The sequence below is a fragment of the Diplocloster hominis genome (assembly GCF_032380655.1).
In the GTDB taxonomy this organism is placed as follows: Bacteria; Bacillota; Clostridia; order Lachnospirales; family Lachnospiraceae; genus Diplocloster; species Diplocloster hominis.
In genome coordinates, this window is the sequence record NZ_JAWDIY010000018.1 from 1 (window position 1) to 115,343 (window position 115,343).

At 49.6% G+C, this 115,343-nt stretch carries 99 protein-coding genes and 2 pseudogenes (1 of these 101 running past the window's edge); 89 read left to right on the top strand and 12 right to left on the bottom strand.

Features of this window, described 5'->3' with window-relative positions; genetic code table 11:
• Positions 1–29 precede the first annotated feature (29 nt).
• The 26 genes and pseudogenes from ABC831_RS16300 to ABC831_RS16425 all read left to right on the top strand — a co-directional run.
• Positions 30–795, top strand: a pseudogene (locus tag ABC831_RS16300) (reverse transcriptase domain-containing protein); the annotation flags it as partial.
• 231 nt (positions 796–1,026) lie between these two features.
• On the top strand, positions 1,027–1,284 hold the full coding sequence (locus ABC831_RS16305; protein WP_343249160.1) for an HPr family phosphocarrier protein: 258 nt from the start codon (positions 1,027–1,029) through the stop codon (positions 1,282–1,284).
• A gap of 321 nt (positions 1,285–1,605) precedes the next feature.
• Entirely contained in the window at positions 1,606–2,154 is a 549-nt protein-coding gene (locus tag ABC831_RS16310; protein ID WP_343249161.1) for a biotin transporter BioY, read from the top strand.
• A gap of 540 nt (positions 2,155–2,694) precedes the next feature.
• Positions 2,695–3,873 carry an AI-2E family transporter gene (locus ABC831_RS16315; protein ID WP_343249162.1) on the top strand — a complete coding sequence of 393 codons (1,179 nt, stop codon included), beginning with the start codon at positions 2,695–2,697 and terminating at the stop codon, positions 3,871–3,873.
• Between the two features lie 56 nt (positions 3,874–3,929).
• Positions 3,930–5,303 carry a dihydropyrimidinase gene (hydA, locus tag ABC831_RS16320; RefSeq protein ID WP_343249163.1) on the top strand — a complete coding sequence of 458 codons (1,374 nt, stop codon included), beginning with the start codon at positions 3,930–3,932 and terminating at the stop codon, positions 5,301–5,303.
• A gap of 741 nt (positions 5,304–6,044) precedes the next feature.
• On the top strand, positions 6,045–7,718 hold the full coding sequence (locus ABC831_RS16325) for a phosphoenolpyruvate carboxykinase (ATP) (RefSeq protein WP_343249164.1): 1,674 nt from the start codon (positions 6,045–6,047) through the stop codon (positions 7,716–7,718).
• 203 nt (positions 7,719–7,921) lie between these two features.
• Positions 7,922–9,358, top strand: a complete 1,437-nt coding sequence (locus tag ABC831_RS16330) for an acyl-CoA carboxylase subunit beta (protein WP_343249165.1) — start codon at positions 7,922–7,924, stop codon at positions 9,356–9,358.
• A gap of 15 nt (positions 9,359–9,373) precedes the next feature.
• Positions 9,374–10,093 carry an OadG family transporter subunit gene (locus ABC831_RS16335; RefSeq protein ID WP_343249166.1) on the top strand — a complete coding sequence of 240 codons (720 nt, stop codon included), beginning with the start codon at positions 9,374–9,376 and terminating at the stop codon, positions 10,091–10,093.
• A 22-nt stretch (positions 10,094–10,115) separates the two neighbouring features.
• Positions 10,116–10,490 (top strand): biotin/lipoyl-binding carrier protein, encoded by a 375-nt coding sequence (locus tag ABC831_RS16340; protein WP_343249167.1) that lies wholly within the window; start codon positions 10,116–10,118, stop codon positions 10,488–10,490.
• 166 nt (positions 10,491–10,656) lie between these two features.
• A complete protein-coding gene (locus ABC831_RS16345) occupies positions 10,657–11,805 on the top strand; it encodes a sodium ion-translocating decarboxylase subunit beta (RefSeq protein WP_343249168.1) in 1,149 nt (382 codons plus the stop codon).
• A gap of 28 nt (positions 11,806–11,833) precedes the next feature.
• Positions 11,834–13,240 (top strand): oxaloacetate decarboxylase subunit alpha, encoded by a 1,407-nt coding sequence (locus tag ABC831_RS16350; protein WP_343249169.1) that lies wholly within the window; start codon positions 11,834–11,836, stop codon positions 13,238–13,240.
• Positions 13,241–13,707: 467 nt separating this feature from the next.
• Positions 13,708–21,450 (top strand): non-ribosomal peptide synthetase, encoded by a 7,743-nt coding sequence (locus tag ABC831_RS16355; protein ID WP_343249170.1) that lies wholly within the window; start codon positions 13,708–13,710, stop codon positions 21,448–21,450.
• A gap of 32 nt (positions 21,451–21,482) precedes the next feature.
• Entirely contained in the window at positions 21,483–23,342 is a 1,860-nt protein-coding gene (locus ABC831_RS16360) for a histidine kinase N-terminal 7TM domain-containing protein (protein WP_343249171.1), read from the top strand.
• A 12-nt stretch (positions 23,343–23,354) separates the two neighbouring features.
• The gene (locus ABC831_RS16365; RefSeq protein ID WP_343249172.1) at positions 23,355–24,884 is read left to right on the top strand and encodes an HD domain-containing phosphohydrolase; all 1,530 of its coding nucleotides are present in this window, start codon (positions 23,355–23,357) and stop codon (positions 24,882–24,884) included.
• 30 nt (positions 24,885–24,914) lie between these two features.
• Positions 24,915–26,567, top strand: a complete 1,653-nt coding sequence (locus ABC831_RS16370; protein ID WP_343249173.1) for an AMP-dependent synthetase/ligase — start codon at positions 24,915–24,917, stop codon at positions 26,565–26,567.
• A gap of 60 nt (positions 26,568–26,627) precedes the next feature.
• Positions 26,628–26,858, top strand: a complete 231-nt coding sequence (locus ABC831_RS16375; protein ID WP_158347571.1) for an acyl carrier protein — start codon at positions 26,628–26,630, stop codon at positions 26,856–26,858.
• A 213-nt stretch (positions 26,859–27,071) separates the two neighbouring features.
• The gene (locus ABC831_RS16380) at positions 27,072–28,331 is read left to right on the top strand and encodes a BaiN/RdsA family NAD(P)/FAD-dependent oxidoreductase (RefSeq protein WP_343249261.1); all 1,260 of its coding nucleotides are present in this window, start codon (positions 27,072–27,074) and stop codon (positions 28,329–28,331) included.
• A gap of 36 nt (positions 28,332–28,367) precedes the next feature.
• Complete coding sequence (gene cmk / locus ABC831_RS16385) at positions 28,368–29,042, top strand: (d)CMP kinase (RefSeq protein WP_343249174.1); 675 nt, start codon at positions 28,368–28,370, stop codon at positions 29,040–29,042.
• Complete coding sequence (gene ispH / locus ABC831_RS16390) at positions 29,039–29,884, top strand: 4-hydroxy-3-methylbut-2-enyl diphosphate reductase (RefSeq protein WP_343249175.1); 846 nt, start codon at positions 29,039–29,041, stop codon at positions 29,882–29,884. The genes cmk and ispH overlap by 4 nt, the downstream gene beginning before the upstream one ends.
• Positions 29,872–31,053, top strand: a complete 1,182-nt coding sequence (rpsA, locus tag ABC831_RS16395) for a 30S ribosomal protein S1 (protein WP_343249177.1) — start codon at positions 29,872–29,874, stop codon at positions 31,051–31,053. Before ispH ends, rpsA begins: the two co-directional genes overlap by 13 nt.
• 398 nt (positions 31,054–31,451) lie before the next feature.
• Positions 31,452–32,771: an electron transport complex subunit RsxC gene (gene rsxC / locus ABC831_RS16400; protein WP_343249178.1), complete on the top strand. Its 1,320-nt coding sequence runs from the start codon at positions 31,452–31,454 to the stop codon at positions 32,769–32,771.
• A 14-nt stretch (positions 32,772–32,785) separates the two neighbouring features.
• Entirely contained in the window at positions 32,786–33,718 is a 933-nt protein-coding gene (locus ABC831_RS16405; RefSeq protein WP_343249179.1) for an RnfABCDGE type electron transport complex subunit D, read from the top strand.
• Complete coding sequence (locus ABC831_RS16410; protein ID WP_343249180.1) at positions 33,715–34,347, top strand: RnfABCDGE type electron transport complex subunit G; 633 nt, start codon at positions 33,715–33,717, stop codon at positions 34,345–34,347. Before ABC831_RS16405 ends, ABC831_RS16410 begins: the two co-directional genes overlap by 4 nt.
• Positions 34,340–35,050 carry an electron transport complex subunit RsxE gene (gene rsxE, locus ABC831_RS16415; protein ID WP_343249181.1) on the top strand — a complete coding sequence of 237 codons (711 nt, stop codon included), beginning with the start codon at positions 34,340–34,342 and terminating at the stop codon, positions 35,048–35,050. Before ABC831_RS16410 ends, rsxE begins: the two co-directional genes overlap by 8 nt.
• Positions 35,051–35,053: 3 nt before the next feature.
• Positions 35,054–35,629 carry an electron transport complex subunit RsxA gene (rsxA, locus tag ABC831_RS16420; RefSeq protein WP_343249182.1) on the top strand — a complete coding sequence of 192 codons (576 nt, stop codon included), beginning with the start codon at positions 35,054–35,056 and terminating at the stop codon, positions 35,627–35,629.
• A 13-nt stretch (positions 35,630–35,642) separates the two neighbouring features.
• The gene (locus ABC831_RS16425) at positions 35,643–36,431 is read left to right on the top strand and encodes an RnfABCDGE type electron transport complex subunit B (RefSeq protein WP_343249183.1); all 789 of its coding nucleotides are present in this window, start codon (positions 35,643–35,645) and stop codon (positions 36,429–36,431) included.
• A gap of 510 nt (positions 36,432–36,941) precedes the next feature.
• Here ABC831_RS16425 and ABC831_RS16430 read toward each other — a convergent pair.
• Both ABC831_RS16430 and ABC831_RS16435 read right to left on the bottom strand, forming a co-directional pair.
• Positions 36,942–37,409, bottom strand: coding sequence for a VOC family protein (locus ABC831_RS16430; protein ID WP_343249184.1), 468 nt, complete (start codon positions 37,407–37,409; stop codon positions 36,942–36,944).
• An 84-nt stretch (positions 37,410–37,493) separates the two neighbouring features.
• On the bottom strand, positions 37,494–38,336 hold the full coding sequence (locus tag ABC831_RS16435) for an AraC family transcriptional regulator (RefSeq protein ID WP_343249185.1): 843 nt from the start codon (positions 38,334–38,336) through the stop codon (positions 37,494–37,496).
• Between the two features lie 404 nt (positions 38,337–38,740).
• Between ABC831_RS16435 and ABC831_RS16440 the strand changes: the two genes are divergently transcribed.
• Both ABC831_RS16440 and ABC831_RS16445 read left to right on the top strand, forming a co-directional pair.
• Entirely contained in the window at positions 38,741–39,739 is a 999-nt protein-coding gene (locus ABC831_RS16440) for an AraC family transcriptional regulator (protein ID WP_343249186.1), read from the top strand.
• 114 nt (positions 39,740–39,853) lie between these two features.
• Positions 39,854–41,119: an L-rhamnose isomerase gene (locus ABC831_RS16445; RefSeq protein WP_343249187.1), complete on the top strand. Its 1,266-nt coding sequence runs from the start codon at positions 39,854–39,856 to the stop codon at positions 41,117–41,119.
• A 97-nt stretch (positions 41,120–41,216) separates the two neighbouring features.
• Here ABC831_RS16445 and ABC831_RS16450 read toward each other — a convergent pair whose 3' ends face one another.
• Positions 41,217–42,215, bottom strand: coding sequence for an FAD:protein FMN transferase (locus ABC831_RS16450; RefSeq protein WP_343249188.1), 999 nt, complete (start codon positions 42,213–42,215; stop codon positions 41,217–41,219).
• Between the two features lie 144 nt (positions 42,216–42,359).
• On the opposite strand from ABC831_RS16450, the gene rsxC (ABC831_RS16455) reads away from it, so the two are divergent.
• The 16 genes and pseudogenes from rsxC (ABC831_RS16455) (at position 42,360) to ABC831_RS16530 (ending at position 57,911) form a co-directional block, all read left to right on the top strand.
• Positions 42,360–43,703, top strand: a complete 1,344-nt coding sequence (rsxC, locus tag ABC831_RS16455) for an electron transport complex subunit RsxC (protein WP_343249189.1) — start codon at positions 42,360–42,362, stop codon at positions 43,701–43,703.
• Complete coding sequence (locus ABC831_RS16460) at positions 43,700–44,656, top strand: RnfABCDGE type electron transport complex subunit D (protein WP_343249190.1); 957 nt, start codon at positions 43,700–43,702, stop codon at positions 44,654–44,656. The genes rsxC (ABC831_RS16455) and ABC831_RS16460 overlap by 4 nt, the downstream gene beginning before the upstream one ends.
• A gap of 119 nt (positions 44,657–44,775) precedes the next feature.
• Positions 44,776–45,774, top strand: coding sequence for an FMN-binding protein (locus ABC831_RS16465; protein ID WP_343249191.1), 999 nt, complete (start codon positions 44,776–44,778; stop codon positions 45,772–45,774).
• Between the two features lie 34 nt (positions 45,775–45,808).
• On the top strand, positions 45,809–46,585 hold the full coding sequence (locus ABC831_RS16470; RefSeq protein ID WP_343249192.1) for a hypothetical protein: 777 nt from the start codon (positions 45,809–45,811) through the stop codon (positions 46,583–46,585).
• A gap of 436 nt (positions 46,586–47,021) precedes the next feature.
• Positions 47,022–47,501 (top strand): 23S rRNA (pseudouridine(1915)-N(3))-methyltransferase RlmH, encoded by a 480-nt coding sequence (gene rlmH, locus ABC831_RS16475; protein ID WP_343249193.1) that lies wholly within the window; start codon positions 47,022–47,024, stop codon positions 47,499–47,501.
• Between the two features lie 262 nt (positions 47,502–47,763).
• A complete protein-coding gene (gad, locus tag ABC831_RS16480; RefSeq protein ID WP_343249194.1) occupies positions 47,764–49,167 on the top strand; it encodes a glutamate decarboxylase in 1,404 nt (467 codons plus the stop codon).
• Positions 49,168–49,283: 116 nt separating this feature from the next.
• Positions 49,284–49,772 carry a helix-turn-helix domain-containing protein gene (locus tag ABC831_RS16485; RefSeq protein ID WP_343249195.1) on the top strand — a complete coding sequence of 163 codons (489 nt, stop codon included), beginning with the start codon at positions 49,284–49,286 and terminating at the stop codon, positions 49,770–49,772.
• A gap of 89 nt (positions 49,773–49,861) precedes the next feature.
• A complete protein-coding gene (locus ABC831_RS16490; RefSeq protein WP_343249196.1) occupies positions 49,862–50,383 on the top strand; it encodes a hypothetical protein in 522 nt (173 codons plus the stop codon).
• 180 nt (positions 50,384–50,563) lie between these two features.
• Positions 50,564–50,992, top strand: a pseudogene (locus ABC831_RS16495) (GNAT family N-acetyltransferase); the annotation flags it as partial.
• 21 nt (positions 50,993–51,013) lie between these two features.
• Positions 51,014–52,081, top strand: a complete 1,068-nt coding sequence (rsmH, locus tag ABC831_RS16500) for a 16S rRNA (cytosine(1402)-N(4))-methyltransferase RsmH (RefSeq protein ID WP_343249262.1) — start codon at positions 51,014–51,016, stop codon at positions 52,079–52,081.
• Positions 52,082–52,363: 282 nt separating this feature from the next.
• The gene (locus tag ABC831_RS16505) at positions 52,364–53,476 is read left to right on the top strand and encodes a radical SAM/SPASM domain-containing protein (protein WP_343249263.1); all 1,113 of its coding nucleotides are present in this window, start codon (positions 52,364–52,366) and stop codon (positions 53,474–53,476) included.
• On the top strand, positions 53,473–54,102 hold the full coding sequence (locus ABC831_RS16510; protein WP_343249197.1) for a TetR/AcrR family transcriptional regulator: 630 nt from the start codon (positions 53,473–53,475) through the stop codon (positions 54,100–54,102). The genes ABC831_RS16505 and ABC831_RS16510 overlap by 4 nt, the downstream gene beginning before the upstream one ends.
• 57 nt (positions 54,103–54,159) lie before the next feature.
• A complete protein-coding gene (locus tag ABC831_RS16515) occupies positions 54,160–54,543 on the top strand; it encodes a VOC family protein (RefSeq protein ID WP_343249198.1) in 384 nt (127 codons plus the stop codon).
• Positions 54,544–54,868: 325 nt separating this feature from the next.
• Entirely contained in the window at positions 54,869–55,855 is a 987-nt protein-coding gene (locus ABC831_RS16520) for a diaminopimelate dehydrogenase (protein WP_343249199.1), read from the top strand.
• Between the two features lie 54 nt (positions 55,856–55,909).
• Positions 55,910–57,226 carry a pyrimidine-nucleoside phosphorylase gene (locus ABC831_RS16525; protein WP_343249200.1) on the top strand — a complete coding sequence of 439 codons (1,317 nt, stop codon included), beginning with the start codon at positions 55,910–55,912 and terminating at the stop codon, positions 57,224–57,226.
• A 34-nt stretch (positions 57,227–57,260) separates the two neighbouring features.
• Entirely contained in the window at positions 57,261–57,911 is a 651-nt protein-coding gene (locus ABC831_RS16530) for a hypothetical protein (protein ID WP_343249201.1), read from the top strand.
• A gap of 87 nt (positions 57,912–57,998) precedes the next feature.
• On the opposite strand, the gene ABC831_RS16535 is transcribed toward ABC831_RS16530, so the two are convergent.
• A complete protein-coding gene (locus tag ABC831_RS16535) occupies positions 57,999–58,619 on the bottom strand; it encodes a hypothetical protein (protein ID WP_343249202.1) in 621 nt (206 codons plus the stop codon).
• Between the two features lie 260 nt (positions 58,620–58,879).
• Positions 58,880–59,452 carry an NAD(P)H-dependent oxidoreductase gene (locus ABC831_RS16540; protein WP_343249203.1) on the bottom strand — a complete coding sequence of 191 codons (573 nt, stop codon included), beginning with the start codon at positions 59,450–59,452 and terminating at the stop codon, positions 58,880–58,882.
• A gap of 235 nt (positions 59,453–59,687) precedes the next feature.
• On the opposite strand from ABC831_RS16540, the gene ABC831_RS16545 reads away from it, so the two are divergent.
• From ABC831_RS16545 to ABC831_RS16585, 9 genes are all read left to right on the top strand, one after another.
• The gene (locus tag ABC831_RS16545) at positions 59,688–59,999 is read left to right on the top strand and encodes a YabP/YqfC family sporulation protein (protein WP_343249204.1); all 312 of its coding nucleotides are present in this window, start codon (positions 59,688–59,690) and stop codon (positions 59,997–59,999) included.
• Between the two features lie 40 nt (positions 60,000–60,039).
• Entirely contained in the window at positions 60,040–61,287 is a 1,248-nt protein-coding gene (yqfD, locus tag ABC831_RS16550; RefSeq protein WP_343249205.1) for a sporulation protein YqfD, read from the top strand.
• Entirely contained in the window at positions 61,284–62,312 is a 1,029-nt protein-coding gene (locus ABC831_RS16555) for a PhoH family protein (protein ID WP_343249206.1), read from the top strand. Before yqfD ends, ABC831_RS16555 begins: the two co-directional genes overlap by 4 nt.
• A gap of 80 nt (positions 62,313–62,392) precedes the next feature.
• Positions 62,393–62,905 carry an rRNA maturation RNase YbeY gene (ybeY, locus tag ABC831_RS16560; RefSeq protein ID WP_343249207.1) on the top strand — a complete coding sequence of 171 codons (513 nt, stop codon included), beginning with the start codon at positions 62,393–62,395 and terminating at the stop codon, positions 62,903–62,905.
• Positions 62,905–64,050: a DUF3048 domain-containing protein gene (locus tag ABC831_RS16565; RefSeq protein WP_343249208.1), complete on the top strand. Its 1,146-nt coding sequence runs from the start codon at positions 62,905–62,907 to the stop codon at positions 64,048–64,050. The genes ybeY and ABC831_RS16565 overlap by 1 nt, the downstream gene beginning before the upstream one ends.
• A gap of 30 nt (positions 64,051–64,080) precedes the next feature.
• Positions 64,081–65,736 carry a putative polysaccharide biosynthesis protein gene (locus ABC831_RS16570; RefSeq protein WP_343249209.1) on the top strand — a complete coding sequence of 552 codons (1,656 nt, stop codon included), beginning with the start codon at positions 64,081–64,083 and terminating at the stop codon, positions 65,734–65,736.
• A 61-nt stretch (positions 65,737–65,797) separates the two neighbouring features.
• A complete protein-coding gene (locus ABC831_RS16575; RefSeq protein ID WP_343249210.1) occupies positions 65,798–66,409 on the top strand; it encodes a hypothetical protein in 612 nt (203 codons plus the stop codon).
• A 321-nt stretch (positions 66,410–66,730) separates the two neighbouring features.
• Positions 66,731–67,465, top strand: coding sequence for a sigma-70 family RNA polymerase sigma factor (locus tag ABC831_RS16580; RefSeq protein ID WP_343249211.1), 735 nt, complete (start codon positions 66,731–66,733; stop codon positions 67,463–67,465).
• On the top strand, positions 67,462–68,427 hold the full coding sequence (locus ABC831_RS16585; RefSeq protein WP_343249212.1) for an anti-sigma-I factor RsgI family protein: 966 nt from the start codon (positions 67,462–67,464) through the stop codon (positions 68,425–68,427). Before ABC831_RS16580 ends, ABC831_RS16585 begins: the two co-directional genes overlap by 4 nt.
• Before the next feature lie 100 nt (positions 68,428–68,527).
• Here ABC831_RS16585 and ABC831_RS16590 read toward each other — a convergent pair whose 3' ends face one another.
• Positions 68,528–69,001, bottom strand: a complete 474-nt coding sequence (locus ABC831_RS16590) for a pyridoxamine 5'-phosphate oxidase family protein (protein ID WP_343249213.1) — start codon at positions 68,999–69,001, stop codon at positions 68,528–68,530.
• A 406-nt stretch (positions 69,002–69,407) separates the two neighbouring features.
• Here ABC831_RS16590 and ABC831_RS16595 point away from each other — a divergent pair, with 406 nt between their 5' ends.
• From ABC831_RS16595 to ABC831_RS16610, 4 genes are all read left to right on the top strand, one after another.
• Positions 69,408–70,580: a PepSY domain-containing protein gene (locus ABC831_RS16595; RefSeq protein ID WP_343249214.1), complete on the top strand. Its 1,173-nt coding sequence runs from the start codon at positions 69,408–69,410 to the stop codon at positions 70,578–70,580.
• Between the two features lie 255 nt (positions 70,581–70,835).
• Positions 70,836–71,567, top strand: a complete 732-nt coding sequence (locus tag ABC831_RS16600) for a LytR/AlgR family response regulator transcription factor (protein WP_343249215.1) — start codon at positions 70,836–70,838, stop codon at positions 71,565–71,567.
• Positions 71,568–71,571: 4 nt separating this feature from the next.
• Positions 71,572–72,900: a sensor histidine kinase gene (locus ABC831_RS16605; RefSeq protein WP_343249216.1), complete on the top strand. Its 1,329-nt coding sequence runs from the start codon at positions 71,572–71,574 to the stop codon at positions 72,898–72,900.
• Positions 72,901–73,083: 183 nt separating this feature from the next.
• A complete protein-coding gene (locus ABC831_RS16610) occupies positions 73,084–80,943 on the top strand; it encodes an MBG domain-containing protein (protein ID WP_343249217.1) in 7,860 nt (2,619 codons plus the stop codon).
• A gap of 174 nt (positions 80,944–81,117) precedes the next feature.
• Here ABC831_RS16610 and ABC831_RS16615 read toward each other — a convergent pair whose 3' ends face one another.
• Both ABC831_RS16615 and ABC831_RS16620 read right to left on the bottom strand, forming a co-directional pair.
• The gene (locus ABC831_RS16615) at positions 81,118–81,519 is read right to left on the bottom strand and encodes a NifB/NifX family molybdenum-iron cluster-binding protein (protein ID WP_343249218.1); all 402 of its coding nucleotides are present in this window, start codon (positions 81,517–81,519) and stop codon (positions 81,118–81,120) included.
• Entirely contained in the window at positions 81,497–81,931 is a 435-nt protein-coding gene (locus ABC831_RS16620) for a DUF134 domain-containing protein (RefSeq protein WP_343249219.1), read from the bottom strand. Before ABC831_RS16620 ends, ABC831_RS16615 begins: the two co-directional genes overlap by 23 nt.
• Positions 81,932–82,249: 318 nt before the next feature.
• On the opposite strand from ABC831_RS16620, the gene ABC831_RS16625 reads away from it, so the two are divergent.
• The 6 genes from ABC831_RS16625 to ABC831_RS16650 all read left to right on the top strand — a co-directional run bounded on the left by ABC831_RS16625 (position 82,250) and on the right by ABC831_RS16650 (position 87,390).
• On the top strand, positions 82,250–84,127 hold the full coding sequence (locus ABC831_RS16625; protein ID WP_343249220.1) for a hypothetical protein: 1,878 nt from the start codon (positions 82,250–82,252) through the stop codon (positions 84,125–84,127).
• A gap of 20 nt (positions 84,128–84,147) precedes the next feature.
• A complete protein-coding gene (locus ABC831_RS16630) occupies positions 84,148–84,816 on the top strand; it encodes a TraX family protein (protein ID WP_343249221.1) in 669 nt (222 codons plus the stop codon).
• Between the two features lie 184 nt (positions 84,817–85,000).
• Positions 85,001–85,537, top strand: coding sequence for a DUF5662 family protein (locus tag ABC831_RS16635; RefSeq protein WP_343249222.1), 537 nt, complete (start codon positions 85,001–85,003; stop codon positions 85,535–85,537).
• A 70-nt stretch (positions 85,538–85,607) separates the two neighbouring features.
• Positions 85,608–86,612 carry a tryptophan--tRNA ligase gene (gene trpS, locus ABC831_RS16640; protein WP_343249223.1) on the top strand — a complete coding sequence of 335 codons (1,005 nt, stop codon included), beginning with the start codon at positions 85,608–85,610 and terminating at the stop codon, positions 86,610–86,612.
• A 70-nt stretch (positions 86,613–86,682) separates the two neighbouring features.
• Positions 86,683–87,180 (top strand): heme-degrading domain-containing protein, encoded by a 498-nt coding sequence (locus ABC831_RS16645; protein WP_343249224.1) that lies wholly within the window; start codon positions 86,683–86,685, stop codon positions 87,178–87,180.
• 36 nt (positions 87,181–87,216) lie between these two features.
• Entirely contained in the window at positions 87,217–87,390 is a 174-nt protein-coding gene (locus ABC831_RS16650) for a LacI family DNA-binding transcriptional regulator (RefSeq protein WP_343249225.1), read from the top strand.
• Here ABC831_RS16650 and ABC831_RS16655 read toward each other — a convergent pair.
• Entirely contained in the window at positions 87,382–87,555 is a 174-nt protein-coding gene (locus tag ABC831_RS16655; protein WP_343249226.1) for a hypothetical protein, read from the bottom strand. The genes ABC831_RS16650 and ABC831_RS16655 overlap by 9 nt on opposite strands.
• Positions 87,556–87,620: 65 nt before the next feature.
• Between ABC831_RS16655 and ABC831_RS26550 the strand changes: the two genes are divergently transcribed.
• From ABC831_RS26550 to ABC831_RS16730, 16 genes are all read left to right on the top strand, one after another.
• The gene (locus tag ABC831_RS26550) at positions 87,621–87,764 is read left to right on the top strand and encodes a hypothetical protein (protein ID WP_425524599.1); all 144 of its coding nucleotides are present in this window, start codon (positions 87,621–87,623) and stop codon (positions 87,762–87,764) included.
• Positions 87,765–87,938: 174 nt separating this feature from the next.
• On the top strand, positions 87,939–88,970 hold the full coding sequence (locus tag ABC831_RS16660) for a LacI family DNA-binding transcriptional regulator (protein ID WP_343249227.1): 1,032 nt from the start codon (positions 87,939–87,941) through the stop codon (positions 88,968–88,970).
• Between the two features lie 363 nt (positions 88,971–89,333).
• On the top strand, positions 89,334–90,545 hold the full coding sequence (locus tag ABC831_RS16665; RefSeq protein WP_343249228.1) for a hypothetical protein: 1,212 nt from the start codon (positions 89,334–89,336) through the stop codon (positions 90,543–90,545).
• Between the two features lie 67 nt (positions 90,546–90,612).
• On the top strand, positions 90,613–92,124 hold the full coding sequence (locus tag ABC831_RS16670; protein ID WP_343249229.1) for a sugar ABC transporter ATP-binding protein: 1,512 nt from the start codon (positions 90,613–90,615) through the stop codon (positions 92,122–92,124).
• 1 nt (position 92,125) lies between these two features.
• On the top strand, positions 92,126–93,112 hold the full coding sequence (locus ABC831_RS16675) for an ABC transporter permease (RefSeq protein WP_343249230.1): 987 nt from the start codon (positions 92,126–92,128) through the stop codon (positions 93,110–93,112).
• Between the two features lies 1 nt (position 93,113).
• On the top strand, positions 93,114–94,103 hold the full coding sequence (locus tag ABC831_RS16680) for an ABC transporter permease (RefSeq protein ID WP_343249231.1): 990 nt from the start codon (positions 93,114–93,116) through the stop codon (positions 94,101–94,103).
• Between the two features lie 121 nt (positions 94,104–94,224).
• A complete protein-coding gene (locus tag ABC831_RS16685; RefSeq protein ID WP_343249232.1) occupies positions 94,225–95,382 on the top strand; it encodes an autoinducer 2 ABC transporter substrate-binding protein in 1,158 nt (385 codons plus the stop codon).
• Positions 95,383–95,465: 83 nt separating this feature from the next.
• A complete protein-coding gene (locus ABC831_RS16690; protein ID WP_343249233.1) occupies positions 95,466–95,894 on the top strand; it encodes an RbsD/FucU family protein in 429 nt (142 codons plus the stop codon).
• A gap of 455 nt (positions 95,895–96,349) precedes the next feature.
• Positions 96,350–97,384 (top strand): LacI family DNA-binding transcriptional regulator, encoded by a 1,035-nt coding sequence (locus tag ABC831_RS16695; protein ID WP_343249234.1) that lies wholly within the window; start codon positions 96,350–96,352, stop codon positions 97,382–97,384.
• A 1,595-nt stretch (positions 97,385–98,979) separates the two neighbouring features.
• On the top strand, positions 98,980–99,555 hold the full coding sequence (locus ABC831_RS16700; protein WP_343249235.1) for an ECF-type riboflavin transporter substrate-binding protein: 576 nt from the start codon (positions 98,980–98,982) through the stop codon (positions 99,553–99,555).
• 21 nt (positions 99,556–99,576) lie between these two features.
• Positions 99,577–101,274, top strand: coding sequence for an ABC transporter ATP-binding protein (locus ABC831_RS16705; protein ID WP_343249236.1), 1,698 nt, complete (start codon positions 99,577–99,579; stop codon positions 101,272–101,274).
• Positions 101,267–102,118 (top strand): energy-coupling factor transporter transmembrane component T family protein, encoded by an 852-nt coding sequence (locus tag ABC831_RS16710; RefSeq protein WP_343249237.1) that lies wholly within the window; start codon positions 101,267–101,269, stop codon positions 102,116–102,118. Before ABC831_RS16705 ends, ABC831_RS16710 begins: the two co-directional genes overlap by 8 nt.
• 38 nt (positions 102,119–102,156) lie before the next feature.
• On the top strand, positions 102,157–102,999 hold the full coding sequence (locus tag ABC831_RS16715; RefSeq protein WP_343249238.1) for an SAM hydrolase/SAM-dependent halogenase family protein: 843 nt from the start codon (positions 102,157–102,159) through the stop codon (positions 102,997–102,999).
• Between the two features lie 11 nt (positions 103,000–103,010).
• Positions 103,011–103,859 carry an SAM hydrolase/SAM-dependent halogenase family protein gene (locus ABC831_RS16720; protein ID WP_343249239.1) on the top strand — a complete coding sequence of 283 codons (849 nt, stop codon included), beginning with the start codon at positions 103,011–103,013 and terminating at the stop codon, positions 103,857–103,859.
• 119 nt (positions 103,860–103,978) lie between these two features.
• Complete coding sequence (locus tag ABC831_RS16725) at positions 103,979–104,758, top strand: GNAT family N-acetyltransferase (protein ID WP_343249240.1); 780 nt, start codon at positions 103,979–103,981, stop codon at positions 104,756–104,758.
• An 8-nt stretch (positions 104,759–104,766) separates the two neighbouring features.
• Positions 104,767–105,501 (top strand): GntR family transcriptional regulator, encoded by a 735-nt coding sequence (locus ABC831_RS16730; protein WP_343249241.1) that lies wholly within the window; start codon positions 104,767–104,769, stop codon positions 105,499–105,501.
• A 130-nt stretch (positions 105,502–105,631) separates the two neighbouring features.
• Here the strand turns inward: ABC831_RS16730 and ABC831_RS16735 are convergent, their stop codons facing one another.
• Entirely contained in the window at positions 105,632–105,973 is a 342-nt protein-coding gene (locus ABC831_RS16735; protein ID WP_343249242.1) for a sensory rhodopsin transducer, read from the bottom strand.
• Between the two features lie 158 nt (positions 105,974–106,131).
• Between ABC831_RS16735 and ABC831_RS16740 the strand changes: the two genes are divergently transcribed.
• From ABC831_RS16740 to ABC831_RS16765, 6 genes are all read left to right on the top strand, one after another.
• Positions 106,132–106,317, top strand: coding sequence for a hypothetical protein (locus tag ABC831_RS16740; protein ID WP_343249243.1), 186 nt, complete (start codon positions 106,132–106,134; stop codon positions 106,315–106,317).
• A 2-nt stretch (positions 106,318–106,319) separates the two neighbouring features.
• Positions 106,320–107,387: a LacI family DNA-binding transcriptional regulator gene (locus tag ABC831_RS16745; RefSeq protein WP_343249244.1), complete on the top strand. Its 1,068-nt coding sequence runs from the start codon at positions 106,320–106,322 to the stop codon at positions 107,385–107,387.
• 64 nt (positions 107,388–107,451) lie between these two features.
• A complete protein-coding gene (locus ABC831_RS16750) occupies positions 107,452–108,678 on the top strand; it encodes an L-rhamnose isomerase (RefSeq protein WP_343249245.1) in 1,227 nt (408 codons plus the stop codon).
• A 32-nt stretch (positions 108,679–108,710) separates the two neighbouring features.
• The gene (locus tag ABC831_RS16755; RefSeq protein WP_343249246.1) at positions 108,711–109,673 is read left to right on the top strand and encodes an aldo/keto reductase; all 963 of its coding nucleotides are present in this window, start codon (positions 108,711–108,713) and stop codon (positions 109,671–109,673) included.
• A 174-nt stretch (positions 109,674–109,847) separates the two neighbouring features.
• Positions 109,848–110,753 (top strand): helix-turn-helix transcriptional regulator, encoded by a 906-nt coding sequence (locus tag ABC831_RS16760; RefSeq protein WP_343249247.1) that lies wholly within the window; start codon positions 109,848–109,850, stop codon positions 110,751–110,753.
• A gap of 144 nt (positions 110,754–110,897) precedes the next feature.
• Positions 110,898–111,161, top strand: coding sequence for a DUF3795 domain-containing protein (locus ABC831_RS16765; RefSeq protein WP_343249248.1), 264 nt, complete (start codon positions 110,898–110,900; stop codon positions 111,159–111,161).
• A gap of 43 nt (positions 111,162–111,204) precedes the next feature.
• Here the strand turns inward: ABC831_RS16765 and ABC831_RS16770 are convergent, their stop codons facing one another.
• Complete coding sequence (locus ABC831_RS16770) at positions 111,205–111,996, bottom strand: nitroreductase family protein (protein ID WP_343249249.1); 792 nt, start codon at positions 111,994–111,996, stop codon at positions 111,205–111,207.
• Between the two features lie 90 nt (positions 111,997–112,086).
• A complete protein-coding gene (locus ABC831_RS16775; RefSeq protein ID WP_343249250.1) occupies positions 112,087–112,377 on the bottom strand; it encodes a hypothetical protein in 291 nt (96 codons plus the stop codon).
• 45 nt (positions 112,378–112,422) lie between these two features.
• On the opposite strand from ABC831_RS16775, the gene ABC831_RS16780 reads away from it, so the two are divergent.
• The 4 genes from ABC831_RS16780 to ABC831_RS16795 all read left to right on the top strand — a co-directional run.
• A complete protein-coding gene (locus ABC831_RS16780; protein WP_343249251.1) occupies positions 112,423–112,557 on the top strand; it encodes a hypothetical protein in 135 nt (44 codons plus the stop codon).
• Positions 112,558–112,759: 202 nt separating this feature from the next.
• Positions 112,760–114,277, top strand: coding sequence for an FGGY-family carbohydrate kinase (locus ABC831_RS16785; protein WP_343249252.1), 1,518 nt, complete (start codon positions 112,760–112,762; stop codon positions 114,275–114,277).
• A gap of 53 nt (positions 114,278–114,330) precedes the next feature.
• Positions 114,331–115,173, top strand: coding sequence for an L-ribulose-5-phosphate 3-epimerase (locus ABC831_RS16790; RefSeq protein WP_343249253.1), 843 nt, complete (start codon positions 114,331–114,333; stop codon positions 115,171–115,173).
• 5 nt (positions 115,174–115,178) lie between these two features.
• A protein-coding gene (locus ABC831_RS16795) for an L-ribulose-5-phosphate 4-epimerase (RefSeq protein WP_158354220.1) crosses the window boundary here: on the top strand, positions 115,179–115,343 show its beginning. 522 nt of this gene lie beyond the right edge of the window; the window shows 165 of its 687 coding nt (coding positions 1–165); the start codon lies at positions 115,179–115,181; its stop codon lies beyond the right edge, outside the window.

Sequence of the window (115,343 nt, forward strand, 5' to 3'; positions counted from 1 at the left end):
AAGTACAACCGGGAAAGGAGGAAAGAACATTGGGTACAGAAAACAGAGACAGCCGCTTGCAAAGAGATAGCGCGGAACGTGAAGGGTATGTGAGGGCGCACCGTTCCTTCCGCCGGATAAGGAAGGAAAGAGACAGTGCACAGCCGGAACTTTTAGAGAAGATACTGGACAAGGATAACCTTAACAGAGCTTTTAAGAGAGTAAAGGCAAACAAGGGAGCGCCTGGAATCGACGGAATGAGCGTAGAAGAAGCGGGCGCATACCTAAGGGAAAATCAAAAGGAACTTATCGAGAGAATCAAGAAGGGAAAATACACCCCAGCCCCGGTAAGACGCGTTGAGATTCCCAAGCCAGATGGTGGAGTGCGAAAGCTAGGCATTCCAACAGTAAAAGACCGTATTTTCCAACAAGCCATTACACAGCGGCTCATGCCAATTTTTGAGCCATTGTTCTCGGACAGCAGCTACGGCTACCGACCGGGAAGAAGTGCAAAGGACGCCATCCTAAAGGTAAAAGAGTATGCAGAACAAGGATACATCCATGCGGTAGCAATGGACTTGTCGAAATACTTTGATACTCTGAACCATGAGATGCTTCTGAATATCTTGCGAAGAAAGGTAAAGGATGAAAGGGTCATCCAATGGATTAAAAGATACTTAAAGAGTGGGGTCATGGAAAACGGAGTAGTCACGGAAACAGAGGAAGGTTCGCCACAGGGAGGAAATATTTCCCCATTGCTGGCAAATATCTATCTAAATGAGTTCGACCAGGAGTATGAGAGACGGGGAGTTGTCTTAAGAATATCAAATAGTCAAGCCCTGCTTAAAAAGAGAAAGAAAGTACTGCTTAAAAAGAGAAAGAAAGTACTGCCTAAAAAGAGGAAGAGAATACTGCCAATAAAAGAGAAAGAATTGGATATACTGAAAAATATATGAAAGAAAAAGAGTGGTATATGTTTACGCGATGAGAAGGTAACACAGTATCATCAGCAAGAATATTTACGCATATTCCGCGCTGGAGGAATCAATGAGAGAATTTGTATATGCAGTTAAAGATGAATTAGGTATTCATGCCAGACCTGCTGGCATGCTGGCTAAATTGGCAGCCGGATATAAAAGCAGAATAATGATCTGCTGTAACGACAGAGAAGTGGATGTAAAAAGAATTATGGGTGTGATGAGTCTGGGTGTAAAACAGGGGCAACAGATAAAGTTAAAGGTCGAAGGCGAGGATGAGAAGGAAGCCGAAGAAGCTCTGCGCAAGTTTATGTATGAGAACCTATAATGGTTCCACTTACGTAATGATATTCAGATAATTTTTTATAATGATGAGATTGATAGCTGCAGGTAAATAATACCGAAAAGTAAAGTTTCATGGAACCTTTTAGTATGGCAGTGCTTATGAAATGAAAAAACGTGTAGTGTACAGAGGTGTATTGGACAGACAGGGTTAAATCATAAGCGCTGCTTTGCTTATGCAATAAAGTTAACTAAAAATAATAGTGGTTGACAATTGGATGGCGAATCTATATAATAAAATCAACCTAAAAAATATTTGGTTAACATTATGCTGAACAAAAAGATACATAAAATGGAGGAAATCATTATGAAACAGAAGATATCAACCAGATCGATCGTTGCCGTAGGCGTATTTGCCGCTGTGATAGCAGTTCTTTCACAAATATCCATTCCTATGCCGTCACAGGTGCCGGTCACGCTTCAGACATTTGCAATTGCGCTGGCAGGATATGTGCTGGGATGGAAACGAGGCCTGGGAGCGGTGGTAATATATGTATTGCTGGGAGCAGTAGGCGTTCCTGTCTTTGCAAATTTTACAGCAGGGTTTCAGATTCTCATGGGGCCGACAGGCGGTTTTATTTTTGGCTTCCTTGGTATGGCTGTACTATGCGGGCTTGGAGGAAAACAGAAAAATAAGCCCCTCGCAATCCTTTTAAGCCTGAGCGGACTGGCTGTCTGTCATTTGGCCGGAGCGCTGCAGTTTTCCATGATCACTTCCACATCCATAGGTCAGGCACTGTTAATCGCGTCTGTCCCTTATCTGATCAAGGACGTGATTTCCCTTGTAGTCGCTTATGTTGCGGGGACAATACTCAGAAAGAGATTGGCTTCGGCCGGTATTTTGATTTATGCATAATATTGATATGCTGAAAATCCCCACATGAGCGCGAAATATTATGAACGTCAATCACAATGAATGAATAACGAAATGAAGTCCAATACTGCTGAACAATAATTCACCCATTGTATTAAGATATAATTGGGTTGAATGTATTGATCAGCAGTATTTGTATTTACGGCCAAATAATTAAAGTCAATATAAAAAAGTACTGCAGAGCATATAAAGAAAGGATGCTAAGAATTATAAGTAAATGAAGCAGAGACTTATAAAGAAAAGAGGCAGAGACTTATAAAGAAATGAAGCAGAGAATTGTAAAGAAAAGAGGCAGAGAATTATAAAGAAATGAAGCAGAGACTTATAAAGAAATGAAGCAGAGAATTATAATGAAATAAAGAGGTGAAATTTAAACAATTAAGTGTGTTTGAGTGAAATAAATGTAATCCGACTTGTAGTGAAATAAATAAATGTAATCCGGCTATTCTTGCGAAAAGAAATAGATTGTAGTATGATAGCAGTAATTATAAGATCGCATAAAAGATGAGGAGAAGTCTGCGTATGGACCTGAACAAAAAAAATTCCCGAAAGATATTTGGATTTATTGCATTTGGAATCATTTTATTTGTCGCAATGGAAAATCTGAGCGCTGTGGCGGAGGCCGCTGGCTGGGTCCTGGGTCTTTTTTGGCCGTTTCTGCTGGGACTTTGCATAGCTTTTATTTTAAATATACCCATGCGTCTTTTGGAAGAAAGAGTTTTTGCGGGCCTGAAGGGGAAAAAACCATGGAATAAAATCTGCCGTCCGGTCTGCATGGTTTTAGCTATGGTCATTATACTGGCGATTGTATTTTTTGTCATGTTCCTGGTGCTGCCGGAGCTGGTTCGAACCTTTACCATACTGAGCAGAAGCATCCCGGCCTTTGTAACCGATGTACAGAACTGGCTCATAAAACTTGCGGAAGACTTTGACATATCCGCCAGCACCATCCAGAATATATCCATTGACTGGGATAAGATGATCAGTACGGCGGTCACGTTCCTGCAGGATGGAGCGACCACTGTGCTGAATACAACTATAGGAGTCACCACCTCCATAGTAAACGGAGTCGTCAATTTTTTCCTTGCGGTTATCTTTGCCATCTATATTCTGGCAGCAAAAGAAAAATTGGGCGGACAGATACGCAAATTTCTCCGGGCGTTTATCGACACGAAAAAAGCGGATCAATTTCTCTATGTATGCAGCCTGTCCAGCAGGATCTTCGGTAATTTTGTCAGCGGACAATGTACGGAAGCGGTAATTCTCGGAACACTGTGCTGGCTGGGGATGCTCCTTTTACAGCTGCCCTATCCGCTTGTTATCGGTGCCCTTGTCGGCCTCACAGCGTTGATTCCCATTTTCGGCGCATTCATTGGATGTGCGGTAGGCGCGTTCCTGATTTTGATTGTAAGCCCGATCAAAGCCCTGATTTTCATCATTTTTTTCCTGGTGCTTCAGCAGATCGAAGGAAATCTGATCTATCCGAAAGTGGTGGGTACTTCCGTGGGGCTGCCCGGGATCTGGGTACTGCTGGCGGTCACGATCGGCGGCAGCATGTTCGGCGTTATCGGTATGCTGGTATTCGTCCCGCTCTGTTCTGTTCTCTACTGCCTGTTCCGGGAAGCGGTTAATCACCGGCTGATCACCAAGGAACAGACAACAGCCAGGAAGCCGACCGTGCCAAAAGAAACAAAACGATAAATCGAGTAGAGTAAGAGGCATTCAACATAAATCATTCAGAGGGAGGTTATAAGAATATGGCAGTCATAATCAAAAACGGTACAGTTGTATCACCAACCCAGAGTGTCATACAGGATATCCGAATGGAAGGGGAAAAAATCGCGCAGGTGGGGGAGAACCTGCCGGTAACCGCAGACGACACGGTCTATGATGCCCAAGGCAAATTAGTATTTCCCGGCTTTATCGATGCCCATACCCATATGGACATGGATAACGGTAAGATAGTGACCGCAGACGACTTCGCATCCGGCGGACGGGCGGCTATCGCGGGAGGCACGACCCTGCTGATAGATTTTGCGACCCAGGATAAGGGCCATCTAATGGGTGAGGCATTCTATCAGTGGATGGCGAAAGCAGAGCAGAAGTGTTCCTGTGACTATGCATTTCACATGGCCATCATAGACTGGAACGAGGAAACCAGACAGGAACTGTCTAATATGTTCCGGATCGGAGTATCCTCCTTTAAAGTATATCTGGCCTACGACAATCTGCGGATCAATGATCGTGAGCTCTACGAGCTCCTGTGTGACATGAAGGAACTGGGTGGTATCGTCGGCGTTCACTGTGAAAATGGAGATCTGGTCAATGAGCTGGTGGCCGAACAGCTGGCGGCGGGCAACACAAGTCCCGCAGCACATCCGGCATCCAGGCCTGCGGAAGTGGAAGCCGAAGCCATATCCCGCCTCCTGTATATAGCGAAATTAGCCGACTGCCCCGTCCACATCGTCCACTTAAGCACGAAACTGGGACTGGAAGAAATCCGGAAAGCCAGGGCCAACGGCCAGACCGTCTACGTTGAGACCTGTCCCCAGTACCTGATCATGGACGACCGTGTGTACAGCCAGCCGGAATTCGAGGGAGCCAAATACGTGTGTTCCCCGCCGATCCGCAAAAAAGAAGACCAGGAAGCCCTCTGGGAAGGCATCATAAACGGAGAAATACAAACTGTAGCCACGGATCACTGCAGCTACAACTTCCACGGCCAAAAAGACTTAGGAATCGACGACTTCTCCAAGATCCCCAACGGCCTGCCCGGCATCGAGCACCGACCGGAACTGATCTACACCTACGGAGTCAAAACCGGACGCATCACCAAAGAAAAAATGTGTGAAATCCTGACTGCCAACAACGCTAAAATATTCGGCTGTTACCCGCAAAAAGGAGTCATCGCGCCCGGCAGCGACGCTGACATCGTGATCTGGCAGGACTGCCAGGAACCCATCACTGCCGCGGCCCAGCACCACAACGTAGACTACACCCCCTACGAGGGAATAGAGGTCCTGGGCAAGCCAGAGACCGTATTCCTCCGCGGCCAGGAAGTCTACCATGACGGAACGATCCTACAACCTGAGCTCGGCATCTACATAAGCCGTGAACCAGGCGGACTATAACACGTTCCGCTTAAGTACGAACACACGAAAAGAAGTCACCTAATTAAATGTACGCCTTAAATGTACCCCTCGCAAAATTAAATAGACAATTAAAAAAGCAAAAACTGCTGCACTGCCCTGTGTAATCAGGCAGTGCAGCAATTTTTTAGCAGCCAATATCCGGTACCTTTCAGGTCCCCCCTTTATTACAATTCCAAACAAAAAAACAAGCAGACTGCAGTACATGGAAAACGGTCTGATTTAACCAAGGGAGGGGAGCGAAACGTCGGAGCCTTGCGGGGATGGGCGGAAAATCTCGCGGGGACAAATCGCTTGAGGCCGGACCTTAGAACAGGTTACGCAGATGGCGGGAGAACCTCGCAGGGCCTGGAACACTGTTCGAGCCGTCCTTTGGCGAGTTTGTTCCAGGCCCTGCCAATAAGAGGTTCTCCCGCCATCGGAGTTACCTGTTCTTAGGCCCGGCCGAAGCGATTTGTCCCCGCGAGATTTTCCGCCCATCCCCGCAAGGCTCCGACGTTTCGCTCCCCTCCCGCCCCTTCACCCGGCCTTTCCCCCCGCTCATATATCCAAAGCCCCCTGAAATTACTTGTCAAATATTTCACAATTTCCCCGCGGAATAGCTTGACTTTTAAACTGTGAAATGAGATAATAGACCCAAATTGCGAATCTTATCGCAGTTGCATAATCCGGCCGTTAAGAATGAAAAGATGCCGGATAGATAGAACTAAAGGAGGACAAGATATGTCAACAAAAGCGTTTTATCCCAGAAACGAAATCGGCGCTGGCAAGGTTGGTTTTGCTAAAACCAGATCCATCATCGAAGCTGCTTTCTATGGGAACAATGTGGTTAAGGTTAACACCTTAAAAGAGGCTTATAATCTGGCCAAGAATTCTCCTGGAACCGTAGTTACTGACATGCCGGTTTACAGAGGCGAAGAATTCGGTCTTGAGCCCGACGCTAAGGTTTTGTTGTTTAATGATGGTTCCATTACCGGCCGTTACGCTGCTGCGAGAAGAATCGCCGGCGAACCCAATGTGAACTGTGATGAATTAGATAAAATGACCATGGACGCTGTATATGATACCAGATGGAAAAAAATGTATCATGCAGAGGCATATGTAGGACTGGATCCTGAATTCATGGTAAAAGCCCACCTTTTGATTCCGGAAGGCGAAGAGAATATCATGTATTCCTGGTTGTTGAATTTCCAGTATCTGAGTGACTATTATGTAAAGATGTATAAGGATTCCGTACCGGTAGGTGACGGAAAAGAGCCTGACATCTATATCTTCTCAAATCCCCAGTGGCCCGGCACCGACAAACCCGGATATGATCCGAAATGCCTGTGCTACTTCAATACAGATCAGAACTGTGCCGCTATTCTTGGTATGAGATACTTCGGTGAACATAAAAAAGGGACCCTGACCATGGCTTGGGCGATCGCTAACCGCAACGGTTACGCTTCCTGCCACGGCGGACAGAAGGAATACACTCTGGCCGACGGCTCCAAATATGTTGCTTCCGTGTTCGGTCTGTCAGGATCCGGAAAATCTACCCTTACCCATGCAAAACATGATGGAAAATATAAGATCCAGGTGCTTCATGATGATGCTTTCGTAATCAACACCGATACCTGCGCGTCCGTAGCTCTGGAGCCTACTTACTTTGATAAGACCCAGGATTATCCGACCAACTGCGAGGATAATAAATATCTGTTAACGGTCATGAACAATTCCGCGACCCTGGATGAGGACGGAAAAGTTGTAATCGTCACAGAGGATATCCGGAATGGCAACGGACGTGCGATCAAGTCCAAACTGTGGTCTCCGAACCGGGTTGACAAGATCGATGCTCCGGTTAACTCTATTATCTGGATCATGAAAGACCCGACGATTCCTCCGGTTGTTAAATTAAAAGGTGCTTCCTTAGCCTCCGTTATGGGTGCGACTCTTGCAACCAAGAGATCCTCTGCGGAGAGACTGGCTGAAGGCGTGGATCCGAACGCACTGGTTGTGGTTCCTTACGCGAACCCGTTCCGGACCTATCCGTTGTCCCATGACTTTGACAAATTCAAAAAATTAGTTGCTGAGAAAAATGTAGACTGCTATATTGTCAACACCGGCGACTTCATGGGCAAGAAAGTAAAGCCTGCCGATACGCTTGGCATCCTGGAAGCGATCGTAGAAGGCAAAGCGGACTTCAAACCCTGGGGACCTTTCTCTGATATTGAGATCTTTGACTGGGAAGGCTTCGTACCGGATATGAATGATGCAGATTATGTTGCTCAGTTAAAAGCCAGAATGAACGATAGATTAGAGTTTGTAAAATCCAGAGACACCTTCAAAGACGGTTACGATAAACTTCCTGCTGATGCTTTAGAGGCAATTCAGAAGGTAGTAGACGAATTAAACTAATTAGAACTAACAGAGGGCTGTTCTGAAGATAGGACAGCCCTCTCATAAGATGACTATAGGATCTGGCGGAATTTATATCGAGCGGCGGCCACCGCGCGCCCGCCCGTAGGGCATGATATTACGGGATGTAAATTATGGTAGGCTTATCCGCTTTGAAAATGGCGGATCAGATATAAATTATAGAATAATATGGAGGGTGAAACATGAGTAACAATGCAACAAATGCGGCAAGACAGAGAATTGACGCTCTTCTGGACGCAAACAGTTTTGTTGAAATCGGTGGATATGTTACGGCAAGAAACACAGATTTTAACTTAGCGGCAAAAGAAACACCCGCAGATGGGGTCGTAACAGGTTATGGTGTGATTGATGGGAATCTGGTGTATGTGTATAGCCAGGATGCCTCTGTAATGAACGGTTCCATTGGCGAAATGCATGCGAAGAAGATTGCAGGTTTGTACGATTATGCTATGAAAATGGGAGCTCCGGTGATCGGTCTGGTAGACTGCGCGGGCTTACGGCTCCAGGAAGCTACCGATGCATTAAACGGTTTTGGCGAGATCTATCTGAAACAGTCCCTGGCTTCCGGCGTGATTCCTCAGATTACAGCTGTTTTCGGTACCTGCGGCGGCGGTCTGGCACTGGTTCCCGGTTTGACGGATTTTACCTTTATGGAGGAAAAAGACGCGAAGCTCTTTGTAAACAGTCCCAACGCGATAGACGGAAACAATGTGACCAAGTGTGACAGCGCTTCCGCTAAATTCCAGAGTGAAGAAGCAGGACTTGTCGATGTAGTGGCAGACGCTGCTTCCATTTTAGAACAAATCAGACAATTAGTGTGTATGCTTCCTGCCAATAATGAGGATGATATGTCCTATGAAGAGTGTACGGATGATCTGAACCGGACATGTGCAGATCTGGCAAACGCGGCAGGTGATACGGCGATTGCACTTTCCAATATTTCCGATGACGGTGTGTTCTTCGAAGTAAAAAGAGCTTATGGACAGAACATGGTGGCCGGATTCATCAAATTAAACGGTGTGACGGTAGGCGCTTTGGCTAACCGCACAGAGATGTATGACGAAAACGGAGAGAAAACTGCGGAATTCGACAATGTTCTGTCTGTCAAAGGCTGCAGAAAAGCGGCGGAGTTCGTGAACTTCTGCGATGCTTTTGATATCCCGGTGCTGACCCTGACCAATGTAAAAGGTTTCAAAGCCAGCATGTGCGCAGAAAAGAATATAGCCAGAGAGGCAGCGAAGATGACCTACGCATTCGCCAACGCCACGGTACCGAAAGTAAATGTGATCATTGGCGAAGCTTACGGCAGCGCTTATGTGGCGATGAACAGCAAGTCCATAGGGGCAGACCTGGTATTCGCATGGCCTCAGGCACAGATCGGTATGATGGATGCGGGCTTAGCGGCTAAAATCATGTATGACGGCGAAAGCGCGGACATCATCAATGAGAAAACAGCGGAATATGCTGCGCTTCAGTCAAGTGCGCTGTCGGCGGCTAAGAGAGGATATGTAGATAACATTATCGATGCACAGGATACGAGAAAATATGTAATCGGTGCCTTTGAAATGCTGTTTACGAAAAGAGAGGATCGTCCGAGTAAAAAACATGGCACGGTCTAGGAGAGGTGGAAAGATATGAAAAAATTCCTTGTAGCAATATGTATCATGACCTGTCTCTTTTCCTTAACCGCTTGTGGAAAGAAAGTAGAAAGCCCTTTTGACGACTATCGGGATGAGGATTTTCGAGCGAATTCCGAAAGCTTGATTCAGGGTCTCAGCCAGTCGGATGACAGCTATTTGCAGAGCCTGATTGACCAGGAGGACGGAGTGATATCCGTTGCTGCAGAAAACTGGTTGGATGTCAAAGGAGAGCTCGGCGCTTATAAAGAGGCAAAGGACTTTGAAGTGAAACGGGAAGGAAAGCAGTTAAGCGCTATCCTGACCGCTCAGTTTGAGAAGAGAGAGGGAACCTTAACCATTACTTACAATGAGGATCTGCAGCCAACTTCGATCACTGTGGATGTGAATTACAGCATGGGAGAGCGAATGGGAAAGGCGGCCCTGAATACCCTGATGGGTATGGGCACGGTGTTTGTCATTCTGATCCTGATCAGCTTACTGATTTCCTTATTTAAGTATATCAATAAACTGGAAGCGAAAATGAACAAAAAACCGGCTGTTCAGGAAGTACCGGCACCGGCGGCTCCAGTCCTTGCAGAACCTGTAGAAGAACTTGCGGATGACTATGAACTGGTAGCAGTCATCAGCGCGGCGATCGCAGCGTCAGAAGGTACGTCTGCGGACGGCTTTGTGGTAAGATCAATCAAAAAAAGAACAAAATGGCAGAAGGCCTAATTGAAGATAGGAGGATTTATCCATGAAAAATTATACCATTACCGTAAATGGCAACGTATATGATGTAACCGTAGAAGAAGGCGCAGGTGCTCCTGTAGCAGCAAGCGCTCCCAAGGCTGCTCCGAAAGCTGCTCCCAAAGCTGCTCCGGCTCCCAGCGCAGCAAAACCGGCTGCAGGAGCTGGCAGCGTTCAGGTAAAAGCCAGCGTACCCGGCAAGGTATATGCGGTCGAAGCGAAAGTGGGACAGGCAGTAAAATCCGGAGATAATCTGATTATTCTGGAAGCGATGAAAATGGAAATCCCAGTTGTGGCACCTCAGGATGGAACAGTGGCCAGTATCGACGTGGCAGTAGGCGACGCCATTGAGTCCGGAGACGTTTTAGCAACACTCAACTAGGATTCATACGCTTAAAGAAGATTACCCTTCCGGGCAGAGTCGCAGCATTCGCTGCTTCATAAGGTATGCTTTACAGCACCCCTTAATATATGCCCTTCGGGCAGGGGCGCAGCATTCGCTGCTTCATAAGGTATGAATTCCCAATAAAAATATGGGAGGTTAGATCATGAGTTATGTATTAGAGACTATGGAAAACCTCATACACCAGACCGCGTTTTTTAATTTAACGATCGGAAACGTGGTGATGATTCTGGTTGCATGTGTTTTCCTGTATCTGGCAATACGAAAAGGATACGAACCGCTCCTGTTGGTTCCGATTTCCTTTGGTATGTTGCTGGTTAATATTTATCCGGATATCATGATGACGATTGAAGAATCTGCAAATGGTGCCGGTGGATTGCTCCATTACTTCTATCTGTTGGATGAATGGGGAATCCTTCCTCCGCTGATTTTCCTGGGCGTAGGAGCGATGACGGACTTTGGCCCTTTGATTGCGAATCCCAGAAGTTTCCTGCTGGGAGCCGCGGCACAGTTCGGTATCTTTATCGCATATTTCGGAGCGATTGCTTTTGGATTCGGGGATAAGGCTGCGGCAGCGATCTCCATTATCGGAGGAGCTGACGGCCCTACTTCGATCTACCTGGCCGGTAAGCTGGGGCAGACGGCGATCCTGGGTCCGATTGCGGTGGCGGCATATTCCTATATGTCACTGGTTCCGATTATTCAGCCGCCGATCATGAAATTACTGACGACGGAAAAAGAGCGGAAAATCAAGATGGAACAGCTGCGTCCGGTTTCCAAGCTGGAAAAAATCCTGTTCCCGATTATCGTAACCATCGTTGTTTGTGTTATCCTTCCTTCTACCGCTCCGCTGATCGGTATGTTGATGTTAGGTAACCTGTTCCGGGAATCCGGAGTAGTACGTCAGCTGACGGAGACGGCATCCAATGCCCTGATGTATATCGTGGTTATTCTGCTGGGTACCTCTGTTGGTGCGACCACCAGTGCCCAGGCTTTCCTGACCCCCACCACCATCGCTATCGTGGTATTAGGTCTGGTAGCATTTATCTTCGGCACGGCGGCCGGTGTCCTGTTCGGTAAATTGATGTGTCACCTGACCCATGGCAAGGTGAACCCGCTGATCGGCTCTGCCGGTGTATCCGCAGTTCCGATGGCAGCCCGTGTGTCCCAGAAGGTGGGGGCGGAGGCAGATCCCACCAACTTCCTGCTGATGCATGCGATGGGACCCAATGTGGCCGGTGTTATTGGTACGGCCGTTGCAGCCGGTGTGTTTATGGCAATCTTCGGTGTGTAATTTAAATATAAGAAGGAGGTAAAAAAGAATGGCAGAAAAAAGGCCTGTAAAAATAGTGGAAACGGTTTTGCGTGATGCACATCAATCCTTAATCGCGACCAGAATGAAAACGGAAGAAATGCTTCCGATAATTGACAAAATGGATCAAGTTGGTTACTACGCAGTAGAGTGCTGGGGTGGCGCAACCTTTGACGCATCCCTTCGTTTCCTGAAAGAAGATCCGTGGGACAGACTGCGTAAATTAAGAGCCGGATTCAAAAATACCAAATTACAGATGTTATTCCGCGGACAAAATATCCTGGGATACCGTCCTTACGCAGACGATGTGGTAGAATATTTTGTACAGAAGTCCATCGCAAACGGAATTGACATCATCCGTATTTTCGATTGCATGAACGATCTGCGCAACCTGCAGACAGCAGTTACCGCTACCAACAAAGAGGGCGGTCACGCGCAGGTAGCATTATCCTATACGCTGGGCGATGCCTACACGATGGATTACTGGACAGAGAAAGCAAAACAGGTAGAGGAAATGGGTGCAGATTCCCTGTGTATCAAGGATATGGCAGGACTGCTCGTTCCCTATGAAGCTACCCGTCTGGTAGAAACCCTGAAAAAAGCGGTCAAGATTCCGATCGATCTGCATACGCATTATACTTCCGGTGTAGCTTCCATGACATACCTAAAAGCCATCGAGGCCGGATGTGACATCATCGACTGCGCTATGTCCCCGTTCGCACTGGGAACCAGCCAGCCGGCCACCGAAGTTATGGTAGAGACCTTCCGTGGAACTGAATACGATACCGGATACGATCAGGCCTTACTGGCTGAGATTGCCGATTATTTCCGTCCGATGAGAGACAGCGCTCTGGACAGCGGCTTAATGAACCCGAAGGTATTAGGCGTCAATATCAAAACCTTATTATACCAGGTACCAGGCGGTATGCTCTCCAACCTGATGTCCCAGTTAAAGGAACAGCATGCGGAAGACAAGTACTATCAGGTTCTGGAAGAAGTTCCGAGAGTAAGAAAAGACTTAGGCGAGCCGCCGCTTGTGACCCCTTCCAGCCAGATCGTCGGAACGCAGGCAGTGTTCAACGTGCTGATGGGAGAACGCTACAAGATGGTAACCAAAGAGACAAAGGCCGTGCTGTCGGGCGAATACGGCGCCACCGCAAAACCTTTCAACGCAGAACTCCAGAAAAAAGTGATCGGAGACGCGACCCCGATTACCTGCCGTCCGGCAGATTTGATCGAGGCAGAGTTAGACAAGTTAGAAAAAGAAGTGGCACCCTGGAAGCAGCAGGATGAGGATGTCCTCACCTATGCGCTGTTCCCTCAGGTAGCAGTGGACTTCTTCAAATATCGTCAGGCGCAGCAGACCAAAGTGGACGTGACTGTGGCCGATACGAAAAATGGGGCTTATCCGGTTTAGATTCTGCTAAGGGAAAACGAGTGGGACAGAAGAAACACCGTGCCTCTGAACCAGGAATTTCTGAAGAAATTCCCGGTTCAGAGGCACTTAATTTTTTGCGTGGAAGCAAAAAGTTGGTTTCTTCTGTCCTGCTCGTTTTCCCTTAGACTCCGCCGCAGCTCGCTCATGCCTTTTGGGCGGATCTATCGTTTGAGCTTGGAGCCATCTGCCGGGAATACCGGAGGCGGAAACCTTGAAATGGAAAATATTGTCAGATTTGATTGAAATCGCATTGGAATTATGACGAAATTTGGTAGAAATTGTTGTGTTTTTGATTATTTTGGTCTGGTTTGCTTGATTTTTGATACAACAAACGGTATAAATATAAGTAAGGGTTTTTGGTTTGCAAAAAATGGAAATTGGAGATAGAATGGATGACGGCTTTCGGAGGACTTGATGTTGGAAACTTAGAGGGAGGAAGGACGTGTATGGTTGAGGATGGTGCTGCTTTGGAAACGAAAACTTTTGCCTTGTCTTTGAGCCAACAGAATATTTGGAATCTGGAGCAGGCTTATCCCGGGACATCCATTAATAATATCAGTACGACCATTAGAATCCAGGGACGGATTGATTTTCATGCTTTGCAGAAAAGCTTGAATCAGGTGCTGGCTTCTGATGGTTCTTTGCGTACCCGTATCATCATGGACGGGGGACGGCCGGTACAGTATCATGCGCCTTATGTGAAGGAGGTTTTTCCGGTCCTGGATTTTTCACATACCAGCGGACAGGGGATGGAGAGCTGGGAACATGCGGTGACCAGAGAGGTGATTCCGCTGGAGGATGGTCCGCTGTATCGATTCGTGCTGTTCCGTACCGGGGAGAATTCGGGGGGAGTGTTGATCAAGGTCCATCATATTATCTCGGATGGCTGGGCGCAGGTTTTGCTCTGTAACCGGATCGGACAGACTTATCTGGATCTGCTTTCGGATAAGGAGGTGAAGCTTGAAGAGTCTCCCAGCTATCAGCTGCATGTCCAGGAGGAGCAGGAGTATTTGAAATCAGCCGCCTATCAGAAGGATCTGGCATATTGGTCCGGGGTGATGCGGGATGCCGGTGAACCCTCCATGATCAAACAGGTGAAGAGCGCGGCGGTAAGCCCTGTGGGCCGAAGGAGCAGTTTCAGGCTTCCGGATGTGATCAATCATGCGATCTATTCCTTCTGTATGCAGAACCGGGTGGCGCCTTTCGCGGTGTTTTACATGGCTCTGGCTATCTATTTCAAGCGGATCGGCGGTGCGGACCGTTTCACGATCGGGGTTCCGATCTATAACCGCAGCAGTTTCGTGTCCAAACAGACCACAGGGATGTTTGTCAGTACCCTTCCTTTTATAAGTGATATCCATGAAGAATGGTGTTTTTCCGAATTTAATGAGCAGCTGGCACTGAATTGGTATGAGCTTTTGCGTCATCAGAAATTCCCCTTTGCGGATATTGTCCGGATGGCGGAGGAAGGGCAGAAGCTATCGGGAAGATTGTTCCATATAGCGCTGTCTTATCAGGACAGCACGATTTTAAAAAGCAGGGATACATCTGTGCATTTTTCCGGGCGCTGGCATTATAACGGTTATCAGGCCGAGCATCTGTGCATTCATTTAAGTAACCTGGAGGATAACCGTAGGTATTCGGTGGATTATGATTATCTGACACAGTTTTATTCGGACCGGGAGATTGAAGAATTGCACAGATGCCTGCTGAATATTTTACAGGAGGCGCTGTATGCGCAGGAAAGACCCATCTATCAATTGTCGGTGCTGGGCAGTGAGGAGCGGGAACAGGTATTATATACCTTTAACAGAACGATAAAAGCGGTGCCGGAGGAGGGACTGTATGAGCAGCTGCGCCGGCAGGTACAGGATCATCCGGGACGGGTGGCTGTAATCTGTGAGGGTACGAGAGTCAGCTATCAGGAGCTGGAACACATGGCGTATCCGGTTTATGAAGCCATCCGTCAGGGCGGTGTTATGGAAAATGCGCTGGTAGCGGTATTCCTTCCGAAAAAGCCGGAACTGCTGGCAGCGATGGTCGGTATCGTAAGAGCCGGCTGCGCCTATCTGTTATTATCTACGGACCAGCCGGAAGGGCGGGTTGCGGATATCTTAAACCAGAGCGGTGCGAAGTTTCTGATTTCTGAAGAGAAGATCCTGCATGATGCGGGCTTTGGCGGCATTCCGGTACCTGTCCTGGATATAGGAAGCCTGATGGAAAACGAAGGGGATCAGGATGGCTGCGCAAAGGAGCGGCCGGGAGATCTGGCGTATGTGGTTTATACTTCCGGTAGTACCGGTAAACCAAAAGGGGTGGAAATTACCCGGCAGAATGTCATCAATTTTGCCCAGGCGATGTCTGATGTATATGGAAAGGGAGCGGTTCTTTCCATTTGTAATGTGGGCTTTGACGCATTTATGCTGGAAAGTATCGTGGCGCTGTTAAACGGCAGAACGGTCGTGCTGCCCAGGGAGGAAGATACCGAGTCGCCGGAGAGAATAGCCGGTTTGATTACCGGTTATGGGGTTGGTTTTATGGCCCTGACGCCTTCCAGGCTGATGGCGTTTTTAAAGAACGGCCTTTTTTTGGAGGCCATGCGTTATTTGGAAAGTATTGTCTGCGGCGGCGAAGCATTTCCCGGTGAATTACTTTCGCAGCTGCAGATCTGTTCCAATGCCCGTATTTACAATCAGTACGGCCCCTCAGAAGCTACCGTGGGGGTCAGTATGAAGCTTTTGAATCATACGGATCAGATCACAGCGGGGCCTCCGATGCAAAACTGTAGGCTCTATGTGCTGGATGACTGGATGAATCCGCTGCCCATCGGGATATACGGTAATCTCTATATCGGCGGTGCGTGCGTGGGCAAGGGGTATCGTAATCATGCACAGCTGACAGAAGAAAGCTTTCTTGATAACCCCTTTGTATTGGGGGACCGCATATACCGGACCGGAGATACCGCACGATGGACGCCGGAGGGTGAGATCGTTCTCGGGGGGAGAACCGATCAGCAGCTGAAGCTTAGAGGCATACGGCTGGAACCCCAGGAGATCGCAGCTTGTCTGGCTTCCCATCCGAATGTGAAAGAGGCCGCGGTCAAGGTAATCACAGACCAGGGCCAGGAGGTTCTGGCTGCCTATTACACCTCACGGGAAACATTGACGGAAGGAGAGCTGCTGACCTATGCTGCCTCTTATCTGCCGCGCTATATGCTTCCCTCCGTGATCATACGGCTGGAAAAGATTCCGCTTACTTCCAATGGAAAGGTGGATGAGTCCGCGCTCCCGAACCCGATTCCTGCAGGCAGGAGCACAAAGGCCGGTACCCGGCTTCAGGAAGAACTGCTGGGGATATTCCGCACAGTGTTGGAGCGCGGGGATCTGGATATTGAAAGTGATTATTTCCTGTATGGAGGGAATTCTCTGAATGCCATGCAGGTGATCTATGAAATAGAGAATCAGACAGGACACGCCATGCGGATCGCAGAATTATATGCCTGCCGGAATGTCAGGAGACTGGCAGAATATCTGGGTGACGATGGCAGGGCGGCCGGGCAGGCGGACGGTACTACAGGCCAAACGGATACGGTTCCCGGGCAGAGAACGCTGGGAGAACTGATGCCGGCTCCGAAACTGGAGCGTTATCCCATGATGCCGATTCAGCAGGGAATCTATGTTCAGTCCCACTTTGGGGACGGACAGCTGGCTTATCATATGCCAGGCGCTTTCTGTCTGCCTGCGGAAGCGGACTTAGGCAGGATACAGCAGGCATTCCGGGATTTGATCGCAGGGGATCCTGTGCTGCGCACTTCATTTAAGCAGGATCCGGACGGGGTATATGCTTATGTGAATGAACGGGTACCATTTGATATACCCGAGCTTCAGGGGGAGGACCAGGAAGAGGTGTTCGGGAAGTTCCTGCGCCCGTTTTCTTTGGAGGAAGCGCCGCTATTGCGGGCCGCGTTCTGGCGCAGACCAGACGGGAAATGGCTGCTTCTGCTGGATATGCATCATATCATCGGGGACGGATTAAGCACACCGATTCTGATCAGGCGGCTGGATGAGCTGTACTGTGGAAAGGGGTTCTCCGGATCAGGAGTCAGTTACCTGGACTATGCGTATGAACAGATGCAAAAGGAAAATGCGGCGGATCCGGCCTGCAAAGAATACTGGCTGGAGAACCTGAATTCCCTGCCGGAAGCATTGAATCTTCCCACCGATTTTGCCAGACCGCACCAGTTTGATTATCGGGGAAAAATACTGACGCACCGGCTGTCCGGTCCGCTGAGCGGGAAATGTGATGCTTTTTGTGCAGCGGCCGGGATTACTAGCCACACGTTTTTTGCGGCAGCCTTTGGCCTGCTTCTGGCAAAGCTTTCCGGTAAAGAAGATCTCGTGGTCGGGACACCGGTTTCCGGAAGATTACGGCCTCAGGAGCTTAAGATATGCGGGCCTTTTATCAATACGCTTCCGCTGCGGCTGCATCCGGAGCGTGGAATTACGGTAATGGAATATATGCATGCGGTGCAAAGGGCTTTAGCAGGCCTTCTGGATCATCAACGGATCTCGCAGGAGGAGATTATAGCGATGCATAATCTTCCGAGAACCTTCTCTCAGAATCCGTTGTATCAGGTAATGTTTTCCCAGAGGCCTCTGGATGCGGGAGAATTTAAGCTGGGCGGAGAAGCTCTGGCCTATTACCCTATTCCCATGGGCACTGCAAAGTCGGACTTAACCCTGGAGACGGCAAAGGATAAGCAGGGCTATTTCTTCTGCCTGGAATATGCCACCAGTCTGTTTTTGGAGGAAACGGCAGCCTATCTGGGCCGCTGCCTGGAACAGATCGTGGAAGAATTTATCGGGAATCCGGATCAGACTTTATATGAGCTGTATCCGGTAACCAACAGCGACCAGATGAAACTGGTGGAAGAACCGAATTTTATGTATACACCGTATCTGAACTTACCGATACATAAAATTATTGAGCGTACGGTGGAGCTGAATCCGGATGCAGTGGCTGTGGTATTTCACAAAGAGAAAATTACCAGAGCGGAGCTTCTCGCCCGGGCGGATGAGATCGCCGGCCTGTTGGCAGCGGCAGGAGCCGCCGGAGGTGACCGGATCGGTTTGATCATGCATCGGACGCCGGATCTGTTTGCCGCCATGCTGGGCATCCTGAAGGCGGGCTGCGCTTATGTGCCGATGCTGCCGTCTTATCCGGAACTAAGGCTTAAGACTATGCGGGAAACCGCAGGGATGCGGCTGATCCTCTGTGATAAGCGGGCACAGGCGGTGCTCCCTGGAGAATTAGGCTGCCCGCTTGTCTGCGTGAGACAAAAGGATGACGGGGAAATCTTCGGAGCGGATGCCTGTCAGGCACCGGCGGCAGGTAAGTTTCAGGATGTGCCGGTCAAGGGATCGGATCTGGTAAATGTGATGTTTACCTCGGGTTCCACCGGCAGACCGAAAGGGGTTATGCTAAAACACAGTTCGGTATCCAATCTGTATGTGAGTATACGGGAACTGTTGGAACGTGCAAAGGGACCGATCCTGTGTACTACCAATGTGGTATTTGACAGTTTTATCGGGGAGAGCCTGTTCCCGCTGGCTATGGGGAAAGAGATCGTACTGGCCGATGAAGAGGAAATGATGCTTCCGTGGAAGCTGGCTGATTTGATCGTCCATGAGGATGCGGAGATATTCCAGGTTACACCGGCGCGTCTGCAGATGTGTCTGAGCAACACTTCCTTCTGCGCGGCAGCGAAGAGTTTGCGGCTGGTGCTGCTGGGTGGTGAGGTGCTGATGCCGGCGCTTCTGCAAAAGCTGCATCAGGTCAGCGAAGCGGTGAGTATTAATATGTATGGGCCTACCGAGGCGACCGTCTACATGACTATGATAGAGGTATTTCCGGAAGGGCACATAACAATTGGACGTGCGTTGCGCAACAGCAGGATCTATGTGCTGGACGAGAATCTGAAGCCTGTGATGCCTGCCGCCTGCGGAGAATTATGCCTGGCAGGAGAATGCCTGGCAGCCGGCTATATATCCAGGCCGGATTTGACCGAAAAGGCGTTTGTGCCGGATCCGTTTGTTCCGGGAGAGCTGATGTATCGAAGCGGTGATATTGGCCGGCTCCGCCTGGATGGTTCCTATGATTTCCAGGGACGCAGGGATGCCCAGGTCAAGCTGAACGGACAGCGTGTGGAATTGGATGAAATATCAGGAGCGATACTGGATTCCGGATTCGTGGTCCAGGCCGCGACCGTTCCGGTCGCTAAACCGGATGGGGCGATGGAACTGTGCTCCTTCTATCAGGCAAAAGATGGCGGCAGGGTTGACGAGGAGAAACTGCTCGGACATCTGAAGAAGCTTCTTCCGGCTTATATGCTGCCGTCAAGATTGGTGGCGCTTAAGGAAATGCCCTTTACCCCCAGCAGCAAACTGGATCTGCAGGCGCTGAAAAAGATGGCCGCGTCCATGAAGGATGCGCCGCCTTCGACAAAGAGAAGTTCTTCCGGGAAAATGAGGACAGCAGCGGAGGAGCTTCAGGAGCAGCAGGTAAGAGAGAAGGAGCTTCAGGAGCAGCAGGTAAGAGCGAAGGGGATTCAGGAGGAAGCGCGGCCGGAAGAAAGATCCGGTAGTAATAGTGAAATATCCGTTCCGCAGGCGAATGTGGATTCCGTGTTACAGATCTGGTCGGAAGTACTGGCCAGGGAGAATCTGGAACCGGGTGTTCCCTTCTTCGAGCAGGGCGGTACTTCCCTGGCGGCACTCAGTGTACTCAGCAGATATTATAATCATAAATGGGAGATGTCTCTTCAGGAGTTCTATGAACATCCGACCGTGGCAGAGCAGCTTAATATCCTGAATCCGAACTGGAAAAGTCAAAAATATACGGAGAATAATCAGGAACCAGGGAATAACCAGGAACCAGGGAATAACCAGGAACCAGGGAATAACCAGGAACCAGAGAATAACCAGGAACCAGGGAACAGCCAGGAAATGGAGAATTCCCGGGAACCTCGCATAAAGGTGCCGGTACAGAACGGTGTAGTTAAGGAAACAGACCAAAGAGAGAAACATCGCCCCCACCGGTTGGGCAGAGTGTTACTGACTGGTGCCACAGGCTTCATGGGAGCTCATCTTCTGCATGCATTGATAGACGCCGGCGCGGGTACCGTGCTGTGTCTGATGCGGGACGGCAGCAGGGAGCGGCTGATGGAGCGGCTGTCCTGGTACTTTGGTGCAGGCTGGCTGCAGAGCGCTGCCGGCAGGATCAAGGTAATCGCCGGGGATATCAGCAGGCAGGAACTGGGTCTATCCCATATGAATTATATCGATCTGGTGGGCAGGCTGGATGCCATCTATAACAGCGCGGCGGATGTGCGCCATTATGCCTCTGACGCGGAGGAATATACCGCTACCAATGTAACCGGCGTGGAGCATATCATAGAGCTGGCGGAGCGGTCAGGGGCCGTGCTTCATCACATGTCCACGTGCAGCGTCAGCGCTGAGCAGCTGATCGGCAGGGAAGGGCCCGCAGTTTTTACCGAGCACGATTTCGACATAGGCCAGGACTGGCAGTCGAATCTGTACGTAAAGACAAAGTTCCTGGCGGAAGCCAGGGTGTTTGATGCCATAGAGCGGGGCGTGGATGCCAGAATCTACCGGCTGGGCAGGCTGGTGGGCAGATGTTCGGACGGTACGTTCCAGGTGAACCCGGACAGTAACGCGTTCTATCTGCTGATGAAAGGGATCGCCGTCCTGGGCGTGTTTCCGGATACCATGGCGGATCATCTGACAGATCTGACACCGGTGGATTATAGTGCGGATGCGATTCTGGCTCTGGAACGTTCACAGGAACGCGTATTTCATATATTGAGCCCGCGTCAGACGAGGATGGAAGAAATTATTCGGGCAGTACTGCCGGATACCCGGTTCCTGCCGGAGCCGGAATTTGAAGAGCGGTTGTCACAGCGGCTTTCCAAAGGATATCACGCGGAGCTGATGCCCCTTGCTGATTTCTGGAATCATATAAAAACGGCTCCTCCAGTCATCGAAGTTACTGCCGAATACACATGGCAGCTGTTGGAGAAGCTGGGATTTCAACGGGAGATCCCGGGCCCCAAACGGTTATTGCAGAATTTTCTGTTTGCAGCCCAAAAGGATGAGGGCGAATCCCATTAGGAATACCTATTATACTGACGAGGGGGGAGAAGATGGTTTCCGACCTGACCGCTGTTATATTTATTATATCCCTGGCAGCAATTGTATTTTATTTTGGCTCCAGTTTAAAGAATCGGAGACAGGGCCTGCTCAACACTCTGTTTATGGAACTGGTACTGCTGTACAGTCTGTGGGTGGTGGCGCTTCTGGGAATGAAGTTTACGAAAACGGATAACACGACGCAGCTCATGGTGCTGGACTGTATCACGACGGCGGGGGCGCATATGGCGGCCTTATATCTTACGATCGCGATTGCATTTGTAAAAAGCTACGACAAACTGCCGAAGTATTGTTACCTGCTGTTTATCGTCCCCTGTCTCACGACCTTATTGTGTGTCACGAACCCGCTCCACCATCTGTATTATGTGGAATTTTCAGTGATCAAAAGTGAACTGGTGATGGGGCCCTATGTTCCGATATCAGGAATTTACAGTTATATCTGTCTGGTGGCCAGCAGCTTTATTATGATTAATTTCGCGATAAAGAACCGCAGCCGCTTGTATTTAAAGCAGAGTATCCTGTTCGCGTTGGGAGGTTTCAGCCCGCTGATCGTCAGCGCGATCGCGACATTTACCAACAGCCTGCCTATCTCGGCGACGGCCCTTAGCTTTATTCCTATTATTGTTTTCGACGGCATCGCGATCTACCAGCTGCATCTGGTGGACATCAAACCGATCGCCATGCAGCACGTACTGGATTGGATCTCGGATCTGTACATGGTCCTGAGTGACAATGGACTTGTGATCAATTATAATGTTCCATTTGAGAAAGTGTTTGCTTCCCAGTATGGCATAACGGAGAACCGATATCTGAAAGACTGTGTGAAAGAGGAGGATATCTCCAAAAAAACGGCAATTTATAATATGTTGACCGCCGTCGATGCCTGTATGGAGGCCGACACGGTGATTTCTTATGAACAGGCGGTCACATTAGAAAAAGAAGGTACGCCTGTAAAATATTATTATGTGACGGATGTTTCTCCATTGAAAAACGGAGATCAGCTGGCTGGCTTTGTAGTGATTTTCAAAGATGTGACGCAGTTAAAGCGAAGTATGCAGCAGCTGCAGGACGGACAAAAGCATATGATGGAGCAGGAACGGTTCGCCTTTCTGGGGCAGATGATGGCGGGGCTGGCCCACAATCTGAAAACTCCGATCATGAGTATATCTGGATGCGTGGCCACTGTGGAGAGCCTGGTAGACGAATATGAGTCCAGCCTCAGCGATCCCCAGGTGGTGGAGGAAGATTATCGGGAGATCTGCAATGAGATAAAGGATTGGCTGCAGAAAATCAGGGAATCCACCTCCTATATGTCTGAGATCATCACGGCGATTAAGGGACAGGCCAACAGTGTGACCCCGTTTGGGGATTCCACATTTACCCTGAATGAATTGATGAAACGCACGACGCTGCTGATGCGCCATGAACTTTATACCAGCGGTTGTACGCTTGTGGCTGATTATGATCCGTCCCTGAATGTGACGCTTCATGGGGACATCAATAATCTGATCCAGGTAATGAACAATTTGGTTTCAAACGCAATATATGCGCAGAAGCAGGTTGGCGGCGGTAAAATTGTGATCGGTATGAAAGCGGACAAAGAAGAGCTGCATGTATCTGTGGCGGATACCGGTCCCGGAGTCAGCCCGAATGTGAGGGCACGGCTGTTTAAAGAAATGATAACCAGTAAAGGAACGATGGGAAGCGGGTTGGGACTGTATATTTCAAACGCCGTAGTAAGAGGAAAGTTCGGCGGAACCATGTGGTTACAGGATAACCCCGGCGGAGGCGCTGTCTTTGGATTTTCCATTCCATTGGGGGCAGCTCCTGTTGTTAAGAGAGAGGAATCGTAAGAGGTACAGTGTATGAGACAGGGAAAACGAATGACTAAAAGGAATACTTTTTCGATTTTGACAGTGGATGATGATCCTATTATGACATCAACGCTGCAGGCTTATTTCCAGAGATCGGGATATCTCGTCGACACGGAGAATGATCCGTCGAAGGCTGTGGAACGGGTGAGAAACGGCCGGTATGACATCCTTCTGCTGGATTTCCTGATGATTCCTATCTGCGGAGATCAGGTGGTGGAGCAGATCCGCCGGTTTAACAAAGAAATTTATATTATTTTGCTGACCGGCCACAAAAGCATGGCTCCGCCAATTAAGACAATACGGGAATTGGAGATACAGGGATATTTTGAGAAAAGTGACCGGTTTGACCAACTGGAATTGCTTGTGGAATCCTGTGTAAAATCGATTCGCCAGATGCGGACGATTCAGGAATACCAGCATGGTTTGTCTGCCATTTTGGATATTCTGCCTAATATATATCACCTGCAGGCAGCGGAAAAGCTGGCGGAAAGCATTATGGAAGGTGTCCTGGAAATCACCCGGTCGGAAGACGCGTTTGTGGGGATAAATTCCTGTAACTGCGTTTCCTTTCCGGCGGATCAGGGGCTGGGGCCAGAGCTGCCGGAATGCATTATGAAGCGAAACGGCGGCTATTTTACAGATGAAGTGGTGGCGCGGTATGTGCATATGTTCCGGGATGAGGGCAGAAAGGAGCCGGTGGAAGAGGAAGAACTCCTGATGATCCCGATCCGCAGCGGCCAGATGGAGTGCATTGGGCTGATCGGGATCAGGTCCCCGCACGGGATTCGTTTTGAGCAAAGGCAGCTTCTGGAGATTTTTGCCAGACAGTCCGCGCAGGCAGTTTTGAATACCACACTTCATGCCATGGTAAATAAACAGAAGGAAGAGCTGGGGAAGGCTTACGAGGATCTGCGGGACGGCTATATAGAGGTGGTGAGCACCATGCGGTTGATGGTGGATGCCAGGGATATCTATACCCGCGGCCACTCGGACCGGGTTTCCTATTATGCGGTGCGCACGGCGCAGCAGCTCGGCAGGAGCAGCGACTACTGCGAGAGGCTTAAAGTCGCCAGCCTGTTTCATGATATCGGGAAGCTGGGGGTACCGGATTCCATCCTTCTAAAAGAAACCAAGCTGAGCGAGGACGAATACGAAAGGGTCAAAAAACACGCGGCGAAAGGAGCGGAGATACTCTCCGCGATCCGAAGATTTGGGGATATCGCCCCTATCGTGCGGGGACACCATGAACGGTATGACGGCGGCGGATACCCGGACGGGCTCAGCCGCAACGATATACCGGAGGAGGCCAGGATCATAGCGGCGGCAGATTCCTTCGACGCCATGACATCCGACAGGCAGTACCGGAAATCCCTGGGTTTTGACAAGGCGGTGAAGGAACTGACAGACGGCAGGTACACCCAGTTTGATCCGGACATCGTGGATGCCTTTCTGACGGTGTTAAACGATTACGAGAAGATAAAAGAGGAGCTGGCCTGGACTTATGAAGAGGCGGTTCTGTAGAAGAAAATACATAAAAAGCAGGAGGCTCAAATGAAAAAATTCCCTTTGTATGATACCGAATATTTTGATACGATACCAGCGTACCTGGACGGCCTGTCACGTAAATTCGGGAGTCGGGAGGCCATTTCTTACTTTACCAGAAAACAGGAAAAAATCACGATTACCTATGAGGAACTGGTTTTACGTGTCACATATTTGAAAGAAGAGCTGATTGCGATGGGGATGGCGGGTGGCCATATTGCGATCGTCAGTGAAAACAGCTGCGACTGGGTTGTGGCCTGCCTGGCGGTTATGGCCTGCGGATCGGTTGCCGTGTGTGTGGATATCGAGCAGTCCGATGACAACATCAGAGAGATGGTCCAGATGTCGGACGCGTCGGCAGTATTCACTTCCGCAGGATACCGGTCGGTTTTTGATCCGGTCAGTGTGGACCAGTTGGATTTAAAACATGTAATATTAATGGGGGCACACAAGGAGGGGACACTAAGCCTTGAGGAATTGTGTGAAAAAGGCAGAAAACGTGCAATAGAACAGAAAAGTAGCCGTATCACAGTACAGCCGGAGCAGCCGGCGGTAATTGCCTTCACATCGGGCACTACCAGCAAATCCAAATTAGTGATCTTAAGCCATAAGAATATTTTGAAAAATATGTGTGATTCCTGTCTGTATGTGACGTTTGAAGAGACCGTATTCTGCTCGCTGCCTTTTTATCACACGTACGGGCTGACCTGTTCCATACTGGGTTCGCTGTTAAGGGGGACTCACGTCTATATAAACGGGGATCTGAAAACGATGCTGCGGGATCTGAAACTGGCCAGGCCAGATACTATGCTGACAGTTCCGCTGATTGTGGAATCCATCTATAATCAAATTTGGCTGAATGCGGAGAAAGCCGGAAAGGCAGAGCAGCTGAAAAAACTGTTAAAACTGGTCCGTACTTTGAGAAGATGCGGCATCCGTATAAAGAGCAAAACTCTGGAAGGTATCCGGGAACAGATCGCGGGCAATCTGCACATTATGATCTGTGGCGGGGCTCATCTTGGAAAAGAAATTTCAGAGGATTTTGAGTCTTTAGGTATTCTGATTTTACAAGGTTATGGAATCACCGAATGTTCACCGCTGATCTCCGTAAACAGCAACCGGTCTTATAAGATGGGTTCGGTCGGGTATGTGCTGCCCAGCTGTGAGATCAGGATCGTGGAGGATGAGATATGGGTCCGGGGGGATTCTGTGATGGAAGGATATTACAAATCACCGGAGCAGACAAAAGAAGTGATGGTGGATGGTTGGTTTAAAACCGGTGACCTGGGGTATCAGGATAAAGATGGATGCCTGTATCTGACGGGGCGAAAAAAGAATTTGATTGTATTTAAAAATGGAAAGAAAACGTCACCGGAAAAGCTTGAAGAGATGATCATGCAGGTACCTCTGGTCAAGGAGGTTGTCGTAACAGGAACAGCCAGCGGTACATCCGTGGATGACGTCAAGATTACGGCCAGTATCTATCCGGATCCGGACCGGACCGGTCCGATGTCTTCTTATGAGATACTGGAAGCCCTGCAAAAAGAGATCGATTCCATTAATGAAAAACTGCCGACCTATCAGCAGGTACAGATGATAAATATACGGGAAAAAGAATTTTCTAAGACAGGGACGAAAAAGATCAAGCGGCATATGGCTTAAGCATTGATTTGGCTTGTGAGTCAACTATGGAATTAGAAATGGAAGGGTGGAGGATGAATCATGCTGGAATTTATCCAGGACGCAATATATACCGTGACCGGTAAAAAGGGGGTCACCTATGACACCGATTTTATTAAAGATCTGGCTTTAAATTCATTTGATATTATGAATATTATCGTTATTTTTGAAGATCATTTTGATATCTCGATCCAACCGCGGGAGGTCTGGCATCTGCATCTGGTCCGGGACGTGATCGAGTATCTGGAGGAGCGGGGAATAACCCAGCCATAAATTAGAATAGACAAAAAACCTGGGGCCATGATATAATGTCGTCAGACATTATATCTGCGCCGGAGCGCTTTCCTTAGCGCGGAGTGTGCATCCCACGGAGGGATCATGATTGCTGTGCAATCGTGAGTAATGTCGTCAGACATTATATCTGCGCCGGAGCGCTTTCCTCAGCGCGGAGTGTGCATCCCGCGGAGGGATGGAATGGAGACAGGAATGAAAAGGGTTTTGATTATCGGCGGAGGCGCTGCGGGCATGGCAGCGGCTGTTTTTGCCGCCCGAAGCGGTGTCTGTCAGGTAGAAGTTTTTGAGAAGAATGAGAAGCTGGGAAAAAAACTATTTATCACAGGAAAAGGGCGCTGCAATGTAACAAACGCTTGTGATACGGAAGAACTATTCACGAGTGTGCGGTCCAATCCGAAGTTTTTATATAGCGCTTTCTATGGATTTACAAATCAGGATGCAATGCAATTCTTTGAAGATCTGGGAGTCCCGTTGAAAGTGGAGCGTGGGAACAGGGTCTTTCCGGTGTCCGACCATTCTTCGGACATCATCCGTGGATTGGAAAATGAAATGAAACGCCTTCAAGTGCAGATCCATCTGCGCGCGGAAGTGACAGACATTATAATAGAAGAAACTCGTTTTCATGGAATCCGGTTAAAAGATGGACGGGTGGTGTGCGCGGATGCCTGTGTGGTAGCGACAGGCGGATGTTCCTATCAGGCCACCGGCTCTACCGGCGATGGCTACCGGTTTGCCGGGGCCGCCGGCCATCAGGTGACGAAGCTTTCGCCGTCCATTGTCCCCATGGAAGTAAAAGAGGATTATGTCAAGCGTCTGCAGGGCCTGTCCCTGAAAAATGTGCAGGTAACGATCACAGCCGGGAAAAAGGAGCTGTATTCGGATTTTGGGGAAATGCTCTTTACCCACTATGGGGTCAGCGGTCCTCTGATCTTAAGCGGAAGCAGCTATATCACGAATCAGATTGGGAAGGACACAGTAACACTTTCTATCGACCTAAAGCCTGCGCTTACCCAGGAACAGCTGGATCATCGGATTCTTCGGGATTTCGAGGAAAACAGGAACAGGGATTTTAAAAATTCACTGGGGAAATTATTCCCCGCGAAGTTGATACCGGTGATCGTAGCGTTAAGCGGGATATCGGAGGAGAAAAAGGTTCATGAGATCTCCAGAGAGGAACGGCAGCAGCTGGTGAGGTTGATTAAACATCTGACGATGACGGTGACCGGGCTTCGGGGATATCAGGAAGCGATTATTACCAGGGGCGGAGTGAATGTAAAAGAGATCAATCCGTCCACCATGGAATCCAGAAAAACACAAGGACTTTATTTTATCGGAGAGGTTCTGGATCTGGATGCAGTGACCGGGGGATTTAATCTACAGATCGCCTGGTCTACAGCATATACGGCCGCGCAGGGAATCACAGCCGCGGCGAAAGACGGACCAGTCTCATAGGCTGTGCGTCGAAGAAGCAACAAGGGAGGAAGGTTTATGGGCTATAGTATTGCAATTGACGGACCTGCGGGAGCGGGGAAGAGTACGATTGCGAAGCGTATCGCGAAATCGCTGTCATTTGTCTACGTGGACACCGGGGCCATGTACCGGGCGATCGCGCTGCACCTGATCAGGCAGGGGGTACCGCCGGGCGATTCCGATCAGATCGGAAAGGCATGTCAGGAAGCGGATATCACGATACGCTATCGGGACAGTGAGCAGCAGGTTCTTCTGAACGGGGAGAATGTCAACGGGCTGATCCGCACGGAGGAAGTTGGAAATATGGCCTCCGCATCATCGGTCAATCCAAAGGTGAGATTAAAGCTGGTGGAGCTGCAGAGAGCTTTGGCGGCCGGGGCGGATGTGGTCATGGACGGCAGGGACATCGGCACTTATGTGCTGCCGGACGCATTTTTGAAGATCTATCTGACGGCCAGTGTCAAGACCCGTGCCAACAGGAGATATCTGGAATTACAGAAAAAGGGAATGGCATGTGATCTGGCGCAAATCACGGTAGATATAGAAGAACGGGATCACAGGGATATGACCAGGGATTTCGCCCCGCTTCGGCAGGCGGAAGATGCGGTTCTGGTAGATACGTCCTCTATGAAGATTGATGAAGTGGTTGATCAGATCCTGAAGTTATATAAGGAAAAGAGAGCAAAGGTATGAAAGTAAAGCTTGCGAAAACCGCGGGATTCTGTTTTGGAGTTAAGCGCGCGGTGGACAGAGTGTATGAAGAAGTGGAAAAGGGAGGAAGTCCGATCTATACCTTTGGCCCGATTATTCATAACGAGGAGGTCGTGGATGATCTGGAGCGAAAAGGAGTATCGGTAATTCATACGGAGGAAGAGTTAAAACAGCTGAAAAAAGGTATCATTATCATACGTTCCCACGGGGTATCCAAACATATTTACCAGGTAATCGAGAAACAGGGATTGAAAATGATCGATGTGACCTGTCCGTTTGTCTTGAAGATCCATCGGATCGTGGAGCGGGAGAGCGCCCTGGGAAAACATATTGTAATAATTGGCAATGACAAGCATCCCGAAGTGGAAGGAATCAAAGGCTGGAGCAGTGGCAAAACTACCGTTATAGAGTCTTTGGAGGAAGCCCAAAGCTTCCAGGTTCCAGGGAACGAGGAGCTTTGCGTGGTTTCCCAGACGACATTTAACAACAATAAATTTCAAGATTTAGTTGAAATTCTCTCTAAAAAGGGTTATGATATACTTGTTGTAAATACGATTTGCAATGCCACAGAAGAGCGACAGACAGAAGCAAGGCAAATTGCCAGGGAAGTCGATGCTATGGTTGTGATTGGAGGCAAGCACAGCTCCAATACACAGAAGTTATATGAAATATGTAAAAAGGAATGTAACGATACTTACTATATACAGACTCTGAATGACTTAGATGTGCAGAAGCTGTTGTCCGTTGGCTGCGTAGGTATTACTGCAGGGGCTTCCACCCCAAAGAAAATAATTGAGGAGGTTCAAAAGGAATGGCAGAAATGAGCTTTGAACAAATGTTGGAAGAATCTTTTAAAACAATACGTACAGGAGAGGTAGTCGAGGGCACAGTCATCGGTGTGAAAGAAGATGAAATCATCTTAAACATAGGTTACAAAGCAGACGGCATTCTCACAAGAAATGAATATACCAATGAGTCGAATGTGGACCTGACCCAGATAGTTTCCGTAGGGGATACGATGGAAGTGAAAGTTCTGAAGGTAAATGACGGGGAAGGACAAGTCCTGTTGACCTATAAACGTCTCGCTGCCGAGAGAGGCAATAAGAGACTGGAAGAAGCCTTCAACAATCAGGAAGTTCTCACCGCTAAGGTCAGCCAGGTTCTGGACGGCGGATTAAGCGTTGTCATCGATGAAGCGCGTGTATTCATTCCGGCCAGTCTGGTGTCCGATTCTTATGAAAAAGACCTGACGAAATACGCGGATCAGGAGATCGAATTCGTGATTACCGAGTTCAATCCGAGACGCAGAAGAATCATTGGTGACCGCAAACAGCTGTTGGTTGCGAAAAAAGCGGAACTGCAGAAGGAACTGTTTGCCAGAATTCACGTGGGTGACGTGGTGGAAGGTACCGTCAAGAATGTAACCGATTTTGGTGCGTTTATTGATCTGGGCGGTGCGGATGGTCTGCTTCATATCTCCGAAATGTCCTGGGGCAGAGTGGAGAACCCGAAGAAGGTATTCAAGGTTGGCGAAGTGCTGACCGTTCTGATTAAGGATATCAATGGTGATAAGATCGCTCTGAGTTTAAAATTTGAGGATCAGAATCCCTGGTTAACCGCTGCGGAAAAATATGCAGTTGGCAACATCGTAACCGGTAAAGTAGCCAGAATGACCGATTTCGGCGCATTTGTGGAACTGGAGCCGGGTGTGGACGCGTTATTGCATGTATCCCAGATTTCCAGGGAGCATGTGGAGAAACCTTCGGATGTGCTGCGGGCCGGCCAGGAGATCACCGCGAAAGTGGTAGATTTCAACGGGGATGACCGCAAGATCAGCCTGAGTATGAAAGTTCTGGAAGCTCCGTTAGAAGAGCGGACAGAGGAAGAAGCAGTATCGATGGATGTGGATTCTTATATTGCGGAGCAGGCGGATGACGAAGCGCTGGAAGCGGCTTCTGTAGAGAATACAGAGGAATACACCGAAGAGGCTTAAGCACTGGAACGAAAAGATAGGATCAATTAAAAAAAGAATGTCCAACAGGGCATTCTTTTTTATTCGATGGGAATAAGTGTTTAATAGGAACATATATCTTATTTTATAGATAATATACGAAGCCGCCAATAACATGCAGTTAGTTTATGTACGATATTGATAAAATTTTAACGTCGGCTGGTTCCCGATCTAAGTTTATTATAACACTTTGCAAAGAAATAGGGTAGTAATTTTATGTAAAAATCTGTATATTAGTAGTAGGGCTCTGAATATAACTTATTATGCTGTTCAGAGAATCAGGAGAAAAAAGGTGAGCAGAATGTATCACCGATACCTGAACATGCGGTGCAAAAAATTGTGCTGCTTCAGGAAATCATGAGAGAGGTAGGTAAAGAATTATGGCGCGATTGACGTTCAAGGGAGGAATCCATCCTTATGACGGAAAGGATTTATCCAAAGACAAAGCAATCGTTAGTGTGCTGCCGAAGGGGGATCTGGTATTTCCGCTGTCTCAGCATATCGGGGCGCCGGCCAAGCCGGTGGTCGCGAAGGGCGATCCCGTGCTGAGAGGGCAGCTGATTGCCGAGGCCGGCGGGTTTGTATCCGCTCCGGTGCATTCATCCGTATCCGGAACAGTGAAGGGGATCGAACCCAGACTTACGGTTACGGGTACATTGATGGATGCGATCATCATCGAAAACGACGGGAAGTACGAAGAGGTCGCGTATGAACCCGTCGACGATGTATCGGCATTGACGAAAGAAGAAATTATAAAAAGGATTCAGAATGCCGGTATCGTCGGCATGGGCGGAGCCGGGTTCCCGACACATGTGAAGCTCTCCCCGAAGGAACCGGAGAAGATCGAATATATCATCGCCAACTGCGCGGAATGCGAACCTTATCTGACCAGTGATTACCGGAGAATGCTGGAAGAACCGGAGAAGCTGGTAGGCGGACTGAAAGTGATCCTGTCCCTGTTCGACAACGCAAAAGGAATACTGGCGGTGGAAGACAACAAGCCGGACTGTATCACGCTGCTGAAGCAGGTGGCTAAGGACGAACCCCGGATCGAAGTGAGACCGCTGAAGACCAAATATCCTCAGGGAGCGGAGCGTATGCTGATCTACGCGGCGACTGACCGCATGATTAATTCTTCCATGCTGCCTGCCGATGCGGGGTGTATCGTTAATAATGTGGATACCATTGTAGCGGTTTATAAAGCAGTTCTGGAGGGAAAACCTCTGATGGAGCGGATCGTCACGGTGACCGGAGATGCCATAAAGGATCCGCGGAATTTCTGTGTACATACAGGTACCATCTACGCGGAACTGATCGAAGAAGCAGGCGGGTTCAAACAGGAACCGGCGAAAATCGTGTCCGGCGGCCCTATGATGGGATTTGGTATCTATGATCTGAATGTGCCCACCACGAAAACATCCTCCGCACTTTTGTGTATGACAAAGGACGAGACCGCCATGTACGAGCCGTCCAGCTGTATTAACTGCGGACGCTGTGTGGAAGGATGTCCGGAACATCTGATTCCGTCCAGGCTGGCTGATTATGCGGAGCATTATGATGAGGCGGCCTTCCAGAAATGGGACGGCATGGAATGCTGTGAATGCGGCTGCTGCAGTTTCGTCTGTCCGGCGAAACGGTGTCTGACGCAGTCCATAAAATCCATGAGAAAAATGATTCTGGCGAATCGGAAAAAGAAATAAGAGAGGTGGAAATTGTGAGTGATTTAAAAAGCGTATCTTCCTCACCGCACATCAGAGATAAAGCCACCACCAGTTTTATTATGCTCATGGTGGTCATTGCCCTTTTACCGGCAACGGTGTTCGGTGTGATTCAATTCAAATTACCGGCGTTAAGTCTGGTACTGATATCGGTAGCTACCTGCGTGCTGACAGAATACCTGTATGAAAAGCTGATGCACAAAAAGATTACGATCGGGGATTTCAGCGCGGTTGTTACCGGCCTTTTGCTGGCTCTGAACCTGCCACCGACGCTTCCCTGGTGGATCGCGGTCATCGGCAGTGTTTTTGCCATCCTGGTGGTCAAGCAGCTGTTTGGCGGGCTGGGCCAGAATTTTATGAACCCGGCGTTGGGCGCCAGATGTTTTCTGCTTATCTCCTTTACAGCCAGAATGACATCCTTTGCTTATGACGGAGTTACCGGTCCGACCCCTCTGGCCGTATTAAAGAGCGGCGGTCCTGTGAACACGCTGGATATGGTGATCGGGCGGATTCCGGGAACCATCGGTGAGACATCCGTGATTGCGATTATGATCGGCGCTATATTCCTGATCCTGATGGGAATCATTGATCTTCGCATTCCCGGTACATATCTTGTTACCTTCATTGTGTTCCTGATCATTTTCGGGGGACACGGTTTTGACATGAATTATATCACCGCACAGCTGGCCGGCGGCGGCCTGATGCTGGGCGCCTGGTTTATGGCCACAGATTACGTCACGTCCCCGATCACTAAGACCGGGCAGATCGTCTATGGGATTTTGCTGGGGGTTCTGACCGGCGTATTCCGTCTGTTCGGGCCCAGCGCAGAAGGTGTATCCTATGCGATCATCATCAGTAACCTGCTGGTTCCTCTGATTGAGCGCATTACCCTTCCGAAGGCATTTGGGAAAGGGGGAAAACGCGCATGAACAGAATCGTAAAAGATACGATTATATTGACGGTCATCACGCTGGTGGCCGGAGTCCTGCTGGGGCTGGTGTATGAAGTGACCAAAGACCCCATTGCGGTGCAGAAAGAGTTGAAGAAACAGGAAGCATACAAGACCGTATTTTCCGACGCGGAAAAATTCGAGGAAGCGCCCGATACGACGCAGGCAAGCGCGAAAGCTCTTGTGGACGGCGGATTTAACAGCGCCGACTCGGAGAAGGCCAGTATCGTGGTCAATGAGACGATGAAAGCTTTGGATGCCGGCGGCAATGTTCTGGGCTATGCGATGAACATCACTACATCCCAGGGATACGGCGGTGACATCACCTTTACGCTGGGAATTCGAAACGACGGAACGGTGAACGGGTATGAGATCCTCTCCATCAGCGAGACGGCGGGTCTGGGGATGAAGGCGAAGGAAGATGCGTTCAAACAGCAGTTTGCGGGCAAGAAAGCCGACAGCTTTGCCTATACCAAGACCGGTGCCTCCGCAGATAATGAGATCGATGCGATCAGCGGTGCGACGATCACGACCAAAGCCATGACGGACGCGATCAATGCCGGGCTCTGCTGGTTTCAGACATTGGAAGGGGGCAGTGTAAATGAATAAATGTACCGAACGTCTCTATAACGGTATCATCAAAGAGAATCCGACGTTTGTCCTGATGCTGGGGATGTGTCCCACGCTGGCGGTAACCACGTCTGTGATCAACGGTGTGGGGATGGGATTGTCCACCACGGCAGTGCTGGTCATGTCCAATCTGCTGATCTCCCTGCTGCGCAATATTATCCCGGACCGGGCCCGTGTGCCTGCGTTTATCGTCATCGTGGCGTCCTTCGTTACGGTAACGGAGTTTCTGGTAGAGGGATTCCTGCCCAGCCTGTATGACTCCTTGGGAATCTATATTCCTCTGATCGTAGTAAACTGTATCATCCTGGGCCGTGCGGAGTCCTATGCTTCGAAGAACCCTGTATTTCCGTCTATTTTCGACGGGATCGGAATGGGACTGGGCTTCACCGTGGGTCTGTGCTGTATCGGAGCGGTGAGAGAACTGTTGGGTTCCGGGCAGCTGCTTGGAAAACAGGTCATGCCGGCTTCCTACGAGCCTATTACGATCTTTGTGCTTGCCCCCGGCGCGTTTTTTGTGCTGGCGGTATTGGTCGCGATCATGAATAAGGTCCGTGCCCGTGCGGAGAAAAAGGGAAGGCCCCTGCCTCCCGCTCAGGGATGTCTCGGCGGGGACTGCAGTTCCTGCATGAATAACGCCTGTGGGGGACACCTGTTCCCGGGACAGGAAAAGGAGGGAAAATAACAGATGAAAGAATTGATATTAATCGCCATCGGATCTGCGCTTGTAAATAACGTGGTGTTGAGCCGGTTCCTGGGTCTGTGTCCCTTCCTCGGGGTATCCAAAAAGGTGGAGACGGCCGCCGGTATGGGTGGAGCGGTAATCTTTGTCATAACCATTTCCTCGTTTGTGACCAGCCTGGTCTATAAGTATATCCTGACTCCCGCGCATCTGACCTACCTGCAGACCATCGTGTTCATCCTGGTCATCGCGGCGCTGGTACAGTTCGTGGAGATGTTCTTAAAGAAGAAAATGGTTTCCCTGTACAATGCGCTGGGTGTGTATCTGCCGCTGATCACTACCAACTGTGCGGTACTGGGCGTTGCCCTGACGAATGTACAGAAAAGCTACGGAGTCCTGGAAGGAGTAGTTAACGGCTTTGCGACAGCAGTGGGCTTCACGATCTCTATCGTGATTCTGGCCGGTATCCGGGAAAAGATTGAATACAATGATATATCCCCTGCATTCAAGGGTTCACCCATAGTGCTGATTACGGCCGGCCTGATGGCAATCGCTTTCTGTGGCTTTGCCGGCTTGATATAGGAGGGGGAGACAGATGTTAACTGGAATATTGATAGCGACCGCCGTAGTCGGTGGAACCGGTCTGCTGATCGGTCTGATGTTAGGCGTCGCCGGGGAAAAATTAAAAGTAGAAGTAGATGAGCGGGAGGAAGCTATCCTGGGCGTACTCCCGGGCAACAACTGCGGTGGCTGCGGCTATGCGGGCTGTTCCGGACTGGCGGCGGCTATCGTCAAGGGCGAAGCCGCAGTGAGCGGCTGTCCTGTGGGCGGAGCCCCGGTGGCGGAACAGGTGGCGGCCATTATGGGCCAGGAAGTCGGGGAATCGACCCGGATGGTGGCTTTTGTCAAATGTGCCGGAACCTGCGAACGCACGGAGCAGGATTACAATTATCATGGAATCGAAGACTGTAAGATGATGGCATTCGTACCGGCCGGCGGGCCCAAGTCCTGCAATCACGGCTGTATCGGTTACGGTTCCTGTGTAAAAGCCTGCCAGTTTGACGCCATCCATATCGTGGACGGTATCGCCCTGGTGGACAAAGAAGCCTGCAAGGCATGCGGAAAATGCGTCAGCGAATGTCCGAAGAACCTGATCGAGCTGGTTCCCTATGAGCAGGAGCGGCTGGTTCAATGTAATTCTATGGACAAAGGCAAAGATGTCATGAAGATCTGCAAAGTAGGCTGCATCGGCTGCCGCATGTGTGAAAAGGTCTGTGAAGCTGACGCCATCACGATAACGAATAATGTGGCTCACATTGATCCGGCGAAATGTACCGGCTGCGGGGCTTGTAAGGAGAAGTGTCCCAGGAAGATTATACTTTGATGGGGGAGTTTACTTAGGGCCGGAGCGGACTGCCGCTAAGGCGGACGCTGGGGGCGGGTGACTGTCTGAAAACTACGGCGCCGCCCGCAGGGTGTCCGCCCAGTCCGAGCGTGTCCCGGGAGGCTGGCAGAGAGAGCGGGGGCTATGGTCCTCCTCCTCACTTAAGGCTGTTACCCGGTGAAATCTAAATGAAATCGGGCCGGCAGGTTTGCGGTACGTGGCTGATTCACCCCGAATGCCGATGCATTCGCGGTTCAGCAGCCACCGAAAGACTGCAGGGAACGCAGTCTTTCGCCACAAACCTGCCGGCCCGATTTCATTAAGATTTCACACGGGCGCCTTAAGTGAGGAGGAGGACCATAGCCCCCGCTCTCCCTGCCAGCCTCCCGGGACACGCTCGGACTGGGCGGACACCCTGCGGGCGGCGCCGTAGTTTTCAGACAGTCACCCGCCCCGGCGTCCGCCTTAGCGACAGCCGCTCCTGCTTTGGTGAAAGATGCGGTAAGGCGGTTAATCGGCTTCGTTTAGCATTTTTTGGACGTCTGGGACTTTGACATCCATGCGGATAGCTATTTCATCCAGTGTCATACCAGCGGTAATGTATTTTTCTGCTACGGATTTCATGCTTTCGCCTACTTCGATGAGGTGCTGGTCCGGATCATAGAAGCGGATGACACGCTGGCCCCAGGGCATTTCCCGGGAGGGGTGGAGCAGGTCGATCTCTGGATGGGATTTCAGCTTTTGCAGGAAGGTGTCAAAGTCTTTTGTTTCAAAATAGATTTCACAGTTATTTTCTTTTTTCTTCATTTCTGCCTTGGGTATGCCGGTCAGCCAGTCAAAATCCTGCTGCAGTACCAGACCACAGTCGAACGATATCATTCGCCCGTAATCATCTGATACAGTTAAATGAAATAAATCCTCATAGAAAGCTCTTGCTTTATGGATATCCGCTACTGCGAACAGACAGCTAAAAATCATGTGAAAACCTCCATTCATTTAATTTGTGATATATTTTACAATATCACGAAAGGGTATCGGTTATATAGGAAAAAGACGACATGTTTAGAGGTTATTTAAGGCATCACCGGGCGTCATTGAATGATATTTTTTGAAATTAGCAATGAAATGGGACTGGTCTGCATAGCCATATCTGGCAACTAGATCTATATAGTCTATTTTTCTGCCGGTTATTCGGGCGGTCAGCATTTCCTGCCAGACTGACTGATACCGGACCAAATCCATATAATATCCGGGTGTTATTCCCAGTGATTTCATAAATATGCGCTGTGTCTGCCGCTCACTGTAGCATAGATGCTCAGCCAGTCCTTTTAGGGTGCTCACTCCTTTATGCTTCAGTATAAAATCTATACCGTCAAAGAAAGGCAGGCAGACTTGTCCGGAATGGATAAGACTCTTTACATATTCCTCCGCGGCCAGCATCCGAATCCTGAAATCTTTTATTTCAAATATTCTTTCCCCCAATTCCCGGACGCCAGGGAAAAAGTCATCCGGGGCTACTGCTTGGTTTAAAGTATCCTTCATCGGAACCCGGCTGATCAGGTTCATCGCCCAGGAATGAAAACGTATGGCGAATACAGAGATATTCTTCTCCTGTACATCCCATGCATCAACGGTATAGGTATCATTCAATCCAACAAACAGCATTCGGATGAGCCCGCTGTCATGGTTCTGAATCATAATCAAGTCAGAACAGGTATCCGGTATAAGCAGCACGCCGTCATAAGCCCTGGAGTCATGGGGATTAAAATTACGTACCGATCCCCAAAAACATCTGACATAAGGCTGCAGCAGCGTTGAGGCTGGTACCTGTATATAACTGTCATCCATAGTATATGGATGCGCAGTCACAGGTTGGTACCTGATATGAAAATCCAATCGATCCATTCCTCATATCCTCTCAATGTCGAACTCTTAATGTCACACTCTCAATGTCATACACTTAATATATCTTTCTATATCTCACTAAAATTATATACAAAAGCCTGTGGATTCACAATCAAAAACTTCATATCTCTTCCTTCCAGATTTATCCAGATTTACGGACGCCTGGTGGGCTGCACCCTGGTTTGGGGACAGGCCCCTTTCTCTACACAGTTGCCGGAAAGCCCGGCATTGCTGCCGAAAGGTGCCAGTCCCCTCCGGTGCGGCTGTGAATGGTAACGGGAGCTGGTATATCGGTTCTCGGGTATCGATACTTAAGAGGAATAGGAGCTGTAATCCCGATGCGGATGTGGTAAAATAGCAAGGTAAGAGAAGTATGCCATCAAAAAGGAGGAATTCCGGGGAAGATGAAGCAGGAACTGATGGAGCGGCTTTCCGCGATTACGGAAGAGGAGAGAAGGATTCTGACGGGGGATAAGCAGGTGCAGAGGGAACTGTATACCAGCTCCAGTGAATTTACGGTAGACAGTGCCAAGATGATGGATAAGGGGCGCTTGATTGATATCCGTACCCATACCAGGTTTATTCCGTTCCCGGAACATAGACATAATTATATTGAAATCATGTATATGTGTTCGGGAAAGACGACCCATATCATCAACCGGGAGACCAGGCTGGTGCTGGGGAAGGGGGAATTGTTGTTTTTGAATCAGTTCGCCTCCCATGAGATTCTGGAGGCGGGCAGGGAAGATATCTGTATCAATTTTTTTATCCTGCCCCAGTTTTTTGATGAGGTGCTGCCCATGATCCAGCGGGAAAACGTGCTGAGTGATTTTGTGGTGGACACGCTGCGGAAAAATAATAACAGTGCGGGTTATCTGCATTATAAGGTGGCGGATGTGCTGCCGGTCCAGAATCTGGTGGAGAACCTGATCTGGTCACTGCTTAATCAGCCGGTGAATCACAGGCAGTTAAACCAGACGACTATGGGACTGTTATTTATGCTGTTGGTTAACTATACGGATAAGATCGAGCAGTCCAACCCGGACCAGCAGCAGAGCGCCACCGCCATGCAGACGCTGAAATATATAGAAGAAAATTATCAGACGGCCACGCTGACCGAGCTGGCGGACAGCTTTGGCCAGTCCGTTTCCAATATGAGCAAACTGGTAAAGAGCAGCACGGGCAGGACGTTCCAGGAACTGCTTCATGAAAAACGGTTGAATCAAACCGTGCATCTGCTGATGAAGACCACGCTTCCGATCACGGATATTATTTTCCGGGTGGGCTACGATAATACCAGCTATTTTCACCGGATGTTTAAGGAGAGATTCGGGATGAGCCCCAGACAATACCGGATGAATTTTTCAGACCGCCGCGACAGCGAGGATTTGGATGGAAAATAAGGACGTAAATATTGAGAATTAACGTCCTTGTTATCTGTACGGAAATCCCGTATAATAAATGTCATCAAGGAACATTTACGAAAACGAATCAGATAGGGAAGGTGGAAAAAAACAATGTACGATGTAAAGCAGGGCTATGAAGCCGCAAAAGCGTATTACGCACAGTTTGGTGTGGATGTGGACGAGGCAATAAAGGCTGCCAATGAGACTCCGATCTCCATGCATTGCTGGCAGGGAGATGATGTGGCAGGTTTGGAGAAAAAGGAAGACACCGCTCTGACCGGAGGAATCCAGACGACCGGCAACTATCCCGGAAAAGCCAGAAACGGGGAAGAGCTTCGGGCGGATCTGGAAGTTGCGATGAAATACATTCCCGGTGAGATAAAAGTAAATCTGCATGCCAGCTACCTGGAAGCCGATACTTTTGTAGACAGGAACGAAGTTGCTCCCGAGCATTTTAAAAAATGGGCGGACTGGGCTGTAGAAAAAGGCGTTGGCCTTGATTTCAACCCTACATACTTCTCTCATCCGTTAAGTGAGAAAGCGACCTTATCCTCCGCGGATGAAGAGATCCGTAAGTTCTGGATTCAGCATGGAATCAACTGCCGCCGGATCGGTCAGTACTTCTATGAGAGAACCGGTAAGACCTGTGTGATCAATCACTGGACTCCCGACGGGGATAAGGAATTCCCGGTCGATACGGTTGGACCGAGACTGCGGATGAAAGACAGCTATGATCAGATCTTCGAGGCCACCAAAGATGTGGTAGGCGTTATGGACGGCATTGAGTCCAAAGTGTTCGGTATCGGCGCTGAGAGCTATACCGTAGGATCTCACGAATTCAGCATGGCATATGCATTAAATGCCCGTAAAGAGAACATCATCATGACTCTGGATACCGGTCATTTCCATCCGACCGAAGTGGTTTCCGCAAAACTGGGCGCACTGTATGCGTTTGTGGATCATATCTTGTTGCACGTATCCCGTCCGGTACGGTGGGATTCCGATCACGTAGTCAGCTTTGACGACGAAACCAGAGCCATCATGGAAGAGCTGGTACGCCTGAACAGACTGCAGGATACCTATATTGCCACAGATTTCTTCGATGCCTCCATCAACAGAATCTGTGCATGGACCATCGGGCTTCGCAACACCAGGAAGGCAATGTTAGCCGCTCTGTTACAGCCGGTTGATAAGATGAAAGAACTGGAAGCAACCGGAGATGTCAGCGCCAGACTGGCCTTCAAAGAAGAATTCAAAGCGGCTCCCTTCTCCCTTGTATGGGATTACTACTGTGCGCAGCAGAACGCCGGTGTAAGCCTGGATTGGCTGGAAGAAGTAAAAGCCTACGAATCAGAGATCTTAAAAGTAAGAAGCTAACGATATATCTGCACGAAAAAAGCTCTGTCCGGAATGTTTCCGGGCAGGGCTTTTTTCTAGTGAAACTCATGTCATGATAAACGTTTCGGATTTGGGCTCATATCTTCGGAAACCCGCTGGAGTAATGAAGCTGATTATCGTCGGTGATGAACATGGCTTCCACGCCTGGAAGGGATTCGATGAGTTCCATGCCTTTTTCCAGTCCCAGTACGAAGCAGGTGGTACTCAGGGCGTCCCCGGCTACGGACAGGTCGGAAAGGATAGTGACTTCCAGCAGATTGTTTTTAACCGGATAACCGGTGGCGGGGTCCAGCAGGTGGTGGTAGCGGACACCCTCATAATCAAAGTAACGTTCGTAGACCCCCGAGGAGACTACAGACTGATCGGTGACGGGAATCGTGGCAATGACTTCGTTGCGTTCAGAAAACGGTTTTTGTATACCGATCTCAAAGGGGGAACCATCAGGCTTCGTACCCACACATAAGACATTGCCTCCCAGATTTATCATGGCACTGTTCACACCTTCGGATAACAGATAGTCTTTGAGACGGTCAGCGATATAACCCTTGGCGATACCTCCCAGATCGATACCCATATGTGGATCGTCAAAGGTGATGCGGCCGTCCTGCAGGTGGACGCCGGAGGCATTTACATAAGGCAGCGCGGCCTGTATGGCAGCCGGATCGGGCGGAACAGGGTGTTCGGCGGTGAAATCCCACAGGGAGGAGACCGGCTCGATGGCGATGTCAAAGGCGCCGGAGGAAGCGGCGCTGTAGTCCAGTCCGATTTGAATCACATCCTGGAGGGGAGCAGAGAGCCCATCGGAACCGGTTTGCTGTTCGTTTAACTGATATAGTTCGCTCGCGGGATTCGTCCGGGAAAATAACAGTTCATACTGATCGATCATTTCCATGCAGTGATCCAGTATAGATTGTTTTTTATTGTCATAAATCTTGACGGTGACAAAGGTATTTAATTTGATTGCAGAAGCGCTGAGAGGCTGGCCTGCATTTTTTATATCACATCCGGATAAGGAAGGGATAAAAATTGCCAATATGAGCCAAAATACTATATATCTATGAAAATGACGTGCCATATTTTCCTCCAATCGTGCGGTTCCCGCACATTCCTTTCTATATTAAATAAGAATGAGGAAACTGTCAAGGCATAGGAAATTTGCAGGATGTACCGTATCCTGTGTAGAAGAGAAAGATTGGGAAAAAGGAAAGAGGGAGCAGACATGAAAAAAAATTCATCCGGATTCCTGGGCGGGATCCATCCGGCAGATGGCTCTGATAAAGAATTGACCGTTCAGGCCGCGGTTACGGAAGTAAGTCCCGAGATAGTTGAGATTTCCATGGAACAGACTCCGGGTAATGTCTGCCGGCTGCTGGTGAAAGAAGGAGATTTCGTCCACCGCGGCCAGCTGATCGGAATTCCGGAGACATTTGCCGCGGCGGCGGTTCATGCAAGTGTGACCGGCCATGTAATTAAGATCAAAAAGATAGGAAGCCAGGGGGATATCTGTGTCATACGGGCAAAAGAGGCTTGGACAGCGCCGGAGGTCCGCAGCTATCAGTCGGAGTGGATGGAGAATGAAGGGATGACCAGGGAGGATATCCTGCATTCGATGGAAAAAGGCGGAATCATCGGTATGGGAGGCGCGGGCTTCCCGGCATTTCGAAAATATCAGACCGATAAAAGTATACAGACTATACTGGTTAACGCAGCCGAATGCGAGCCGTATCTTACCTGTGATCATATACTGATGCGGGAACAGCCGATGGGCATACTGAACGGTATCCAGTTGCTGATCAAAGCGGCGGGAGCAGCCGGGGCGGTTCTATGTATTGAGGATAATAAAAAGGATGTGATCGAGAATTTCCGGACGATCCTGAAGAAAAAGGAAGTACCGATCCGGCTGCAGGAGCTGCCCACCATGTATCCCCAGGGCGGAGAACGACAGCTGATCCAGTCGGTACTTGATGTGGAAGTGCCGGCAGGAGGGCTGCCTGCGGATGTGGGAGTTATCGTATCGAATGTGGCCACTGCGAATGCCGTGGCGGATATGGTGTTCGCGGGCCAGCCGCTGATCAGACGGTATGTGACGGTCAGCGGCTGCGTGGAACGGCCCGGAAATTTTCTGGTGCCGGTGGGGACCAGGTTCCAGGAACTGCTCCGCAAGGCCGGGGATGTGTCCGCCGGCCAGAACCAGATGATCGTGGGAGGGCCGATGACCGGATACTGCATCGGTACGAATGTGCGGGCGGAACGTGCAGAAGGCGCCGTGTCAAAGGCCACGTCGGGTATCTTGATCCTGCCGGAGCAGGCTACCACAGAGACCCCCTGCATCCGCTGCGGCGCCTGCGGCCGGGTTTGTCCGGCGGGACTGAATCCTTTTAAAATCGATTTTGCATACCGGAACGGGAAACTGGATGTCTGCCGTAAACTCTATGCTACGGAATGTATCGGCTGCGGTGCCTGTTCGTATGTCTGTCCGGCCAGGATTGAACTTGCGTTTCGGAATATCGCGGCCAGGAATGCGGTGAAACAGACGTTCCGCAAGAAAGGAGTGATCCAATGACAGAAGAACATGGAAGAAAAGGGCCTTTTTTACGGGGACCGCAATCCACCAGAAGGATTATGGGGGATGTAGCGCTGGCATTGATGCCGGCATTTGCGGGATCGATATACTTTTTCGGAATACGAAGCCTGCTGCTGGTCGTGACGTCAGTGATCACCTGCGTGCTTTCGGAATTGATATGGGAATGGCTGACCGGAAAGCAGATCACGGCATTTGATTTCAGCGCCGTGGTAACAGGAATATTGATCGCGTTCCAGGTACCGGTTACGACACCGGTGATTCTCATTATTATTTCTGGAATATTTGCGATTATTGTTGTGAAACAATTATTCGGCGGGATAGGAAGTAATTTTATGAATCCGGCGCTGGCCGGACGTCTGCTTTTGATGGTGGTATGGCCTGGAAAAATTATTCAGTATGTGCCGGCAGCAGGAAATGACGCGGTATCTTCCGCAACAGTGCTGGCTGCCATGAAAGCGGGTGAGCAGGGGGAATATTCCTGGCTGGATATGTTCCTTGGGTCTGTTCCCGGAGCATTGGGAGAGACCAGCAAACTGCTATTGCTGGTGGGGGCGGGGTATCTGTGCTACCGCGGTCTGATCAATGGAAAGGCGTCTCTGGCCTATATCCTCACGGTACTGGTTGTAACGTTTGTATTAGGCGGAGGCCGTCTGTTTGGCGGTGATCCGGTGACCAATCTTCTGGGAGGAAGCCTGATCCTGGGAGCCTGTTATATGCTGACTGACTATTCTTTCATATCAGCCAGAGGCAGGCTGATCTACAGTGTTACGGCAGGGATCATAACCGCGCTTGTGCGTCTGTACAGCAGCTATCCCGAGGGCGTCTGCTTTGGTATACTGGCTGCCAACTGCATGGTGGGGCTGTTGTCCAGATTTGAACAGAAGCATGTATACGGTACAAAGTACGACAAAGATGAAAAAACAGCCATGTAAATATGGTATCGGCTGTAACCAATACAAATAGAATCAGCAGCAATGGTACAAGTAGGACAGAATGCCGGAAATGGTATACTTATATGTTATGTGCAAAAAACGCACGGATGGAGGTAAAGATGAAAGAGAATGGATGGAAAGGAATTATTACACTGGTAATTGTCACGGTCCTAGCCTTTGGAGTAATCCTGGGTGCCAATTATTTTGGAAGGGAGACCAGCGGAGAGACGGGGCAGTCGGTGGCGGGAGAGCAAAAGGAGATCGATATCAACAGCTTTGGAAATGTCGATCCGGCTATTCAATCCGCTTACCGCATCCTGGATGAACAGGGGAACGTGGGAGGATATAAAGTGGTGACGAAAACAAAGGGATACGGTGGAGATCTTCTGCTGGAGCTGGTGTTTGATAAGAATGGGGATACCATAACCCGGATGGAGGTTCTGGAGCACAGCGAGACGGAAGGGCTGGGGGCTTTGATCAAGGAGCCTGCCTTTTTGGAGCAATTTAAGAACGTCCCCCTCCCTGTCACGCTTAAAAATGCTGCCGCTGAGCCGGAACTGCCGGCAAAAGGCACGGTATTTGAAGACGGAACCTATACAGTGGAAGCGGACCAGCCGGATTATAACGGTTATCGGAATACGATGAAATTAACCATTACAGACGGGAAGATGACGGAAATCATATGGGATGCGTTGGATGCTGAGGGAAAATCAAAACGGGTGCTGAGCGATAATGGAGAATATGTGATGACAGAGAACGGCCCTACATGGAGAGAGCAGGCGGAGGCTCTGGCTGCGGCTGTGATTGAAAATCAGTCCACTGATTTTCTGAGTCCGGATGATCAGGGTAAGACCGACGCAGTCGCAGGAGTCAGTATCTCCATCACAGATTTTGTCACCCTGGTGAAACAGTGTCTCGTGCAGGCAGCCGGAATGCAGACCGAAGATACGCAGACGGCGGATGCCGCCGGCGCAGCGAATACTGCAGGCACTGCGGATAACAGCGCCGGAACCACGGTGGATGGAGTATCTGGAGCTACCATCTCATCACGGGCAGTGATAGAAGGAATCGATAAAGGTTATTCTTTTATCAAAAATTATCTGGGTACCTTATCTTAGAAGACAGGGATCCTTATATTAGGAGGGATATATTATGAGTGAGAGATATCCGATGATTCCGGCTGCTTTTGTGATTATTTTCTGCTCCGGAACCCTGAAGGAGGCATTGGTGGCGGGAATTCTGACCATCGTATTGACCGCGGCCGCTTATTTGCTCCATGAGCTCATGGATATGGCAGGTGTACCGGAATGGTCCGGAATTCCCTCCCTGCTGATCGGGGAAACAGCACTTTCTTACGCGGCAGGCAGGATCGCCTACAGCTATGTCAGCGGGCTGGCATTTGGACGGGACAGGATGCTGGTCTGGCTGATTCTGGGGCTTTTGATGGCTTGCAGTTTCCTTTGGGGAGAGATGCATACCCATATCGATGCGGTACTCTACCCGATGGCCATAGTCTATGGGATTTGGATGGCAGCAGGGCTTCTTCGAGAGCTTCTGGCTTATGGAGAGATTTTTGGACGGGCATTTGTGGAGGGTGGTTACCTGACAAAGACTTTTCAGTCACCGATTATCGGATTCCTGACAGCCGGTGCTGTCCTGGGAATTGCCAATGCGGTTACCGATGAGACATCCGAGGAAAGAGGCAGCCTGCTGGCCATACTACCGGCAGCCGCGTTGGCGGTGCCGATCCAATTATTTTCCGAATGGCAGCTTGTAAACTGGATACTGGGAATCCTGCTTGTCGGGACGCTGGTATTATCCGTCAGAAACCGGCTGAGCTATTCGTGGACCGGTAAGAGGATGAGGGGACTGCCCATTGAGCTGGTCAGTACGGGTCTTATCTATATGGTCCTGACTGTTATCAAATAAGAGAGGGGACTGGCACCTTTCGGCAGTAGCGTCAAATGTTCCAGCAACTGCGTAGAGAAAGGGGCCTGTCCCCGAATGCCGGTCTATTCGATGAATAAACGCCTGCTTCTTCATATGTGGGATTATTCCAGGCAACATCCGGGGACAGGCCCCTTTCTCCACGCAGTTGCTGGAATATTTGACGCTGCTGCCGAAAGGTGCCAGTCCCCTCTCAGATGGCCGTGAATTGTAACCGAATAAATATCCTGTACGAGGCGTTTTATTACGGATGCTGATATGATATAATGTCGAAAGACATTATATCTATAGAAGAATCAGGAAAACATGTAAACGACTCACCGGGCTGTCTGCCCGGATACATAGATAGGATTTGGCTGAGAGTAAAATTTACATGACCGGTTCGTGCCTAAGCGGAGCGAAAGGAATGTGAGCAAATATGAAAATTACCGTGATAGCCGTAGGAAAGATCAAAGAGAAATATCTAGTGGAGGCGATAAAGGAGTACAGCAAACGCCTGAGCCGGTATTGTAAACTGGAGATCATGGAAGTTGCGGATGAAAAGACACCGGATGGGGCTTCCCGCGCTATGGAGGATCAGATCAGAGAAAAAGAAGGGGAGAGAATTCTTAAATCAGTCCGGGAAGGAAGCTATGTGATCGCTCTGGCCATCGAAGGGAAGATGCTTTCCTCAGAAGAGCTGGCGGGTCAAATGGAACAGTATGGGATTGATGGTATCAGCCAGCTGACCTTTATTATCGGAGGATCGTTAGGGCTCTCGGGGAAAGTTTTGAAAAGAGCGGATAAGCTTCTGAGCTTTTCCAGAATGACATTTCCGCATCAGCTGATGCGGGTGATATTGCTGGAGCAGGTCTATCGGAGTTATCGGATTATCTATGGGGAACCTTACCATAAATAATAAGCTGTTAATGATGTACCATTATTATTGTTAAAGTTCAGGAAAGAAGGATATACCCGGCTAAAAGAGTATGTCCTTTTTTACTATAATGACGGTTCTGTTACATATGGTACATGCAAGTCATAAGTGATATAACATGCGGATTCTATTGAAAAAGGGAACAGCCGTATTTTAAATAAAGTGTCATTTGATTCCAAGTGTGTTAAGATATAATAAAATTACAAATGATAACCGCCCGCCAATGAAAAGGAGGAGTAATGATATGCTGTACGATAATAAGGATGGAAAACGAAAAGATTCTTACGACACACCATTATTTGGCACGCTGGCCGCCGACTCACCGATTCCGAAAAACAAGATCGGAGAGCAGCCACTGGAACCCAGGCTTGCTTACCAGCTGATCAATGATGAGTTAATGAATGAGGGGAATGCCAGATTAAACCTGGCGACTTTCTGCCAGACCTTCATGGAGGAAGAAGCAGTAAAACTGATGTCAGAAACTCTGGAAAAAAATGCGATTGATAAGACAGAGTATCCTCAGACGGCCGAAATCGAGCAGCGTTGTATTCAAATCATTTCTAATCTGTGGAACGCGCCCGGAGAACAGGACACGATCGGTACCTCTACCGTTGGTTCTTCTGAGGCATGTATGCTGGCGGGAATGGCCATGAAGTTTCGCTGGAGGAAACGGGCCGAACAATTAGGGCTTCATTTATCCAAAAAACCAAATCTTGTGATTTCGTCCGGCTATCAGGTCTGCTGGGAGAAATTCTGCGTGTATTGGGATATCGAACTCCGGCAGGTGCCTATGGATGTGAATTGTATGAGTATGTGTCCGGATTCGTTACTCACCTATGTCGATGAATATACGATCGGGGTGGTGGGAATTCTGGGTATTACATATACCGGAAAGTTTGATGATCTGGAAGCCATTGACCAGGTTCTCAGCCGATATAATGAAACCACGGAGCATAAAGTGTATATCCATGTGGATGCCGCTTCCGGCGGGCTGTTTGTCCCATTTGTCAGACCGGAACTCCGCTGGGATTTCCGTCTGGACAATGTGATATCCATCAATTGTTCCGGTCACAAGTATGGCCTGGTATACCCCGGAATCGGCTGGGTACTCTGGAAACACAGGGAATATCTGCCGCAGGAATTAATCTTTGAGGTAGATTATCTGGGTGGTAAAATGCCGACCATTGCCATTAATTTTTCCAGATCTGCCAGCCAGATTATCGGCCAGTACTATAATTTTATCCGGCTGGGGAGAGAGGGCTACCGCCGCATCCAGCAGAAAACCCAGGACGTGGCACATTACCTGGCGGACATGCTGGAAAAGACAGGACGGTTCTGTATATACAATGACGGAAGCGACCTTCCGGTAGTATGTTATGCTCTGAAAGAAAATGAAAAACAGGAATGGACCTTGTATGACTTATCAGACAGACTGCTTATGAGAGGCTGGCAGATTCCGACTTATCCCCTGCCTGCACATTTAGAAAATATTGTGATACAGCGTATCGTCTGCCGGGCCGACTTAAACTATGATATGGCCGGACTGCTTATGGATGATCTGCTGGAAGGCATACAGGAATTGGACCATGCCACTGTATTGGTGCATGGAAAGAAAACAAAGCCGAAAGTATACGGATTTACACATTAACTCTTTGGCAGATGGGGCATCTCGCGCTGTATTCTACCTCAGCTCTACCGATTCTACCTGTGGGAGGTGTTCATAGAACGGCTCTGGAGTTAATATGCTGAAAAAGGAGGAGTTCTATGGACGCGAAAATAACCGGAAAATTTATAGCAGAGGCCAGAAAACGAAAAAAAATGACGCAGGCGGAACTTGGAGAGTACCTGCACGTGACGGATAAAGCGGTCTCGAAATGGGAGTGCGGAAAGTGCCTGCCGGACAGTTCCCTACTGGAAGAGATCAGTAAGGTGTTGGAAGTGTCGATCTATGAATTATTGAAGGGCGAATACATTGAACAGGAGTTGGCGGAGGCGGAGAGTACGAAAATCGTAAGTACCTTGTTTCGTGAAATACAAAAGTTAAAAAGAAACCGGTCATTGACCGGAGCGCTGTGCGCTATACTGATTTCATTTATCACGGCAGTGTATTCCCTTTTATGGCAGTTTGACGGAAAAGCTTATGAACAATTTTTTTCAGGGTTTGTGAGAGGGGTAAGCGCAGGATGTCTTATTTTAGGTATCATTCTTATCTTTTACACATGGGTAAAATATGCTGAGAAGGACTTAGGGTAGCATATTGTAACAGATGCTGTAGTAAGAAATTGCATAGAGATTATGGTAAGAAACTGGTCAACGCGGATACTATAGTAGGAGGGATGATAATGTTCCTGAAAAAGAGAAGGATTGGTTTTCGAAACAAACATCAGAGGGAGGCGGAAAACACCGGCAATGGGAATCACCAGGCAGCAGGCTTTACCAGCCGGCAGAGCAGCCTTAACCGCTCACAACAAAGAGATTTGGGTGAAGGGATGTCTATGACTAGTGAAACCGTCAGCAATGGGATGGGCGGGACGAAAGTGGTCAATGTGGTTCTGTATGATTCGGCGACCCGGGAGAGTTACCAGATCGTAGATGAAAAGGGGGGGATCTGTAATTTCCCCGGCGTGGAAAATGAGGAGAAAGTATGTGAAGTTGCGGAATGCGGGGGAATCTTCCCCTATGTCCTGTATACTTTTATTATATACAAATTTGAAAACGGTGAGGCCGAGATCAACTGGCTGTTCCAGCCGGACGGGCGATACTGGGAAGATGAGTATCGTTTCGGAGGGAACAGCGATGATGAAGTCGAACTTTGTGCCAGAATAGACAGAAAAGGCCGCTATTTGTGCAAGTATCACTTATAAAAGTGACAGAAGAATTTTGTTACAAGTCAACAGCTGCCCGGTGATAGCCGCGGCAGCTGTTATTGACAGTGAGAGAATGAAAAAGTGAAGAGCGCGGAAAAGAGGAGATATAGAATGGATCAGAAAGATAGAGTGGAAGGATCGGAGAAAAATATAATTATAGAGACGGAGAGATTATATATGCGGAGGATGACACAGGGCGATTTCTCTTCCCTGTGCAGAATATTACAAGATCCGGATGTGATGTATGCTTATGAACATGCATTTTCCGACCAGGAAGTACAGGAATGGCTGGACAGGCAGCTTAGACGGTACGAAGAGGATGGATTTGGCCTGTGGGCGGTTATTCTGAAAGAGAACGGGGAAATGATCGGCCAGTGCGGAATTACGATGCAGGAATGGAACGAAAGGGAGGTACCCGAGATCGGCTATCTGTTCCAAAAATCCTGCTGGCATAAGGGGTACGCGATCGAAGCCGCGGCCGCATGCAGGGAATATGCATTTCAGACACTGGATATGGAAGAGGTGTTTTCTATTATTCGGGATACGAATCTGGCCTCGATCCATGTGGCACAGAGAAATGGCATGACGCGAAAGGGAAGCTTTGTGAAGCATTATTATCACTGTGATATGCCGCATCTGGTCTATTCGGCTGAGCGGGAGCAGAAGCATCAGAGGCGGGTCCGCTATAAGGGGACGCATCCTAAAAGGTTTGAGGAAAAATATAAGGAGCTGGAGCCGCTCAAATATGCGGATACTGTGGAGAAGGTCATACGCAAGGGGAGTACGCCTGCTGGTATGCACATCCCGATCTGTGTCAGGGAAATCTTGGAATTTCTGCAGATCCGGCCAGGCCAGTCAGGACTGGACGCTACCCTGGGCTACGGCGGCCATACGCGGAAAATGCTGGAATGCCTGAAGGGTGAGGGGCACCTCTATGCTCTGGATGTGGACCCGATTGAGATCGTGAAAACCAGAGACCGGCTGGAAAAATCGGGATATGGACCGGAGATCCTTTCGATCCGGCAGATGAATTTCGCAGAGATAGACCGGCTGGCAAAAGAGACAGGTCCTTTTGATTTTGTGCTGGCTGATCTGGGAGTGTCCTCCATGCAGATCGATAATCCGGAGCGGGGATTCTCGTACAAACAGGAAGGGCCGCTGGATCTGCGCCTGAATCCTGAGAAGGGGAAACCGGCGTCAGAGCGTCTTCAGGGTATCTCACGGGAGGAGCTGGAGGGAATGCTGCAGGAGAATGCGGATGAACCTTATGCGGTGCAGATTTCCCGGGCCATATATTCTGAAGTCAGAAAGGGAAAGGTAATCGCTACCACGACACAGCTCAGAGAGATTATCGGGACAGCGCTCGACTTCCTTCCGGAGAACGAAAAAAAAGAGAGTATAAAAAAATCCTGCCAGCGCACGTTCCAGGCGCTTCGAATCGATGTGAACAGTGAGTTCGAAGTTTTGGAAGAATTTCTGGAAAAGCTGCCGGAGGCGCTGAAAAGCGAAGGGCGCGTAGCGATACTGACCTTCCATTCCGGGGAAGACCGGCTGGTGAAGAAGTCCTTTCAACGGCTGTGCAGGGCAGGCGTGTATCAGGATTTTTCCAGGGAGGTCATCCGGCCGTCGGCAGAAGAGTGCGCCATGAACAGCCGGGCACGCTCTACAAAAATGAGGTGGGCTGTAAAGGCATAGGGAGTTGGAAAAAAATTTTTTAGGCGCGTATTTTGGATGCGAGCTTTGGACGGACGCGTGTTTAAATATTTTTCTTGACAGGCTAGTGAATACTAGCTTATACTGGAATTACAACTTAGGCTAGTGAATACTAGCTATGCTGGAATTACAACTAAGACCAGTGGATGCCAGCTTGTACTATACTCATGATTTGAGACTAGTACGAACAAGCCAACAGGGAGAGGGTTGAAGTCTGATACAGGCAGACGCTGTCTTACGGCAGGAGGAAAGAGAGTGGATCACATGAAGGAATTTCAGTTAGAAAAGTATTTGAGCAGGGGCATACAGAATATAGTGAGAGGGATTCTTCTGGCTGCAGCTGGAAATGCCGGTGAGAGAAGTTTTCTGCTGCGATATGCCGCCGCTGAGAAAAAGGCGGGGGAATTAAGAGCTGCAGCGGAACTAAGAGGAGAACACATTCCCCCGTTTCTGATCGCCAGTATCACCCGGCAGTGTAATCTGAGCTGTAAAGGGTGTTACGCGAGGGCGAATAAGGCGTGTACGGACATGACGGATGCGGCGGCAGTTGCTTCAGATGAACTGACGGGAAGTCAATGGGAAGACATCTTCACCCAGGCGGAAGAACTGGGAGTCAGCTTTGTGCTGTTGGCCGGAGGCGAGCCGATGGCCAGAATGGATGTGTTGGAAGCAGCCGGCCGCCACACGAAGATCCTGTTCCCGGTATTTACCAACGGGACAATGCTGGCCGGCGGCAAAGCGGAGATTTTTTTGCGCAGCCGGAACCTGATCCCGATCATCAGTATCGAAGGCGGCCGGGAAGTGACAGACCGGCGAAGAGGAGATGGGGTATATGATCAGCTGCATAAAGCGATGAAACTGTTAAAACAGGAGAGGCGGCTGTTTGGTGTGTCTGTTACGGTCACGTCGGAAAATCTAAGGGAGGTGACCTCTGCGGAATTCATACGGAACATGAAAGTCAACGGGTGTAAAGGAATTATTTTTGTAGAATATGTACCTGCGGACGGGAAGTCTTGGCACTTAAGCCTGAACGGGAAGGAACGAGAAGCTTTGGCCCGGACATTGGAACAGTTAAGAAGAGACGAGGAGCAGATGCTGCTCCTGTCATTCCCGGGAGACGAAAAGGAATCGGGGGGCTGTCTGGCGGCGGGCAGAGGTTTTTTCCATATTAATGCGGCCGGTCAGGCGGAACCTTGTCCATTTTCCCCCTATTCGGACACCAGCCTGATGCGTACCGGTTTGCGGGAGGCTCTTCGTTCCCCGCTTTTCCTGAAATTAAAAGATGAGGGTATTCTAAGGAAAACACATACAGGCGGCTGTGTCCTGTTTGAGCAGGAGCAGTCGGTAAAAAAATGTTTGGAGGGGATCGGGCAATGACGACGAGGGACCGGATTGTGGAAGAAGCGCTGACCTTATTTTCCATACAGGGATATCAGGGTACCAGTGTGAAACATATTGCAGATAAAGTGGGGATCAAGGACAGTTCTCTGTACAAACATTTCAGCAGCAAGAAAGAGATCTTCGATACCATTGTACAGGAGATGTCCGCGCGGATGGAGGAGATGTCCCGCGCGTTCGGACTGCCCGATGAAGGGAATCTGTCGGAGGCGGCCGCCCTCTACGGCACTTTCGGGATCGATAAACTGCTGGATTTGAGCAAACAGATTTTTCTGTTTTATCTCAGGGATGAGTTCGCGTCCCGCTTTCGCCGGATGCTGGCCATCGAGCAGTACCGGGACCGGGATATTTATGAAGTGTACCGCAGTATATTCATGAATGCGGCCATCACTTACCAGACCGCTTTGTTTGGCGAAATGATTCAACGGGGGATTTTCACTGGAAATGATCCGGAGGCTATGGCAGTCAATTTTTATGCCCCGATTTTTTTCCTGCTGAACAAATATGACCAGGAACCGCAAAGAGAGGCGGAAGCTTTGCAGGCGCTGGAGCGCCAGATCAGGGAGTTCGCCAGAATTTACCAGGGACAGGAGAGCGGAGGCTGAACAAAAAAATGTTCACCGATACTTATCTGTGCAGGGAAGCGCACGTATGGAGGAAAAATGAAAATAGAGCATATAGCTATGTACGTAAACAATCTGGAAGCTGCAAAAGAATTCTTTATAAAGTATTTGAACGCTGTGTCAAATACAGGTTATCATAATACGACTACTGATTTTCGATCCTATTTTCTTTCCTTCGGGGACGGAGCAAGAATTGAAATTATGAATAAGCCGGGTATGTCCGATGAGATCAAGGGAACACAGCGAACGGGGTATATTCACATTGCTTTTTCTGTGGGAACTAAAGAAAAAGTGGACGAACTGACAGAACAGTTGAAAACTGATGGCTATGAGGTCATAAGCGGGCCTAGAACAACGGGTGACGGTTACTATGAAAGCTGTATCATCGGTATAGAAGGCAACCAAATAGAGATAACCGTGTAGTAAGATAACATTAGTATTACAAGGTAACTTCCATCCCGTCTAAAAAGAGAGGGGACTGGCACCTTTCGGCAGCAAAGCTGAAAATCCCAGTAACTGCGTAGAGAAAGGGGCCTGTCCCCTGATGCCGGTCGATCCTAGGGAAAATAGCCAGTTCCCCAGAATGTGGAATTATTCCAATCCCCTCTCCTAGTGGTCGTACCTCCGTCCAAAATGGAAGGAAAATCTTGCGAAATTTTTGCCGGGAACTTATAATAAAAAATAGCAGCACTCAAAAAAGCCTAAATAAGAAATAATTTTAAATACACAGGAGAAAGGTTGAACAAAAATGAGTATTAGAATAGGAATATTAGGTTATGGTAATCTGGGACGCGGCGTAGAATGCGCCATTAAGCAGAATCCGGATATGGAGCTGGTGGCAGTATTTACCAGAAGAGAACCGGACAGAGTGTCGGTTTTGACCGGGAATGCCGCTGTGTGCAGTGTGACGGAGGCGATGGAGTGGAAAGACCGGATAGATGTTATGATCCTGTGCGGAGGAAGCGCTACGGATCTGCCGGTGCAGACCCCGGAATATGCCAAAGCATTTCACGTAGTGGACAGTTTTGATACCCATGCGCGGATTCCGGAGCATTTTGCCAGCGTGGACGCGGCGGCGAAGGCCGGTAAGAAGGTGGGAATCATATCCGTGGGCTGGGACCCAGGGATGTTCTCTTTGAACAGGATGTATGCGAATGCGATTCTGCCGCAGGGAAAGGATTATACTTTTTGGGGGAAAGGGGTCAGCCAGGGACATTCCGACGCGATCCGGAGGATTCCGGGAGTGAAGGACGCCAAGCAGTATACGATACCAGTGGAAGCAGCGCTGGAATCTGTGAGAAAAGGGGAGAATCCGCAGCTTACCACCCGTGAAAAACATACCAGGGAATGCTTTGTGGTATTAGAGCCGGGTGCGGACGCCGCATTTGTGGAAAATGAAATTAAAACAATGCCCAATTATTTCGCAGATTACGATACGACAGTTCATTTTATCAGTGAGGAAGAGCTTCGCGCGAATCACAGCGGGATTCCCCATGGCGGGTTCGTGCTGCGCAGCGGGAAGACGGGATGGGAAGAAGAGCACAGTCATCTGATCGAATACAGTCTGAAGCTGGACTCAAATCCGGAATTCACGTCCAGCGTAATCGTGGCATATGCAAGGGCGGCATACCGGCTTGCCTTACAGGGCGAGACGGGCTGCAAAACAGTGTTTGATATTCCGCCGGCGTATCTGAGCGCGAAGAGCGGGGAGGAACTGCGGGCATCCATGCTATAGTTGCAGCAGACAAGAAAAATTTTGATCGGTCCGAAAAAAATGGAGGAATGGTCTATGAGAATGTATGATTTGATTTTGAAGAAGAGAAACGGCGGTGTCCTTACAAAAGAGGAGATCGAATTTATGATCCATGATTATACAAACGGTAAAATCCCGGACTATCAGATGTCGGCCATGATGATGGCGGTCTATTTCCAGGGAATGAGTAAAGAAGAGACCGTGAATCTGACCATGGCCATGGCCCGCAGCGGTGATATGCTGGATCTCTCCGCCATCGAAGGAATAAAAGTGGATAAACACAGCACCGGCGGCGTCGGGGATAAGACATCACTGGTACTGACACCCATGCTAGCCGCGCTGGGACTGCCTGTTGCTAAAATGTCCGGCCGGGGCCTTGGCCATACCGGGGGAACCATTGACAAGCTGGAAAGTTTCCCGGGTTTTTCTGTCTCACTGACAGAAAGCCAGTTTATTGAAAATGTGAACCGAATCAAAATAGCCATCATGGGTCAGACGGCAGACCTGGCCCCGGCGGATAAGAAATTATACGCGCTGCGTGACGTAACGGCTACGGTAGACAATCTGTCTTTGATCGCCAGCAGTATTATGAGTAAGAAACTGGCGGCCGGAGCAGATGCCATCGTGCTGGATGTGAAGACCGGAAGCGGCGCTTTTATGAAAACGGAAGAAGACGCCCTGGCACTGGCCAAAACCATGGTCGAGATCGGGACATCGGCGGGAAGGAAGATGACGGCCATCGTATCCGACATGGATCAGCCGCTGGGCTTCGCTGTGGGAAACGCGCTGGAAGTTAAGGAGGCCATCGAGACCTTAAAGGGCCGTGGGTCCGAAGACCTGAAGAAGCTGTGCGAGAAACTGGGCGCCGGCCTGCTGGTCAGCATCGGACGTTGTCATTCTATGGAAGAGGCGGAAGAGATGTTACAGAAAACCATAGACGACGGCAGCGCTCTGGCCAAATTAGCGGAGTTCGTCCATGCCCAGGGCGGTGAGGAAGCGGCGGTATTCAATACAGAGCTTCTGCCCCAGGCGACCCTGGTCGAAGAGATCCCCTCTGAACAGTCCGGCTATATATGCCACATTGACACCGAGGAAGTAGGGATCGTATCCCTGATCCTGGGAGGCGGACGGGAGACGAAGGACAGTGAGATCGACTTATCCGTAGGACTTGTTCTGCACAAAAAGGTAGGGGACTGCGTACAGAAAGGGGAATCCCTCGCTGCCATTCACGCCAATGATCCAGAAAAGCTGCGGCAGGCCAAAGAGCGTTTTTGCAGTACCTATCATTTCTCAGAAGAGCCGGTGGAACGCCCTGCTTTTATCAAAGCGATCATACAAGCCGATAAACCATGACACGATGCTCATATACAAAAGAGGAGGCAGTGTTATGGGGAAAAAGAAAAGGCTCCTCTCGGCATTGGTGGCTTTTGCATTTGTCATGGGCATGGTGGGAGTACCTGCATTGGGAGGGAGCAAAAATGCAGCAGTTCTCAGCAAATGGGGGAGTATTTTATCTGGTTATGCGGACAAGACACAAACCTTATCGGAAGGAGATCTCTATGCAACCGGTAACAGCATCACTGTGACGAAGCAGGAAATAGAGCAGGCTACAGATTTTTTCATGCAGACATCTGATGATTATGATACAGCCAGAGCCAAAGCAATAGACAGCGCAATGAAACGCGAAGCTTTATATGCGGCAGCTATTGAACATGGCTATACGGTAACAGACGAAGAGATCTGGGCGTATTTAGAGGATTTAAAGGAGCTAATGTCCAAAGCGGCAAATAAAGATGACGTTCAGGCCGTTATCGATGCTTTTCCATCTGAAGATGATTATTGGGCTTATGAATATACCGTATACCAAAAAAATCTGCCAATTGAAAAGTATGCCAATGATTTAAGAAAAGCATATTATGAACAATTAGCAAACAGCGGAGCAGACGAAGACTATAGTTTACTTTGGAAGGATTACTATAACCAGTTTCAGGAACAGTTGGTTCAAGAGCAGGAATTTCAGGTTGTAGAACAGGAATAGGCCGTGATTCGACAGGAAAATACTCAGTAAAAAACGGGATATAACGTACTAATTGGGGCGGACACTTATGTCCGCCCGTTTCATGCTTCAGGTGAAAAATAAATCTATGCTGCATGAGGATATAAAGGTGATATTATTTACAGCTTCATTAGCAAGTACGATCATGCCGTATTCATTTCTAATAACCGTTCCTACGGATGGAGGTTGGGTGCTGGTGGTTATTCTAACGTCAGGCGTTCCGACAGGTAAGAGAGAACGAATAGTTGCTTCACAATCGGAGCAGCAGTCTGTCGGACCGGGAACCGGCTCAGGTAAATAAGCAATGGCATCATTATACGTTGCATTGTTAATCTGAATCGTGTCAATGCTGCAGGTGGACAAATATTGCTCATAATTCTGAGGATTTATCACTACAAATACTCCGGTACGCCCGTTCGGTCCTGTAATTAACGAGCCGGGACGGCCAACAACCGCATCACCACTATTCAAAGTGACAAACAAATCATTAGTTGGATACAGGGTAATGATTTGTTGAATGATATTTCTCAGCTGCTCACTACAGCCACAACAGGCGGAGCTTGCGTCGCCGCCAGGGCCAGCCGGATCCTGAGGGCCTCGACAGCAATGACTGCAACCACAACCGCCGCAAAAAGTACAGCTGCTATTCATGAATCCTTCGCAATCACTACAATCAGTATATTTTTTCATGTTAACTTAATCCTTTCCCATAAATATGATGTAGGTACAGTACACCTACATATAGTTAGATACATGTGTACCTATATCATTTTATGCGACAGGATTTAAATCGTTCTTTTATCTGCATTATATAGAAATGGTAAACGGCTATGGATGTAAAAAACGCAGACAATGTTGTCCGGCCGGGCAAGTTTCCGGTCAAAAAAGGGCCATAGTAAGTAAGGGTAAAAATCCCATAGATTGATTTTATACGCAATATAAAACCTTATTTACTCATGCAAAGCCGTAAGAATTTCCCTGCTTGCCCTACCCATAATCCCTTCCACATCAGCCCCGATAATATCCAGGTTTTCCGCTTTAAAACACATAACATCCGAAATACCATAGAAAGTGTGGGACAAAGCTTTCATATAATCCCAGCCAAAATTTTTCTCCCCAATAGGCCCTCCTGCGGTAGTGACATAGATTAACCGGCGGGCCTTGCACAGTCCCACCGGAATCCCCTCCGGACTGTATCTAAAGCTGAGCCCGCACACGGTAACTGATTCCAGATAAGTACGCACGGCAGCCGGGAACAGCAGATCCCAGTAAGGCGCGGCGATCACAATCTCATCCGCGTCCACAAACTGTCTGGCATAGCGGAACAAAGGAGCGGAGAAATCTTTCGCAGCCGCGTACCGGTCCCGTTCCTTAAGATGGTCCCAATCCAACGGCAGCAGCGGTTCCCGTTCCAGACGAACCTCCTCCACGGTCCCCTTCATCTGCCCCAGCACTTGTTTAGCCAGAACCAATGTACGGGACTGCGGACGTACACAAGCGTTCACAAACAATATTTTACCCATCAAAATCCCCTCTTTACTTATTATTCCGGCAGGCACAGCAGCCGGATCTAAAGGTAAGTATAGCACATCTTAATTTCATTATCTAATCTATTTCCCGCGGGTTTCCCCTGTCTGCCTCCTGCCTTCCATCGCAAAGGCCGAGATCCCTTCCTCTCAAAAGCGGCACAGCTGGCGTCCAAATTCATAATCCGGTATTCCTCCACATATATTAGATAATAAACCATATGGGATGACTATGAGGAAATCAAGAAACGCAGGCCGCATCGCAAAACAAAAAGAAGAGACTCCGGGTGTCAAGGAAAATGTGGTGGATTCCCTGAAGCTTCCCAAGGACCTGATGTTCGGGGCGGTGATCCTGACCGTGACCGGGCAGTGTGAAGCTTATGTGGAAAATTACCGGGGAATCATAGAATATACGAAGGAGAGAATCCGTCTCCAGACGAAAACCTGCCAGCTGGAGATGAAGGGGACGAATCTGCATATTGATTACTATACCAATGATGAAATGAAAATTACAGGACGCATTATAGAGATCCATTATACGTAGAGAGATCCATGATACTTAAAATAAGTCGAGGTGCATCTGGTTGCTCATTCAAATCATTCAGTATATAAAAGGGTATATAAAAATCCGTCTGGTGGGGTATTCCCCGGAACGGTTCATCAATTTATGCAGTTACCATGATATTCTGCTATGGAATATTGAGAATGTCGGTGATGATTATGAAATGTATATCACGATCAAGGGATTCCGCAAACTGAAGCCAATATTGAAGAAAACCAAGACAAAGGTAGTAATATTGGACAAATGTGGACTTCCTTTTTTTTTACATAAATACCGGAAGCGTAAAATGTTCTTTATCGGTATCGTTCTGTGCGCAGCTATGCTCTACGTGATGTCGTTGTTTATCTGGGACATTCATATAGAAGGAAATTATACCCAGACCTCGGATGTGATCCTGGATTATCTGTCGACCCGGGAGGTATATCACGGAATCTCCAAAAAAAAGGTGGACTGCCAGGAAGTGGAATCCATGATCCGAGCCCAGTTTGGTGATATCATCTGGGCTTCGGCGGAGATCCGGGGAACCAGGCTCTTAATCCATGTCCGGGAAAATACGGATACGGATGTGGTGGACACGGTCCAGGAACAGGGGGATGATACCGTGACAGATCTCATCGCCGATAAAGACGGGCTCATCACAAAAATGATCACCCGGGCGGGCACCCCTCAGGTAAAAGTGGGAGATGTGGTAAAAGAAGGAGACCTGCTGGTACTGGGACGGGTGGATGTGCTGGGTGACGATGCCGCTGTCATCAACTATCAGTTCCGGTCCGCAGACGCGGATATCTACGCGAAAACAGTCCATGAATACAGCGATGAATTCCCGTTGGCTTATACCGATAAAAATTACAGCGGCGAACATAAATTTCAGGTTGGCCTTCAAATCCTCCAAAAACAGATCCGCCTGTTCCAGCCGAAGATCCCCTATCAGAACTTCGACATCATTACCGATGAATACCCGCTGAAAATCGGGGAAAACTTTTATTTGCCCCTAACTTTACAGATTTCCACGGTAAAAGACTACACGCCTGTGGAAAAAATATATACGCAGGAAGAAGCAAATGCCATAGCGGAACAACATTTGTCGGAATTTTTAGAAAAATTAAGAAAAAAAGGGGTTCAAATTGTTGAAAATAATGTTAAAATAGGAATTGATGGGGATTTCTGCAAAGCCGCGGGAAAGCTGTTGGTTGAAGAAAAAATCGGTGCCCGCACGCCCACAGAGATGCTGACCATCCCTGAACCGGAAGAGAGGACCGAAGAAGAATGAGTATAACTGAAAAAATTCTCGATGTTCCGTCCGAACATGCCCAAAATGTGTTCGGACAGTTTGATGCTTATATAAAGAAAATCGAAAGAGCCTTCCAGGTAACGGTAATCGCCAGGGACGGCGGCCTGAAGATCATAGGGCCGCAAGGCCCGGCTGTCAAGGCCAGAAAAGTATTTGAACAGCTGGTGGAGCTGTCCAAACGGGGAAATATTATCGGTGAGCAGAATGTGGATTATATCATAGCCCTCTCCTTTGAAGAAAAGGAAGAGGCGGCCGTCGAGATCGATAAGGACTGCATCTGCCATACCATCAACGGAAAGCCAATCAAGCCCAAAACGCTGGGCCAGAAGCAGTACGTGGACCAGATCCGGGAAAAGATGATCGTATTCGGCATCGGCCCCGCAGGTACCGGCAAGACCTATCTGGCTATGGCCATGGCGATCAAGGCGTTTAAGGACGAAGAGGTGGGACGGATTATTCTGACCAGGCCCGCCATCGAGGCGGGGGAAAAATTAGGTTTCCTGCCGGGAGACCTGCAGAGCAAGGTAGACCCCTATCTGCGGCCTCTTTACGATGCGCTGTATCAGATCATGGGCCCGGAAAGCTTTATGAAAAATATGGAGAAAGGCTTGATCGAAGTGGCCCCGCTGGCTTACATGCGCGGGCGTACTTTGGACAATGCGTATATTATCCTGGATGAGGCACAAAATACGACGCCGGCTCAGATGAAGATGTTCCTCACCCGGATCGGATTCGGCTCCAAGGTAATCATTACCGGTGATATGACCCAGAAGGATCTGCCCTCCGGTACGAAATCGGGCCTGGATATTGCCGTGCGGGTTCTGAAAAAGGTAGAAGATATCGGATTCTCCTATCTGACCAGCAAAGATGTGGTCCGTCATCCTCTGGTGCAGAAGATCGTACAGGCTTACGAGGAGTACGAGGAGAATACCATGAAAAAGACAGACCGCTATCGAAGCGGCGGCAGGGCAAAGACCGGATACAGCTCTGAGAAGGTCAGATAAGATAACTGATGGAATAAAATTGTAAGAATGAGATAACCAAAAGCACACAAGTGTATGTAACAAAAAAGAGAGGTTCCCGCATGAGTTTACAGATAATAAGAGAATGTGAGATGGAATTGGATCTGGATATGGAGGCTGTGGCCGGGCAGGTGGTAGAGCAGGCCCTGGACTACGTCAACTGTCCCTATGAGGTGGAATTAAACCTGACCCTGACGGATAACGAATCGATCCGTGAGATGAACCGGGAATACCGGCAGATCGACAAGCCCACGGATGTATTGTCGTTTCCGCTGGTCGACTATGACACACCGGCGGATTTCTCCGGCATTGAGGCGGATGAGCTGGATTACTTTAACCCGGAAACAGGGGAACTGATGCTGGGGGATATCATACTTTCTTTGGAAAAGGTCAGGGAACAGGCGCAGCTGTACGGGCATTCCGAGAAGAGGGAATACGCGTTTTTAATCGCCCACAGTATGCTGCATTTGTTCGGTTATGATCATATGACCGGGGATGAAGCGAAGCGAATGGAAGCAAAACAGGAAGAAATCCTGCATTGCTTGCAGATAGATAAGGAAGAGAGGAAAGAGTGATGAAAAAAATAGTAGCATTTGCCTTTGTTCTGACCATGGCGGTCAGCCTGACTGCCTGCGGCAAGAAAGAGGAGGCACCTGTGGAAACTCCGGCGCCGGCGGCGACACCGGTACCCGAAGCGCCGGCTGAAACTCCGGTCCCGGAGGAAGAGCCTGCCGAAGTGGAAGAGAACGCGGGCAGTATGTGGGTTCGCCAGACTAACGGCGATCAGGTGCAGAGTTATCTGACCGGTGAATGGGTGGACAAGTCCGTTGGAGATACCAGGCCCATCGCCTATGTATTCAACAACGCGCAGGCAGCCTGCCCCCAGACTGGTATTTCCAGATCCGGCGTGATCTATGAGGCTCCGGTGGAAGGATATATGACCCGTTTGATGGGTGTGATGGAAGAGTGGCAGGATTTAAAGAAAATCGGTTCCGTCCGAAGCTGCCGCGATTACTTTGTTCAGTTTGCATTGGAATTTGACGCGATCTACTGCCATTATGGCCAGGCGGTGTACGCTCTGGATCTGCTGTCCAAGGACTATGTAAATAATGTCAGCGGACTGGCCAGCAGCGGCGCAGGCTATCCCGGCGATATCGTATATTACCGTACCTCCGACAGAAAAGCGCCGCATAACTGCTATGCAAGCGGTGAGGGCATTATGAAGGGGATCGACAAGCTCGGATACAGCATGGATTATAACAAGGAATACACCGGGAAACTGGGCTTTGTCTCCGAGGGAGAAACGGCGGACATGTCCGGCGGACAGTCCGGTAAGGTGGTCAAACCCGGATATCCGGTGAACAAGCCGTCCTTCGAGTACAAGGAAAGTGATGGTTTATATTACAGAAGCCAGTATGGAGGAAAACAGATCGATGATATGACCGGCAAGCAGCTGGCTGTCAAGAATGTGATCCTGCAGTACTGTTATGCGGATACCAGGGATGCAAAAGGCTACTGGTGGGTAGACACCAAGACCGGCGGCCCCATGAGATATTTTACCGATGGTAAAGTGATCGAAGGAACCTGGGAGAGAGGCGAAGATGATACGGATTCCGGTCATTATTATGACCAGAACGGCAATGAGCTCCTCCTGAATCAGGGCAAAACCTGGGTCTGCATCATTTCCGCCACGGATGCGGGAGAGGTTCGCTGGGAATAGACGGAAGAATAATCGGAACAGAGGTGTCCTATGGGAACAGGACGAAAACGCAGGCAATCTAATTATCTGGTACAGGGCAGTATTCTGGCGGCCGCATCTATTATTGTGCGTCTGATCGGGGCTGTCTATCGAATCCCGCTGACCAGAATTCTGGGGGATACGGGAAACAGTTATTATTCCTGTGCATTTGAGTTGTATTCGATGATGCTGCTGATCTCCTCCTACAGTCTGCCGCTGGCGGTATCCAAACTGGTAGCCGCCCGGATCGGTGCGGGACAGAGGAAAAATGCGCAGCGGATCTATAAGGGCGCCATGGTATTTGCCGGTATCATCGGAACGGTGATCGCGGTGGTTACATATCTGGGAGCGGACTTTTTCACAGGTAAGATCCTGTCCACCCCGGAAAGCGCCATGGCTCTGAAGGTGATCGCGCCGGCCATTGTACTGGTGGCATTTATCGGGGTTTACCGCGGATATTTCCAGGGGATGGGAACTATGATGCCCACCGCGGTTTCCCAGATCATTGAACAGGTCATTAAGACGGCTGTAGGTTTGATCGCCGCTTACTATATGGTGCGGTATGGAATGAAGATCAGTGCGATCCTGGAGAGTGAAGTCTGGGGCGCGGCTTACGGCGCGGCGGGCGCTACCTTTGGTGTGGTGGCGGCCTCCCTCGTGACCATGCTGTTCCTGATGTGGATCTGGAACCTGTACCGGCGGGTAAACCGGCGGGCCATGGCGAAAGACCATTCCAGAAAGCAGGAATCCTACCGGGAGGTCTACCGGATTTTATTTCTTACCATCGTACCGGTGGTGCTGAGCACGGCAGTCTATAATATCAGCGGAATCCTGGATCAGGGCGTTTTTAAGAATCTCATGTATGCCAATGGCTTCGGGGCGGCGATGGTGGATACCCAGTGGGGGATATTTTCCGGCAAGTTTAAGGTGCTGACCAATATCCCCATAGCCATCGCATCGGCCATGGCGGCTTCCACGGTTCCGGTGCTCACCAGGGCCATGGCGGAAGGGGCCGGAGGCGTGGTGAAGAAGCGGACGGACCTGTCCATTCGGTTCACCATGATTCTGACGATCCCCTGTGCCGCGGGATTTTTCGCGCTGGCCGCGCCGGTTCAGCAGCTGCTGTTTCACGATTCCAGCGAGCTGCCCGCGCAGCTTTTGCGGCTGGGAGCGGTATCCGTGGTGTTCTATTCCCTGTCTACCCTGACAAACGGTATCCTGCAGGGAATTAACCGGATGCGGATTCCGGTGCGCAATGCGGCCATATCGCTGGTGACCCATCTGGCCTTCCTGGTCCTGCTGCTCCAGGTATTTCATATGGATATCAAAGCGGTGATCTGGGCGAATATTTTCTTTTCCCTAATGATGTGTATTTTGAATGGGCTGGCGATCCGCAAGCATATGGGATACCGGCAGGAGATCCGCAGGACGTTTGTGGTGCCGGCGCTGTCCTCCGCGGTGATGGGAATCGCCGTATTCCTGATCTATACCGGGCTGATGAAGCTGGTAAAATCAAACACGGTCAGTGTATTGATCGCTATCGTTCTGGGCGCGTTGATCTATCTGTGCGTGCTGCTGCTGCTGAAGGGTGTGAATGAGCAGGAACTTCAGAATTTCCCCAAAGGGAATCTGATCGCCCGCATCGCAAAAAAAGTTCATCTGCTCTAAGAACGCTTCATGTATAATTTCATAAATACAGGCCGATACTATGGAAAAAGGAGGAAATCCTATGAAAAAATATGGTATCGGCCTTTGCATTGCGGCGGTCTTGCTGGCAGGAATCGTATACGGCAGCTACCGCTATTCTTTATATAAATTGGACAATATGGATTTGTCCGGGATCGGTGATACAGATCCGTCCGGCAATGAGTTCCTGACCGTGGACACCATTGACCAGGACCGGATTACCAACACCACCAAATACGTCCTGGAACATTACAATGCGACCGATTTTTCCCTGAAGGAAGAGCAGAAGAACATACCGGCGGAGTTCGTAGGGAAAACCAGAGAGGAACTGATTGAATACCTCAAGACCTATGAAGAGACACCGTCCATCGAGGATCTGGAGGAAGGGCTTACTTCCTTTGAGCTGATCTCATTTTCAAAGGACCGGATCGTGCTGCGCAAGACTTTTCAGCCGCCGGCTAAGGAGTATAAATATTATCTGATCGAGGAAAATGGGTATATTACCGTCTACTATATGGATAAAAAGACGGTCTATGAATATACGGATATCAAAGTGGAGATTCTTCCGGAAGAGATTCAGAAAAAAATTAAGTCAGGAAACTATATTACGGATATTCAGCAGCTGTATAATTTCCTGGAGAATTATTCAAGCTGAGGAAGGTAAGGAAGGCACGCCTTTCCTGAAAGGCTATGAGCCGGACCTCCGGGGCAGCGCACAGGGAGTGAAGCTGCTTCGGGGGCTTTTTGCGCGGTTCTTTCTTAGGGCCTGTTCACATCCTTTTACCTGAGAAATGTACGCCCTTATTCCTGAGAAAACAAGTGACAGACAGTGAAAGGGTATTGTAGAATAGGAGTGGAAAGAAATCGGAGCGCGCGACCCCGAAATTAGAACCGCTGCTCCGCATACTACATATGAGAAGATCTTTGGATTTTATACAAAAGACAGGGCGCAGCAGAAGCGCCACCGGAGGAAAAAATGGACCAGGGCAATCAGATTGTGGATCAGGTCTGTGCGGCAAAGACGGATACCGAAGCTGCGGATGGGTTGATCCGGCAGTACATGGGATTCATACGATCCGAGACAGCGAAGTTTATACATAGAATTCCGCAGGAGGGCCGGGATGATGAGCTGAGTATCGCCATGCTGGCGTTTCACGAGGCTGTGATGAGTTACGAAAAGACCCGTGGGGCTTTTATGAAATATGCGGCACGAGTGATCAGGAACAGACTGATCGATTATTACCGTGCGGAAAAAAGACACCGGGGAAATGTATCCCTGAACAGGCCGGCGGGGGAGGAAGAAGAGGAAGAATTCGTTGATAAGATCGCGGATGAAACAAATAGGGCGGATGAATCGGTCCTTCGCGGTGCTGCCAGGGAGGAAATACTGGAATTCGGCAGACAGCTGGAGGATTTTGGCATCTCATATTCCGAGGTGGCGGAAAACTGTCCAAAACAAAAGCGTACACTTTATGCCTGTCAAAAAGTACTGACCTATGCAAGAGAGCATCCGGCGCTGCTGGATGAATTCCTGCGCACGAAAAAGGTGCCTATGGCAGAAGCAGCCCGGGAAACAGGAGTGGAGCGCAAAACGCTGGAGCGTCACCGGAAATATCTGGTGGCAATTCTGCTGGCCATGACGAATGGGTATGAGATCATCCGGGGGCACCTGTATCAGATCATTCCCAGAAAGGGCGGTGAAGAGGTATGAAATATCTGGTGATGGAGATTCATCCGGGTTACGCGGTTTTGTTAGATGAAGAAGGACGCTTTCTGAAGGCAGCCAATCTGGGATATGAGGTGGGAAGCGAGGTGCGGGACGTTGTAGCGATGCGGGAACCCAAGTCCCGCCGGCGAGGTTTGAATAAGCAGCTGTTTATAATGGCTGCGGCTGCGGCATGTCTGTTCCTGGTACTGTTAGGCGGATACGAAAGGAACTTCGCGACCTATGGGACCGTCCGAATCCAGATCAACCCGGATGTACGCTTATCGGTCAGCCGGACGGACCGGGTCGTGGGAGTGGAAGGAATGAATGAGGATGGAAAAGCTCTGGTCAGGGACTATGATTTCCGGGGGAAGAAAAAGGATCAGGTGACGGATGAATTGGTGGACCGGGCGGTGGATATGGGATTCCTGGCGGACGGAAGCGAAATACGGATCTCTGTCGATTCCTCCGATGCCAAGTGGAAGGAACGCTCTGAACAGGAGATGATTTCAAAATTAGAGAGCCATTTTGCCGGGAGTGCCATGACGATATATATCAGGACAGATGATTCGGGGGAAGATCCTATGTCCTCCAGGGATGACGTTGATGATGCAGAGCCGGATGATACGGGACAGGACAGGGGAACTGACAAGAATCAGGAAGGACAGAAGATGCCGGCAAAGAGCCCGAAAGAGCAGCAGGGAGGCGCCCGGAATCCGGAAAAGCAGAATGCTGAGGAAAATTCCGATGACAGCGATGACGACTCCAAGGATCAGGAGTCACAGGGGGATGATGATGACAGTGAGGGCCGGAATGATCACGATGACTCGAATGATGAGGAAGGTCCGGACGATGACGATGAATCCGACGATAACGATGATTCACAGGAGGAAGAGGACTCGAAGGATAACGGGGAATCGAAGGATAACGGGGAATCCGATGACGACGGGGATTCCGATGATGAATAAGACGTTATGGAACCGGAGCGGACCAGAGGTATGACGGGTGTCATTTGCAGTGATTTTGTTTCAAAAAATGTAAACAGGCCTTTAGGGCCTGTTTTATTTTTTAATGTATATTATTTCGTCTCTTACCTATCATATCGGTAACGGTCATTTTCAAAACAGTTGTGACTTTCATCATATTTGTATTGAATTTAAAATCTTCCGCATGATATTGTCTCATTAAAATCTTTAGCGATTCATATTTATCTTCATCGGGTACGATTTCTATGAGACCATGTCCAATCACGCTCGCATATCCCATTGTACAACTCATTCGTTCTTCGTAAAGAATAAACTGGTGGTCACAATCCATTTCAAATGTCGCGCGGTTGTCCTTTGCGATTAAGTCCAATTTTGTCCCTTTCGTAGCGGCGTGGAAATAGAAGTAAACTTGTTCTCCCTGTACATCCAATCCAAAGTTCAGGGGGACAATATATGGAAAATCTTTATCATTTAATGCAATTCTACATACATCACACTTTTTGATTATCTCAATAATTTCATTAAAATCTGTTATTTCCCTATCTTTTCTTCTCATACTTCCTCCTTGCTGCATTCAAAAATATATTTGATCTATTATAACATGAAGTTAGCAGCATTGTCTTAATTATTTTATATTTGTAGAGGGGACTGGCATCTTTCGGTAGTAAAGCCAGCCCTGCAAGCAGCCGCGTGGAGAAAGGGGCCTGTCCCCGGATGTTGACTGGAATAGATCCCACATCCGCGGAATCAGGCTTATATTTCTTCGGATAGACCTACATCCGGGGACAGGCCCCTTTCTCCACGCAGCTGCTTGCAGGCTGTCTTTACTACCGAAAGATGCCAGTCCCCTCCCAACAAAAATAATTTTTACACCGACCCCGGTTTAAGAAAAATCCTATCGTATCCTACTGATGTAAATAAAAAAGCGTAGAAATGCGAACTATTAAAAGGAGATGGAAGGAATGAAAGAAAAATTGACAACTAAGAAATTAGGCGTGTTCATGGGGATGATATTCGGAGCGATGCTGTTGGCAGGATGTAATGGAAAAGCAGCCGAACCGGTACAGGCGGCTGTTACCGGTTCCGAAGCGGAGAAGTCCCTAAGTGCCGGCCGGCTGCTGCTGAGTGTGAACCCGGAAATAGCTGTAAATTATGACGATGAGGGAGATGTTCTTTCATTAGAAGGATTAAATAAAGACGGCATACAAATCATTGATTCAATGGAGGATTACGAAGGGAAGCCCTGCAAAAAAGTAATCCGTGAAATAGTCGGAAAAATAGAAGATGCCGGCTACTTTGAAACTAAAATCAGTGGAAATGAAAAAAATATTATTCTGAAACTGGAACGGGGATCTAAATATCCAGGCGATGATTTCTTAGAAGAGGTGTCGAACGAGATCAGATCGGTAGTGGATGAAAGACATATGGGAGGTCAGACGATGACCCTTACGGAAGCGAACTATGACGATACTTATGGAGGCAAAAATTATATTAATGCAAAGACAGCGCAGGACCTTCTTAAGACTCAGCTCGGCCGGCAAGATATTAAGTTCCTGGAAAAGGAATATGATATAGAGGATGGAACCTACGAAATCGAATTCATTTTGGACGGAATAAAATATGAGTATGAAGTCGATGCGGCAACAGGTAAAGTAAAAGAGTTAGAAACAGATATACCGGATAGCCAAAAAGATCCCGATGACGACAGCGATGACGATGATGACACCGACGACAGGAATGATGATGACAAAGACGAAGCCGACGACAGGAATGATGACAAAGACGAAGCCGACGACAGGAATGATGACAAAGACGAAGCCGACGACAGGAATGATGACAAAGACGAAGCCGACGACAGGAATAATGACAAAGACGATGCCGACGACAGGAATAATGACAAAGACGAAGCCGGCGACAGAAATGATGACAAAGACGACACTGACGACAGGAATGATGACAAAGACGACACCGGCGACAGGTATGATACCATAGATGATACCGATGATAGAAACGATACGGACGACAAGGACGATACCAAAGACGAAGCTGATGATGATAAGTATGATGACAAGGATAACGATGATGACAAGGATAACGATGATAATACAGACGATGAGCATTACACAAATGAATAGCATGAATGACATTACCGATAGGATAAGCCCATATTAAAATCAAAAATCCAGAGTACATCAACATGGAAACATATGGAAAAAAGGTTAAGACGTTCGACTGGAAAAGCCCGGCCGGACGTCTTATTTCGTATACTCCCGTAAAAAGCGGAGGAAACAGAATACGACATTTACAGTCCTGTTTACAACATTTTTCTTGCAATTCCTATAGATGATCATGCAAAATATAAGTATCAATATTACGAGGGGGAACGGCATATGATTATCGCAGTCTGTGACGATAATGAAACGGAGCGGAACAACCTCGCCGATTGCCTGAGGCATTTACTGCGTGAACGAAGACTGGACGCAGTAGTCTGTGCCTTTGAAAGCGGCGGGGAGATGCTGGCAGCCATGAATGGAAAGGCTTTTCCAATAAACTTTTTGGATATCTATATGGAGGGGATGGGCGGTGTGGAACTGGCACAAAGGATTGCTGAATGCGATCCGAAAGCCGCCATTGTTTTCACCACATCCAGCGCGGATCACATGGCTGAGAGCTATGCGGTGGGAGCTGTTCATTATCTGGTAAAACCCTATACGGAAAACGATGCGGCCGTGGCATTGGACCGCTGCCTGCGGCTGACCGGGCGGCCGGAACCGTATATCGTACTGAATATAGAGCGGGAAAGCAAAAAAGTGTTATTATCCCAGATCCGTATGGTGGAATTCCAGAACCGCTGCTGTCTTATTCGTACCAATCAGGGAGAAATACGGGTTTATATGCGGCTGGACGAATTACAGAGCAGACTTGCAGACCGGAGGTTTCTGCGCTGCCATCGCAGTTATCTGGTGAACCTTGATTATGTGACAGGGACCAAGGGCTCCGATTTCCTGATGAATGACGGAAGCCTTGTCCCCATCAAGCGCGAGGATAAGGCATCAGCGAAAGCGGCGTTTGAGGATTATTATTTTGAAAAACTGCGTCAGACATTAAAAGAAAGGATGTAATAGGATGAGTGACTTTTGGCGGATATTTATATTCAGTTTTTTGTTAAATGCGCCCTACTACCTGCTGTGCTGCATTCCGTTTTTTAGTAAGCTTAAGGTGAAAAAACAAACGCTGATCTCGATGATCTTACTGACTACCCTGATGGTGGCGTTCTATTATGGTATGCGGGAATTACTGCTGCCTGGCGCCCGCTGGCTGGATTCCATTGTGCTGCTTCTTTTCTATATGATCTATCTTGTCCAGTATATCTTTTCTTTCCGGATAGCGCTGTCTAAGCTGCTCTATATTTTTCTGGTTGTACAGGCGTATTCCAATATCTTGAACCTTACCGCCAAATATATCGACATCCGGTTGTTCACAGATGACATGAGCATCGTTGCGTCCACACCATATGGTCTTATCTACCTTGGCTTACTGGTAGTGACCTATCCTATTCTGTATAGATTTTTCCAGAGACGTCTAAGCAGGGCCTTTGACAGTCTGTCAGGGAAAAGCTTCTGGCTTTTAAATGTCACACCGGCACTGTTTTTTATCATAAATATCCTGTATACGTCTGTAGTGATCCGGTCCGCTTTTTCCGATCCGGAGATATTCGCGATCTATTTTCTGGTGCTTCTGACCGGCTTTGTGACCTATTTCGTGACATTGCGTGCGGCTATGGACGCCGCAAAAGGGGCGCGGCTCCAGGCGGATAATGAAAATATCGGGAATCAGCTGGCCTTGCAGGCGCTGAACTATGAACAGCTCACGCAGAACATCGAGCAGACCAGGGCGGCCCGGCACGACCTGCGTCATCATTTGACAGTGATTACGGCATATGTGGAAAAAGATGATAAGACGGGCTTAAATGAATACTTAAAGTACTACCGTGAAAGTCTTCCGGAGGACACCCAAACACCGGTATGCGAGAATTACGCGGTGGATACGGTAGCCAGATACTATATGAACAAAGCGAAGGAAGCGGGGGCGGTATTAGATGTGCGGCTGGTTCTGCCTTGTGACGTGGGGATTCCGGATTCCGATCTGTGTATCATATTCGGGAATCTGTTTGAAAATGCGGCCAACAGTGTGTATAACCAGCAGACGGGAGATAAATTTGTCAATGCCCGCTGCAGCCTGGAAGAGGGAAAACTGGTTCTGACGGTCGATAACTCAATGGGGGACAATAAAAGAAAAGAGAGAGGTGTCGGCCAGTCCTCTGTTACAGCGGTGGCGAAAAAATATGGCGGCGGTGTGAGATTTGAGGCAGAGGGGAAGGTCTACCGCAGTTCAGTCATGCTGCTGCTGCCTGACGCTGTCGGGCAGGAGAAGAAAACTCCGGTACAAGGATAGTATTTTTATATTTCCGCAATGAAATTTACAGATTACGACATTTTGAATACAATTTAGAACAGTTTTCTTTAAAATTAAGAGAAACAACTATATGATAAATGTAAAAGGGATCAATGGTTCAGATACCCACCGGGCAAAGTTGTTGATACATGCGGAGATGATATAGTATGAGGAGGAATCAGCATGAAGAAAGAAAAAAAGGACGATAAGAGAAGAGTGATCAAACGGCTGCTCAGCCTGATCCTCTGTTTGGGGCTGCTCGTTTCAGCCATGCCGTTTACGGCTCTCGCTGAAAATGACGAAATAGGCAGCACAGCAGCGCAGACAGATCCCAACCCTTCACCTTCCGGGCTGCCTGCGGAATCAGATGCGCCTGTTGAACATACCGGACCTTCTGCAGAAGAGGAAGCGGCTCCCGTCCCAACAGAGGAAGCGGCTCCCACCCCAACAGAAGAACCGGCTCCTGCCCCAACGGAGGAAGCGGCTCCCGCCCCGACAGAGGAACCGGCTCCTACCCCGGAATCTTCAGTTCAGCCGACAGCTGCGCCCACAGCCGATGCTATTCCATCTGCAGGTCAGCAGAACCCGGGGGTACTGAGAATCGCCGGCGAGGACGTGGTGGGAACCGGCAGCATGACGGACCCTTTCCAGATTGGAAGTCCCGCTATGTTCCGGGAGATCGCTGTACGTTATAACGACGGGACACTGCGGGAAATCCTGAATGTGGCACCGGACGCTGAGTTGTATTTTCAGCTGGAAAAAGACATTGATCTTACCTCATTTGCAGACGGATGGCAGCCGATCGGGGACAGTACCAGACCCTTTACGGATCACTTTGACGGCGCGGGGTATACGGTGGAGAACCTGGGCGTAAACCAGACGAATGCCGGCCTGTTCGGGTTTATCGGTACGGGAGGTACGGTAGAAAACCTGGCACTGGAAAGCTGTGAGATTACCGGAGACGAAAAGGCAGGCGGTATCGCGGCAGAAAACCAGGGCACGATCCGAAACTGTTCGGTGACCAACGCCTCGATCGTGGGAGAGACGGATGCAGGCGGCATCTGCGGACTCATCGCTGCGGACGGCAAGGTGGAATATTGTCTGTTCACCGGCACAGTATATACAGAAAATGGCAATGCGGGCGGTGTGACCGGTACTTGGCAGGAAGGTACCCTGTCCTCCTGTGCAATCCTGGCGAAGAGTTTGACAGCGCCGGCAGGCCAGTCGGGTTCCGTGGCGGGCGCTTTCGGGCCCGTCAGCGGTATGCTTGGAGAAAACAATATTTATTGGGTAGGCTGCGCCGGGGCAAACGAGGAATATGCCAGTCCGAAATCGAGCGGGGAGCTTATGGACGCGCAGGCGTGGCCCCAGGCTTTTACAACTGAGCCCTGGACTTACGAGCCGTCCCGGATGCCTTCGCTTGGCGGTGCGGCTGCCCTGCTTCCCGGATATCTGGGGAAATTGCCGGGAAATGGCACACAGTCAGATCCCTATCGCATTCAAAACTGGCTGGATCTCGTCTCCTTTGCCGACGACGTGAACAATGGCAATGATTATAAAGGAATGTATGTCAAACTCACCGCGGATATCGAGATGCCGGAGCAGGACAAACAGGACGGGTTCACGCCCATCCAAAATTTTTCCGGCACCTTCGACGGGAACTACAAAACCATCCGCGGCCTGACCATCAGCCTGCCCGGCAGCGTCAGCGTGGGTATGTTCGGCGTCGTGAGGAATGCGAACATCAAGAACATGGTGCTGCAGGACGTATCCATCCTGGGGGACTCTCTGGTCGGCGGTCTGGTGGGCGAGGGGCATGATAGCACCATCGAGGGCTGTTACGTGAGCGGAACAGTGACCGCCACGTATAAGGACGTCGGCGGTGTGATGGGCAGCGGCTTTCAGTGTACCGTACAGAGCTGCTTCGCCGAGGCCGACGTGAGCGGGAAGCACGGCGTGGGCGGTATCCTGAGCTATATGGAGGGCGGCAGCGTTCTGGACTGCTACACCGGCGGGTCACTTACGTCCTACTATGCCGGCTCGATCGCGGGCATCGCCGCCCATCCGGAGCTGGAAACGTGCGTTGTGAAACGCTGTTACAGCACAGCGGTTATCAGGGAGGTGGAAGGTCCTACCCTGGCAGGTATCTACAGCGGCGCGGGCGGCGTGGTTGGCGTAACGGCGGGATATAGTGAGGATATTATCGCGCTGAACCGGACGGTGGGAAATATAAGCGGCACGTACAGCCAGCTGGTCGGCCGGTATCTGGGGACTGCTTCTTCCGGGGAAGGCCTCGCCTACTGGGCCATGATCCCGGGCAATAATATGCTCCCTGCCTATGATAAAAACAGCATGGGTTACAGTGCGTCACAGATACGAGCCAACACAGACGGCATGTGGGACGCTTTTTCCGCCCCTGCGTGGAACCGCGGCAAAGATGGCCTGCCCGTATTGACCGGTGTACCGGGCGCGCTGCAAAAGGGTGCCTGGCCGGACTGGCTTAAGGATGACTACGATACCCTGTATAACGATGTTCCCATGGCCCAGGCCGCAACGAAAACCTACATAATCAAGACGGCCGGCAACCTGGGCTGGCTGAGCAAACAGCCGAACGACCAATTGGATGGCTGGACGCTGGATTTTCAGGCGGATATCTCCCTGAAGGATTACACGGCGGGAATAGGCTGGACACCTATCGGTACCGTTATAAGTACGAACAATTATAAAGATCTGCCCAAACTCACAGTGAAGGGGAATGGGCACAAAGTGTCCGATCTCCATCTCCGTCTGGGCCCCATCGACGCTGCAACAGGTGTGGGTCTGTTCGGGGCACTGGGAAGCGGCAGCAGTATCACCGATCTGCATGTGGAGAAAGCGGACATGAGTTGGGCACTGGGCTCGGTACCCGGGAAATTGGCAAGTTTAAGTGCCGGCGGCATCGTGGGGACTGCCTATAATACGGACATCCGATTCTGCTCTTTCGACGGTACGCTGGATTTTTTGTCAGTTGATATCGTGGGCAGTTGTAATGTTGGCGGCATCGTGGGAGAAGTATTTGGTATACAGGAAGATGCCTATCGTTATTTCTGGTTGGACGGCTGTGCGGTTCGTGGCCAGATTAGAGGGAATACAGCTGGAGGTATCGTGGGATTTATCGGCGCTGCATCGGGAGGATTAATAGTAAGAAAGGGAAGCTACGGCTATGCCATGAAAAATTGCTATAATCTCGCACAGGTGGAGGCTGAAGGGGCTGCCGGCGGATTGATCGGTCGATGTGTGATATTTACCGTGGATACCTATGCGGGGAACTCTTCCCATTCCTTCACCGCAATACAAAATTGCTACAACCGGGGGGAGGTTTGCGGCAAAACAGACGCTGGGGGTCTGGTAGGTAGTTTAGGTAACATGTGTGGTCAGATTGGTCATGAGGATGAGAAGATTACGCTGAATGTATTATCTCAATGTTACAATACCGGCACAGTGCAGACGACGTTAAGTCCGTATGCATACCCCGATGGCTCTTACAGACCACAATACCATGGCGCCGGAGGGCTGGTGGGCTTTCACGAGGTGCTGACGAGTGGTTCAGGTAATAGGACACCGAGCAGAGTTAATCTGTCCGGGTTTTCCCTGGGGCCTTCGATTACCGGATCTTATCCAACGGATCCAATATATGACTGTACACTCACATGCGGCTCTATACTTGGCGCGGATTCAAAGCCCGAGGCCAAGAATGAGGCAAACGTGACGGTTAATCTCGGAATATCCCGGGTGTGGCAGGGACAGAAACTGACCTTGAACGGAATAGCCGAGTCGCCGGGCGGAGTGATAGTGCCGCTGACGAGCGACAGTATCGTGAAGGAAGGGGCTTTGAAATCAGCTTTTACGGGCGTGTGGAATACCGGAGGTGTCATGCCGATTCTGGGCGATGATTATGTCGCCCGGTATGAGTGGCAGACCAGCGCGCCTCCCTCTCATATGGTGGATGCGGATATGGGAGAAATTACCGATCCCGTCACCATCGAAATCCATACGCCTCAAGAACTGGTTGAGGTCTCGAAAAACCATAAATCCAATAAAAATATTACGCTGGAACTGACCAACGATATCGACATGGAAGGCGTCACAGGCTTCGTGCCCTTTAAGGATTTCTCGGGGAAATTCGACGGTAATGGGTATGCGGTAAAGAACCTGGTCATAGATGGTGACAACTCCACTCTGGCCATCGGTTTTTTTGCTAATATCACTCCATATGGGACTGTGCAGTGTCTCTCCCTTGTCGACTGTAAGGTCTCGGGCGCCAGGTATGTGGGCGCGTTAGCAGGACAGTGCAATGGCCAGATCAAAGAATGCGCCGCATTTCGAAGCACCGGGGCCATGATCCGGGAACCCAACGCCATTCAGGTGACAGACGGGTCCATGGTGGGCGGGCTGGTGGGTGCCCTGATCGGGGGAGGCACGATCTATAACAGCTATGCTGCATTGAATGTATATGGGTCATCCTATATCAAGTTTCCGGGAAGGGGCACCGGCGGCCTGGTGGGATTGATCGGTTATCTGGGGGATGATACCGGTTTCGGGATGGACACGGTCAGCAACTGTTTTGCAGCCGGCACCGTACAGGGATACGAATACGCCGGTGGACTGTACGGGCAGATCTATATGGAGAACCCGGATCGTCAGGCATATTCCATAAGACTGGAGAACTGCTACGCCCTTCCCACTAAGATCAGTGTATCCAAAAGCGGCGGCGGGACCGGGCTGGTAGCCGGCAGCATAACCGCCCTCCCGAATACCTTCACCAACCAGTTCGCCTGGAGCGGCCTGCTTGACGGTAGCGCGCTTCCCCAGCCGAACATAGACGGTACGGCTCAGATGGACGTCAAAGCACTGGGGGCGAGCATGAACACAGAACTCCCCGGCAGCTCCTATGGCATATGGAAAAAGGCGTCAGATGACGCCACTCCCATTCTTATGAGGCTGTTGGGCGACCAATACAACTATCTCCCGCTGGAGGTGCAGAGCAACGAACTGGAGCAGGAGAACGGCATATACCTGATCAAAAGCGCAGAGGATCTGGTATGGATGTCTGAGAAGCTTTCGGAGGACAACGCAGCTTACGATAACGGTTCGTACCGGCTGGAAACCAATATACGGCTGGCGGATGTGGTCAATGCCAAAAATCCCTGGCGGCCCATGCCGAACTTTAACGGTACTTTTGACGGAAATGGCAAAACCATCACGATAACGGACCTCTTTGCCGCAGGAAATATGGCCGGGCTGTTCGGGCAGGTCGATAGCGAAGCTGTCATCAAGAACCTGACGGTGGAGGGGAATATAAGCGGCGACATCTACAATGACTATGGCACTTTCGTGGAAACTTACGCTGGACTGCTGGCAGCCCGGATGTCGGGGACTGTACAAAATGTCACAGCCAGGGGGCAGCTCACCGCCAATGCGTGGTCTGTGGGCGGTCTGGTCGGCAGTCTGGAAAACGGCGGCGTAATAGAAGATTGTGTCAACCGCGCCGCCATCAATGTGGATCAGCTCCCCAATTCGCAGACCACGTCCCGGACAATAGGGGGGATCGCCGGGGTGTGCAGCAACAGCACGATTACCGGGTGTACCAACACCGGGGCGGTTCTGGCTTCAAAGGAAGCAGAGGGCTGCAGCGGCGGTATTACGGGTCGGCTGATCCCCGGCACCGTCCGTCTGTGCCAAAATGGAGGCATCATCCGGGGCAGGGTCGGCGGCGGCATCGCGGGCTTAGTGGAAAAAGACGCAGCAGCGCCCGCTCTCAGGGCCGCTGTCATCGAGCGCAGTTTTTCCACAGGAGCCATCAGCGCCTTCGTGGGGGCGGGAGGTATCACAGGGGACTATGGATTTACTCCGGATGGCTGGATCCAGGACTGTTACTCGACCGGCACCATCACCGGTGGCGTATACGCAGGCGGCATCGCGGGCGTCCTTAGCGCTTATGTTATGAATGGGAAGAGATCCGGCATCCGGAACTGCTACAGCATTGCTGACGTCTCCAGCCCGGGAAACAGCACGGCTGGTATCCCAGGCAGCGCTGCAGGCGGTCTGATCGGTAAAATGTACGGAACAGCGGGAAAAGAGTATGTGGCGCTGCAAAACGCGGCAGCGCTGGGCTACCAGGTGGAAGCGCAGTCCTCCGACCGGGACAGGATATTAGGCAACCTGGAAGAATCAGGGGGTACCGGATCAGGCGTCAGCGCTTATATCAGTAATAGTTACGGTTTTGACGGGATGAAACTCTCCCCTGCGGGCGCCGGGGCCAACGGCGCCGCCGGAACGGCGGTATTGAAAAACCGTGTCTGGGAAAAGAGCTTTTGGGCGGATGACGTGGGCTTTGACCTCGAATCAGTCTGGGAGATGCAGTTGAATTCCTCGGGGGAAAGCAAGCTTCCCATCCTCCGCGGTCTTGGCGGGCAGGATGGAACGATGCCCATGCATCTGGTGTCCTATGAAAGAGGGGAATCTACGCTTAAGGTAGAAGCTTCCATGGAGGAAGTGGACTTTAGCGACCAGGAGCGGAAGGTGCTTCTCGTAGCTGAACTAACAACAGACGCCAGCCAGAAAAGGCTGATCTGGGACTGCGACGATACCAGCAGGAGAGCAGGCGTAAGGCTTGAGGAAGACCCGGATCAAAACGCGCTGTGCAGCCTGATTCTGCCGGGAGGATTTTCCGGTGCTGTGCAGATCACCGTTACCCATGCGGCCAACTCGTCCCTGAACGCCGGTGTCACGGTCACCGCGCTTAACATCAGTCTGCCTGAGAACCTGTCTGCCACCTACGGCGATTCTCTCAGGGATATCCAGTTACCGGCCGGCTGGGGGTGGGAAAATCCGGATACCTTTGCCGGCAATGTAGGAAAGAGGACTTTCCCCGCTGTTTATGGAACCAATACAAAGAGGGATCTGGAAGTGAACGTGGAGAAATGCCCCATTACGGTGAAAGCTGACGATCAGTCCAAATTCTTTGGCGGCACAGACCCGGCATTCACCTGGACCGTGACAGCGGGAGCCCTGGTGCCGGGGGATCAGGAACAGTTCGGCGGCAAACTGGGCTATACAGGCTCTGATCTAGGTGATTATGTGATCGTCCAGACAGAACCGTTGGCTCATCCCAATTACGATATCACATATGAGGCCGGAACCATGAGAATCCTTCCCACGCCCGGTATGCAGGATGTTATTAACATCATTCAGGCGCTGCCTCAGCCGGTGGCTTCCTATATAGATGCCGACCAGGTGGCAATGGCCACGAACGCATTTGATGCGCTGCCGGCAGATGAACAGGGGCAGATCCCTGCGGATGTCCGGAACAGGCTTGAAAATGCCCAGAGGGAGTCGGGGGAAGTAAACCATAGAAATGCGGACACGGCTGTTACCGGCACATTCCTTCCGTGGTATGTGCGGATATTGGCAGAACGTATCCCGGAAGATGACAGAAGGTTTGTCTGGCTTAAAGGGGAACTGGAAAAGAAGGAACCGGAAAAGAAGGAACTGCTGGCCTTATATGACTTCGTCTTGGAGGATACGCGGAACGGGGAATCCTATCCGGTGCCCGCAGGAAAGACCGTGACGCTGACCCTGAGTAATATGCCTGTCTCAGGAAGAAGCGGCATAGGTGTCGTGCATGTGAAGGCAGAAACTGAGATCAGTTTTAAACTGGAATACCTGAACTGTAAGGCAGACAACACGACGGTGCAGTTTGAGACAGACAGCTTCAGTCTGTACGGCGTATTTGCGGAGGAGTCCGATGATCCTGGTCCGCAGCCAACGCCGACCCCGACCCCGCAGCCGACTCCAACTGTGACTCCGCAGCCAACTGCGCAGCCTAATTCATCGGACGGACAGGATGGGGCACAGAATGATACGCAGTCAGGCGTAGAGAAGAGTCCGGAGACAGGGGATTCGGCCCATCCGGTGTTCCTGTTCCTGCTAATGGCGGTATCGCTGTGTGCGCTTGCGGTACTGGTGATACGCAGACAAAAAGGTAAAAGGCATATAGAATAGATTTTATTTCTGGAGGATCTCAGGAATATGGTCACCCTGTTAAGGGAGAAAAACGCACTACAGGGGAATGATTGACATAATAACAGGGGACACCTGAACCGCCGGCACAGACGTATGTAGGTCTGTGGCTGCGGGTTCAGGTGTCCCCTGTTTTTTTACCGTTATATATCCAATCTAATGCGCGGAACCATGATCCTTACAGCCATGCTCCCCGCAGGTGTGTCCTTCCCCGTGGGCGTGATTATGATGATCACATACGGTATCCGGCTGATAATTCAGGTTCCCGGCCAGAAGGGCTTTTACCTGCTCATCCGCGTCACCTTTTGCGCCGGGATACAGCGTGATACCTGCTTCCGCCAGGGCGGTTCTCGCGCCGCCGCCGATGCCGCCGCATATAAGAACTTCGATGCCGTAGTCCTTCAGAAAGCCTGCCAGCGCCCCATGGCCGCTGCCGTTGGTATCTACAACCTTAGATGAGAGAATGGAGCTCTGATCCGTCTCGTAGATTTTAAACTGTTCACTGTGCCCGAAATGTTGGAATACTTCACCATTTTCATAAGTTACTGCAATTTTCATGCTTACAACCTCCGTTTTTTGTCAGATTAATTTCTGCTTGTCCTGCTGTCGGATCACCCTGACAGCGGCGCCCATTACAGGCGTGTTTCCCGCAGTTTTTGCCGCAGCAGTCACCGGAATGAGAACAGAGCATATAATTGCCGCCTTCGATCAGAAGAACGCTCCCGGTTACCAGAGTTTCGGCCAGCTTATGGCGGGCCCTGTTGTAGACAGCCTGGATCGTGGTACGGGCGACACCCATCTGACCCGCGCAGTCCTCCTGGTCATATCCCAGATAGTCAATGAGACGGATCGTTTCGAATTCATCCAGAGTCATTTCGATCTTCGGGTTATCATCCGTAAACTCCAGCGGCCCAAACTGATTCGTCCGCGGAAGCGTACAGATTCTCCTGCATTTAGATGGACGCGGCATAAAAATTCCTCCTGTTCTCCCCGGTTTGTACCATCAGTATACGTCAGTTTATGACATATGTCAATAACTTTGGCGCGGGAAACACATGATGAGAGGGGACTGGCTCTTTTCGGCAGTAAAGCCGAACTTTACAGAAACTGCGTGGAGAAAAGTGCCTGTCCCCGGATGCAGGCCCGAACAAGCCACCTAAGTCTCATAGAGACATAGAGAGACATAGAGATAAAAGAGTATACAAAATGCGGAAAAAAATGATATAATAATTTTATTCACGGGCTGATGTCGGGAATCATAAAAAACGCAAGAAGGGCGGGCATAAGGATGGAGAGCAAGGATCAATTCCGGAATCGGATACAGACTGGAACCCCATTACCGCTGGGGGCCAGTTATAAGGATGGTTGTATGAACTTTGCCGTGGCGGCAGAGGGCGGACAGCCGTGTGCCCTGGTCCTGTACCATAAGGATGAGACACACACGGCGTTTGAGATTCCATTTCCCGTAGAGAGCAGGTCAGGTAATGTATATTCCCTTGCGATCCGGGATTTTAAAGCAGATGATTACGAATATAATTTCAGGATCGGCCGTCAGATTGTTCCTGACCCTTACGCCAAAAGGATACTGGGCAGGGAACATTTCGGCGTGCCTGTAAAAAAAGAGGACGGCGGCTTTGTGCGCTGCGGATTTGCGGTTTCGGATTATGACTGGAAAGCAGATCAGCCTTTGGCGATCCCGTACGAGAATGTCATTATGTACGGCCTGCATGTCCGGAATTTTACGATGCATCCTTCCTCGAAGATAAAACATAAGGGGACCTTCCTGGGAATCAGGGAGAAGATTCCGTATCTGAAAGAAATGGGAATCAATCATATAGAACTGATGCCGTCTTACGAGTTTGATGAGATACTGATCCGCCGGCCGGCAGCATATTATGCGGATGATACGGAAAAGACAAAGGAATCATTCCGCTTGAATACCTGGGGATATGGACCGGGCAGTTATTTTGCGCCGAAAGCATCCTATGCCGCATCTGCTGATCCGGTGACCGAATTCAAAGATATGGTGCGTGCGCTTCATGAGAATGGGATTGAGATTTCCATGGAATTTTATTTTCCAAAAGGCACCGGTGTGGAGTTGATGCTGCGCTGCCTGAGGTACTGGGTGCTTTCCTATCATCTGGACGGAATCCATCTGAATGGGGAGGATGTGCCGGCCTGTCTGCTGGCTTCGGACCCGATTCTGTCCCGGACGAAGCTTATGTATCAGGGCTTTCCGGTGGAAGAGATCTATCAGGAGGGGGCACTGCCGGAATTTAAGAATCTGGCGGAGTATAACAGCGGCTTCCTGGTGGATGCCCGTCGTTTTTTAAAGGGCGATGAGGATATGCTGGACGCTTTTACCTGGCGGGCCAGGAGGAACCCTTCCGGGCATGGTGTGATCAATTATATAACAAACCATGACGGATTTACCCTTCTGGATCTGGTATCTTATGACGGGAAGCATAACGAAGAGAATGAAGAGGATAACCGGGACGGCACGAATTATAATTACAGCTGGAACTGCGGAGCCGAAGGACCCAGCCGTAAAAGAGCGGTAAGAGAGCTTCGGGTGAAACAGGTGAAGAACGCCTTCAGTTTTTTGATGTTAAGCCAGGGGACCCCCTATATATTCAGCGGTGATGAGCTGATGCATACGAAGAAGGGAAACAATAATTCCTACTGCCAGGACAACGGCACGGCCTGGATCAACTGGAATCTCACGAAGGATGCCCGGGAAGTCCGGGATTATGTAAAGAAACTGATCGCGTTGCGCCGGGAACATCCGATTCTGCACAGGCCGGAGGAACTTCGCATCATGGATTATATGGCCTGCGGTTATCCAGATCTATCTTATCACGGCAAGAAGGCCTGGTATGGTGAGTTCGAGCCGTTCAGCAGGCAGATCGGACTGATGTACTGTGGAAAATACGCGAAAACCGGGCAGCAGGAAGACGATTTTTTCTATGTGGCTTATAATATGCACTGGATCGAGCATGAGTTCGCCCTCCCGAAGCTGCCGGACGGAAAGTCCTGGAGGCTTGTGATGGATACCTCCCTTGCCGTGGATGGAAGTTTCTATGAATCCGGCCGGGAGCCGGTGGTTCAAACACCTAAAATGATACCGGTAAAAGCCAGGACGGTAATGGTCCTGATCGGCAAATAAAGATCAGCAGGGGAAATGGAATGGAAAAGATCAGAGAAATCATAGGCATCAACGGCTTTACTTTAAAATGGATCGCTATCATAACGATGGTGATTGATCATACGGGAATGATGTTTTTCCCATACAGCAGTATCCCCAGAATCGTAGGACGGATGTCGTTTCCTATCTTCTGTTTTCTGTTGGTGGAAGGATTCCTTCATACCCATGACCGCAAGAAATACGCGCTTCGGCTGCTTCTGTTTGCAGTGATCTCCGAAATCCCCTTTGACCTGGCGATCTATCTGTCCAGAGGACAGACGAATTTTTTGGCGCAGCAGAACGTGTTCTTCACACTGTTTTTGGGTTTGCTGCTGCTCATACTGATCGAGCGTTCCCCGAAGGTATGGTGGAGGATGCTGATGACAGTGCTGGTCTGCCTGGCCGCGTACTTCTTCCTGACAGACTACAATATGATGGGCGTGCTGCTGATCCTGTCCTTCTACGTGTTTCAAACATCCATACTGGGAAAAGCGGCCTCACTGGCCTTCCTGGACTGGGGCATGTTCGGAGGCATACAGAATTTCGCGATTATATCCATTCTGCCCATCTGGCTGTACAACGGACAGCGCGGGCCTAAGATGAAATATTTCTTTTATGTATTTTATCCTGCACATTTATTGCTTTTGTGTTTCATACGTATATTTATATGATATAATGTCGTCAGACATTATATCCGCGCCGGAGCGCTTTCCTTGGCGCGGAGTGTGCATCCCCCCCGGAGGGGTCATGATTGCATGCAATCATGATATAATGTCGTCAGACATTTATCCGCGCCGGAGCGCTTTCCTTAGCGCGGAGCGCTGTGACAGAAAGAATTGAGCGGAGTTAATAAACATGGGAAATGCTTGGAAACATTTTTGTACAATTACACATCACAAATATCTGGTCATGAAAGGCTGCTTCAAGGTAGGGCTTTACCGGCAGGGAATCATGCACGATATGTCGAAATACAGTCCCACGGAGTTCCGGGTGGGCTGCAAATATTTTCAGGGAAATCGAAGCCCGAACAATGCGGAGCGGGAAGAGATCGGATACTCGTCCGCCTGGCTGCACCACAAGGGGCGCAACAAGCACCATTTTGAATACTGGATCGATTACAGCCTGGGGAAAGGACGTCTGCTGGAAGGCTGCAAGATGCCCACCAGGTATGTGGTGGAAATGCTGATGGACAGGATAGCCGCATCGAAAGTATACGAGAAGGAAAAATATACCGACGCCAGTCCTCTGACCTATTATGAAAAAGGAAAAATCGGTGCCCTGATCCATCCGGAGACGAGGGTAATGCTGGAGCGGTTTCTGCACATGCTGGCGGAAATGGGAGAGGATAAGACCTTTGCCTATATAAAAAAGGAAATACTGAAGAAAAAATAAGATTACATACGGGATGCACAAAGCATATTCCGTCAATCATCTAAGAAAGAAAAAACGGAGGTTTACGGCTATGATGAATGACAAAAAAGTATTGTTCAGCGGTATGCAGGCGACAGGAACGCTGACACTGGGCAATTATCTGGGGGCCCTGAAAAACTGGGTGACCTTAAGTGATGAATATGAATGTTTCTACTGTGTGGTGGATCTACACTCCATTACGATCCGGCAGGACCCCGCAGAGCTTCGCAAGAGGGCCAGGAACCTTCTGACGCTGTATATCGCGGCGGGACTGGACCCCACGAAGAACTGTCTGTACTACCAGTCTCATGTATCCGGCCATGCCGAGCTGTCATGGATACTGAACTGCTTTACCTATATGGGCGAGCTTAACCGGATGACCCAGTTTAAAGATAAATCCCAGAAGCATGCGGATAACATCAATGCGGGCCTGTTCACCTATCCGGTGCTGATGGCGGCGGATATACTGCTGTTCCAGTCGGATGTGGTCCCGGTGGGGATCGACCAGATGCAGCATCTTGAGATCACCAGGGATATCGCGCAGCGTTTTAATAATATCTACGGCGACGTGTTCACGATTCCGGAACCTTATATCGGGAAGACCGGTGCGAAGATCATGAGTCTTCAGGACCCTACCAAGAAGATGAGTAAATCCGATGAGAATCCCAACAGCAGCATCTATCTTATGGATGATCCGGATGCCATTGTCCGCAAGTTCAAACGCGCGGTAACGGATTCCGGAAAAGAAATCATCTATACAGATGACAAACCGGGAATTAAGAATCTGCTGGATATCTACTGCACGATTACGCAGAAAACCGTGGAGGAAGCGGTGAAAGAATTTGACGGAAAAGGATACGGCGAATTCAAACTGGCGGTAGGGGAAGTGGTAGCGGACCATTTGCGTCCGGTACAGGAACGCTTTGCCCAGCTCGGCAAGGACAAAGCCTTTATTGACGGTATCATCAAAGACAATGCCGAGAAAGCAAATTATTTTGCCACAAAGACATTGCGTAAGGTGCAAAGAAAGGTCGGTTTCCCGGACCGGATTCGTTAACTTCGAACTTCGGAAAAAATAGAGCGGAAAAAACGAAATTAGAAAATAAAAAGTACAGGAGGGACTTTATATGACAATCGATGAAGCGATCAGAATATTGGAGATGCAGGAGGAAATCTTACAGTTCAGCCACTTTACCAATGCGGACGCATGGGAGCTGGGGAATGTAATCGTATCGGAAGCGGCCAGGAGAGGGCTGTCCATAGCGACCAGTATCCGCCTGAACAATGGGTATACGGTATTTCAGTTTGGGTTTGACGGCACCAACCTGCACAATGATAACTGGATGGGAAGAAAACATAACACGGTCAAAGTTCTGGAAAAGAGCAGCCTGCATGTATATATGGAATTACAGAAAACACAGGAGACGATCGAGGAATGGTTCCTGGAGCCGAAGGAGTACGCGGTCTGCGGCGGCGGTTTCCCCATCCGGGTGGAAGAGGTCGGCGTGATCGGCTCCGTACTCGTATCCGGACTGGATCATGTGGCAGATCACGATCTGGTGGTAAAATGCATCAGCAAATATCTGCATGTGGATGAAGTGCCCAGGATCCGTGCGCTGGTATAACACGCAGCACTGCACATCAGGCGGGAGGACCACAATATGGCTAGCATCAAGGACGTGGCCAGAAGAGCGGGAGTATCCGTCTCAACAGTCTCCAACGTGCTCAATGGAACAAAATATGTCAGCGAAGATCTGAAAAAACGGGTAAATATCGCGGTTCCCGAACTGGAATATGAAGCGGACCCTGTGGCCAGAAATATGAAATCACAGTGAAGTAAGACCATAGGGGTTATTACTGCGGATATGTGCGGCCTGCCGGTTGACGAAGAAAAAATGATAGCCAATGGGGACTATACCCATCAGAGCGGCTATCTCGCAATGAAACAGCTTCTTAAATCCTGTCCGGATATGGACGGGGTATTTATAGCCAATGATCAAATGGCCCTCCCCTTTCTTCCATCCACGTACGGAAAAAACATATTGGACTGGAAGCAGCCGGGGCACTGATCAGACAGATCGAAGGAGAGGATGAGGCTGTCCGGGAGACAGTCAGAATCGAGATGGAGACCAGGCTTGTGGTACGCAGGTCAACACAAAGCGATGCGCCTTTGGATTGGATCTTGTCAGACTGGTATTATTTCATGTAATCATCCGGAGGTTCCGGGCGTTGTTCCAGGAATTTGATGAAAAGTGAGGCAGGGGACTGTCACGGGGGAATTATACTCCCCGGGACAGTCCCCTGCTGTTTTATTTATAACAGATATTGACAAACGTTCGCTGACGTGTTAGGGTGAATAAAATGCACGAAATGAGGTGGGACAATGCCAGGAATGCGTGAAGTGGCCAGGGAAGCGGGCGTATCGCTGTCTACGGTGTCTGCTGTACTCAGTGACAGCGAAAAATATGTGAGTGAAGAAATCAAAAATAAAGTTCTGCTGGCGGCGAACAAGATCGGGTACCGCTGCCCTGCGAAAAAGAAAAGAGCGGAAAAGGTAATCGCGGTGGTACTGCCGAATATAACAAGCACATTTTTTTCAAGCCTGCTCAGCGGAATCGAAGATACGGCCACGGATGAAGGCTATACGCTGGTTTTTGGCAATTCCGGCTATCATTTTTCCAAGGAGAGGCGTTTTATCTCCATGATACAAAAGCAGTCCCTGCAGGGGGTCATTATCGATACGGTGTGTCCGATTACGGAAGAAAACGCTTATTTTGATGAATTGAGAAAAACGTTTGGAAGCAAAGAAATACCGGTGATTCTGCTGGAAAGGAAGATTCAGGAGCCCAATTTCGGCAGTGTCTATGTGGATCATATGAATAATGCGTACCAGGCCACAAAACATCTAGTTTTAAAGGGATACCGCAGCATCGCGCATGTGGCGGGGAAGGCAAATAACCCCCTGACGCTCCTGCGGGTGAACGGTTACCGCAAGGCATTGGAGGAGGGCGGTATCCCCTATGACAAAGAACTGGTCGCATCCGGGGATTTTTCGCCGAACAGCGGATATATCGCGATGAAGAAAATATTGGGAATCCGGTCGGATTGTATGGCGGTATTCGCGGCCAACGACCAGATGGCCATCGGGGCGATGAAGGCGATCCTGTCCGAGGGAAAGCGGGTGCCGGAGGATATCGCGGTGGTCGGGATCGATAATCTCAGCGTATCGTCCATGATATCCCCCTCTCTGACCACGATTAATGTGCCGACTTATCAGATGGGCAGGACGGCGGTGAAAATGCTGATGGACCGTTCAAAGGAGAAAAAGCGGAGCGTCAAACTCCCCTGCAACCTGATCGTGCGCAGATCCACGGATCTGTATGCGGGCAGCGAGTGGGATATGTTTGGGTGGTAAAAAAATAAAATCAGTCCAATTGCGGCTGCGATAAAAAAATAGGAAAGACAATCAGGGGTCTGCCAGAAAACAACGTTAATGTTTTCTGACAGACCCCTGATTACTATGTAAAAAATGCATAAAAAAAGACCGCGAAACTGAGTGAAATATAGAAAACGACGGATAATGTTGACAAACGTTCGTTAAAAGAATATGATTTTACTAGAAGGAATGATCAAAAATGTTTGAAAAACCCTTTAAAATCATTGGCTGTCGTATGAAACGAGCGAAAAGTGAGCGAACAAGTTGAAAAAATCTGGAATTTCAGAAAACATTTTCTGTTGAATCAAATGAATAATCAAAAATCATGAAGGAGTGAGAAGTATGAATCAGAAAGAACAGATCGAAAAAGCATTGGAAAAAGGGAAAGGTGTGCTGCGGCTGGCGCCGACCTGGGTACCAAGGGTGTATTGCAGGCCGGGAAGAAGAATTAAGCTGCACCCGTCCGACTATTTTGTACTGGGAATGCGGGGCGGCATTGACGAAAGATGGTTTTCCTCGACGACCTGGGCGGAGAACGGTCCGGGGACACCCGAGGACGAAGGGTTGAGCTATATCGTCGTGGATGAGGACGGCAAAGAGCGGGTTCTGTTAAGAGACGCGGTGGATCTGATGGGACCTGAGCTGATCGGTGAGACCTTATGGAACAAATACCACCGGTGGGCGATGTTTTCCAAGTTCTTCGACAACCAGGGGCCGCTTCCCCATCACATTCATCACAGACAGGAGCACGCGGCGCGGGTGGGAGCGGACGGCAAGCCGGAGATGTACTTTTTCCCGGCGCAGATGAACAACCACGGCGGAGAATTCCCCTTTACATTTTTCGGATTCCATCCTGAGACTACGAAGGAGCAGGTGCTCGGCTGCCTGAAGAACTATACAAAGGGAGATAATAACATCCTGGGACTCTCAAGAGCGTTTAAGCTGGAAGTGGATACCGGATATAACGTAGCACCCGGTATCATGCACGCCCCCGGTTCCTTCTGTACCTATGAGCCGCAGTTCGCATCCGATGTGTACGCGATGTATCAGTCGGTGCTGATGAACGGGGAGCTGGTACAGCAGGATCTGCTCTGGAAGAATTGTCCGGAAGAAGAGATCGGCAATTATGAGTATCTGCTGGACGTCATTGACTGGGACAAGAACGTGGACCCGGATTTCCACGAACACAACTTTATGAGCCCGAAACCGGTCAGACCGATGGAAGAGATGGCAGCGGACGGTTATATCGAGGAGTGGATCTGTTATAAATGTGAAAATGTAAGTGCAAAGCGCCTGACGGTTCTCCCCGGACAGTCGGTAGTGGTAAAGGATGCCGCGCCTTACGGGCTGATCTGCCTGCAGGGCCACGGAACCTTTGGAGCGTGGGAAATCGAATCCCCGGCCCTGATCCGTTACGGCGAGTTAACCCATGACGAATACTTTGTGACAGAAAAAGCAGCGAAAGAGGGAATCCGGATCGTGAATCCGTCATCCGCAGACCCCATTGTGATTCTGAAGCATTTCTCGGATAACCCGGACCTGAGCGTCGAATAAATTGGGAAAATGAATACTCCGAAAGCCCTGTCCATAAGAGGGCTTTCGGAGGTGGGAGGAAATTATTATGGGAGAAACAGTATTGGAGTTAAAAAATATTGTCAAAACATTCCCGGGCGTCCTGGCGTTAAACGATGTAAGTTTCGATCTTGAAAAAGGTGAGGTACATGCCATCTGCGGTGAGAACGGAGCCGGAAAGTCCACGCTTATGAAGGTGCTGTCCGGGGTGTATCAGCCGGATTCCGGGGAGATCCATGTAAATGGGCAGAAGAGAAAATTCGCCAATCCCATGGAATCCTATAAAAGCGGGGTGTCCATTATCTTCCAGGAAACCAGCCTCTTTGAAGAGATGACAGTGCTGGAGAATATGTTTTTGGGACACGAGACCAGCAAAAAAACACTGGGATTTCTGCCGGTTCTGAATTACAGGGAAATGAGGGAGAAGGCACAGGAGATATTCAAGCGGTTAAACACGAAGATCGACCTGGACACCAAGATCAAAACGCTGGGAATGGCCCAAAAGCAGATGGTGGAAATCGCGAAAAGCCTGACTTTTGACGCCAGCATCCTGATCTTTGATGAGCCTACGGCCTCACTGACCCAGCGGGAAGTGGACGCTTTGTTTGGCATTATTATAAGCCTCAAAAAAGAAGGAATGGGTATCGTCTACATCAGTCACAGACTGGAGGAAATTTTTGAGATCTGCGACCGGGTGACGGTTTTAAGAGACGGACAATATATTTCCACAAAAGACGTGGCCGGGACCAATAAGGATGAACTGGTTGCCGACATGGTTGGACGTACGATGCATAACTATTATCCCAAGGCTGAGACCGAGTTGGGCGATGTGATCTTCCGGGTGGAAAACTTCTATGATGAGGGATTCCTGGAAAATATCAATTTTGAAGTGAGAAAAGGGGAGATCTTAGGGTTTGCCGGCCTGGCCGGCGCCGGAAGGACCGAACTGATGGAAGCAGTCTGCGGACTGGCGCCCAAAGCCCAGGGAAAGATAACCCTGGATGGGAAAAATCTGCATATCACCGATTACACCGATGCCATGAAAGAAGGATTGGTGTATGTGTCAGAGGACCGGGGCAAGTACGGCCTGATTGTGGACATGAGTATAGAAGAAAATATATCGATGCCCCAGCTGAACGATTTCTCAAAATTCGGTATCATCGACCGGAAAAAAGAAAGCGCGGTGGCGGCGGAATACATGAAAGAGATAACGATTAAAGCGCCGGCGCCGGACTTTACCGTGAATAACTTGTCGGGCGGTAACCAGCAGAAGGTATCCATCGCCAAAGCGCTGGCGATTCAGCCGAAGATCCTGGTCCTGGATGAGCCGACCAGAGGCGTGGATGTCAATGCCAAGGCGGAAATACATAAAATCATCAGTGAACTCACCGGAAAAGGGCTTACGATCCTGATGATCTCCAGCGAGCTGCCGGAGCTGCTGGGTATGTGTGACCGGATCTATGTAATGAAGGAAGGCAGGATAGCCGGATGCTTTTCGAGAGAAGACGCCACCCAGGACAAGATTCTGAAAACGGCGCTGGAAGGGGAGGGGGAAGGATAAGATGGATATTAGCCAGAAGAAGAATTGGAAAAAGCTTATGACCACGGAATTTTATCTGCTGCTGTTTTTAATCCTTGTGCTCTTATTCCTGGCCGTCTTTGCCAGAGGATTCTATGACCTCAGCAACCTGATGAACCTGCTCAACCGGTTCAATTATGTATTGATCGCGGCGGTGGGAATGAATATGATCATTATCACTTCCAACATCGACGTCTCGGCGGGCGCGTTAGTCTCAGTCCTGTGTATCATCGCCGCGTCCCTGGGCAAACAGGGGCTGCCGATCGGCGTCTTTCTGCCTGTTACGATGGCGGCGGGAGCTTTGTTAAGTATGATCAACGGCCTGTTTATCACCAAACTGCATATACCCGCCATTGTGGCGACCCTGGCCACCACACAGCTGTTTCAGGGGGTCCTGCCGCTGGCTGTGAACGGATCGATCTACGATCTTCCGGCGACATTCACATGGCTTGCGTACGACGCGAAGCTCTTCGGCATCTTTCCGGCAAGCACGGTGCTGATGCTGGCTGTGGTCATCGCTGGATTGTTATTTATGAAATATTCGAAATTCTCCAAGAAGCTGTACGCCATCGGCAATAACAAAAATGGGGCGCGCCTTGCCGGGGTGAATGTGGACCGGACCATCGTGATTGCCTATACCATTGCCGGAGCGCTGTACGGGATTACGGCTATCATTATCGGTACAGCCAGCCAGCGGGTGACGACCACCATGGCCAACGGTAAAGAGATGACCTTTATCGCCGCGGTTGTTCTGGGAGGCACCAGCACCGCGGGAGGAAGCGGTAAGCTGATCGGTACGGTGATCGGAGCCTTTATCCTCTCCCTGGTATCCCCGGCGATCAACTACCTGGGGATCAGCCCCGACTGGTCGGACGCGATTATGGGTGGGATCATTATCCTGTCCGTGGTGGCCAGCGCGGTGAAAATTAAGAAAAAACGCCGGATATCGGCGGTACCGGGAGGAAGATAAGATGAAAGCGGTAAAAAAATTAAAATTTACTTTTAATATTGCGCTGTTGCTGATCCTGGTCATCATCTTCGCGGTTATCTCCATCCTGAATCCGGTATTCCTCTCTGCGGAATATCTGTTAAATGTAGTTCTGCGCAATGTGGTGGAACTGGGGCTGATCGCCCTGCCCATGACCCTGATCATCATAACGGGCGGAATCGACCTGTCCGTCGGAAACATCATGGTACTTTCCGCTATGGTCGGCGCCATGGCCGCAGGTAAGATGGGCAGCGCGGCCGGTGTGATCGTCACGTTCCTGGTGGGCCTGGCCTGCGGCTTGTTCAACGGGATCATCATCGCAAAGGTGAAAGTCCCGGCCATGGTCACCACACTGGCGTCCATGTTCCTGTTCCTGGGGCTTACCAGGGGCATGACGGGAGGAGACAGCGTCTACGCGTTTCCCGCCGCAGAGGCAGTCGGAGGCATGTTATTCCTGGGCATTCCGGTGCAGATCTTTATCTACATAATCTGTGCGGTGTTGTTTTATATCATCTTGGCAAAATCCACGTTTGGGAGAAGGCTGTTTGGAATCGGCCTGAACAGCAGCGCCACAAAGTACTGCGGGGTCGATATCGAAAAGATGCTGATCCGGATCTACGTGCTGTCCGGTCTGATGTGCGCCCTGGCGGCGCTGATCATGATCGGAAGGTTCTCAAGCCTTCGGTATGACGCGGGAACCAACATTAACCTGAAAGTAATTACCATCGTGGTACTGGGCGGTACCAGTATCCTGGGCGGTACCGGCGATCTGAAGGGAACGATACTGGCAACCCTGATTATCGCAGTGTTGAACAGCGGTCTGACTGTTCTGAATATCCCCATCGACACCCAGACGATTGTCCATGGGACGATCCTGATCATCAGTTTGATCGCCTATGAGATCGTGAACAGAAGGACCAGCAGCAAGCGCCTGAAAGAAGTGAAAACCGAGCTTCTGAAAAGGACCGGCTGATCGTGTGAGATATTTACCTGTTTGATCCAGACAGGAAAATATATAGGAGCATTTATGAAATACCTACGGGTATCCCTGTATGCCTTGAGAAAAAGGCATATGGAAGAAAGGAGAAGAAGGTATGAAAAAAAGAATCGCAGCATTATTTGTAACAGGTATTTTAGTGGCAGGAAGTCTGGCAGGATGCACCAAGGCAGGAGAGGCGGATACATCCGCTCCGGCTCCGGCGCAAACCTCAGACGGAGCCCAGTCGGCAGCCCCGGCGGATCAAAAAGACACCCAGGGTAAAAAGATCAAGATAGCGGTACTCCCGAAGATGAAGGGGGAGAACTACTGGGATGCGTGCCAGGTGGGCGCGGAAGACGCGGCTAAAGAGCTGAAGGAACAAGGCTATGACGTAGAGCTTCTGTATGACGGCCCTCCTCAGGATCAGGCCACGAATCAAAAACAGGTAGACCTTCTGGAAGGCTGGATCGCCCAGGGTGTCGATGCGGTAGCGGTGGGCTGTGTGGACGCCAGCGCCATCTCCCCTACACTTAAGAAGGCACAGGAAAAAGGAATCAAGATCGTTACGTTTGACTCCGATTCAGAGCCGGATGCCAGAGATCTGTTTATCAACCAGGCTTCTTATGAAGGCGTGGCAAAAGCCTTGGTAGAGAATGCGGCCGCGGAGCTCAAAGAAAAAGGATATGGCCCCGAGAATCCGGTAAATATCGCGATTATGGGACAGACAAAGACGGATACCAATGTGGAGGCATGGAACAGCAATATCCAGGAACTGATAAAAACCGACGAATACAACTGGATGAAACTGCAGAACCCCGACTCCGACATCTATTATCCGGGCGCGGACGAAGTAGAGACCCAGACACAGGCGGGCACCCTGATCTCCAGAATGGGTGAAGGCGCAGATAAGATCCAGTGCGCGTTCGGAATCACCTCTATGACTGCTCCGGCCCTGGGGTCCCAATATGAGGCATCCACCAACAAACCTCCGGTTGACAAGATCGTATTGACCGGTGTGGCGACCCCTAACGCGTTGAAGTCCTATATACTCAACGATCAGAACCCTCTGAAGTTCGGTGTGCTTTGGAACACCATGGATCTGGGATATCTGGCAGTGCAGGCGGCTTACCAGCTGGCAGCGGGCGATATTACCGCAGACAGCACCGAGATGACGACGACAAGATTAGGAGCGTCCTCCATCAGTAACGGTGAAGTGCTTCTGGGAGATCCCCTGGTAATCACAAAAGACAATGTAGAGCAGTTTGATTACTGATCAACTGGCGGACAAGAGGTCCCGAAGCAGGTATATAAGCCCTTCGGGGCCTCTTGTCACAGACAAAAAAGGAGAATAAGGATATGTTGAAAAAAATACCGCCAATCCTGCCCGCAAAGCTGATGAAAAATATGATGGAGATGGGGCACAGCGACGTACTGATTCTGGCGGATGCCAACTTCCCGGCCGTTACGAATGCCAAGCGCTATATCAAGGCAGAGGGCGTGGAGATTCCGGATCTGCTGGAAGCGATCCTCCCTTTCTTTCCGCTGGACATTTATGTACAGGAACCGGTAAAGCTGATGCAGCACCTCCCGGAAGAACCAGAGCCCCGGATCTGGCAGCAGTACCAGGAGCTGATCAGGAAATATGATGAGGAGCAGGCCTTTCATGGATTCGGATACATAGACCGCCTTCCATTCTATGAGGCCGCCCGCAGCGCCTATGTTATCGTGCAGACCAAAACGACCGCCCGCTACGCGAACATTATGCTGCAAAAAGGGGTTATCTAGGGAAAACCGGCTTCTGCTGCCGAAAAGTTCCAGTCCCTTCCCATCCGGCCGTATATGGTAACATGCGGATGTTACGATTCACGGCCAACTTTGGTAAATGGGGATTTTGAGAGGGGACTGGCACTTTTCGGTAGGAAAGCTAAATTTTCAAGTAACTGCGTAGAGAAAAGGGCCTGTCCCCGGATTTTGACTGGAATGGTCCATCCTTCTCGGGAAGCACTCGCTTTATTTCCCCGAATAAGCCAACATCCTGGGACAGGCCCCTTTCTCCACGCAGTTACTTAAAAATTTAGCTTTCCTACCGAAAGGTGCCAGTCCCCTCTCAAAATCCCCATTTACCAAAGTTGGCCGTGAATAGTAACATACGGATGATTATTGAGAAAAGAATGGGTTTGACATGCCCAGGGCAGGCGTGCTAGGATTAAGAAAATGCAGTAGTGAGGGAGTTGTAGCAGATGCCGGGAATGCGCGATGTAGCCAGGGCTGCCCAAGTATCGTTATCGACCGTTTCGGCCGTGTTAAGTGACAGTGATAAGTATGTAAGTGACGAAATCCGGGAAAGGGTGATGCGGGCGGCTGCGGAGATTGGATATCAGTTGCCGGAGAGAAAGAAAAAACCGGATAAAGTAATAGCGGTGGCTCTTCCAAATATTACAAGTGTCTTTTTCTCAAATTTGCTGAGCGGAATCGTGGACACTGTCACAGAAGAGGGGTATACCCTGATCTTCGGTAATTCCGGTTATGACTTCAAAAAAGAAAAACAATTTATAAATATGATCCAAAGCCAGTCCCTGTACGGGGTTATCATAGATACTGTCTGTACGGCGGAACAGGAGAGGGATTATTACAACGAGCTCAAGGAGACCTTTGTCCCCAAAAAGATCCCGATCGTATTAATGGAGCGTAAAGTTCAGGATGAGGAGATCGGCTGTGTCTACGTAGACCATCTGGACAACCAGTACAAGGCTGCCAGACACCTGATCGAGAACGGACACAGAAGTATCGTTCATATCGCCGGTAAACTGGATAATCCTCTGGCCCTTCTGAGGCTGGAGGGTTACCGCAAAGCCCTGAGAGAGGCGGGAATCCCTTATGACAAAGAGCTTGTCCAGGAGGGGAATTTTTCTCCCAGCAGCGGCTACATGGCAATGAAACGGATCATGGACCGCCGTTCCGACTATACTGCGGTGGCGGCAGCCAACGACCAGATGGCGATCGGCGCGATCAAAGCGATCCTCTCCGTAGGGAAAAAAGTGCCTGAGGATATCGCTGTCACCGGTATCGATAATCTAAGCATTGCGTCCATGGTAGCACCTTCCTTAACTACCATAAATGTGCCCACGTACCAGATGGGCAGAACCTCTGTTAAGCTTCTGATGGGTGCCAGGGAAGGCGGTTCTGGAAACAAAGTGGAACTCAAATGCAATCTGGTTATCCGCAAGTCTACGGATCAATTCGCGGGCAGCGAATGGGATATGTTCGGATGGTAAAGAGTGGCTGCTGGCTGCTGCCGGGGGGCTGGGTATGGCGAAATGGGGGGAGGAAGGGCCGGGAAGAGAGGGAAAGCGCGTACCCGGGCGGCGCCAGGCGGCAAATCTCGTGGGGCCAAATCACTTCGGCCGGGCCTAAGAACGGCTAACTCCGAAGACAGGAGAACCTCTTATTGGCAGGGCCTGGAACAAACTCGCCAAAGGACGGCTCGGACAGTGTTCCAGGCCCTGCGAGGTTCTCCTGACTTCTGCGTAAGCCGTTCTAAGGCCCGGTCTCAAGTGATTTGGCCCCACGAGATTTGCCGCCTGGCGCCGCCCGGGTACGCGCTTTCCCTCTCTTCCCTGCTTTACTATTGGCTTTTTTGCAGTTCTGGCTTGGCGGGAGTTGCCTGATTTATGATGTATATAGTTCGTTGCATCGTGGGGAGAGGGATTCATATAATATAGAATGATTCATAATAAAAATTATTGATGCCGGATATGCCATAGTGTGAAGTTTTTTGACTGGGGCTGTCGGGAAATAGAATTTGCTTACCAGATATTAATATGAAACTTGTAACAGGTTCATAGCTGGTATGACCTATTTATTTCCTGACAGCCCCAGTCTGTATCTTAACGAGAGCTAACTGCTGAACAGCCTCATTTTAACCTGAGCTGGTAAGGGCCTGGTATCCGCCCGGTGTTCCAAACCTATTATTTCAACTGACATGAAAGTCGATCTGCAATATCAAACGCTCAATTTAAGTACTACACAGTTCATCTAAGATGCCACACAGCCCATCAGAGATGCTGAACAGTTCATCTGCAGATGCTATACAGCCCATCAGAGATGCTGAACGGTTCATCTGAAGATGCTTACAGCCCATCAGAGATATCACACTGTTCATCTGAAGATATGATATACAGCTCATCAGAGATGCTATACAGTTCATCTGAAGATGCGACACAGTTCATCTAAGACGCCCCAGACTAAGATGTTACACAATTTATCAGAACATAGGAAAAGGGCAATTTATAAAGCAGGGCTGAGCGGGAAGGGGGGGCCTGTGGGAGCCGGGGAGCAAAACCCGCAGGGCCAAATCACTTGAGGCCGGGCCTTAGAACGGCTTACGCAGAAGGCGCGAGAACCTCGCAGGGCCTGGAACGGTTCTTTCTGAGAGTTGGGTATAGCCTGGTAACCGGAATGCTCGCATACTTATACATTAAGCCGGTTGCGGACCTTCCGGTTACCAGGCTATACCCAACTCTCAGAAAGAACCCCTGGAACACTGTCCGAGCCGTCCTTTGGCGAGCTTGTTCCGGGCCCTGCCAATAAGAGGTTCTCCCGCCTTCGGAGTTAGCCGTTCTTAGGTCCGGCCGAAGTGATTTGGCCCCGCGGGTTTTGCTCCCCGGCTCCCACAGGCCCCCCCTTCCCGCTCAGCCCGTCCCTAAGTCAACAATTCCCCTCACAAAATCCTTAGCTATAATCACCAACATCCCGGCTCGAAAGATGTAGAATTTCATAAAATCCGTTGACAAAAAATGACGCGTCTCTTATAATAAAGGCAACTTATTAAACATGTTCAACAACTTAAAGAAAGTGAGAGGGCAATGCAATGAAGAAAGGAATTGGAAAAGCAATTGTAGGTGAGTGGAGTACTAAGACGATCGTCACGATGGCAGTGGGAGCCGCCCTGTACGGCGTGCTGATGATGTATGGGTCGATCCCCATATTTTCACAGACCAATCTGTCAACGGCCATGATTGTACCGGTAGTCGTAGGAGGAATGTACGGAGCGCTTCCGTGCAGCCTGACCCTGCTGATCGGTAACATCATCGCGGATCTGATCGGCGGTAACGGCATGTGGTTCGACTGGTCCATCGGAAACGCGGTTCTGGGATTTTTCGTAGGCCTGCTTCCGGTTTATGGCGCTTACATAACAGAGGGTATCTTTAAGGTAAAACATGCGGTGATCTACGCGATTTTATGCATCATTGGTAATGTAATCGCATTTGGTCTGATTACCCCTGTCTTTACTTATCTGTTCTACGGCGGCGAATTAAAAGTTACCTTTATTATGGCTGGATTTGCTACGGTTGGTAACATCGCAGTATTGTTGATTGTGGGTATTCCCGTATTGTTCCTGCTGTCAAAGAGATATGCGTCCAGATCAAATCTGAGAGAAGAATAGGATAAGAAAATGAAAAAGGCTTTGATCGAATTTAAAGACTTCACTTTCCAGTATAAGGTGCAGTCAAAACCGACTCTTCATGATATTAACCTGACTATTTATGAAGGCGAGAAAGTTCTGATCCTGGGACCCAGCGGAAGCGGAAAGTCCACCCTTTCCAACTGTATCAATGGGTTGATTCCTTTTTCAGAAAAAGGAACGATTCAGGGATCTCTGAAAGTAGACGGAATAGAGACGAAAGAGGCCAGTATATTTAAACTGAGCAAAGTAGTCGGAACGGTGCTCCAGGATTCGGATGCCCAGTTTGTGGGGCTGTCCGTGGGCGAGGACATCGCCTTTGCTTTGGAAAATGAGAATATGCCCCGTTCCGAAATGGTACCGAAAGTAGAAGCCACTGCCCAAATCGTCGGTATGGGAGAGTTCCTGGAGCATCTTCCCTATTCGCTGTCCGGCGGGCAGAAGCAGAAGGTGGCATTGGCCGGAGTCATGCACGACAAGGTGAAAATACTGATCTTTGATGAGCCGTTAGCAGCCCTGGACCCCCATATGGGTATGGTGGCGGTGGATCTGATCGACCGGATCTGCACAGACCAGAACAAGACGGCGATTATCATCGAACACCGGCTGGAGGATGTGCTGTACCGGCCGGTGGACCGGATTATCCTGATGGCGGAAGGCCGTATCGTGGCAGATATGACGCCGGAGGAGCTGCTTCGGTCGGAACTGCTGGATCAGTACGGAATCCGGGAACCTCTCTACCTGACTGCGATGAAATACGCAGGCTGTAATCTGCAGAATCAGGAAGGAATCTCCGATCTGGCACAGATGAAGCTGACACAGGAAAACACAGACAAACTGGAGGAGTTCTTCCGGAGGAAAACGGATGAATATAAGCCAGAGCTGGGAGAACCGGTCATTGAGGTGGAGGATGTAGACTTCGCCTATGATAAAGATGTCGTCGTGAGAAATGTCAACTGCACGATCAGAAGAGGCGAAAAGTTAGCGCTGATCGGGAAAAACGGTGCCGGCAAGACGACGCTGGCCCGCCTGGTCTGTGGGATCAACCGGCCCACAAAGGGTCAGATCAAGATCCGCGGAAATGATTATATGGCCCTGTCCATCAAAGAGATCGGTGAGTTTATCGGTTATGTCATGCAGAATCCGAACCAGATGCTGGTGAAGGATATTATCCATGATGAGGTGGATATGGCGCTTAAGCTGCGGGGCTACCCGCAGGAAGACGTGGATGCCAGGACAAAACGCGCTTTGGAAATGTGCGATCTGTATTCCATGAGAAACTGGCCGGTCAGTTCGGTAAGCTATGGCCAGAGAAAAAGGATCACCATCGCCACGGTTATGGCGCTGGAACCGGATGTGATTATTCTGGACGAGCCCACGGCCGGACAGGATTACAGGCATTACGTTGAGATTATAGAATTTATCAACCAGCTTAACTCGGAATTCGGAAAGACGATCATACTGATCACCCACGACATGCATCTCGCCATCGAAAACACCGATCGCGCCATCGTATTTGCGGACGGGGAAATCATTGCCGATGATCACGTGTTCCGGGTGCTTTCAGACGATGACGTGATCACCCGTGCCAGCTTAAAGCAGACTTCCCTCTATACGCTGGCCTGTATGCTGGGTGTTTCACCGGAAGAATTTATTTCCCATTTTATTTCTTATGAGAGGATGGTGAAGGCCGGTGAATAATAAATTTATCATTAATTTTCAACCCGGAGATACGGTATTACATAAGCTGACAGGTGCCACGAAGGTGCGTCTGTTCGTAGTGCTGACTGTGTATCTGATCATGTCCTGGGATTTGAGGCTGATCCTTCCGGTGGCGGTTGCAGGGGTAATCGGCTTATTTTCCCTGAAGCCGAACTGGAAACCGATCAAGTTCATGTTTGCGTTTATCGTCATATTGAACTTGTTCAACCTGTTCCTGTTTTACATCGCCGACCCGGATATTGGAACCAAGTTCTGTGCTTCCAAAACCGTGCTGGCACAGTTTACCGATTATTTCTATGTAAGCGGAGAGACACTTTGGTATCTGTTTACCAGATTCATAAAAATCATAGCTTCTTTTATGGTTTCCATCGTGTTTATCCTTTCCATAACCCCGTCGGAATTCGCGGCTGGTTTATATTCCATTAAAGTCCCGTATAAGATCTGTACGGTTGTGGAACTGGCTTATCGCTGTATCCCTGATATTGTGAGGGATTACCAGAATATTTCCACCAGTATGCAGGCCAGAGGCGTTGAGATGGATAAGAAGAAGACGAAGCTGTTTACCAGACTGAAGCAGGCGGTGTTAATCATTGTCCCCCTTTTATTTTCATCGTTTGACAAGGTGGGTAATATAGCCAACGCCATGGACTTAAGGGGTTATGGAAAGTTAAAAAAGAGATCTTATTATGCGGAGCATGAGATGACAAAGGCTGACAAAATATTCCGGGTGGTTTATATTGTCGGGATACTGATCTGTATCGCCTATATTTCGTACAAGTTGTTCTCTCCGAATTATCTGCAGCTGTGGTATCCGTTTGTCTGATATCCGGCTTATCTAAAATTAAAGGAGGTATTTGTATCATGAAACCAGCAATTGTGATGCAGACAGATTTTACCGCTGATACCAGCGCTGTCTGTACTATGTATGGAGTCTGCCAGATGGTAGATCCGGAACTGCGCCTGTTTAATAATAACCACGCAATTCCCAGTTTTGATACTTTTTCCGCGTCGATTAATCTGGACTATGTGGTAGATTTTTGGCCGGTAGGCACCGTATTTGTATCCGTGGTAGACCCGGGAGTTGGAACCTCCAGAAAAGCCAGCGTTGCCAAATTGAAAAACGGCCAGTATGTGGTATCCCCGGATAACGGTTCTCTCACCCATGTGGCGAAAAAAGTGGGAATTGAAGAAATCCGTGAAATCGATGAAACCGTGAACCGCTGGCAGCCGACCAAGGCATGCAGCATCTTCCACGGGCGTGATCTGTTCGCTTACTGTGCGGCCAAACTGGCATCCGGCGTAATCTCTTTTGAGCAGGTGGGACCGGCTTATCCGGTGGATGACGTGGTATTACTGCCGATCATAGAGCCGGAAGTGAAAGAGGACGGCACCGCGTGCGGAATGATACAGGCGGCAGGAGAGCATTTCGGACTGGTATCCTCCAATATCCCTTATGAAATGCTGGAGAATACGGGAGTAGCTTACGGAGATACGGTGGAAGTAGTGATCCGGCACGGCGGGGAAGAAAAATATCATGAGAAAGTGAAATATTTTAAATCCTTCGGATATGTCTCGGAAGGGGAACCGGTCGTCATGACCAGCGAATCCCTTACCGTTCAGATCGCGCTGAACCTTAAAAATTTCGTCAAAGTGTATGGAATAGGACAAGGCCCGGAGTGGAAGATTTCTTTCCGTAAATGCTAGGAGGCGTAAAAATGAGCAGATCTTTTGTTGTATTACAGACCGACTTCGGCCTGAACTGGGGAGCGGTGGCTTCCATGTACGGTGTGTGCAAGCAGGTGGACCCTGGACTTGAGATCTATGACCTTTCCCATACGATCGAGCAGTTTAACACTATGGCTGCTTCGTCCTGTCTGCAGTATACGATGAAATACTGGCCGAAAGGTACGGTTTTCGTATCCGTCGTGGACCCGGGTGTGGGAACGGCCCGAAAAGCCAGCGTAGCAAAGACTTCCAACGGATACTATATCGTCACTCCGGATAACGGGACCCTGACCCATGTCAAGGCCATGTACGGAATCGATGAGATCCGCGAGATCGACGAGTCGGTCAACCGGTACCCTGGATCTGAAAAAGTGAATATTTTCCATGGACGGGATCTGTTTGCCTACTGCGGAGCCAGACTGGCTGCGGGAGTTATTTCCTTTGAGGAGGTAGGGCCGGCTTATCCGCTTTCGGATATCATCGTGCAGGAACTCTCCTATGGAGAGACCGGAGAGGGATATGCCGAAGGACAAGTGGACGAGGCTCTGGAGAAATTCGGAAATATCAGTACCAATATCCTGATTGAAGATTTTGAAAAAACAGGTATTGTTCAGGGTGACATGGTCCGCATTCAGATCAAAAACGGGGATCAGGTAGTGTATGATGAGCCGGTGCTCTATCACCGGTCCTTCGGATTCGCTGAAATCGGAGATCCGGTTCTGTTTAACGGCCTGGCTTCCTTTGTTGCTCTGGGTCTGAATCAGAGAAGCTTTGCGGAAAAATATCAGATCAAAGGCGGGAAGGGCTGGACGATCCGGATTGATAAGATCCGTCAGTAGTTGTTCATACAGGGGCTGTTACATTTGATAGAGTTTCGATTGCGCGACCTGCCGTCTAAGGGCGGGCCGTGTGGCCGGCATATTTTGTGACAGTCCCTTTTTCTATGGGAGGAATCGTAATGCTTAAAAAGTGTGGAAGCGAAGATAAGGGGATACTGACCGGTTATCTGAGTCAGGAAAAGGAATACAATACGTTTTTGCTGGCAGATGTAAATGCCTACGGGTTTGATAAAGACTGTCAGGATGTCTGGATGGAATGGGAAGAGGGTAGATGTACCGGGGTGTATTTGAGATTTTATACCAATCTTCTGGTTTATACGCAGGAGAGAGCATTAAACGCCGGCAGCCTTGAATTTATTTTGAAAAATCATGAAATTATTGTTATAATGGGAAAAAGCAGTCTGCTTGCTCCGATGGAAGCAAAACTGGAAAAAGAATACCGCTGCTTTCAAAAGCAGTTATATAGATTGGGAAGCCGGGAGCTGTTGAAACCGCAATGCCGGGAGGTAGTGCAGGCAGGCGGGGCGGATGTGGATGAGGTCTTTGAATTCCTCGGCAGTATACAGGAGATCAGCGGCTTATACACATCGAAGGATATGATCCGGGACCGGATCGCCAATAACGATGGAATTCATCTGATTATCCGCAAAGACGGGAGAATTATCTCCCACGGCAACAGTACGACCGGGTCAGAGCATACGATTATGATCGGCGGAGTGGCCACAGCACCTGCATATCGCAGACAGGGTTACGCTTCCTGTGTGGTATCCGCCCTGTGCGCGCACATTTTAGCACAGGGGAAGACACCCTGCCTGTTCACGGGAGAAGGGGCAGATGCGTTGTTTACCGGGCTTGGCTTTGAGAAGCTGGGCGGGTGGACAACGCTGGAAAGGATCTAAGGTTTCAAATGGATAATAATAACATGAAAACACTGGGGAACAGTAGAATACCATCCTACGTGCCGATCTATGATATGCTGTACTCGGATATCATCAACGGTGTGTACGAGTCCGGTTCGCAGCTGCCGGGAGAGGCTTTCCTGGCCGAAAAATACGGGGTTAGCCGCAATACGTTAAGGCAGGCCCTGACCGTTTTGGTGGAGGACGGACTGATTACCAAGATGCAGGGAAAAGGGACATTTATCACCTACGACAAAGACAAGACCAGCACCATGGAAGCCATGTTTAATCCGATGATTACCTGCTGCAAGAATAAGGTGGAGGATGTGGATACCTACTACAACTTCGGCCCCGCCACAGAAGTGGGACAGCGCAAGTTGGGGCTTCGCCCCAGTGAGATCGTTCTCGCCAGCAACAATGTCTATTATGCCAAACAAAAGCCGGTGGGCCACTCCTTTATGCAGATTCCGGTAAAACATATCGATGGGCTGAACGTGGACCTGAATCAGGAAGAAGAAGTCAGTGAGCTGATCAACAAACGGATTTTCGAGATGGCTGCGTCGGTGCAGATGTCGATCAAACTGGTGTATGCGGAAGAAAATGTCACGTCTTTTCTGAAGATTCCCAATGAGACGCCGATCATTTTCATTGAAGAGATTCTATATAACAAAGAAAACGCTGCGATTGTGCGGTGTAAGTTTTATTTTATCCCGGAGGAATATGATATCGTGTTCCGGGATTGAGCGGCAGAAGGGGACGGGCTCCTTTCTCTGCGTAGTTACTGAATATTTTAGCGTTACTACCGCAAGTTGCCAGTCCCTTCCTCTATCGTCGGTTTGTATGTCAGCAGGAAAGCAGAGGTGATAGGAGCCGCTAGATAATGGCGGTAGCGATCGCCATCTCGGGCTGTGAAGTGTCCACGCGTGTGTACTGGATCGTGATATTCTTCTCACATTCCACAACCGCCGCGTAAGGGGTGTCCTGGGGAACCGGGATTCCATCCGCATTCTTCATCTGATCCATCCGGATGTGAAGGGTCCGCTCGGCCCCGACTTCCACGCTGTAGCCGGGAAGTTTGCCGCGATCTTCAAAATAGAGAGTGATGTCGGCTTTCACCGGAGTGTCATTGGTGTTCAGGATGCAGATCGCCTCATGGCTGACGAAGACGCCGTTGCTTTTGGAATGCCAGAAGCAGTCAGGTATGTACCATTTCATGTTCAAATACCTCCTCTGATTGCAGAACGATACAGTTTAGTTCTGCCTTTTTTTATTAGGTTACCAATAGTATAACGACGCAGGAAAACGTTGTCAAGAATAATTGTAAAGGAAATCAGGGGAGAACTCAGAGATAATAGGTTTGAAACCTGGGTAATATGTATAATTATATTTCGAATAGTAAATCAAAATTAGAGTATATCCCTAAAAAAGGTATAATATATCGTGGAAAAAACATATTGACAATGTCAAAAACCGATGATAAAATTAGAAAAACAGGAAAACGTTTTCCGATATTTGTTCCGGTATTTGAGAGGGACAGCTTCAGAAATGGTGGAGAATAGACATGGCAAATATTAAGGATGTGGCCCGGCAGGCAGGCGTCAGTATCTCGACGGTATCCAGGGTAATCAATGATTCCAAAAGCGTCAGCCCACCGCTGCGTGTGAAGGTAGAGAAAGCTATCGACGACCTGAACTACTCCACCAACAGTATCGCGAGGGGGCTTAAGAGTTCTCAGACGAATAAAATCGCGGTGATCCTAACCTCCGTATCCAGGACATTTTTTTCCGGAGTACTGGAGGGGATTAATAAAGAGGCGGATCAGGAGAAATACTCGGTCTTTATTTCGGAGACCCACGACAGTATCGAACGGGAGATCAAGCTGGTCCGGTCCTGCGCATCCCAGTGGGTGGACGGGATTATTCTGGCTTCCAGTGCCTATGGCAATGACATGAAGACGAGAAAGTACATAGAATCCCTGAGTAAACTGGAGAAAAAGGATAGCTGGATACCGGTGGTGACCCTGGAATATCCCTGTTCGAATCCCGGAGTGGATGCGGTGGTCGTGGATCACAAGAAGTCCGCGTTCCGGGCGGTGGATTATCTGATTAACGGGGTGGGGAAAAAGAATATTGTTCACATTTCCCTCCCCTTTGAGCACTATATGGGACAGCAGCGAATCGCCGGATACCGGGAAGCGCTGGAGCAAAATGGCCTCCTTTTCACAGAGGATAATGTGCTGGAAGGGGATTATACCAGCTATTGTGGTTATACCCTTACCAAGGACCTGGTTCGAAGAGGACGTCCCTTTGATGCGGTTTTCTGCGCCAATGACCAGATGGCGGTCGGGGTCCTGCAGGCACTCAGCGAGCTGGAAATCCAGGTACCGGAGCAGGTGGCGGTGATGGGAAATGATGATATTTTTGCCGCGTCCATCGTGAAACCGTCGCTGACATCGATCCATGTGCCCCGGTTTGAAATGGGGGCCGCGGCTATGAAGCATATGCTGGAGCTGATCCGGGACGGGGAACCGCCGGGGAAACGCAAAATTATAACCCTGGATACCGAAATTGTGGAACGGGAATCCACGAAACGAGGGTTAAAGAACAGCCTCAAATATTTGGACTGGTAGAGATAACAGGCCGGCAGACCGGTACGTCTTTTGAAAAGGACGGCAAAGGAAAGGAGAAAAGGATATGAAACGAGTGGAAGAAAATTATCAGATGGCAAAAGAGCTCTATGCGCAAATGGGAGTGGATACGGACCAGGTGCTGAGAACCTTAAGTGAGGTACCCATCAGTGTGCATTGCTGGCAGATCGACGATCTGACCGGGTTCGAGAACCCCAACGCAGTATTGAGCGGAGGGATCGCCGCGATCGGAAACGCCCCCGGCAAGCCCAAGAGCAAAGAAGAGTTTATCAAACAGCTGGACCAGGCCCTGGATCTGATCCCTGGAAATACAAAACTGGCGCTGCACGCGGTGTATCTGGATAATCAGGGAAAGAAAGTGGATCGGAATGAGATTTTGCCGGAGCATTTTGCGGGCTGGGTGGATTATGCGAAAAAAAGAGGGATTGGCCTTGACTTTAACCCGACTTATTTCTCCCATCCGATGTCGGATTCCGGATTCACCCTGGCCAGCAGTGAGGAAGGGGTGAGAAGCTTCTGGATCGAGCACGGGAAACGGTGCAGGAAGATCGGGGAGTATTTTGGCAGAGAGCTGGGCCAGGTCTGTATCACGAACCACTGGATCGGTGACGGATACAAGGATCACACCATCGATAAGGTAGCGCCCAGGATGCGGCTGAAGGATTCCCTGGACCAGATTTTTGCGGAGTCCATTGACTGGAGATACAATATCGACAGTGTGGAAAGTAAGCTGTTCGGGCTGGGCAGCGAGGCGTATGTCCCGGGGTCCCATGAATTTTACACAAACTATGTGATGACGCAGAAGAACTGTATCCTCTGCATGGATGCGGGGCATTTCCATCCCACGGAAACCGTATCGGCAAAGATCTCTTCCTATCTGGTGTTTGGCCAGGAACTGATGCTGCATGTGAGCCGGCCGGTGAGATGGGACAGTGATCATGTGGTGATGCTGGATGATGAGACGAAAGCGATCATGCAGGAGATCGTCCGGTATCAGGCACTGGATAAAGTACATATTGGTCTGGATTTCTTCGATGCCAGCATTAACCGTGTGGCAGCGACCGTCATCGGAGCCCGGAATGCGAGAAAAGCGCTGCTGTACGCCCTGTTGGAACCGTCCGAAGAACTGATCCGGGTAGAGCAGGAAGGCAACCTGACCAGAAGACTGGCTCTCAGTGAGGAGATGAAGACTATGCCGGCAGGACTCGTATGGGATATGTTCTGTGAGAGGGAAGGCGTACCCGGAGTACAGTGGCTGGATATCACGAATTAATAGCGCTGGAAAACGCGCGGATGGAGGAAAATATGCAGAATAAAATAGTAATACCTCAGACAGAATTGTCCCTGTGCCCCATTGGCCTGGGAACCGTCGGTGCCGGTCTTGACTGGGACGGAAGGGACGCGGATCTTATTTTCAATACGTATATGGAGCTGGGCGGAAACCTGATCGATTCCGCGCACGTATATTCCGACTGGGTTAAGCCGGAGGTTGCCAGAAGTGAGAGAGTGGTTGGGGACTGGCTTTTAAGAAGCGGGAAGAGGCACGACATCGTGCTGATCACCAAAGGCGGTCATCCCGATATGACGGTTGAGACGCCGGACCTGCATAACAGCCGGATGAAGAAGTCCGATATGGAGAAGGATCTGAACGAATCCCTAAAACAGTTGAGAACCGACTATATCGACCTGTATTTCTATCACCGGGACGACACGGCGCAGCCGGTGGAGGATCTGATCGAGGTCATGCAGGGATTTGTAAAGGAAGGGAAGATCCGCTATTATGGGTGCTCCAACTGGTCGGCGGCCAGAATGGCCGAAGCGGATACTTACTGTAAGGAAAAAGGCTACCGCGGTTTCGTGGCGAACCAGGCCCTTTTGAATATTGGTTCCAAATATATGAATCCTCTGGATGATGATACCATGTGCGCGGTCGATGACGCTATGTATGAGTATCACAGGAAAACTCCGGAAAATCTGGCAATGCCTTATATGGGCGTTTGCAGCGGATTCTTCCATTTGTATGTGGCCAAAGGCGAAGATGCGGTGAAGAACAGCCCTTACTATACCCCGGGCAACCTGGAAGTGGCGAAGAAAGTGAAAGCCCTCATGGAAAAATATGAGGCCAGCGTATCTCAGGTGGTTCTCGGTTATTTCTATCAGCAGGACTTTGCGTGCCTGCCGCTGTATGGCCCACAAAATATGGAGCAGTTGAAGGATGCCATGGGAACGTTAGAGATTGCGTTTAGCAAAGAGGACTATGTACTGTAATTAGTCCTGAGGTCGCAAGATGCGCGTGTGGTTTTGAGGGACGGCTTGTTACAGGAAAAGCCGTCCCTGTTTTTTGGCCGCCTTGTCCTGCCATGATTAATGAATTTCATATGAAACAGGACTATCCGATGTCATGTTCCTGGGGTATAATGGATATCAGGTGGTGATATATCGTTGAAAATAGACCGGTTAATTGGAATAATCACGGTTCTGCTGCAAAAGGATAAGATAACCGCACCCGAGTTGGCGGAGCGCTTTGAGGTGTCAAGGCGGACCATTAACAGAGATATTGAGGATCTATGTAAAGCCGGCATCCCGCTGGTTACCACGCAGGGGTATGGCGGCGGGATTTCCATCGCGGAAGGCTATAAATTAGATAAGACGTTATTGACACAGGAAGAAATACAAACGGTTCTCGCTGGATTAAAAGGAATAGACAGTGTATCGAAAACATCATATCTGACCAAACTGGCGGAGAAGCTGTCTGGCAGGGAACACCGGATCGCCTCGGATGATATGATACTTATAGACCTGGCGTCTCACTACCAGGGCCCCCTCACACAAAAAATAGATACGATGAAACAAGCGATCCGGGGGCATCATTTGATCACTTTCCGATATTTCTATGAAAAGGGGGAACAGCAGCGGACCATCGAGCCCTACCATCTGATCTACCAGTGGTCCTCCTGGTATGTCTTTGGCTATTGCCTGAAACGGCAGGCGTACCGGCTGTTCAAACTAAACCGGTTATGGGATCTGGAAATGGCGCCGGAGCAGTTTGCGGTAAGAGAGGTGCCTAAAGAAGAGTTGGATTTTAGTGATTTTTATAAGGCGGAGCCAATCCATCTAAAGGCCGTATTCGAAAACGGGGAAAAACACCGCTTAATTGAGGAATACGGGATTGACTGTTTTACGGTTGATGAAGACAACAGGCTGTTGTTCGAGTGGGATTTTGTAAGCTACGACAATATGCGGGAATGGATATTTAGTTTTGGTGACAGGGTAAGGATTCTCGAACCTGAGGAATTATACGAGGACAGAAAGAGGCAGGCCGGACATATTCTTGAGATGGAAAAATAGTTTGTTTCCGCATGGAAGCAACATGACATACAGATGTCATGTTGCTTCTGTTAGAATGATGGAAAAGGTTGAACAAAAAGATGTTCCCCCTCCCTGTATGTGCGGGAAACGCCTGCAGGGAGGGAAAGATGAAAGGAGATCAATATGATCGAATCAAGATGCGGACTTTTATGCAGCCAATGTGAGTACAGAGAACAAATGAACTGCAAAGGCTGTGTACAAATGGAGAAACCGTTTTGGGGAGAGAGCTGCCCGGTAAAATCCAGCTGTGAGCAGAGGGGAAAGGAGCACTGCGGCCAATGTCCGGAATTCCCATGTGACCTGCTGAACCAATTCGCTTTTGATGAGCAGCAGGGCGATGACGGAAGACGGATTGAGCAATGCAGAGGCTGGCTGGAAGATAATTAAAAAACAGCAGATGCATCGCTGCAGATGACGCCGGCAGCGTCCCTTATCTCCATATCACGTTGGCAGGTTTCCTCGGCGCGGTGCGGGCATATGTGACATTGGGATAGCCTAACAGCATACAGGCCTCGATCTTCTTACCTCCGATGCCAAGCCAAGTCTTTAATTCTTTATTATCGTCAGCGATCCGGGCCAGGTATCCGTTGTAGAGCATACCCAGGCCCAGGGATACTGCCATCAGTTCCATGTTTTGCGCGGCCAGCCCGGCGTCCAGTTTCCAGTCGGAAGTGATGAAGATGACGACGGGCGCGTTGCGGAACAGATAGTCATCTGCCGGGTCAGCTTTTCGCCGCCGGTTGAAGACGGTGTATGGCAGCAGATCCCGGGAAATATCACTGGATTTGGCAGGCGTGATCTGATCGATATAGCCCCAAACCATGGTTTTCAGCTGATCCAGGCCGTTCTGCACAAACACGAAATGGCAATCCTGGTTGTTTTTGGATGTAGCCGTATATCGCCCTGCCTGCAGGATCAGTTCCAGCTTTTCCTGCTCTACCGGCGTTTGTCTGTAATCACGGATACTGCGGCGGAATTTGATCGTATGTAGAACGCGATAGGGTTCAAGAGAAAAGGTTTCCCTATTATAAAGCTCCACCTCATCCATGTCATATTCGGGAATGCTGACGGCATCGCACGGACAGACAGCGACACAATGTCCGCATTGGATACATTCCCCTGTGACATGTGCTTTTTTATTGTTTATTTCTATTATCTGTGCGATACAGTCTTTTGCACATTTCCCACAGCCGATACATTTTGCTGCATCAATTGTTACCATCGTATTACCTCCAGTCATGGGCATTGGAATCATTTTTTGCGGATACCCTGTTTTTTTTGTTCCCATTATATCATGATTGCAGGTGATTGACTATCGAATTCCATGACACCCATGGCGGCACACACAACGGTACATTTCGGATACCTGTCTGGAATACTGTTCCATCCGTTCCGATAAGAGAGGTTCCCCGTCCAGCGACCGCTGGTATCGGATGAGTTCATCCGGTATGGGGGCCTGCTCCGCTTTCATATTCAGTTTTTTTTGGATGTCGCTTAGAATACAGGCCGTGAACATCAGATAGTCCTCAAATTGTCCGGCATTCAGTGCTTTCAGCTTTTTGTTATTTATCAGGAACAGCATCTGCTCTGCTTCGGAAACCATATACCAGGAGATACGAAGCAGTTCTTTTACAATGGCGGAATCTTCATGTCCGGCTTGCTTTATATATTCCTGGATCTGGTCGTGGATCAGATGATAACGGATCTGGACGTCACAGATGACACCATAATCCGGCGGTACCGTCAGGCTGTCTGCCAGCAGTCTAAGATAGAGGGATTATAAGTAAAAGACACAAGTAAAAGATTCCCTTCCCCCGTGACAAACAAGCAATTTTGCAGCTCGTAAACTGAGAAAATGATCAGAATTGTGATCGGGCGGAAAAGTTGCTTTTTGGTATTGGAAGATTTCTTAAGGAATGGTATAATAGTAGGCGGTTGAAAAAACGTTTTCCAATCGCTTATTAAATGAAAAGGAGTTGTGAAGCATGAGATATTTGATGGGTATTGACAACGGAGGAACCTTCTCCAAAGCTGCCATATTTGACGAAGATGGAAAACAGATTTCCGTGGCCAGCGTTCCCACGATCACGATCACGCCGAAGCCCGGATATACCGAAAGGGATATGGAAGAGCTTTGGGAAGTTAACGCTCAGGCGATTCGCAATGCTATTGAGAAGAGCGGGCTGGACCCGAAGGAGATCGCAGGTGTCTCCCTGACCGGACACGGCAAAGGACTTTATATGGTAGACGAAAACGGGAAACCGTCTTATAATGGTATTGTTTCTACGGATTCCAGAGCCTGGAAGTATATTGAGAAGTGGTCCAAGGACGGAACCAAGGAGAAGGTATTTGAAAAGTCTATTCAGGACATCCTGGCCTGCCAGCCTGTCAGTCTGCTGGCCTGGTTTAAGGATCATCACCCGGAAGTGCTTCAGAAGACCAAATACATATTTGCAGTGAAGGATTATATCCGTTTCATGCTGACCGGGGAGGCTTATGCGGAATTTACCGATTTCTCCGGAGCGAATCTTGTGAATCTGCATACGCTTGCTTATGATAAGGAACTGTTGGGATACTTCGGACTGGAAGAGATCTATGACAAGCTTCCGCCTCTTCGCTATGCGGCGGATGTCTGCGGTACGGTTACGAAGGAAGTCAGTGAAAAGACTCTGCTTCCGGAGGGCATTCCCGTTGCTGCCGGTATGTTCGATGTGAATGCCTGCGGTATCGCTTCCGCACTTTACGATGAGGACCAGATGTGCATGATCGCCGGCACCTGGAGTATCAATGAGTTTATCGCAAAAGAGCCGGTTACGAACGGTACGGTGTCTTTGAATTCCATGTTCTGTATACCGGGATATTTCCTGGTGGAGGAGAGCAGCCCCACGTCTGCCGGCAATATGGAATGGTTCATACGCAATCTGATGTCCTATGAGAAGGCGGAGGCGAAGGAAAAAGGCGGATCGGTCTATGATATCACCAACGAATGGGTGGCTTCTATCGAGCCTCAGGACAATAACGTGATCTTCCTGCCCTTCCTGAATGGCTCCAATGAAGATCCCATCGCCAAGGGAACCTTTATCGGGCTGAGTGCTTATCATTCCAAGAAACATATGCTGCGGGCGGTCTATGAGGGAATCGTATTTTCCCATCTGACCCATGTAAGGAAGCTGCTGCGCAACCGTGAAGTGCCTAAGTCGATCCGGCTGGCCGGCGGTGCCGCCAATTCCGACGTGTGGGTACAGATCTTTGCGGACGCCCTTCAGATCCCTGTGGATGTGATCGAGGATAAGGAGCTGGGCGCACAGGGATGTGCCATGGCAGCCGGGATCGCGGCCGGGATCTATAAGGATTACCCGGAAGCGATCGCGCGTACGGTGCATATCACGAAGACCGTGCAGCCCCGTCCGGAGTACAAGGCGATCTATGAGGAGAAGTACGCGAATTACCGGAAGGTAATCGAAAGCTTGAGCGGAGCATGGAAATGCTTTGAAAATGATTAACGGCTTCGAAAATGATGAATGGCTTCGAAAATGATACATATGGAGGAACTAATTTGAAAGCGTATACGTTAGGACTTTACGAAAAATCCATGCCCAATACCCTGACCTGGAAAGAAAAACTTCTGGAGGCCCGGGAAGCGGGATTTGATTTTGTGGAAATCAGCATTGACGAGACCGACGAAAAACTGGACCGGCTGAACTGGACGAAAGAAGAGCGGCTGGAGCTGGTAAAGATTATGTACGAAGTCGGCGTCCCGATCCGAACCATGTGCTTAAGCGGCCATCGCAAATACCCCATTGGCAGCAACGATGAGGCTACCTGCCGCCGCGGGATGGAAATCATGGAGAAGGCGATAGAGCTGGCGGAGGATCTGGGAATCCGGATCATACAGCTGGCCGGCTATGATGTATATTATGAAGAATCCACTCCGGAATCCGTGGAGCGTTTTGGGAAAAACCTGGCAACAGCAACCATGATGGCGGCGCGCGCCGGCGTTATCCTGGGCTTTGAGACCATGGAGACCGAGTTTATGAACACGGTGGAGAAGGCTATGCATTATGTCAAACTGGTCAACAACACCTATCTGAACGTTTATCCGGACGCCGGAAATATCACCAATGCCGCGGTTATGTACCACACCGATGTGCTGGATGATTTAAGAACCGGTGAGGGCCATCTGGTGGCCATGCATTTAAAAGAGACAGTTCCCGGCAAGTTTCGGGAGATTCCCTTTGGAACAGGACATGTGGATTTCGAGAGCATGGTGCATGAGGCCTGGAAGCTGGGAATCCGCAAGTTTGTTACCGAGTTCTGGTACACGGGCAGCGATGCCTGGAGAGAAGATCTGAAGTTCGCTCATGATATGATGAGTGCAATTATAGAAAAGGAGAGATAAGAGATATGTTAGAAGCGTTAAAAAAACAGGTATTTGAACAAAATATGGAACTGCCGAAGAGAGGGCTGGTTACCTATACATGGGGCAATGTCAGCGGATTTGACAAGGAAACCGGTTATTTCGTCATCAAACCCAGCGGCATAGATTATGACGTGCTGAAGTGGGAAGAT

Coding starts and splice junctions, on each gene's coding strand:
- ABC831_RS16305 (WP_343249160.1), top strand. CDS start 1,027: ATGAGAGAATTTGTATATGCAGTTAAAGATGAATTAGGTATTCATGCC.
- ABC831_RS16310 (WP_343249161.1), top strand. CDS start 1,606: ATGAAACAGAAGATATCAACCAGATCGATCGTTGCCGTAGGCGTATTT.
- ABC831_RS16315 (WP_343249162.1), top strand. CDS start 2,695: ATGGACCTGAACAAAAAAAATTCCCGAAAGATATTTGGATTTATTGCA.
- hydA (WP_343249163.1), top strand. CDS start 3,930: ATGGCAGTCATAATCAAAAACGGTACAGTTGTATCACCAACCCAGAGT.
- ABC831_RS16325 (WP_343249164.1), top strand. CDS start 6,045: ATGTCAACAAAAGCGTTTTATCCCAGAAACGAAATCGGCGCTGGCAAG.
- ABC831_RS16330 (WP_343249165.1), top strand. CDS start 7,922: ATGAGTAACAATGCAACAAATGCGGCAAGACAGAGAATTGACGCTCTT.
- ABC831_RS16335 (WP_343249166.1), top strand. CDS start 9,374: ATGAAAAAATTCCTTGTAGCAATATGTATCATGACCTGTCTCTTTTCC.
- ABC831_RS16340 (WP_343249167.1), top strand. CDS start 10,116: ATGAAAAATTATACCATTACCGTAAATGGCAACGTATATGATGTAACC.
- ABC831_RS16345 (WP_343249168.1), top strand. CDS start 10,657: ATGAGTTATGTATTAGAGACTATGGAAAACCTCATACACCAGACCGCG.
- ABC831_RS16350 (WP_343249169.1), top strand. CDS start 11,834: ATGGCAGAAAAAAGGCCTGTAAAAATAGTGGAAACGGTTTTGCGTGAT.
- ABC831_RS16355 (WP_343249170.1), top strand. CDS start 13,708: ATGGTTGAGGATGGTGCTGCTTTGGAAACGAAAACTTTTGCCTTGTCT.
- ABC831_RS16360 (WP_343249171.1), top strand. CDS start 21,483: ATGGTTTCCGACCTGACCGCTGTTATATTTATTATATCCCTGGCAGCA.
- ABC831_RS16365 (WP_343249172.1), top strand. CDS start 23,355: ATGAGACAGGGAAAACGAATGACTAAAAGGAATACTTTTTCGATTTTG.
- ABC831_RS16370 (WP_343249173.1), top strand. CDS start 24,915: ATGAAAAAATTCCCTTTGTATGATACCGAATATTTTGATACGATACCA.
- ABC831_RS16375 (WP_158347571.1), top strand. CDS start 26,628: ATGCTGGAATTTATCCAGGACGCAATATATACCGTGACCGGTAAAAAG.
- ABC831_RS16380 (WP_343249261.1), top strand. CDS start 27,072: ATGAAAAGGGTTTTGATTATCGGCGGAGGCGCTGCGGGCATGGCAGCG.
- cmk (WP_343249174.1), top strand. CDS start 28,368: ATGGGCTATAGTATTGCAATTGACGGACCTGCGGGAGCGGGGAAGAGT.
- ispH (WP_343249175.1), top strand. CDS start 29,039: ATGAAAGTAAAGCTTGCGAAAACCGCGGGATTCTGTTTTGGAGTTAAG.
- rpsA (WP_343249177.1), top strand. CDS start 29,872: ATGGCAGAAATGAGCTTTGAACAAATGTTGGAAGAATCTTTTAAAACA.
- rsxC (WP_343249178.1), top strand. CDS start 31,452: ATGGCGCGATTGACGTTCAAGGGAGGAATCCATCCTTATGACGGAAAG.
- ABC831_RS16410 (WP_343249180.1), top strand. CDS start 33,715: ATGAACAGAATCGTAAAAGATACGATTATATTGACGGTCATCACGCTG.
- rsxE (WP_343249181.1), top strand. CDS start 34,340: ATGAATAAATGTACCGAACGTCTCTATAACGGTATCATCAAAGAGAAT.
- rsxA (WP_343249182.1), top strand. CDS start 35,054: ATGAAAGAATTGATATTAATCGCCATCGGATCTGCGCTTGTAAATAAC.
- ABC831_RS16425 (WP_343249183.1), top strand. CDS start 35,643: ATGTTAACTGGAATATTGATAGCGACCGCCGTAGTCGGTGGAACCGGT.
- ABC831_RS16430 (WP_343249184.1), bottom strand. CDS start 37,409: ATGATTTTTAGCTGTCTGTTCGCAGTAGCGGATATCCATAAAGCAAGA.
- ABC831_RS16435 (WP_343249185.1), bottom strand. CDS start 38,336: ATGGATCGATTGGATTTTCATATCAGGTACCAACCTGTGACTGCGCAT.
- ABC831_RS16440 (WP_343249186.1), top strand. CDS start 38,741: ATGAAGCAGGAACTGATGGAGCGGCTTTCCGCGATTACGGAAGAGGAG.
- ABC831_RS16445 (WP_343249187.1), top strand. CDS start 39,854: ATGTACGATGTAAAGCAGGGCTATGAAGCCGCAAAAGCGTATTACGCA.
- ABC831_RS16450 (WP_343249188.1), bottom strand. CDS start 42,215: ATGGCACGTCATTTTCATAGATATATAGTATTTTGGCTCATATTGGCA.
- rsxC (WP_343249189.1), top strand. CDS start 42,360: ATGAAAAAAAATTCATCCGGATTCCTGGGCGGGATCCATCCGGCAGAT.
- ABC831_RS16460 (WP_343249190.1), top strand. CDS start 43,700: ATGACAGAAGAACATGGAAGAAAAGGGCCTTTTTTACGGGGACCGCAA.
- ABC831_RS16465 (WP_343249191.1), top strand. CDS start 44,776: ATGAAAGAGAATGGATGGAAAGGAATTATTACACTGGTAATTGTCACG.
- ABC831_RS16470 (WP_343249192.1), top strand. CDS start 45,809: ATGAGTGAGAGATATCCGATGATTCCGGCTGCTTTTGTGATTATTTTC.
- rlmH (WP_343249193.1), top strand. CDS start 47,022: ATGAAAATTACCGTGATAGCCGTAGGAAAGATCAAAGAGAAATATCTA.
- gad (WP_343249194.1), top strand. CDS start 47,764: ATGCTGTACGATAATAAGGATGGAAAACGAAAAGATTCTTACGACACA.
- ABC831_RS16485 (WP_343249195.1), top strand. CDS start 49,284: ATGGACGCGAAAATAACCGGAAAATTTATAGCAGAGGCCAGAAAACGA.
- ABC831_RS16490 (WP_343249196.1), top strand. CDS start 49,862: ATGTTCCTGAAAAAGAGAAGGATTGGTTTTCGAAACAAACATCAGAGG.
- rsmH (WP_343249262.1), top strand. CDS start 51,014: ATGCCGCATCTGGTCTATTCGGCTGAGCGGGAGCAGAAGCATCAGAGG.
- ABC831_RS16505 (WP_343249263.1), top strand. CDS start 52,364: ATGAAGGAATTTCAGTTAGAAAAGTATTTGAGCAGGGGCATACAGAAT.
- ABC831_RS16510 (WP_343249197.1), top strand. CDS start 53,473: ATGACGACGAGGGACCGGATTGTGGAAGAAGCGCTGACCTTATTTTCC.
- ABC831_RS16515 (WP_343249198.1), top strand. CDS start 54,160: ATGAAAATAGAGCATATAGCTATGTACGTAAACAATCTGGAAGCTGCA.
- ABC831_RS16520 (WP_343249199.1), top strand. CDS start 54,869: ATGAGTATTAGAATAGGAATATTAGGTTATGGTAATCTGGGACGCGGC.
- ABC831_RS16525 (WP_343249200.1), top strand. CDS start 55,910: ATGAGAATGTATGATTTGATTTTGAAGAAGAGAAACGGCGGTGTCCTT.
- ABC831_RS16530 (WP_343249201.1), top strand. CDS start 57,261: ATGGGGAAAAAGAAAAGGCTCCTCTCGGCATTGGTGGCTTTTGCATTT.
- ABC831_RS16535 (WP_343249202.1), bottom strand. CDS start 58,619: ATGAAAAAATATACTGATTGTAGTGATTGCGAAGGATTCATGAATAGC.
- ABC831_RS16540 (WP_343249203.1), bottom strand. CDS start 59,452: ATGGGTAAAATATTGTTTGTGAACGCTTGTGTACGTCCGCAGTCCCGT.
- ABC831_RS16545 (WP_343249204.1), top strand. CDS start 59,688: ATGAGGAAATCAAGAAACGCAGGCCGCATCGCAAAACAAAAAGAAGAG.
- ABC831_RS16555 (WP_343249206.1), top strand. CDS start 61,284: ATGAGTATAACTGAAAAAATTCTCGATGTTCCGTCCGAACATGCCCAA.
- ybeY (WP_343249207.1), top strand. CDS start 62,393: ATGAGTTTACAGATAATAAGAGAATGTGAGATGGAATTGGATCTGGAT.
- ABC831_RS16565 (WP_343249208.1), top strand. CDS start 62,905: ATGAAAAAAATAGTAGCATTTGCCTTTGTTCTGACCATGGCGGTCAGC.
- ABC831_RS16570 (WP_343249209.1), top strand. CDS start 64,081: ATGGGAACAGGACGAAAACGCAGGCAATCTAATTATCTGGTACAGGGC.
- ABC831_RS16575 (WP_343249210.1), top strand. CDS start 65,798: ATGAAAAAATATGGTATCGGCCTTTGCATTGCGGCGGTCTTGCTGGCA.
- ABC831_RS16580 (WP_343249211.1), top strand. CDS start 66,731: ATGGACCAGGGCAATCAGATTGTGGATCAGGTCTGTGCGGCAAAGACG.
- ABC831_RS16585 (WP_343249212.1), top strand. CDS start 67,462: ATGAAATATCTGGTGATGGAGATTCATCCGGGTTACGCGGTTTTGTTA.
- ABC831_RS16590 (WP_343249213.1), bottom strand. CDS start 69,001: ATGAGAAGAAAAGATAGGGAAATAACAGATTTTAATGAAATTATTGAG.
- ABC831_RS16595 (WP_343249214.1), top strand. CDS start 69,408: ATGAAAGAAAAATTGACAACTAAGAAATTAGGCGTGTTCATGGGGATG.
- ABC831_RS16600 (WP_343249215.1), top strand. CDS start 70,836: ATGATTATCGCAGTCTGTGACGATAATGAAACGGAGCGGAACAACCTC.
- ABC831_RS16605 (WP_343249216.1), top strand. CDS start 71,572: ATGAGTGACTTTTGGCGGATATTTATATTCAGTTTTTTGTTAAATGCG.
- ABC831_RS16610 (WP_343249217.1), top strand. CDS start 73,084: ATGAAGAAAGAAAAAAAGGACGATAAGAGAAGAGTGATCAAACGGCTG.
- ABC831_RS16615 (WP_343249218.1), bottom strand. CDS start 81,519: ATGAAAATTGCAGTAACTTATGAAAATGGTGAAGTATTCCAACATTTC.
- ABC831_RS16620 (WP_343249219.1), bottom strand. CDS start 81,931: ATGCCGCGTCCATCTAAATGCAGGAGAATCTGTACGCTTCCGCGGACG.
- ABC831_RS16625 (WP_343249220.1), top strand. CDS start 82,250: ATGGAGAGCAAGGATCAATTCCGGAATCGGATACAGACTGGAACCCCA.
- ABC831_RS16630 (WP_343249221.1), top strand. CDS start 84,148: ATGGAAAAGATCAGAGAAATCATAGGCATCAACGGCTTTACTTTAAAA.
- ABC831_RS16635 (WP_343249222.1), top strand. CDS start 85,001: ATGGGAAATGCTTGGAAACATTTTTGTACAATTACACATCACAAATAT.
- trpS (WP_343249223.1), top strand. CDS start 85,608: ATGATGAATGACAAAAAAGTATTGTTCAGCGGTATGCAGGCGACAGGA.
- ABC831_RS16645 (WP_343249224.1), top strand. CDS start 86,683: ATGACAATCGATGAAGCGATCAGAATATTGGAGATGCAGGAGGAAATC.
- ABC831_RS16650 (WP_343249225.1), top strand. CDS start 87,217: ATGGCTAGCATCAAGGACGTGGCCAGAAGAGCGGGAGTATCCGTCTCA.
- ABC831_RS16660 (WP_343249227.1), top strand. CDS start 87,939: ATGCCAGGAATGCGTGAAGTGGCCAGGGAAGCGGGCGTATCGCTGTCT.
- ABC831_RS16665 (WP_343249228.1), top strand. CDS start 89,334: ATGAATCAGAAAGAACAGATCGAAAAAGCATTGGAAAAAGGGAAAGGT.
- ABC831_RS16670 (WP_343249229.1), top strand. CDS start 90,613: ATGGGAGAAACAGTATTGGAGTTAAAAAATATTGTCAAAACATTCCCG.
- ABC831_RS16675 (WP_343249230.1), top strand. CDS start 92,126: ATGGATATTAGCCAGAAGAAGAATTGGAAAAAGCTTATGACCACGGAA.
- ABC831_RS16680 (WP_343249231.1), top strand. CDS start 93,114: ATGAAAGCGGTAAAAAAATTAAAATTTACTTTTAATATTGCGCTGTTG.
- ABC831_RS16685 (WP_343249232.1), top strand. CDS start 94,225: ATGAAAAAAAGAATCGCAGCATTATTTGTAACAGGTATTTTAGTGGCA.
- ABC831_RS16690 (WP_343249233.1), top strand. CDS start 95,466: ATGTTGAAAAAAATACCGCCAATCCTGCCCGCAAAGCTGATGAAAAAT.
- ABC831_RS16695 (WP_343249234.1), top strand. CDS start 96,350: ATGCCGGGAATGCGCGATGTAGCCAGGGCTGCCCAAGTATCGTTATCG.
- ABC831_RS16700 (WP_343249235.1), top strand. CDS start 98,980: ATGAAGAAAGGAATTGGAAAAGCAATTGTAGGTGAGTGGAGTACTAAG.
- ABC831_RS16715 (WP_343249238.1), top strand. CDS start 102,157: ATGAAACCAGCAATTGTGATGCAGACAGATTTTACCGCTGATACCAGC.
- ABC831_RS16720 (WP_343249239.1), top strand. CDS start 103,011: ATGAGCAGATCTTTTGTTGTATTACAGACCGACTTCGGCCTGAACTGG.
- ABC831_RS16725 (WP_343249240.1), top strand. CDS start 103,979: ATGCTTAAAAAGTGTGGAAGCGAAGATAAGGGGATACTGACCGGTTAT.
- ABC831_RS16730 (WP_343249241.1), top strand. CDS start 104,767: ATGGATAATAATAACATGAAAACACTGGGGAACAGTAGAATACCATCC.
- ABC831_RS16735 (WP_343249242.1), bottom strand. CDS start 105,973: ATGAAATGGTACATACCTGACTGCTTCTGGCATTCCAAAAGCAACGGC.
- ABC831_RS16740 (WP_343249243.1), top strand. CDS start 106,132: ATGTATAATTATATTTCGAATAGTAAATCAAAATTAGAGTATATCCCT.
- ABC831_RS16745 (WP_343249244.1), top strand. CDS start 106,320: ATGGCAAATATTAAGGATGTGGCCCGGCAGGCAGGCGTCAGTATCTCG.
- ABC831_RS16750 (WP_343249245.1), top strand. CDS start 107,452: ATGAAACGAGTGGAAGAAAATTATCAGATGGCAAAAGAGCTCTATGCG.
- ABC831_RS16755 (WP_343249246.1), top strand. CDS start 108,711: ATGCAGAATAAAATAGTAATACCTCAGACAGAATTGTCCCTGTGCCCC.
- ABC831_RS16765 (WP_343249248.1), top strand. CDS start 110,898: ATGATCGAATCAAGATGCGGACTTTTATGCAGCCAATGTGAGTACAGA.
- ABC831_RS16770 (WP_343249249.1), bottom strand. CDS start 111,996: ATGGTAACAATTGATGCAGCAAAATGTATCGGCTGTGGGAAATGTGCA.
- ABC831_RS16775 (WP_343249250.1), bottom strand. CDS start 112,377: ATGGTTTCCGAAGCAGAGCAGATGCTGTTCCTGATAAATAACAAAAAG.
- ABC831_RS16780 (WP_343249251.1), top strand. CDS start 112,423: ATGTCCGGCTTGCTTTATATATTCCTGGATCTGGTCGTGGATCAGATG.
- ABC831_RS16785 (WP_343249252.1), top strand. CDS start 112,760: ATGAGATATTTGATGGGTATTGACAACGGAGGAACCTTCTCCAAAGCT.